Raw genomic sequence first — 98049 nt, forward strand, 5'->3', positions numbered from 1 at the left:
GTGGCGCAGTGGCGTCATTTTGTGCGTTTTGCTCCCACCGGCTCGGGGTCCTTGCTGGGTGGGATGCCCGCCCTCCCTTGGGTGGGCCCCCCCCCCCCCCCCCCCCCCCCCCCCCTCTCCAACCGTCAGTCCTGCGCCGCCGCCCCGTCGAGCTGCTCGATCGTCGCGTTCGACGGCCCGCGCCCGTCCTGGATCCCGCGCGCCACGTCCTCGGCCGCGCGGAGCGTCCGTACCGCGTTCTGCCAGGTCAGCTTGGCCAGGTCGGCGGCGGACCAGTGGCGGCGCAGCAGTTCCGCGATCAGGTTGGGGTAGCCGGAGACGTCTTCGAGGCCGGCCGGGGTGAAGGCCGTGCCGTCGAAGTCGCCGCCGATGCCGATGTGGTCGATGCCCGCCGTCTCGCGCATGTGGTCGAGGTGGTCGGCGACCGTCGCCGCGGTGGCCATGGGCCGGGGGTGGGCGGCCTCGTACGCGCGCTGGACCCGCATGCCCTCGGCGGTGGTGTCGAGGTGGTGGAGGCCGTGGGCGCGCATGTTCTCGTCCGCGGACCGGGTCCAGACGACCGCCTCCGGGAGGATGAACTTGGGCACGAACGTCGCCATCGCCGTGCCCCCGTTGGCCGCGAGGGACTCCAGCACGTCGTCCGGGATGTTGCGCGGGTGGTCGCACACGGCGCGCGCGGAGGAGTGCGAGAAGAGCACCGGGGCCTCGCTGACGCGCAGCGCGTCGCGCATCGTGTCGGCCGAGACGTGCGAGAGGTCGACCAGCATCCCGACCCGGTTCATCTCGCGGACGACCTCTTCGCCGAAACGGGTGAGGCCGCCCGCGCGCGGCTCGTCCGTCGCCGAGTCCGCCCACGCGACGTTGTCGTTGTGGGTGAGGGTCATATAGCGCACGCCGAGCGCGTAGAGCGCGCGCAGGGTGGCGAGGGACTCGTCGATGCTGTGGCCGCCCTCGGCGCCCATGAGGGAGGCGATACGGCCCTGGGCCCGCGCCTCCTCCATGTCGTCCGCGGTGAACGCGAGCCGCAGGTCGCCGGGGTAGCGGTCGGCCAGCTGCCGTACGCAGTCGATCTGTTCGAGGGTCGCGCCGACCGCGTGGCCGCCGGGCATGTCGCTGCGTACGTACACGGACCAGAACTGCGCGCCGACGCCGCCGGACCGCAGCCGCGCCAGGTCGGTGTGCAGGCGGCCGCGCTGGTCGGCGGCGATGTCGAGCCGGTCGAGGTCGTAGCGGACCTGTTCGCGCAGCGCCCAGGGGAGGTCGTTGTGGCCGTCGACCACGGGGTGGTCGGCGAGCAGTTCGCGGGCCCGGTCCAGGAAATCGGCCGCCTCGGCCGTCCCCGAAGTCCCTGAAGTTCCGGAAGTTCCGGAAGTTCCGGAAGTTCCAGCAGCCCCGACAGTTCCTGCCGTCTCAGTCGTCTCGGACACCTCTGACTCCTCCCTCATCGTCACTTGCCGCCGAAGCCGAAGCCGCCCGACCGGCCGCTCTCCACCTTGGCCCGCAGTCGCTTGCCCTTCTCCGTGGCCTGCTCGTTCAGCTCGTCCTGGAAGTGGCGCACCCGGGCCTGCAGTTCGCTGTCGTGCGCGGCGAGCATGCGGACGGCGAGCAGGCCCGCGTTGCGGGCGCCCCCCACCGAGACGGTGGCGACCGGGACCCCGGCCGGCATCTGCACGATGGACAGCAGGGAGTCCATGCCGTCGAGGTACTTCAGCGGTACGGGCACGCCGATCACCGGCAGCGGTGTCACGGAGGCCAGCATCCCGGGCAGGTGGGCCGCTCCCCCGGCGCCCGCGATGACCGCCTTGAGGCCGCGGCCCGCGGCGTGCTCGCCGTAGCCGATCATCTCGCGCGGCATCCGGTGGGCGGAGACGACGTCGACCTCGTACGGGATCTCGAACTCGTCGAGGGCCTGGGCCGCGGCCTCCATGACGGGCCAGTCGGAGTCCGAGCCCATGACGATGCCGACCAGCGGGGCGGGGCCCGCGTCGGCGCTCGTCGCGGGCGTGGTGCCGGGTGACGTGCGCGCGCTCATTCGGTGATCGTTCCTCGCAGGTATCCGGCGGCGTGGCTCGCGCGCTCCCGCACGTCCGCCAGGTCGTCACCGTAGGTGTTGACGTGCCCGACCTTGCGGCCGGGCTTCACGTCCTTTCCATACATATGGATCTTGAGGCCCGGGTCGCGCGCCATGCAATGCAGATAGGCGGCGTACATGTCCGGGTAGTCGCCGCCGAGGACATTGGCCATCACGGTCCACGGGGCGCGCGGCCGGGGGTCGCCGAGCGGCAGGTCCAGCACGGCCCGTACGTGGTTGGCGAACTGCGAGGTGATCGCGCCATCCTGGGTCCAGTGGCCGGAGTTGTGCGGGCGCATCGCCAGTTCGTTGACGAGGATGCGCCCGTCCGGCGTCTCGAACAGCTCGACGGCCAGGTGCCCGACGACGCCCAGTTCATCGGCGATCTTCAGGGCCAGCTCCTGCGCCTGGGCGGACAGCTCCCCGGACAGGTCCGGCGCAGGCGCGATCACCGTGTCGCAGACGCCGTCGACCTGGATCGACTCGACCACCGGGTAGGCGACGGCCTGGCCGTGCGGGGACCGTACGACGTTGGCGGCCAGCTCGCGGGTGAAGCCGACCTTCTCCTCGGCGAGCACCGGCACACCGGCCCGGAACGGCTCGGCGGCCTCCCGCTCGCCGCGGACGATCCAGACGCCCTTGCCGTCGTAGCCGCCGCGCACCGTCTTGAGCACGACCGGGAAGCCGTCGCCCTCCGCGGCGAAGCGCGCCACGTCGGCGGGGTCCGCCACGATCCGGTGCCGGGGGCAGGGCGCCCCGATCTCCGTGAGCCTCGCCCGCATCACGCCCTTGTCCTGGGCGTGCACCAGCGCGTCGGGGCCCGGGCGTACGGGTACGCCGTCGGCCTCCAGGGCGCGCAGGTGCTCGGTGGGAACGTGCTCGTGATCGAAGGTGATCACGTCACAGCCCTGTGCGAAGGCACGAAGAGTCGCCAGATCGCGGTGGTCGCCGATGACGACCTCGCCGACGACCTGGGCCGCGGACTCCTGCGGGGTATCGCTGAGCAGCTTGAATTTGATGCCGAGGGGGATGCCCGCCTCGTGGGTCATGCGGGCGAGCTGCCCGCCGCCGACCATGCCGACTACCGGAAACGTCACGCGGTCCAGGGTATCCGCCCGGCCGGATGCCCCTCCCCCCACCTTGGACGTTCCTCCAAGCACCCCTATGATCGACGCAGTTTGACGCGTACCCGACGTGTTTGGTCGACGGCGCCGGTTGCCATGTCATCCGCACCGCTGTGACCAGCCCGAGCGCCCCGGCGGCCACCCCATTGCCCAGCCACGGGAGCACGCCCCCGGGTCGCTGGTTAGCATGAAGAAGCTGGACCTACGCTGACTGACACCGACATCCGCCGGACTCTGGAGCTTGAAGATCACTATGGGTGAACCGAGCGCACTCCGTTCTCGGGCGGATCGGCTGATCCGCGAGATCGCCAAGTTCGGGGCGGTCGGAGGCGCGGGCGTCCTCGTCAATCTCGCGGTCTTCAACCTCGTCCGGCACACCAGCGAGCTGCCCGTCGTGCGCGCCAGCGTCGTGGCGACGGCCGTCTCGATCATCTTCAACTACGTGGGGTTCCGCTACTTCACCTACCGCGACCGGGACAAGCAGGGGCGCACGAAGGAGCTCACGCTCTTCCTGCTGTTCAGCGCCATCGGCCTGGTGATCGAGAACGGCACGCTCTACACGGCGACGTACGCCTTCCACTGGGACACCCCGTTGCAGAGCAACGTCTTCAAGTTCGTCGGCATCGGCATCGCCACCCTCTTCCGCTTCTGGTCCTACCGGAGCTGGGTGTTCAAGGCGCTGCCCGCCCGCGAAGCCGTGGAGACCGCGGAATCGTTCCTGACCGACCCGCGGAGCCACGTCAGAGTCATCAACAAGTGACGCCCGGGGCCCGGGGCCCCCGCCTCACGGCTCCCTCGGCTCCCGCGCCTGGTCCGCGTCCCGGCTCAGGAAGAGCGCGAAGACCGGCGGATATCCCTGGAGCAGCTCCAGCCGTCCGCCGTCCGCCTCGGCGAGGTCCCGGGCGACGGCGAGTCCGAGCCCCGTCGAGTTCCGGCCGCTGACCGTACGCTCGAACACCCGCGACCCGAGGTCCGGCGGCACCCCCCGGCCCTCGTCGGAGACCTCCACCACGGCCTGGTTCCCGGTGACCCGGGTGCGCAGCGCCACGGTGCCGTCGCCGTGCATGAGCGAGTTCTCGATGAGGGTGGCGAGCACCTGCGAGACCGCGCCGGGCGTGCCGACCGCCCGCAGCCCCTGCTTGCCGGAGCGGACGATGGCGCGGCCCTCGCTGCGGGAGGCGGGCCGCCACTCCTCGATCTGCTGCTTGACGACCTCGTCCAGGTCGAAGGTGACGGCCGAACCGGACTGCGGGTCGCGGGAATTGGTCAGCAGCCGCTGCACGACGTCGGTGAGCCGCTCCACCTGGGTGAGGGCGATCGTCGCCTCCTCCTTGACCGTGTCGGGGTCATCGGTGAGCGTGATCTCCTCCAGCCGCATGGAGAGCGCGGTCAGGGGCGTACGGAGCTGGTGCGAGGCGTCCGCGGCGAGCCGGCGCTCGGCGGTGAGCATCCGGGCGATGCGCTCGGCGCTGGCGTCGAGGACATCGGCGACCCGGTCCAGCTCGGCGACGCCGTAGCGGCGGTGGCGCGGCCGGGGGTCGCCGGAGCCGAGCCGTTCGGCGGTCTCGGCGAGGTCGGTCAGCGGGGTCGCGAGCCGGTTCGCCTGCCGTACGGCCAGGAAGACGGCGGCGATGACGGCGAGCAGCGCCACGCCGAGGATGACCGTCAGGGTGCGGCCGATCTCCTGGCTGACCGTGTCGCGGGACTCCGCGACCGTGATGGTCTCGCCCCGCTCGCCCTTCTGGGTGGCGGTGATGGCCTCGCCCGCGGGGTGCTTGCCCAGTTCGATGACGGAGCGGCCGGGGATCTCGATCTTGGCGTACCGGTTCGGGGTGATCTGCTCGCGCAGCACCCCGGAGGCCACCCGCTCGCCGCCCATCAGCCGGCTGTCGACGATGCTGACCAGCCGTACGGCCTCGGACTGCACGCTCTCCTGCGCGCTGCTCTCGATCGTGCGGGTCTCGACGATGACGAGCGAGATGCCGAAGACGGCGATCACGACGAGCACCACGGCGAGCGTGGAGTTGATCAGACGGCGGCGCACTGTGCCCTCCGGGGCGGGGTGGTACGAGTCTCGGCCCCCGGGCGGGGCGCCCGCGCGGGGCGCGCCGCGCCGTGGCGCACTCGCCCCGCGTCGCCGACCGCGGACCGCACGGCCGCCGGCCCCCGCCCGGCGGGCCCTGGGTCCCTGCTAGCTCTTCTCGAAGCGGAACCCGACGCCGCGCACCGTGGCGATGTAGCGCGGGTTGGCGGCGTCGTCGCCGAGCTTCTTGCGGAGCCAGGAGATATGCATGTCGAGCGTCTTGGTCGACGACCACCAGGTGGTGTCCCAGACCTCCCGCATCAGCTGGTCGCGGGTGACGACCCGGCCGGCGTCGCGGACCAGGACCCGCAGCAGATCGAATTCCTTGGCGGTGAGCTGGAGTTCCTCGTCGGCCATCCAGGCGCGGTGCGATTCGACGTCGATCCGCACTCCGTGGGTGGCCGGCGGCTGCTGGGCGGACTCGACCGCGCCGCGGCGCAGCAGGGCCCGCACCCGGGCGAGCAGTTCGGCGAGCCGGAAGGGCTTGGTGACATAGTCGTCGGCGCCGGCGTCCAGGCCGACCACGGTGTCCACCTCGTCGGCGCGGGCGGTGAGCACCAGTACGGGGAAGCCATGGCCTTCCGTGCGCAATCGGCGGCAGACCTCCAGCCCGTCCATTCCTGGGAGACCGAGATCGAGTACGAGCAGGTCCACGCCTCCCTGGAGGCCGGCGTCGAGCGCCGTGGGACCGTCCTCGCGCACCTCGACCTCGTACCCCTCGCGGCGCAGGGCGCGTGCGAGCGGCTCCGAGATGGACGCGTCATCCTCGGCGAGCAGTACTCGGGTCATGGGGTGATGGTAGTCCGCCGGGGCGCAGGTCAGAGGTGCCCGCACCCCTCCCTGCGAGTTCACTCACCCAACTGGCCTTTAACCTTCGAATATAGGCGGGTAGTTCCCGAATCTCCTGTGATCCATGTCTCAACTCCTTCCTTATCCGGGCGGGGTGTGACGTATGGTGACGGGACGTCTGCAGCATCACGGGGGGACCTTCGGCACTTAACGTGCGCCGTGGGTCTCTGTTGTGGGCGGGGCTGGCACCCCCAGTCCCGTATTCACAGTGAATGACCTGTCGGCCATCGTCCAGACCGCGCGCCCGCGCGCGGCGGACATGGATGCCGGTGTACGGCTGTCCCATCCGATACTTCGTTCCCGGGGTGTCGGTCCCCCGGACGTGGGATGTGGGCGGTGCGGTGCCGGTACCGGCCCACCCCCACCCGGGCGTGCGAGAGCTCCTACGTGCGTCCCGACCACACAAGGATCGACCATGGCGTCCAGCCTGACGAAGGGCACCGCCGAACAGGGAACCCCTGATTCCGGCGGCAAGACCTTCTTCGGCCACCCCCGCGGCCTGGCCACTCTCTTCATGACCGAGATGTGGGAGCGCTTCAGCTTCTATGGCATGAGGGCACTGCTCGTCCTTTACCTGATCTCCGGTGGACCGGATGCCAAGACCGGCGGTCAGGGCGGCGGACTGGCGATGTCGCTCGCCACGGCTTCCGCCATCTACTCCGTCTACATGGCCACGGTCTACCTGCTGGCCATGCCCGGCGGCTGGATCGGCGACCGGATCTGGGGCCCCCGCAAGACCGTCGCGATCGCGGCCGGTGTCATCGTCTGCGGCCACCTGATGCTCGCCATCCCCGGCGCGCCGACGTTCTTCCTCGGCATGGCGCTGGTCGCGATCGGCTCCGGCCTGCTGAAGGCCAACATCTCGACGATGGTCGGCCAGCTGTACGACGGCCCGCAGGACCCGCGCCGGGACAGTGGCTTCAGCCTCTTCTACATCGGCATCAACGTCGGTGGCGTGGCCGCCCCGCTGGCCGTCGGCACCGTCGGCCAGACCGTCAACTGGCACCTGGGCTTCGCGGTCGCCGCGTTCGGCATGGCGCTGGGCCTGGTCCAGTTCCTGATCGGCTCCCGCCACCTGTCCCCGGTCAGCAGCCAGGTCCCGACGCCGCTCCAGCGCGAGGAGCGCAACTCCTGGCTCTGCAAGGGGCTGCTCTGGGTGGCCATCGCGGCCGTCTTCTACATCGTGGTCGTCTCCGCCGGGCTCTTCACGATCAACTGGGCGCTGATCCCGATCGCGCTGATCGGCCTGTTCACGCCGATCGCGGTGCTGTTGCGCATCAAGCGCGACAAGGAGCTCACCGAGACCGAGCAGACCAAGATGAGCGGTTACATCTGGTTCTTCGTCGCCGCGGCCGTGTTCTTCATGATCTTCGACCAGGCCGGCTCGACGCTGAACGTCTTCGCCGACAAGAACACCGCGTCCTCGGTCCTCGGACTGGGCTTCCCGTCCTCGTGGTTCCAGTCGGTGAACTCGGCGTGGGTGATGGTGCTCGCGCCGATCTTCGCCTGGATGTGGATGGCGCTGAACCGCCGCGGCAAGGAACCGACCACCACGGTCAAGTTCGCGACGGCCATGCTCCTGATCGGCGCGTCGTACGTCATCTTCATCGTCCCGATGCTGATGACCGAGGACGGCTCGAAGGCCAGCCCGATGTGGCTGCTCACCGTCTACATGGTGCAGACCATGGGTGAGATGTGCCTCTCGCCCGTCGGCCTCTCGGTGACCACCAAGCTGGCACCGCAGAAGTACGCCAGCCAGATGCTGGGCGTCTGGTTCCTCGCGGTCACCGCCGGCGACTGCGTGGTCACCCTCGCCGTCACCGCGGGCGCGGACCTCAACGGAGTGGCGGTCATCGCGGTCGAGGCGGCGCTGGCGGTCCTCGCCGGAGCCGGGATCTACACCAACCGCAAGAAGATCATCGCTCTCCTGGGCGACGTCCGCTGACGTCCCCGGGCAGCTGCTGACAGGGCCCCGGCCGCGGTTCACTACCGCGTCCGGGGCCCTGTCGCGTACCCACCGGTCAGTCAGCGGCCTCAGCGCCGCAGCCGCCGCCAGGGGGTGAAGGTGAAGATCGCGGCGCCGAGGAGCACGGCGCACCCCGCGATCAGGCCGAGGGCCCGGAGGCTGCCGTGGTCGCCCGCGCCGGTCGCGGCGAGACCTCCGGAGGAGGCCGAGCCGCTGGCGGCGCCGGCGCTCGTGCCGCCCGCGGAGGCCGGGTGGCCGCCCGTACCGCCGCTGCCGCCGCTGCCGCCGGAGACGCCGCCCTGCTGCGCCGCGGTGTCCAGCTGGAGGGACACACCCGGGTCCTTCGCCGGGGTGCAGGTCGTGGTGGTGCCCAGCGCGTTGACGGTCAGGACGCCCGGGGTCAGCGTCGCCTTTCCGCTCGCGCCGGGCTTGTACGCGCCCTTGAGGTCGGGGATCGCGATGGGCTGGCCGGTCTTGATCGGGTCCTTGTTCGGCGCGCCCTCGGTCTTCACGGTCCCCTTGTCCGCGCCGCCGACCTTGACGGCCATCGAGGGCTTGACGGAGCCCGCGGGGATGTCGGCCGGGCTGTCCATGACGGACTTGCCGAACTTGACCGTCAGGTCGTAACTCCCGCCGTTCTTGGTCGCGTTGATCTGCACCGGCGAGGTGGCGTTCTTGTCGCCGATGGGCGTCTTGCACTGGTAGTCGACGCTGACTTCCTTGCCGGTGAACGAGCCGCTGCCGGTGTCGCCGCCGCTGGAGCCGCCACTGGAACCGGCGCTGGAGCCACCGGAGGAGCCGCCGGAAGAGCCGCCGGAAGAGCCGCCGGAGGACGACGATCCGCCGCTCGTACCGGCGCTGCCGCCCGTGCCACCGCTCGTGCTCGTACCGCCGCTCGTACCGCCACTGGTGCTCGTACCGCCGGTCGTACCGCCGCTCGTGCTGCCGCTGCCGTCGGTCACCTTGATGGTGGCCCCGGGCTTGACCGCCTCCTTCGCCGAGCACTTGGTGTCGGTGGAGATCGGCTTGTTGACGTTGATGCTGTACGCGCCGGGCGTCAGCGTGACGTCACCGGCCTTCGTCAGCTTCACCTTGGCCTTCATGTCGGGCAGCAGCATCGGGCTGTTCTTGGGGATCGGCGGGTTCTGCCGGGGCCCCTCCATCGCGGCCTCGCCGCTCTGCGCGCCGCCGAGCGTGAGCTTGCCGGTGGGCTTGACCGTGTCCTTGCCCAGATCGAGGATGTTCGGGTTCTTGGAGGCGGCCTCCACCGTCTTCCAGACCACCTCGACCTCGTCGCCGACCTTCGCCGTGGCCGGGGCCTGGATATCCACCTTGGTGGTGCCCTGGATCGGCGGCAGGCCGGAGATCGGCGGCGGTAAGCACTCGGTCTTGTACGACACTTCGGCGGCGTGCGCGGTACCCGGACTCAAGCCCACGCCCGCGCCGCCGAGCAGCAGCGCGACACCCGCCACGCCTGCTCTCCGATGCGTTCTCACGTAGTCCCCTTCGTTTGCGTCTGCGTCGTCGGATGTTCGTCACTCGGTGCGGAAGTCTGGGGCGGGGCGCCGGGCAGCGTGTCCGGGGTGAACCAGGGCAGCGAGCCGGTCTCGTCCTGCCGGTCCCGGTCCTTGCGCCGAGGATCCTTGCGCCGGGATTCCTCGCGCCGAGGTTCCTTGCGCCCGGCGGCCCGGCGGCGCGGGAGAGCGGCGGTGCGGGCGGGGCGCGGGACGCGCGCGAGACGGTTCCGGGCGGAGCGCGTACCGACCGTGGGGGGCCTCGGCCGCAGCCGGTCCACGATCACCATGCCGATCCGGAAGACCGCCGCCGGGATCACCACGCACAGCAGGATCCAGAAGAGCGTGACGCCCCACGGCCGCCCCACCGCCCACGGCTGCTCGACCAGCACCTTGCCGCCGTACTTGAGCGAGACGAGATAGTCGCCGTACGCGCCCGCCGACAGCTCCACCGGGAGTTCGACCCGCGCCTTCTTCCCCGGCGGTATCGCGCCGCGCCACTGCTGCTCCTCCCAGGAGGGGGCGAGCACGCCGTGCGAGGTGCCGACCTGGAAGACGGGGTCCCGGGCGGGCGTCGAGCCCAGGTTGGCGACGGTGACCACCAGTTGGCGCTGCGGGGGCGCGCCGAACCAGGTCAGCACCCCGCCGGAGCCCTTGAGCCGCGCGCCGAGCACGCTCAGCCGCTCGCCTCCCGTCTGGGCGGGCAGTGGTGCGACCGGGTGGCCCGCGACGCTGAAGTCGGCGTCCGCGGCGGCCGGTTCGCCGGTCACGGTCGCCGCGTGCACCACGCACGGGCAGGGTTTGGGCGGCTCGCTGACCGCCAGCTTCTCGTTGAACGCGCCGTCGGCGCCGGTGGTGACGGCGCGGCCGTCCGCGTTGGCGCAGGCGTTGGTGCCGCCGATCATCTTCTGCCCGCAGATGAGCAGCGTCAGCAGCGTGTGCGGCCGCCAGCCCGTGCCGCTGACGGTGATACTGCCGCCCGCACCGGCCTCCCGCTTGCTGACGGTGATGGCGGGCCCGTCGGCGGCGGCCGAGGCGCCGGCGGCGGGCGCCGCCGGCGACAGGGCGAGGGCGAGCGCCGCCAGCAGGACGGCCAGGGCGCCGGGCCGGCCCCGCGGCCCGGCGCGGCCCGCGCGCGGGAGCGCGAAGCGCCGTACGACCGTCCGCGCACGGGACGCCGAAGGGTGGGGGGCTGGGGGCCGCTGCCCCGTCGCCTGTCGCTGCGTACTGCCGATCACGTTCTGACTCCTGACCCCGTACCGGCCAATTCCGCTGGCTCCCCCGTCTCTTCACCGGCCGGTCCCCCGGCCTCCGGCGGTGCCCGTCCGCGTCTGCGGCGTACGAACCAGACCGCTGCCGCCAGGCAGAGACCGGTGGCCGGCACGGCCGCCCAGCCCCAGGGCAGGGGTCGGTACGCGGCGTCGGCCGTGGCGTGCGCGCCGCCGCCCGCGGTCGCGGTGAGCTTGACGCGCACCGAGTCGAACGAGGGCGCGTCCGCCCACTTCTCCGACAGCCGCGCCCGCTGCCCCGGCCGCAGCTCGATGGGGAGGGAGCGGGCGGGGCGGCGCAGGACCTGGCCGAACAGGCCGTCGGCGCTGACCGCGAGGCGCGGCGTGAGGGTGACGTTGCCCCGGTTGACGAGCGCGTAGCGGATGCGCGCGCTCTCGCCCCGGCCGGTGACGCGCACGTCCTCGACGGACAGCGCGGCGAGCGTCGGCCCGCTGACGCGCAGCGCCAGCCGCACCCCGGCCTGCCGTCCGCCGCCGCTCACGACGATCGCGCCGGGGTGGTCACCGGGCACGGCGTCGGCCGGAACGGTCACGGTGAACGGCACGTCGGCGCGCGTATGGGGCGGGACCTCGACGGTCTTCGAGGCGAGGGAGAGCCACGCCCCGGCATCATGGCCGCCCCCGGCCTCACCCGCCTTACCCCCGCCACCACCGCCACCGCCGCCGCCGTCGGTGCCGCCGCCGTCGGTGCCGTCGGCGGTCGCGCCGCGCAGCCGCACCGTGCGCGGCGCGGCGCCGGGGTTGGTGACGGAGATCTTGTCGGTGAGTACGGAGCCGGGCGTGCCCTCCAGATAGAAGTACGGCCGCCCGGCCGCGCCCGCTCCGGTGCCGCCGCCGGGCGCGGGTGCGGCGGACCACGCGTCGGGAGCGGCGGCCCTCGCCGCCGTGGGCGCGCCCAGCAGCGCCACGGCGGTGACGGCCGCGGTGACGGCGCTGCGAGTACGGGACGGCATGTGCGGGCTCCCTGCGGCTCGTACGCGATGGCGCGCGGAGCGGGACAGTTGCGCGGAGCGGGTTCCCCGCCCCTCTTCCCGCACCGCCCTTCCCCTGACCGGCAGTTCTGACCAGGGCTGCTGACCAGGGCCGCCGACCGGGGCTGCTGACCGGGGTGTCGCCCCGGTGCCGGACGGTGCGGGTGACCGTTGTTCGGAGTGTTCCGGCGGCGCGGTGTGCCGACGCGCCGGTGTTCTAGCGGACGGCCTTCTGGCGGCGCGTCAGCCACAGCGTGCCCGCCGCTCCGGCGAGCAGCACGGTGCCGCCGAGCGTGCCGAAGGCGATCGCGTTGTCGGAGGGCCCGGTCTGCGGGAGCTGGCCGCCGCCGGTCGAGGCGGAGCCGCCCGAGCCGCTGGAGCCCGTACCGCCCGTACCGCCCGACCCGCCGGTGCTGCCGCCCGTACCGCCCGTACTCCCCGAGCCGCCCGTGGACCCGCCCGAGCCCTTGACGTCGAGGCTGAGCGACGGCTTGGGGTTGTTGTTCGGCGTGCACGTGGTGGTCGTGCCCATCGCCTTGATGGTGAGGGTGGACGCGGTGAAGGTGACCTTGCCGCTCTTCTTGGGCGTGTACGTACCCGACAGGTCGCTGATCTTGATGGCGGTGTTGGCGGGTATCGCCGCGTCGTTGGCGGGGCCCGTGACCGCCACGGTGCCGCTCTCCGCGCCGCCGAGCTTGATGAGCGCACTTGGCTTCATCGCGCCCTTGCCGAGCTCGATGGGGCTGGAGGAGACGCCCTTCTGGAAGGACATGGTGAGCTTGTACGAGCCTCCGCTCGCCACGCTCTTGATGTCGATGGGCGACACCGCGCCCTTGTTTCCGATCGGTGTCTTGCACTGGTAGTCGACGTCGACCGTGTCGGCGTGCGCCGCGGGGGCGGCCAGCAGGACTGTCCCGCCGGCCAGCGCCGCCGCGACCGCGAGCGCGCCGCTCCGGCCGACCGCGTGGCGTTTCGTGTGGGACACGTCGGGTTCCCCTCTCGTCAAATACTCCTCAAACACCCGCCATGCGCCGCCGGCAGATGTTACTGACGGCACATCAGATCGGGCGCCGACAGTACGCCGGGGACCATGGAGAGGGAAGACAAAGAACACGCCGGATCGCGGCGTGTGCGAGGACGCGTGGGAGAGGACGTACGGGAGAGGCGACGCGCGGGCGGGCGCGGAAGGGATCGCCGGGCGCGGAACGGGCGTCGAGCGCGGAACGGGCCCACGACACGGAACGGGCATCGGGCGCGAACGGGGCTCGGGACGCGGAGTAGGGCCCGGGACGCGGGCGGAACAGGGCTCAGGCGCGTAAGACGGGAAAGCGGGGGCTCGTACGCGTGACAGCGCTCGGACGCGCGGGCGGAGCGGAGACGGGGCCCGGCCGCGTGGCATCGCTCAGGACGGAGCCGCGAGCTCCGCCCAGACCGTCTTCCCGGCGCCTTCCGTGTTGCGCACGACCCCCCAGTCGAGACAGAGCCGCTGCACGATAAACATGCCGTGCCCGCCGGGCCGTCCGGCCCGGTGCGGGGTGCGGGGTGCGGGCGTACCGGCGCCGGGGTCGACGACCTCCAGGCGCAACACCTTGCCGCTGCACGCGACCCGGACCTCTTCGGGGCCCTCCGCGTGCAGACAGGCGTTGGTGACCAGCTCGGAGACGACCAGCAGGACGTCTTCGGCGGCCGCTCGCTGATCGGCGCCGGCGGCGGGCAGCCAGCCCCAGTCGTGGAGCGCCTCGCGCGTGAAGTCGCGGGCGCGCGGCACCGCGCCGCTGGCCCCTATGAGGTGGAGTCGGCGGACCTGCCCGGCCGGGGACGGGGCCTCGGCCGAAGCGGTACCGCCCGGCTCCGGACCACGGTCGCCCAGCGGGGACGGCCGGGTGGTGCTCATCAGCGCTTCACCTCACCGATCACCGATTACAGGACTGACGGATACCTGGCACATTCAACAGATTCAGGTCTCTCCTGCCCGTCCGCTCGGTGAGAACACCCACTTCTTCGATACGGGTCGTGTGACACGGGTAACGCCCAGTTTGCACAGAGAGACAGGAGTGGTGACGCTCAGTCCGCGAGCGCGGCGTCGAGCGTGTCATGAACGGTGAAGACCACCTCGGCGCCGGTGATCTCGAAGACCCTGGCGACCACGGGCAGCATCCCGGCCAGATGGACCCCGCCGCCCGCGGCCTCGGCCTTGAGCCGGGCGCCGAGGAGCACGTTGAGTCCGGTGGAATCGCAGAACTCCAGCTGCGAGCAGTCGACCACGAGGCGCGAGCACCCCTCGTCGACGCAGCTCTCCAGCGGTTCACGCAGCAACTCGGCCGTGTGGTGATCCAGCTCACCCGCCGGGGTCACGATCGCGCTCACCCCATGGCGACGGACCCCGACATGCAGCCGGCCCCTGCTTGCACTGCCGACCATCCCGCGGTCCATGCGCACCCCTTCTCGGTTGCTTGCCTGGCGCTTGAGGAAGCCTACGCCTTCAGTACGGTGTCCGGTAGCCGAAGATCCGTCATTTCAGGGCGAATACGGACAACTCGCACTTGCCATGGGTAGGTAAAGACCGGTAGGGCTAGTACGAACGACAAACACGGCCGGCTTTGGAGGCGCCGCACACCGCAGCAACTGGTCATGGCTTCGGCAGCCATATGCCGAGAATGATGGAGGACACCATGTCACCCCGGCTCGACGAACTGCGCACCGATGCTCCTCGGGAGACCGCCTCGTCGACACCCCCGCCCGAGCCCCACACCGAGCAGGCCGCCCCGGCCGCCGGCGCCGCCGAGACCACGGACATCGATGACGCGGCCGACGCCGCTCTCGGCGATGTACCGCTCGACGAGCTCCCCGAGATCCCGCCCTACGACAAGGTCGGCCCAGTGGACGCGCGGGCCCTGTCCAAGACGCTCTTCGAACGCCTTGAGTCGCTTGAGGAGGGTACCCACGAGCACGCGTACGTACGCAACACCCTGGTCGAGCTGAACCTGGCGCTCGTGAAGTTCGCCGCCTCCCGGTTCCGCTCCCGCAGCGAGCCGATGGAAGACATCGTCCAGGTCGGCACCATCGGCCTGATCAAGGCCATCGACCGCTTCGAGCTCAGCCGCGGCGTCGAGTTCCCCACCTTCGCGATGCCGACGATCGTCGGCGAGATCAAGCGCTTCTTCCGCGACACCAGTTGGTCGGTGCGGGTGCCGAGGCGGCTTCAGGAGCTCCGGCTCGACCTGGCCAAGGCCGGCGACGAACTGGCCCAGAAGCTCGACCGCGCGCCCACCGTGGGCGAGCTGGCCGAGCGGCTCTCCCTCACCAACGAGGAGGTCGTGGAGGGCATGTCCGCGAGCAACGCGTACACCGCGAGCTCGCTGGACGCCCAGCCGGAGGAGGACGACACCGAGGGCGCGCTCGCGGACCGTATCGGCTACGAGGACCACGGCCTCGAAGGCATCGAGTACGTCGAGTCGCTGAAGCCGCTCATCGCCGAACTCCACCCGCGGGACCGGAAGATCCTCTCGCTGCGGTTCGTCGCCAACATGACGCAGTCCGAGATCGGCGAAGAGCTGAACATCTCCCAGATGCACGTCTCCCGGCTGCTCTCCCGCACGCTCGTCAAGCTCCGCAAGGGCCTGATGATCGACGAATAGGAGCGGCGCTCTCCCCACCGAGCGCCCCACCGGGCTTCGAGGCCCCGGCTCCAGCGGCTTCCGCCGCTGTCGAGCCGGGGCCTCGCCCATACTCTCGTCCGTTACCCTGCCCGCTTTCCCCGCTGCCACACCGCGGAGACCAGCGGGACTCCCGGCCGGTAGGCGAGGTGGACGTGGCTCGGGGCGTCGAGGAGGGCGAGGTCGGCCGCCGCCCCCGGGGCGACGCGGCCGACGTCCGTACGGCGCAGGGCGCGGGCGCCGCCCGCGGTGGCCGACCAGAGGGCCTCGTCGGGGCTCATGCCCATGTCGCGTACGGCCAGTGCGATGCAGAAGGGCATGGAGCTGGTGAAGGAGGAGCCCGGATTGCAGTCCGTGGACAGCGCCACGGTGGCGCCCGCGTCCAGGAGGCGGCGGGCGTCCGGCCACTGCGCGCGGGTGGAGAACTCCGCGCCGGGCAGCAGCGTCGCCACGGTGTCGCCGCCGGCGAGCGCGTCGAGGTCCGCCGCGTCGAGGTGGGTGCAGTGGTCGGCGGAGGCCGCGCCGAGTTCGACGGCGAGCTGCACGCCCGGCCCGTGGGAGAGCTGGTTGGCGTGGACGCGCACGCCCAGCCCCCGGTCCCGGCCCGCGGTGAGGATCGCCCGCGACTGGTCGGCGTCGAAGGCGCCGTTCTCGCAGAAGACGTCGATCCAGCGGGCGTGCGGGGCGCAGGCGTCGAGCATCGGCCCGGTGACGAGGTCCACGTACCCGGCCGGGTCGTCGGCGTAGTCCGGCGAGACGATGTGCGCGCCGAGGAAGGTGACCTCGTCGGTGTGGGCGGCGGCGATGCGCAGCGAGCGGGCCTCGTCCTCGGTGTTGAGGCCGTAGCCGGACTTGGTCTCGATGGTCGTGGTGCCCTGGAGCAGGGCCTCGCGCAGATAGTGCACGAGCCCCGCCTCCAGCTCCGTGTCGGTGGCGGCGCGGGTGGCGGCGACGGTGGTGCGGATGCCTCCGGCGCTGTAACTCCGGCCGGACATACGGGCGTTGAACTCGGCCGTCCGGTCGCCGGCGAAGACCAGGTGGGAGTGGGAGTCCACGAAGCCGGGGATCGCGGCCCGGCCGCCCGCGTCGTGGACCCGGTCGGCGGCGGGGGCGTCGGCCGCGGGACCGACCCAGGCGAAGCGGCCGTCTTCGATGACGACGGCGGCCTCCTCGATCAGCCCGAGCGGCCCCCGGCCGAGGGCGGGGTCGTTGGTGACCAGGCTGCCGATGCCGGTGATGAGGGTGGACGCGGGGGTTGTCATGGTTCCTCTCCGTGGGGTGGGCGCAGCGCCGCGATGGCCGTGGCGAGGGCCTCGGGTACGTCCGGGACCAGGGTGTGCTCCCCGTCCCGCACGACGTGCCGTCCGCCGACGACCGTATGGCGGACGTCGGCGCCGGTCGCGGCGAACACCGCGGTCTCCGCGCCGAGTCGGGGCAGCGGGCCCGCCGTGCGCACGGTGTCCAGCGCGACGGTCGTCAGGTCCGCGAGCAATCCGGCGGCGATCTCGCCCGCGTCGTGCCAGCCGAGGGCCGCGTGCCCGTCCGCGGTGGCGGCGCGCAGCAGCGCGCCCGCCGTCCAGTGCCCCCGGGCGCGGGTGCGCAGCCGTTCGTCGAGCTCCATGGCGCGGGCCTCTTCGAAGAGGTCGATCACGGCGTGGCTGTCGCTGCCCAGCGACAGGGGGGAGCCCGCCCGCTGGAGCCGGGCGGCGGGGCCGATGCCGTCGGCGAGGTCGCGTTCGGTGGTGGGGCACATGCAGGTGCCGGTGCGGCTGTCGCCGAGGAGGGCGATGTCCTCGTCGTTCAGGTGCGTGGCGTGCACGGCGGTGGTACGGGGGCCGAGCGCGCCGTGGTCCGCGAGGAGCCGGGTGGGGGTGACGCCGTGGGCCCGGACGCAGGCGTCGTTCTCGGCGGTCTGCTCGGAGAGGTGGACGTGCAGCGGCGCCGAGCGCTCGGATGCCCAGTCGGCGACCGCCCGCAGCTCGGCCGCGGGGACGGCCCGTACGGAGTGGATGGCCGCGCCGATCCGGGCGTGGCCGGGGGCCTTGAGGGCGGCGGCGCGCTCGGCCCAGGCGTCGGCGGTGCCGTCGCTGAAGCGCAGTTGGTGGCGGTTGGGGGGCTCGCCGAAGCCGGCGGAGAGATAGGCGGTGTCGAGGAGGGTGATGCGGATGCCGGCCTCGGCGGCGGCGGCGATCAGCGCGTCGCCCATCGCGTTGGGCTCGTCGTAGCGCGCGCCGCCGGGCGCGTGGTGCAGATAGTGGAACTCGCCGACGCAGGAGATCCCGGCGAGCGCCATCTCGGCGTAGACGGCGCGGGCGAGGGCGTAGTACGTGTCCGGGGTGAGCCGGGCGGCCACCTGGTACATGACCTCGCGCCAGGTCCAGAACGTCCCCGAGCCCACCTGGACGGTGGAGCGCAGGGCGCGGTGGAAGGCGTGACTGTGGGCGTTGGCGAGGCCCGGGAGGGTGAGGCCGCGCAGCGCGACCGCGCCCGGCGGCGGGGCGCCGGCCCCGGTCCGTACGGCCGTGATGCGGCCGTCCGCGGTCTCGATGGCCACGCCCGGTTCGACGTTCGTCCCCAGCCAGGCGTGTTCCGCCCAGTACGTCACCTGCACGCGAGGCCCTCCACTACGTCGGCGAGTGCGGCCACCCCGGCCAGGCAGTCGTCCTCGGCGGCGGATTCGGCCGGTGAGTGCGAGACGCCGGTGGGGTTCCGTACGTACAGCATGGCGGTGGGGACCGTTCCGGACAAAATACCCGCGTCGTGGCCGGCCCCGGTGGCGAGGAACGGGGCCGTCCCGCCGAGGAGGGCGCCCAGCTCGTCGCGGAGGGCGTGGCCGAACTCGATGACGGGGGTGAAGGACTCCCGGACCACCGCGACGTCCACGCCGTCGCGCGCCCCGCGCTCGGTGGCGGCCTGTTCGATCTCGGCGACGACGCGGTCCAGGGTCTCCTGGTCGGCGGCGCGCGAGTCGAGCCAGCCGCGCACGAGGGAGGGGATGGCGTTGACACCGTTGGGCTCGACGGCGACCTTGCCGAAGGTGGCGAGCGCCCCGGCGATCCGGGCCTTCTTGCGGGCGGCGAGGACGGTGTTGGCGTAGGTCAGCATCGGGTCGCGGCGGTCTTCGAGGCGGGTGGTGCCCGCGTGGTTGGCCTCGCCCCGGAAGTCGAACCGCCAGCGGCCGTGCGGCCAGATCGCGGAGGCGATGCCGACGGCGTCGCCGGAGAGGTCCAGCGCCCGGCCCTGTTCGACGTGGAGTTCCACGAACGCGCCGATCCGCTCCAGCCGCTCGGGGTCGGGGCCGATCGCCTCCGGGTCGTACCCGGCGCTCTCCATGGCCCGCGGCAGCGAGACGCCGTCCGCGTCGCGCAGCTCGTGCGCCTTCTCGGCGGTGAGCTGCCCGGCGGTGAGGCGGGAGCCGACGCAGGCGAGGCCGAACCGGGCGCCCTCCTCGTCGCCGAAGTTGACGATGCCCAGGGGCTTGGTGAACTCCGCTCCCCTCCGGCGGAGTTCGTCGAGCGCGGCGAAGGAGGAGACGACGCCGAGCGGGCCGTCGAAGGCGCCGCCGTCGGGCACGGAGTCCAGGTGCGAGCCGGTGACGACGGCGTCGCCCGCGGCCGGGTCACCGAGCCAGGCCCACAGGTTGCCGTTGCGGTCGGTCTCGCAGGTCAGGCCGCGGGAGGCGGCCTGGGCGCGGAACCAGGCGCGGCAGTCGGCGTCGGCGCCGGTCCAGGCGTGGCGGCGGTAGCCGCCGGTGGCCGGGTGGCGGCCGATGGGCAGGAGGTCGCGCCACATCTCGTGGAAGGAGGGGGGCGCGGCGGCGGCGCCGCCTCGCGCGGTCATTCGCCCTCCCGCATCGGGATGCGGACGCCGCGCTCCGCCGCGACCTCGTCGGCGCGCTCGTACCCCGCGTCCACGTGCCGGATGACGCCCATGCCCGGGTCGTTGGTCAGCACCCGGCGGATCTTCTCGCCCGCCAGCTTGGTGCCGTCGGCGACCGAGACCTGGCCGGCGTGGATGGAGCGGCCCATGCCGACGCCGCCGCCGTGGTGGATGGAGACCCAGGAGGCGCCCGAGGCGACGTTGACCATCGCGTTGAGCAGCGGCCAGTCCGCGATGGCGTCCGACCCGTCGAGCATGGCCTCGGTCTCGCGGTACGGGGAGGCGACCGAGCCGCAGTCGAGGTGGTCGCGGCCGATCGCGAGGGGGGCTTGCAGCTCCCCGGAGGCCACCATGTCGTTGAAGCGCTCGCCGGCCTTGTCGCGCTCGCCGTAGCCGAGCCAGCAGATACGGGCCGGGAGGCCCTGGAAGTGGACGCGCTCCCCGGCCAGCTTGATCCAGCGGGCCAGGGACTCGTTCTCCGGGAAGAGGTCGAGGATCGCCTTGTCGGTCTTGTGGATGTCGGACGCCTCGCCGGACAGCGCGGCCCAGCGGAACGGCCCCCTGCCCTCGGCGAAGAGCGGGCGGATATAGGCCGGTACGAAGCCGGGGAACGCGAACGCGCGCTCGTACCCGGCGAGTTGGGCCTCGCCGCGGATCGAGTTGCCGTAGTCGAAGACCTCGGCGCCCGCGTCCATGAACCCGACCATGGCCTCGACATGCCGGGCCATCGACTCGCGGGCCCGCTGGGTGAAGTCGGCGGGCTTCTCGGCCGCGTAGGCGGCCATCTCGTCGAAGTCGATGCCGAGCGGGAGGTAGGCGAGCGGGTCGTGGGCGCTGGTCTGGTCGGTGACGATGTCGATCGGCGCGCCCTCGGCGAGCATGCGCGGCAGCAGCTCGGCGGCGTTGCCGAGCAGCCCGATGGAGAGCGGGCGGCGGGCGTCACGGGCCTCGGTGGCGAGCTGGAGCGCGTGCTCCAGGGAGTCGGCCCGCACGTCGAGGTAGCGGTGTTCGATGCGGCGCTCGATGGCGCGCGGGTCGCAGTCGACGCAGATGACGACGCCGTCGTTCATGGTCACGGCGAGCGGCTGGGCGCCGCCCATGCCGCCGAGCCCGGCGGTCAGGGTGATCGTCCCGGCGAGCGTGCCGCCGAACTTCTTGGCGGCGACGGCCGCGAAGGTCTCGTACGTGCCCTGGAGGATGCCCTGCGTCCCGATGTAGATCCAGGACCCGGCGGTCATCTGCCCGTACATGGTGAGGCCGAGGGCCTCCAGCCGCCGGAACTCCTCCCAGTTGGCCCAGTCCCCCACCAGGTTGGAGTTGGCCAGCAGCACGCGCGGCGCCCATTCGTGCGTCTGCATGACGCCGACGGGGCGGCCGGACTGGACGAGCATCGTCTCGTCCTGCTTGAGGGTGGTGAGCGTGCGCACCATGGCGTCGAAGGAGCGCCAGTCGCGGGCGGCCTTGCCGGTACCGCCGTAGACCACGAGCTGGTCGGGGTGCTCGGCGACCTCCGGGTCGAGGTTGTTCTGGAGCATCCTCAGGGCGGCTTCCTGCTGCCACCCCAGGGCGCTGATCTCCGTGCCGCGCGGTGCCCGTACGGGTCGTGGTCCTGACATGGGCCGTGCCTCCCTGACGTCGCCTGGATCGAGCTATTCACATCTTTGCCAGACTGAATATCGCTAGTCAACAGGTCGCGGGGTGGTTGCGGGCATGGATGCGCACGCCGCTTCACACGGAGCGCGCTTCCACGGGCGGCGTCTCGTGGGGCCCGACGCCTCGGGGAGGCGGGAGAGATCGGGGAGGGCGGAGGGGCCGGCAGGCCGGAGGGCTCGGAGAGTTCAGAGAATTCAGAGGGTGAAGCCGCTGGGGAACGGGTCGGTCGGGTCCAGCAGGTACTGGCCCATGCCGGTGATCCAGGCGCGGCCGGTGACGGTCGGGAGTACGGCCGTACGGTCGCCGACCCTGGCGGTGCCGGTGAGGCGGCCGGTGAAGCGGGTGCCGATGAGCGACTCGTTGACGAAGTCCTGGTGCAGGGGCAGTTCGCCGCGCGCGTACAGCTGGGCCATCCGGGCGCTGGTGCCCGTGCCGCACGGGGAGCGGTCGAACCAGCCGGGGTGGATGGCCATCGCGTTGCGGGAGTCGGAGCCGTCCCGGCCGGGGACGGTGAACTGGACGTGCCGGCAGCCGGAGATCGCCGGATCGGTGGGGTGCACGGGCCGGTCGTGCTGGTTGACGGCCTCCATGACGGCCAGCCCCGCGGCGAGGATCTCGTCGCCGCGGGCCGAGGAGAAGGGCAGGCCGAGGGCTTCGAGGGGGGTGATGGCGTAGAAGTTGCCGCCGTAGGCGAGGTCGTAGCGGACCTCGCCGAGGCCGGGGACCTCGACGCGCGCGTCGAGGGCGACGGCGAAGGAGGGCACGCTGTGGATGGTGACGTGTTCGGCGCGGCCGTCGCGGACGGCGACGCGGGCCTCGACGAGACCCGCGGGGGTGTCGAGGCGGACCGTCGTGGTGGGCTCGGTGACCTCGACCATGCCGGTCTCGACGAGGACCGTCGCCACCCCGATCGTCCCGTGGCCGCACATCGGCAGGCAGCCGGACACCTCGATGTAGATCACTCCCCAGTCGGCGTCGGGCCGCGTCGGGGGCTGGAGGATCGCGCCGCTCATGGCGGAGTGGCCGCGGGGCTCGTTCACCAGTAATCGGCGGATGTGGTCGAGGTGCTCCATGAAGTAGGCGCGGCGGTCGGCCATGGTGGCGCCGGGGACCGGGCCGACGCCGCCGGTGATGACGCGGGTGGGCATGCCCTCGGTGTGCGAGTCGACGGCGCTGAAGTAGCGCGCCGCGCGCATCAGCGGGCCGCCGGCAGGGCGGCGACGGCGTCGATGGCGCGCTTCATGTCGGCGTCGAGCAGTTCGAGCCGGTCGGGCGGGAGCGGGCCGCGGGGCGGCCGGCAGGGGCCGCCGTACCGGCCGACGAGGTCCATGCCGCGCTTGATCGCCTGGACGAACTCGGTCCGCGAGTCCCACCGGAAGGCCGCGACCAGCGGCTCGTACAGCGCTCTCGCCTCGGCGAGGCGTCCGGCGAGGGCGAGTTCGCAGAGGCGGACGGACTCGGCGGGGAAGACGTTCGGGAACCCGGCGAACCAGCCCGTGGCCCCCATCAGGAGGGCTTCGAGCACGAGGTCGTCGGCCCCGGCTATGGGCTCCAGGCCCGGGGCCTGTTCCTTGATGTGCAGGATGCGGCGGATGTCGCCGGAGAACTCCTTCACGGCGACGACGCCGTCGATCCGCGCCAGTTCGCCGAGCGTCTCGGGGGTGAGGTCGACCTTGGTGTCGAGGGGGTTGTTGTAGACCATGACGGGCAGCCCCGCCTTGGCCACCTCCGTGTAGTGGTGCACGATCTCGGCGGTGTTCGCCCGATAGAGCGTGGGCGGCAGGCAGAGCACCCCGTCCGCCCCGTCCTCGGCTGCCGACTCGGCCCAGGCGCGCGCCTGATGGGCGCCGGGCCCGTGCACGCCGACGACGACGAGCGCGTCGCCGCCGACGGCTTCGACGGCCGTACGGGCGACGGCGCGGCGCTCGGCGTCGGTGAGGGAGGAGTACTCGCCCAGGGAGCCGTTCGGGCCGACGCCGTGGACGCCGTTGTCGACGAGCCATCGGCAGTGCTCGGCGTACCGGTCGAGGTCGGGCCGCAGCCCGGCGGGGGCGGCGGGGTCTTCGGCGTACGGGAGGGTGGTGGCGACGATGAGGCCGGTGAGGGTGGTGGGTGCGTGGGGTCTGGGCATGGCACTTCCCTTCGGTGGCTGGCGGTGCGGGCGGTTACGGCGCCTTGGGGTCGGGGGCTTCGCGGGGGTCGGTCGGGTCGGCTGGGTCGCTTGGACCGCTTGGGCCGCTCTGGGTGCCGCCCGGATCGCCCAGGCCGTCCGCCGGGTCACCCGGGTCACCCGGGTCACCCGGGTCACCCGGGTCACCCGGGTCACCGCCCAAGTCGCCCAGGCGGATGGGGTGGGCGATAGGGCGGCGGTCGATGGCGTGGGGGTCGGCGAGGGCGGGTGCGCCGGGCGTCTCGGACGCGCCGCCCAGGAGGGTGTTCGCGAGGTCGGCCACGTTGCGCCCGCACACGCGCCCCTGGCAGAGCCCGAGCCCGGCCCGGCAGGTCAGCTTGAGCGCCCGCATCCCGTCCGCCCCGCGCCCGAGCACCGCCTCTCGCAACTGCCCGTACGTCACTTCCTCGCAGCGGCACACCACGGTGTCGTCGGCCAGCCACGACTGCCATCCGCCGCGGACCGGATGCGCGTCGGCGAGCACGGCGGCGAACCGGCGGCCGGAGCGGACTCGGGCGACGAGGGCCGACAAAGAGGCAGGGGTGGCAGGGGTGGCAGGGGTGGCAGGGGTGACGGGTGCCGCAGCGGCGGGCATCGCGGACGCGGCGGGCATCGCAGCGGTAGGGGTGGCGGGGGACGTGGGCGGGGCGACGCCGAGCGCCGCGGCGGCGGTCCCGACCGACGCCGCGGCGGTGGCCGCCCCAGCCTGCGCGGCAGTGGTGGCGCGCGTCGGCGTCAGGCTCAATACGGCGGCGGTACCCGCCAGTTCGCCCTCGGCGGCGGCCGCGGTCGCGCCCGCGATGCCGGTGAGTTCTCCGGCGGCGTAGACGCCCGGCACGGTGGTGGCCTGGTGGGCGTCGACGACGACATGGCCGTCGCACAGGGCGCAGCCCGCGGTGAGGGCGAGTTCGAGTTGGGGGGTGAAGCCGTAGCCGACGCAGACGGCGTCGACGCCTTCGACGCGGCGCTCGCTGCCGGGCCTGATCCGCCACCGCGCGTCGAGGCGGGCGACGGTCACGGCTTCGACGCGGTCGCGGCCGTGCGCCGCGACGACCGCGCCGCGCGACCGGTAGGGGACGCGGCTACGGGCCAGTTCGGCGGCGTAGGAGGAGAGTTCCGCCGCCTTGGCGCGGCCTCCGTCGCGGGCCGCCGCGACCGGGTGCCGCAGCCAGCGGGCCGGGGAGCCCGCCTCGTACACGCCGAGCACGCGCGCGCCGACGGCGAGCAGGGACGTCGCGACGGGGAGCAGGAACGGCCCCGTACCCGCCACGACCACCCGACGGCCGATCGCGGCCCGCTGCCCCTTCGCGAGCGCCTGGGCGGCGCCCGCCGTCACCACCCCGGGCAGTTCCCAGCCGGGGAACGGCAGCGCCCGGTCGTACGCGCCGGTGCACAGGATGAGCGCGTCGGCGGTGAGCGTACGGGCGGTGCGGGCGGTTCCGTCGGCGGGGCCCTGCTGGACGTGGACGAGGTGCCGGTCGCCGGGGGCCGGTTCCAGGGCCCAGACGTCGGCGCACGAGAGGTGGTCGATACGGGGGTGGCCGGCGATCGCCCGTTCCAGCGGGTGGTCCCGCCCGGCCGAGAACTCGACGGGCGGCCGCCGGTGGTACTGGCCCCCCACACGCCCACCGCCGTCGACGAGCGCCACCCGCGCCCCGCCGCCGGCCGCCGCCAGCGCCGCGGCCATCCCGGCGGGCCCGGCCCCCACCACTACGACCAGGGGTTCGGCCGGGGTCCGCCTCATGTGCCCGGCCTGGGTGCCAGGGCGGCGCGGTCCGTACGCCGCTTCCGGGTCGGTCGCAGCCGGAGCCGCGGCCCCTGGGCCCGCCGCACCCTTGCCTGCCGCGCCCTCGCCTGCCGCGCTCAGACCCGCTGACTCCGCCTCCGGAGCACTCACGGCCACCGCACCCGCGGCCGCCGCGCCCATGGCGGTCGTACCCGCGGCCACCGCACCCGCAGCCGTCGGGAGGGGCCCCGGCCCCGCCCCGGCGGCAGGTTCCTCGGCCCGCCGACCGGCCTCACCTCCCCCGCCACCGCACCCGGTCGGCACCTCCCCCGCCCCCGGTTCCGGCGCCCCGGGCCGCCGGAGAGGCCCCTGCGCGCCGCCCTCCCTTACGGCGGACCCCCGCCCCCCGTAAGGGAGTTCGGCCCCCCGCTGGGTCTCGATCCGGTCGCCGTCCGCGATCTCGCGGCGGCAGGCCCGTACGTCCGGGAGCCCGTTGACCACCACCAGGCAGTCGTGGCAGACGCCGATGCCGCAGAACAGGCCGCGGGGCCGGTCACCGTCCCGCGTGGTGCGCCACGAGGTGCGGCCCGCGGCGAGGAGCACCGCGGCCACGCTCTGCCCGGGCAGGGCGAGTTGACGACAGCCGTCCACCTCGACGTGGACGATCCGCTTCGGCTTCGCTGTCATGGGGCGGCGGCCTCCAGACCCGGGCGGCCGACCCGGAAGGGCTCCGGGTCGAGGTGGGGTTCCTCGCCCGCGTACAGCTCCGCGAGGAGTTCGCCCGTCGCGGCGGCCAGGCCGATGCCGGCGCCCTCGTGGCCGGTGGCGTGCCACAGGCCGCGGCGGCGGGGGTCCTCGCCGATGACGGGGAGATGGTCGGGGGTGTACGGGCGGAAGCCGCCGTACGCGCGCATCACCGGCACGTCCCGCAGCGCCGGGAAGAGCCCGGCCGCCTTGCGCGCGAGGGCGCGCAGCACGGCCACCCGCACGGTCTCGTCGAAGCCGACGCGCTGGCGGCTGGAGCCGATGAGGACGGTGCCGGCACGGGTGGCCTCGACGACCGCGGAGGTCTGGAGCGCGGCGTCGCCGCTGCCGACGGCGCCGACGTAATCGGCGTCGTACACCTTGTGCCGCACGGTGTCCGGCGGCAGCGGGGCGGTGACGAGGACCATGCCGCGGCGCGGCAGCACGGACAGCGGCGCGCCCGCCGCCGCGGCGAACTCGCCGGCCCACGGGCCGCAGGCGTTGACGACCGCGCCGCACGGCACGGGCCCGGCCGAGGTCCGTACCGCGCGCACCGCGCCGTCGGCGCGGCACTCGACGCCGAGCGCGCGGACGCCCGTACGGACGGTTCCGCCGCGCGCCCGTACGGCGGCGAGCAGCGCGGTGGCGGCCAGTACGGGCTGGAGCTGGGCGTCCTCGGGGTAGTACACGGCGGCGCGCAGCTCGCGCGTCAAGTGCGGCTCGTAGGCGGGGACTTCATCGAGGGCCAGATCGATGGCGGTCACGCCCGCCGCGCGCTGCGCCGCCGCGAAGGGGCTCAGGGCCCGCGCGCCCGGTTCCGCGGTGGCGACGACGAGTCCGCCCTTGGGCTCGTACTCGCACTCCGCGCGCCGCGGCCCCAGCTCTTCCCCGAGGGCCGCGATGAGCAGCGGCCACCGGTTCAAGGAGGCCCGGGCCAGGTCGAGTTCGGGGCCGGGGGCCTTGTCGGAGACGAGGAGGTTGCCCTCGCCGCGCGCGGTGGTGCCGGAGCCTGCCGGCGCGTGGTCGAGCACGGCGACGCGCGCGCCGCGCCGGGAGAGCGCCTCGGCGCAGGCCGCGCCGATCACGCCGCTGCCGACGACGGCGACGTCGGGGTGCTGGGGGAGCCGGAGAGCGCGCACGGGCGTACCGCCGTTCCGCCGAGGGGGCGCCGTGACGCTATTGCGCGCCCGGTGGAAGGTCAACACCGCCTGGGGCCCGCCGGGTAGTGGCCGACCGCTCCGCTCAATGATGAAGTGGGCTGATGAGCCAAGGAATCTCAGACGCCGAGCGGTCGGCCGCGCGCCGTGACGCAGCCGTGCGGGCCGCCGTGGAGCAGGATCTGATCGGGCCGGGCGAACCGGTCGTCGGGCTGTTGGACGTGGCGGGCATCCGCGCCTCCGCCAGGGCGTTGCGGGCGGCGTTCGAGGAGGTCACCGCGCCGGGTACGGCGGTGCTGCACGCCTTCGCGGTGAAGGCGGCGTCGCTGGTGCCGGTGTTGCGGCTGCTGTCCGAGGAGGGGCTGGGCTGCGAGGTGGCGAGCCCCGGCGAGCTGGCGCTGGCCCGCGCGGCGGGCGTGCCGCCGGACCGTACGGTCCTGGACTCCCCCGCCAAAACCCCGGCCGAGCTGCGGGAGGCGCTGGCGCTCGGCATCGCCGTCAACGCCGACAACCCCGAGGAGCTGGCGCGCCTCGACGCCCTCACCCGCTCCGCGCCGACCGCCTCGCCGCTGGGCCTGCGGGTGAACCCGCAGGTGGGCGGCGGGTCGATCGGTGCGCTGAGCACGGCGACGAAGACGTCGAAGTTCGGGGTGGCGCTGCGGGACGAGGGGGCGCGGGAGTGGGTCGTACGGGCCTTCGCCGACCGGCCGTGGCTGACCCGGCTGCACGCGCACGTGGGGTCGCAGGGCGTGCCGCTGGAGCTGATGGCGCGCGGGGTCCGCGAGACGTACGAACTGGCGGAGGAGATCAACCGGGCGGTGGGCCGGCGGCAGGTCGACACGGTCGACCTCGGCGGCGGGCTGCCGGTGAACTTCGGCTCCGACGAGGTCGAGCCGACGTATCGCGCGTACGCCCGGCTGCTGGCCGAGACTGTGCCGGGGCTGTTCGACGGGCGGTACGGGCTGGTCACGGAGTTCGGCCGGTCGCTGCTCGCGAAGCACGGCACGATCCTGGCCCGCGTCGAGTACGCCAAGTCCGCGGGCGGCCGGGCCATCGCCGTGACGCACGCGGGCGCCCAGGTCGCGATGCGCACGGTGTACGCGCCCCGGTCGTGGCCGCTGCGGGTCGCGGCGTTCGACGGCAAGGGCCTGCCGAAGACGGGCGAGCCGCTCGCCCAGGACGTGGCCGGACCGTGCTGCTTCGCGGGCGACCTGATCGCCGAGAACCGCCCCCTGCCGCGCCTGGAGACGGGCGACCATGCCGCGCTGCTGGACACGGGCGCGTACTACTTCTCGACCCACTTCGCGTACAACAGCCTGCCCCGGCCGGGCGTTTACGGCTTCGCGGCGGACGGCGAGACCGTGCGCTTCACGCCCGTACGCGCCCCGCAGTCCATCCCGGACCTGGTCGCGGAGAGCGGCGGGGAGTACGCGGCGGGCCTCGGCGAGCTGGGGTGAGGGGCGCTACAGCAGGAGGGTGAGTGCCCTGAGTGGCCGGACCGGCCCATTCCGACGAATGCCGCGAACCCGGGCCGCTCGATGGCCGGCGGCATGGCGTCGTCCTCGTCCAGGTACCGGGCGAGGTCGGGGTCCGACCTCAGCAGGGCGAGCGCGCGGGACGCGCGGTCCGGGGGAAGCCGGTCCAGCAGGTGGCGCAAGCGCTCGTAGTCCTCCGCGGCCGTCACGGCTCCGAGCGTACCCGGCCGGGCGTTCCGGGCCCGGGCTCCTGCGCGACGCTCACTCGAACGTGCCGCCCCCGCCATGTCATACCCCGGTATCACCGCCCCTTTGGCTCCGTCGTATGACGCCCTCGGCCCCCTCCCCGCCATAGCGTCGACCGCAGTGATCCGCCGTGCCGCGGCGGACCGATGGGAGGGGCGCAATGCCGACGGACGACAGCGGGCGGAAGACTCGGCGGACCGGTCGCCGCCGGGTGATGGCGGGGGTCGCCGTGCTGGCGGCCGCGGGGGTGCTGGGGACGGCCGGGGCGGTGGCGCCGGCCCAGGCGCAGAGTGCGGGCTCCACCGCCGTACGGGCCCAGCGGGCGGCGCACGCCGACCTGCCCGCGCCCACCGGGCCGTACGGGGTCGGGACCAGTTCGCTGCGGCTCGCCGACCACAGCCGGGCCGACCCCTGGAAGGCCGGAGAGAAGCGGGAGTTGATGGTGAGCTTCTGGTATCCGGCCGCCGCCGGCGGCAAGCGGACCGCGCCGTATATGGAGCCGCGGGCGGCCCGGCACTTCGGGTCCGGGGAAGGGGCCGCCTCCTTCAACCACAACCTGCCGGCCGGCGCGACGGACTGGGCGGCCACCGGCACCCACGCCGTGGAGGGCGCGCCCGTCGCGCGCGGCGGCAAGCGGCCCGTCGTGCTGTACTCGGCGGGGCTCGGCGACCCGCGGACCTGGAACACCGGGCTCGTGGAGGAGCTGGCCTCGCGCGGCTACGTCGTCGTGACCGTCGACCACACCTATGAGGCGTCGGAGGTCGAGTTCCCCGGCGGGCGGCTCGCCCCGTCCGTCTTCCCCGGTCTGCTCAAGCAGCCCGATCTCGACATCGGCTCCGTGCTGCGCACGTCCATGAAGACCCGGGTGGCCGACACCCGCTTCGTACTGGACCGGCTCGGCGGCCTGCGGCACGAGCGCGGGCTGCCGCGCGGGCTCGCCGGCTCTCTCGACCTGCGCCGCGTCGGCATGGCCGGCCAGTCCGCCGGCGGCTTCACCGCCGCCCAGGCCATGCACGACGACCGGCGTATCAAGGCCGGCATCAACATGGACGGCCAGATGGACTTCCCCGACGCCACGGGGCAGGGCAGTGAGCTGAGTTCGGTGGCTCGGGACGGCCTGGACCGGCCGTTCCTGCTGATGGGCACGGACGCGGCGGGCTCCGGGGACTACCGCCGCCAGCCGTCGTGGGGCGCGTTCTGGAAGAACACCCGCGGCTGGCACGGCGATCTGACGATGAAGGGCGGGCAGCACGGCTCGTACACGGACGCCGCGGCCCTCCTCCCCCAGCTCGCCCGCCAGGGGGCGGTCCCGGCGGACGTCCTCGCGAAGAACATCGGGACCGTGCGGCCCGAGCGGGCGGTCGCGGCCGTACGCGCGTACACCGTCTCCTTCTTCGACCGGTGGCTTCGGGGGCAGGACGACCATCTGCTGGACGGGCCCTCGAAGCGCTTCCCCGAGATGACCCACGCCGAATAGCGAGCCCCCGCCCCCGCCTACTCCGCGAACAGCCCCCGCTCCGTGGCCTTGGCGTCGAACTCCTCCAACCGCGCCTGCGCGTCCGGCAGTTCGTCGCACATCGCCTCCAGCAGCACCCGCCCCAGCAGCATCGGCGCGCACGCCGTGTCGAAGGCCAGGCCGGTGCCCACGGCCGCCGGGAGGAGGAGGTCGCTGTGGTGGGCGACGGGGGCGAAGGCGCTGTCGGCGACGGTGACCACCCGCAGGCCGGCGCCGCGCGCGTACTCCAGGGCCTCGATGACCTCGCGCGGGTGGCGCGGCAGCGCGAAGCACAGCAGGGCGGTGCCGCCCGCCCGTACGGTCGCGTCCACGCGGTCCGCGAGCATCGTGCCGCCCTCGTCCAGGAGCCGTACGTCCGGGTGGACCTTGCGGGCGAAGTAGGTGAAGCCGGCGGCCTGGGCGGAGGCGGCGCGCAGGCCGAGCACGGGCAGCGGGCGCGAGCGGGCGAGGAGCCGGCCGGCCTCCGCGACCGGGGCCGGGTCGGCGAGGACCGCGGCGAGGTGCCGCAGATTGTCGATCTCGGCGTGGACGGCCTGCTGGTATTCGTTGTACGAGCCCTCGCCCGCGAGCTGTCCGGCGGGCGCGACCTCGCGCAGGTGCCGGCGGAGCGCCGGGTAGCCGTCGAAGCCGAGGGCGACGGCGAAGCGGGTGACGGAGGGCTGGCTGACGCCGGCCAGCTCGGCGAGTTCGACGCTGGAGAAGAACGGCGCGTCGGCCGCCTGCCGCACCATGCAGTGTGCGATGCGGCGCTGGGTGGGGGTCAGCCGGTGCCCCTCGAAGAGCTTCTGAAGCCGTGCGGCGGCTCCGGAAACCTCTCCTGAGCTGCCGTTTTCGGGGGCATCGCCGCCGTTGCCATGCATGCTGTCCTCCTGGCGTTTTCCGCCGGACTCTTGACTTCTATTCACTCACCTATGACTGTGCATGACTATATGCAGCCCGGGCCCCGCCCGTACGCACAGCCATAGGGAGGCACGGGATATTGGCCATCGAACGCCGCTCCATCGACGTCGTCCCGGACGACGAACGCCACGGCACCGCCTTCAGCCAGTTCACGCTCTGGCTCGGCGCGAACCTCCAGATCACCGCCGTCGTCACCGGCGCGCTCGCCGTCGTCTTCGGCGCGAACGCCTGCTGGGCGATCGTCGGGCTGCTGCTCGGCAATCTGCTCGGCGGCGCCGTCATGGCGCTGCACTCCGCCCAGGGGCCCAAGCTCGGGCTGCCCCAAATGATCTCCTCCCGGGCCCAGTTCGGGGTGCGCGGCGCCGTCGTACCGCTGCTCCTGGTCATCCTGATGTACATCGGCTTCTTCGCCAGCGGCACGGTGCTCGCGGGCCAGGCCGTCGGCGAGCTGACGCACCTCGGGGACACCGCGGGCATCGTGATCTTCGCACTGGTCACGGGCGTCACCGCGGCCGTCGGCTACCGCCTCATCCACGCCCTGGGCCGCGTCGCCTCCGTCGTCTGCGCCGTCGCCTTCCTCTACCTCGGCGCGCGCCTGCTCCAGCGGGCCGACCTCGGCGAGCTGCTGCACGACCGCTCCTTCGGGCTGCCCGTCTTCCTGCTCGCGATCTCCCTCGCCGCGTCCTGGCAGCTCGCGTTCGGCCCGTACGTCGCCGACTACTCCCGCTATCTGCCGCGCACCACCTCCGGCCGGGCCACCTTCTGGTGGACGCTGGGCGGCTCCGTGCTCGGCGCCCAGTGGTCGATGACCTTCGGGGCGCTGGCGGCGGCCGCCGCGGGCGGCGCGTTCGTCGGGCACGAGGTCACCTACATCGTGGGCCTGGGCGGCGACGCGGCGCTGATCACCGCCGCCCTGTACTTCGTCATCGCGTTCGGCAAGCTCACCATCAACGTGCTCAACACCTACGGCGGCTTCATGTCGATGGTGACCAGCATCGGCGGCTTCCGGGAGCAGCGGACGATCACGCCGCGCGCCCGCTCCGCGTACATCGCCGGGATCATGGTCGCGGGCACGGCGGTCGCGCTGCTCGGCAAGGACAGCTTCCTGTCCTCCTTCAAGGACTTCCTGCTCTTCCTGCTGACCTTCTTCACGCCGTGGAGCGCCGTCAACCTGGTCGACTTCTATCTGATCTCCAAGGAGCGCTACGACATCGAGGCGCTGAGCGACCCCGCCGGGCGCTACGGCGCCTGGCGGGCGCCCGCTCTGATCGCGTACGGGGTGGGGGTGCTGGCCCAGTTCCCCTTCCTGGCGACGTCGTTCTACACGGGGCCGCTGGTCGGCCCGCTGGGCGGCGCGGACATCTCCTGGATCGTGGGGCTGATCGTGCCGGCCGCCCTCTACTGGCTGCTCGCGCGCGGCGCCGGGCCCGCCATGCCGGAGGAAGGCGTCACGCGGGAGGGAGCAGCTTCTTCTGCGGCTTCCCCATCGCGTTCCGCGGCAGCTCCTCGATGAAGCGGACCCGGCGCGGCCGTTTGTGTGCCGAGAGCCGCGCGGCGACGAAGTCGATCAGTTCTCCGTCGCCGACCCCGTCGGCCACCACATAGGCGACGATCTCCTGGCCGAGGTCCTCGTGCGGGACGCCGACGACGGCCGCCTCGCGCACCGCCGGGTGGTCGAGCAGGGCGTTCTCCACCTCGCCCGCGCCGATGCGGTAGCCGCCCGACTTGATCAGGTCGGTGGAGGCGCGGCCGACGATGCGGTGCGCGCCGTCCGCCTCGATGGCCGCGATGTCGCCCGTACGGAACCAGCCGTCGGCCGTGTACGCGGCGGCCGTGGCCTCCGGGCGGCCGAGGTAGCCGTCGAAGAGGGTCGGGCCGCTGATCTCCAGCTCGCCGATCTCCGCGCCCGGCTCGGCGGCGATCCGGGTGCGCACGCCCGCGATCGGCGTGCCGACGCGGCCGGGCCGCCGCTCGCCGTCGGCGCGGGTGGCCACGGTGATCAGCGTCTCGGTCATGCCGTAGCGCTCCACGGGGCGCTGCCCGGTGAGCGCTTCGAGGTCGCGGAAGACGGGGGCGGGTAGCGCCGCGCTCCCCGACACCAGCAGCCGGGCCCCGGACAGCGCCCGCGCGGCGTCCGGGTCCCGGGCCACGCGGCCCCAGACGGTGGGGACGCCGAAGTACAGGCTGCCGCCCGCCGCCGCGTACGCCTGCGGGGTCGGGCGGCCCGTGTGGACGAGGCGGCAGCCGGTGCGCAGCGCGCCGAGCACGCCGAGGACCAGCCCGTGCACATGGAAGAGCGGCAGCCCGTGTACGAGCGTGTCCTCGGCGCTCCACTGCCAGGCGTCCGCGAGGCCGTCGAGCCCGGCGGCGACGGCGCGGTGCGGGATGAGGGCGCCCTTGGGGGCGCCGGTGGTGCCCGAGGTGTAGAGGACGAACGCGGTCGCCGCCGCGGGCGGGGCCGCGCCGCGGAAGTCGGCGCGCTCGCGCATGTCCACGGCGAGCTCCTCCCCCGCCCCGAACACCAGCTCCGCGCCCGAGTCGCGCAGGATGTGGTCCCGTTCGGCGGGCCCCGAGTCCGGTGGCAGCAGCACCAGGGGCACCCCGGCCAGCAGGCCGCCGACCACGGCGGCCACCGTCTCCAGCGTGGCGTCGGCCCGTACGGCCACGGACTTCGCCCCCGCGATACGGGCGGCCACCGCGCCGGCCGCGCCCAGCAGGTCGGCGCGGGAGCAGGGGCGGCCCGCCACGGACAGCGCGTCGGGGCGGTCGGGGGCGTCAGGGTCCGTCAGAGAGGTCAGCGGGGAGGCGGAGTCGTGCACGGCTGCTCCTTCCACGGGGGCAGGACGCCCCCACCGTCAATACGGGGGTTAGCCCCACTTTCACGGGGCTTCGCCGACCGTATCGTTGACGGTATGACGGCCCGCGACCCAGAGCTGAAGAAGGAACTCGACGCCACCTTGCAGACCCGCAAGGAACTGGGCGTGGAGTACGAGTCGGAGCTGGTCGACTCGTTCTTGGAGAAGGTCGAGCGGAAGCTCGACGGAACGCTCGACAAGCGGGTGCGCCGCCACCTCGCCGAGCAGCAGATGTCGGCGGCCCGCGGGCCGCAGCAGCGGCCGGGCGGCGGCCCCGGAGTGGACAGCTTCGGCGAGCGGTTCGGCTTCGCGACCGTCTCGCTCGTGCTCGCCGTCCCGCTGTCCGCGATCGGCGCGGTCAACGCGGGCCTGGCCGGGCTGCTCGTGACCTGGGTCGGCATCGTCGGTGTCAATGTCGTCAACGCGGCGGGGTACGTGCCCTGGTTCCGGCAGCGCACCCGCAAGGCGGACGACGACTGGTCATGAGCCCGGCTGCGGGGGACGGCCGGCCGGGGAGTGGCGCGGGGACCGCCGCACCCCGGCCGGAGCCGGGGGCGGGACGACGGCGGTCCCCGCGAAGGACGCGGTGCCGGGTGAGGACCGGCGCTCGCGCCCGGGCGGCCATGGAGGTCCGGGAGCCGCTCCGGAGGTCCTTGGCGCCGTAAGGGTGTCGGTTCGAACGGACGTCCTCGCCGACATCTCTCAATATGCCGGTCCCGTGTTAAATGCGTGCTGCGGGCGCGTGACTCATACGTACCGTTTACGCGAAAGACGCGCCCCCTGTCGGCCTGTTCACTCCACGCCGACGTCCTGGGCGCTGCCCTCGCGCTCCGGAGTCCTGCGCTCCTCCTGCGGCAGCCGGCGCTCCAGGCGCAGCATCAGCACCGCGCCCAGCCCGGCGAGGAGGCCCACGGTGAGCCAGGGAAGCAGCCGGTTCTGGCTGAAGAGCAGGCCGAACAGGCTGGGCGCGATGACGCTCGCGCCGGCGAAGGCGTACTGGAACGCCGCGAGGTAGGTCCCCCGCGAACCGGCCGGCGCCGCGGCCGCGGCGAGCGCGTTCGACACGGGCCCGTAGGTCATCTCCGCGGCGGAGAAGCACACCACCACGATCACCAGGAACGGCACCAGCGCCGCGGACGGCAGCAGGACGGCCGTCGCGGACCCGGCGCACCACACCACCCACAGCCCGCCGGCCCACGCCATGGCGCGGGCCCGGGTGCAGCGGCGGCGGACGAAGCGGCTGACCGCGGCGGTGCAGGTGGCCAGCAGCAGGGTGTTCAGGGCCAGTAGGGCGCCTGGCGCCCAGCCCGGCCCGGACAGGCCCTCGACGACGTAGGCGGGCAGCGACAGGGCCAGGAAGTTGCTGCACAAGGAGAAGATCGTGCACGTCCCGATCAGCGCGAGATAGGGCCGGTCCCGCAGCAGTGCGGGGAGGCCGGAGCGGCCGGAGCCGCCTTCCACGGCCGTCTGCGGCGGGGCGTGCGAGGTGGACGGCACCGCGAAGACGACCATCAGCGCGGCCGCCAGGAACGCCAGCGCGCTGCCGAGAATCAGCCCGTCATAGACGCGCGCGGAGTCGGCGGCGAGCAGCGCGCCCGCGATCAGCGCCCCGCCGCCGGCGCCCGTCTCCCGGAGCATTCCGGTCCGTGCGAACCAGTACTCCTTGGCGTCCGCCCCTTTGGCGGACGCCCCCTCGGCGTCCGCCTGGTCGGCGATGAGGGTGAAGACCGAGGACCAGTAGACCCGCGTGCCGACCTTCATCACCAGGACGGCGACCACCAGCGAACTCGCTCCGGAGACCGTCAGATAGAGCAGGAAGCCGAGCGCTTGCAGCGCCTGCCCGCCGGCGACCACCAGACGCGGCCCGATCCGGTCGACCAGCCGCCCGATGGCGAGCGGCACCGGCAGAGCCGCCGCGCTGGCCACGCTGACGAGCACACCGACCGTCCCCAGGTCCAGGTCGGTGACCCTGAGGAAGTACAGCAGCGACAGCGGGAGGTACAGGCCCGTGCCGAGCGAGTCGACCCCCACCGCCGTCAGGAGCGGCCATCTCCGCGGGCCGCTCCGTCCCGTGCCGTAATCCGTCGCCGCCCGTGCCACGCGATGCACCACCCTCGCTCCACCCCGCCCATCCGAAACAGTCGCCGTGCGTCACGCGGGCGTCGGTGTCCCTCGAACCCCCGTCGCCGCAGGTTCCCGGCGATCCGGCCGCGTCGGTCAACCGAACCACCGCTCCAGTTCGAGTGCCACGCCGTCGTCCTCCGCCGCCGCCGTGACCGCGTCGGCGGCGTCGCGGACGTCCTGGGGGGCCTGCGCCACCGCGACTCCGCGGCCGGCCTGGCGCAACATCTCGATGTCGTTGCGCCCGTCCCCGATGGCGAGCACATCCGCGCCGCTCAGAGCGAGTCCGGTACGGACATGGCGCAGCCCCGACGCCTTGGAGACGCCGACGGGCGTGAGGTCCAACCATGCCGTCCAGCCGACGACGTGGTCCGCGCCCGTCAGGTCGAGTTCGCCCGCCAGTCGCACGAACTCCTCGGAGGTCGCCGCGGGGTCGCGGACGATCACCCGGCCGGCCGGACGGGCGAGCAGGTCGTCGAGACCGGCGAGGACCGTCTCACCGGGCAGCTCGCCCGCGGGGAACGGCGCGGTGACGCGGTAGCCGCCCTCGTACTCGACCGCGACCAGGGCCGACGGGCGCCGGTCGAGGAAGGCCCGCACCGCCGGTGCCGGGTCGAACGTCTCCTGGTGCGCGAACTCCAGCGGTGCGTAACGGCACACCACCGCGCCGTTGCTCGCCACCATCCACAGCCGCTCGCCGCGCTGGCCGTACAGGCCGAGGCGGTCGGCGACGCGCGTCATGCCCAGCGGCGAGCGGCCGGAGCAGAGTACGACCTCGGTACCCGCGTCCAGGGTGGCCCGCAGCGCTTTGAGGATCTTGCTGCCGGCCGGCTCGGGTGCCGCCTCCCGCGCTTCGGTCCAGGCCGGGAGGGTGCCGTCGATGTCGAGCGCCACGAGGCGCGGCCGCCCCCTCACACCGACTCCAGGAGTACGCGCATGAGCGGGGCCAGCGGTACCGAGGAGGCGTCCCCGGCGTCGTCCATGGCCTTCACGAGCGCCGCCACCAGGGGTGCGGACCGGCCGGGCCGCCGCCCGAACGCCTTGCCGTAGCCGCGCGGTGTGACCCCGCTGAACGGGGTGACCCGCACCTTGTCCGGTGCTGTGCCGTCGAGTGTGAGGGCGTCCGCGTGGAACGGGTAGCGGGCGGAGTCGGCGGGCCCGAGGAAGCGGACCTCCGACACCCCGGTGACGATGAGCTGGCGCAGGCACTGCCGGCACGGAGGCCGGGTGACCACGGCTTCCGAGCCCACGACGCCGGCGCCGTGCCGGGCGGCCGATGCCAGGGCCGCCAGCTCGGCGTGGACCACCCGGCCGAGGCTCTCCAGTGCCCGCGCGACGCTGTCGTTGCCCGCCCCGCTGTCGAGGTCGACGACGAAGCGGCGGGCCAGCGCCGGGAGATCGCCGAGCCTCTCGCCCTGGTCCGCCTCGGCGAACTGGAGCACCGCGCGGACCAGCGCCACCTTCGCCTCGTGCGCCGGGTCGGCTCCGTCCAGCAGGTCACGGGCGTCATCGGGGGAATCGGCCCAGTACTGACCGCCGCCCGCGCGCGGCACCTCGTTGGTGCCCAGCGCGATCACGTCCCCCACCTCGTCGATGAGGGCGCAGCCGACGCCGCCGCGCATCCCCGCGGACCTGCCCGCCTGGCCCTCCGCGAGGAACATCGCGTGCTCGTACCGGTTCGGCCGCAGTTCCGGGCCGCCGGCCAGCGTCGCCACCGCGGCTTCCAGCCCCGGCCGGCCGTCGTCCTCCGGGGAGACCACGAAGTCGGCCAGGCCGTACATCAGGCCCGGTGCGGACGGCCCGTCCGCGCGGGCCAGCAACCGGAAGCCGGCTCCGAGCAGTCGGTCGAGCACGGCCGACCACCGCCACGGGTCGGGCAGCGGCACCACCAGGACGTCGTGGTCCCGCGTCCTGCGGACGAGATTGGTGAGGACCTCCTCGGCCGGGGCGGCGTCCGTGGCGGCGAAGAGCCCGGTGTCGGTCGCGACCGTGAGACCGCGCTCCTTGAGCATTCCGTGGACGGCGTCGAGCGAACGGCCGGCCAGTTCCGGGGTCAGGGCGACGACGGTGCTCATCCGCTCACCGCACTGTCGCCCCGGCCCGGCAGCGCGCGCCGGTCGTAGAGGTCCGTGCCCTGCCGTCGGGGCACGAACCGGCCGTCGGCCTCCGGCCCCACCCACCGCCCCTTGCGGACCAGCGGCTGCCCCCGGAGGAAGACGGCGTGCACGCTCCCCCGCAGGGTCAGGCTCTCGAACGCCGAGTGGTCGACCCGCATATGGTGATCCGACGGGCCGGTGCGCGTCATACCTCGCGGGTCGAGGACGGTGATGTCGGCGTGCGCACCCGGCGCGAGCGACCCCTTGTCGGGGTCCATGCCGAACAGGCGCGCGGGGGACGTGGAGGTCACATCGACGAACCGGGACAGGGGGATCTTCCCGCGGAGCGCGGCGTCGTAGAGCAGGGGCACCCGGTACTCGATGCCCGCGATGCCGCCGGGCAGCTTCGTGAAGTCGCGCTGCTCGGCCGGGAACAAGGTGGACCGGCAGAACGGGCAGTGGTCGGACGACACCACGGACAGGTCGCCTGCCGACAGCGCCCACCACAGCCGGTCGCGGTGCTCCTGGGTGCGCAGGGGCGGCGCGCACACGAAGTCGGCGCCTTCCTCCCACGGCCGGTCGAGCTCCGCGACGTCCAGATAGAGGTAGTGCGGGCAGGTCTCGGCGAAGACGGGGAGCCCGCGCCTGCGGGCGTCGGCTATCGCGTCCAGCGCCTCGGCGGAGGAGACATGGACGAAGTAGAGCGTGGGCATGCCGGCGAGCTCGGCGAGGAAGATGGCGCGGCGGGTGGCCTCGCCCTCGATGGCCGGTGTCGCGGTCCTGGCGTGCCACGGCAGGGACAGGTGGCCGCGCTCCCTGGCCCGCTCCCGCAGGAACTCCATGGCCAGGCCGTTCTCCGCGTGGACCATCACCGTGATGTCGAGTTCCGCGGCGCGTTCCATCGCGGCCAGGAGCCGGCTGTCATCGCTGTAGAGGTCGCCGGGGAACGCCATGAAGAGCTTGATGCTCGGCACACCGGCCGCCACGAGCCGCGGTAACCGCGCGAGGGACGCCTCGTTGACGTCGCCCACGATCTGGTGGAATCCGTAGTCGATCGCGCACCGCCCGCGGGCCCGCTCGCTCGCGTCGGCGAGCCGGTCGAGCAGGTCCTCACCGGGTCCTTGGCGGACGAAGTCGACGACCGCGGTGGTGCCGCCGAACGCCGCCGCCCTGGTGCCCGAGGCGAAGTCGTCCGCGGTCGAGACTCCGGCGACCACGGTCTCCAGATGGGTGTGCACGTCGACGAAGCCCGGAGCCACGTGCATGTCCGTGGCGTCGATGACCTCGTCGGCGTCCGTCACCGTGCCCGGCGCGCGCCACGCGTCGATGCGGCCGTCGCGTACCACCAGGTCCACGGTGTGTGGTCCGGACGCGGTCAGGACGGTGCCGCCGCGGATGGCCAGTGTCGTCATCGGATCCCGCCTTCGTCGTGTCGCAGGTCCGCCGGCCACGGGTCGGCGTCGATGTCGATGTCTATGTCGATCTCCCGCGCCTCGGCGAGCACGCGGAGGAAGGCCCTCTCGCGCGCGAGGAAATCCGCGCGGTTGCGCCGCAGCAGCTCGGTGATCGCGCCGACGTCACGGGTCGGACGGTTCGTGACGTCGCGCAGCAGGCCGTTCTGGCTGAGCTGGTGCAGGTCCGAGGAGACCGACTGGGTGGTCGAGAAGCGCATCGGGATGGAGATGTTGCCGTCGGTCAGGGTCTCGACCTCGTGGACCCAGAACGGCGGGATGTACAGGATCTCGCCCGCGGACAGGACCCCCTCGTAGCGCACTTCGCCGGACCAGTCAGGCTGGTCCGCGAGGCTGAGCCCCGGCGCGGGCGCCAGGTCGTAGCGCTCGTCGTCCTGCCATGCCGACTGGAGGTTCACGGTGTCGAGCGGGTGGACGAGGGTGTAGCGCTTCGCACCCCGTACCTGGATCAGGAAGCTGTGCCACCAGTCGTGGTGTCCGGGTGTCACGTTCCCCGCCTGGCTGAACCAGACCCCGGTCGCCTCGGGCCGGTACTCGGCGCCGACATCGGGGACCGTGAAGTCCCGTGCCAGTTCCTCATAACCGCTCTCGGCGGCCCCGATGCGGAGGTAGAGCGAACCGTCGACGATCCGCCGCTCCCCGAAGAGGTGCGCGAGGGCTTCGCCGAAGGTCATCGTCTTGGTGGCGTTGACCTGCTTGAGCACGGTGTTGCGCGACGCTTCCCCGGTCACGAACGGGGCCACCTCGACATCGCCCATCCGCCGCGTGAGCGACGACAGGTTCCAGTCCGTACAGCACGCCCACCGCTCGGCGACCCCGGTGATGAGCAGCGGCGTCTCTCCGAGCATCGGCCGGCCGTCCGCCCCGCCGCGCACCGGCAGCGCGTCCACGCGCGTAGCCTCCCGGGCGGTCACAGCGCGGTCTTCGCGTCGATGGTGGCGTCCGCGGCCGCCCATCCCGTCGCGGGCCAGCCGGGATGGCTCTCGTACGCGGCGTCGAAGACGCGGATCTGGTGCTGCAGGCTCCGCGCGTAGGCGAACATCATCTTCTCGCGGGCCTCCGCGGTGGTCGCGCACTCGTCCATCACCGCGGCGTGGGCCTCCGCCATCGCGCTGCCCGCCTTGTTCGCGTAGTACTGGGCCCAGGCGCCGAAGGCCGGCGGGCCCTGGATGTCGACGCCCTTGAACCGCTCCCCGACGACCCGTGTGAACATCGCGCACGGATACAGCGCGGCGGCTATCTCGCCGATGCCGCCGTCGAGCCCCGTCTTCAGCATGTGGTTGGCGTACGCCTCGCGGGCCGGCGTCAGCGCCCCCGCGTCGAAGCGCACCACGGTCTGTCCCAGGCTCTCGACCAGTGACCGCTTGAAACCGGTCTCCTCGGTGACGAAGTACTCGGAGAGCAGGTTCGCCGTCGTCCTCGACCACGCGGAGCCCGTCGGGGACTTCGTCAGCCCGAGTGCCAGCGTGCGGTGGATATAGGGGATGAACGGCGCGTCGTCGATCTGGAAGGCCAGGAACCGCTCGGTGGTCATCCGCCCCTGTTCCAGGTCGGTCAGCCAGGGGTGGTTCTCGTACGCCTCCCAGCCGGCCGTCATCGCCTCCCGGCACTGGTCGGTGAAGGTGGTCGGCACAGTTGCGTCGGTGTCGGTGGCGCTCACGTTGTCACCTCTCCGCTGTCGGCGATCAGCCATCGCGACAGCACGTCGTCGAACGGGACGGCCGGGTTTCCCGGTGCCGTGGTCACGGTGAACTCCCACTCCCTGCCGGGTGGGGACACGATGTCGTGCGCCGCGAGCGGTGTCGGGAAGAACCGCTCGGAGGCGAAGAGGTCCGCCGGATACGTCGCCCACTCGCACGACGCGAGCGCGAGGCACACCTGCGCGCCGACCGGGCTTTCCAGCATGTTGCCGACGACGGCGCCGATGCCGGACCGCGCCGCCAGCTCCCCGATGTCGGCGGCGGCGCGCAGCCCGCCCACGCGTCCGGGTTTGACGTTGACGAACCCGCAGCTGCCGAGCTCCAGCGCGACTTCCAGGTCGTGCCGCGAGCGGACCGACTCGTCGAGGCAGACCGGGGTGTCCAGACGCCGCTGGAGTTCGGCGTGGCCGAGGAAGTCGTCCGCGCCCAGGGGCTGTTCGATCATGGCCAGGCCGAGCGGGTCCAGCAGCGCGAGGCGGTCGATGTCGTCCCTGCCGAACGTCGCGTTGCAGTCGACGTGCAGGGTGACATCGGGGAACGCGCGCCGCACCTGCCTGAGTTGGTCGATCTCCGTCCGCCGGCCCATCTTCAGCTTGACCCGAGGACAGCCGGAGCCGACCGCGTCCGCGATCTTCGCCAGCAGTTCGTCCGTGTCGGCGTGGATGTCGAAGTCCGCGCCCGCCGGCACCGTCGAGCGGGTCCCGCCTACGTACGAGCTGAGCGGGTGCCGCTCGATGCAGCCGCGCAGCGCCCACCAGGCCGTCTCGATCGCGGCCTTGGCGAAGGTGTTGCCCCGGATCTCCGCGAAGAGACCGGTCAGCCCACCGATGTCGTCGACGGTGGCCCCGGCCAGGCGGGGGAGCAGGTAGTCGCGCACCAGCGTGTACGTCGGCCGTCCCCACTCCCCGCAGAACAGCGGCCAGGTGCCCGGGGCCGCCTCGCCCCACCCGGCCGTCTCCCCGCTGGTGAGCCGGACGAGCACGGTGTCGATGTCGGACTGCGCCCCGAACGACGTCTTCCAGGGCTCCTTCAACGGCATGCGCAGCATGAACACCCGCGCGGAATCGATCTGCATGGGCTCCTTTCCGCTGTCCGGCCCCAGGGGGCCTCACCGGTCAGCTCACGAACGGCTCGCGAGCCACTTCTTGGCCTGCTCCGCGTACTGCGGCGCCCACTGCGGGCTCCAGCGCCGGAAGTAGACGTGCATGTTCAGCGCGTGCAGCACCTGTCCGAGATCGATGCGCCGCTCCCAGTCGGCCGGCATCGGACACGCCGCGTCGTAGGACGCGAGGAAGACCTCGCGGCCGGCTCCGAACGCGTCGAAGAGGTGCTCGTCGAGCTTGCCGAAGTCACGGAACCGGTCCGCGTACGTGGCGTGTTCGAAGTCGAGGACGCAGCTGATCCGCCCGTCGCGCACCAGGAAGTTCGGCAGCCACAGATCGCCGTGGGTGAGGGCCGGGACGCTCGCCGACTCCTCCAGCCCCGCCACGGCGGCGCCGATCGCGGACCGGAGGGCGTCGGCGTCGCCGATCAGGGAGAGCTCGGCCCCCGGGATCAGCGCCTCCACCTCGGCCTCGACCGACTCCTTCAGCGACGGCACAGCGGGGCCGCCCAGCACGTCCCCGAAGTGGGGCCCCCTGATGGCGTGCAGCCGCCCGATGACCTCGCCGAGGTCCTTGACCAGCGCCATCCGCTGGTCGAGGCCGAGGGTTTCCCACACCTCGCCCGCGGCGTCGCCTTCCTCGTACTCCTGGATGAGCAACGGGCCGCCCATGGACGACTCGTGCTCCACCAGCCGCCGATACCGCACCACGGGGATGCCGTGTTCCGCCGCCACCTTGGCATTGGCTACGAGCCGCCGCAGGTGCTCGGGGTCCGGCTCCCGCTGCGGCACCTTGACCAGCAGCGGTCCCTCATCGGTTTCGGCCACCCACTGCTTGCTCGTGTAGCCCTTGTCGAGCGGGCGGACCGAGGTGACCCGGCTGTCCGGACACTCCCTTCCCAGGATGTCCCGGATCGTGTTCGCGGTATCGGTGGACATGGAAAATCACCTGCTGTTTGCTTGGGAAAGATGGGTCGGGACCTGCGTCGGAGCGATCTGGAGCCGCCCCTGCATCAGGACAACGTAGGCCATGCGCATGGCCGTCGCGCCCCGCCGGACCCGTTCCCAGACGAGGTCGGTGACGCCGAGACGCGCCGCCTCCGCCATGAGGAAGACCACCGCGTCCCGGGATTTGGCCGAATGTCCCATCTCCACGTTGTCGTCGGCGATATGCAGCCGCGTGAAGCTCGTGTCGTACCCGAGACCGGTCAGGCCGTCGGCCTTCGAGATCCCGGCGGTGCCCAGGCCATGGAACTCGCAGACCATGTTCACGCCGACGATCTCCGGCAGCCGGCTCGCCGGGAACTCCGAGATGGCCAGCCGGAACACCGGGGCGTGGAAGCCCTCGTCGAGGAAGTCGACGTCATCGACGAACTCCCTGGTCCAGAACTTGGGGAGCCGGTAGCCGAGTCCGGCGAGCAGGTCCTCGTACAGCACGCCGTGGCTGTGGCCGGGCTTGCCGTTGCCGATCTCGTCCCAGTAGATGTCGTAGAGCAGCCGCTCGCTGCCCGACAGCACGACGCTGCGGGTCAGCCCCTGCAACCACGCGCCGTCGACCAGGTTGTCCGCCGCCCCGTGGAAGCTGCGGTCGTGGTGGGACCGGCCGCCGTCGGTCACCGACGAGACCGGGGCCGACGCCATGGCCTGGTAGGTCATGTGCATCCACTCCGGGAACTCCTCGGCGTCGTAGCGCTCGGGGAGTTCCCAGGTGAACACCGGCTTCTCCATCCGCTCCGCCTCGTCCAGCCAGTACTCGACGAAGGCACCGGCCCGGCGGACGGTCTTGGCCCGGTCGTGTCCCATGACGAGGTCGTGGAACAGCTCCCGTGTCCGCGGGCCGTCGAACGCGGCGGGGACCGGATCGTCCTGGGACCGGCCGGCGCCGGACACGGACAGGGACGGCGCGGGCACCACCCGGTCGCCGCCGGGGGCGGCGAGCCAGGTGATCCAGCGCCGGATGACGGCGATGTCCTCGACGCTGAAGATCTTGCCCATCGGGGCGTGCGCTGGCGTGAGCGCCGTGAGGAACGGGCTCTGGTCGGGCGCACCGGCCACGATCCAGTTCGACGTGGCGAGCGCGTCCAGGAGGTCCTGGCTCCCCTCGGGAGACCGGTCGAAGTACGTGTCCAGCGGGGTGCCGTGCAGCGCGGACGTGCCGTGCGCGTGGCGCGCCGACGGTGTCTTGCGCTCCACGAGGTCCCGCATGGCCGACTCCGGCGCCCGCAGCGCGTTGAGGCATATCCGCTCCCACTCGGCCCGGTGCAGGCGGATGGCGTCGTCCAGCAGCCGCGCGAACCTCTGGAAACGCCGGGCGCCGTCCGCGGCGAGACCGGAGTCGGCGAACTCGCGCAGCGCCGCGTCGACGTCCGGCGCCACCTCGGCCGGCCGCTTCCACTGCGGTGCGGGCCACTGGACGCCCTCGGTGTCGTCCGCGACCGCCGCGAGGCAGGCGGAGATCCAGTCCGGAATGGCGTACAGCGCGCCGGTCAGGGTCGGTTCGACGACGGCCAGCAGCTCGGGCGTATAGCGGTACGGCGAGTTCGCGAGCGCGAGGAGGAGGTCGGGCAGGAGGTACGCCGCCTCTTCCAGCCGCAGGGACCGCAGGTAGGCATCGCTGCCGACGTCGCCGCTCGGCTTCCCCAGCTCGCGCAGCAGACCTTCGGTCGCCTTCGGCAGCCGCCCCTGCCGGCCGGGCGCGAAGCGGTACGCGTGGCTCAGTTCGGCGAGGCGTGCGCCGGTCGGCAGATGGCAGAACGGGGCGCGGGCGAACGGGCCCAGCCATACGCCGTCCCGGTCGGCCAGAAGGGCCAGCTGCCGGGCGGCGGCCGCGGCGACCACCCGGATCTCGTCCGGCCCCAGGTCCGTGAACTCCGGTGCCCCTTCGCGGAGTTCACGTTCGAGTGTGTCCAGTTCGCCGGCCGGGAACGGCGGCGCCTCGATCAGCCCGTCGAGGAAGCGCTCCGCGCGCGCCAGCTCGTCGGGCGCGGGCTCCATGACTCCCAGCCCCCGGTACAGCCCGGTCAGTGATCCCATCGCCAACCTTCTGTGTGTGATCAGGCCATGTCGTGTATCGCGTCGGCGGCGCCCCGCGGTCACCCGACCGCGCCGGCGGTCCGGGCCGCCGCCCGGACGTCCTCGACCGCGGCGTCGAGAACGTCGAGGTCCACCTGGTCGGTGAACCTGAGGATCTTCACCGGTGCGCACGCGTCGAGCCCCATGATGAGACCGGCGTACTCCTTGCCCTCTTCGAGGAGCAGCACCATCGGCACCTTGTTGGCCGACGCCCACCCGATCTCGATATGCGTGCCGGGCGACGCCGGGCTCCCCGGCGCCGCGACGATCACATCGGACGAGCAGATCTGCTCGTAGTCCAGCACCGTGAACTGCTCGGGCTCCAGGAACGCCTGGCCCCACTTCTCCCGCCGGTGGGCGTTGTGCACGACGCAGCCCTTGCCGTCGTAGTGCTTGAGGATCCGGTTGATCGTCTCGAACGCCTCGGTGTCGAACTCGCCGGTCTCCTTGTCGACGTAGGCCCAGAAGGGCGCGGCGACGAAGACTGTCTCGATCTTGGTGTCCATGTCGGTAGTGCCTCCGTTGTCGGTGGTCCGCTGTCACGGTTCCTGCGGTGGCGAAGATCTGGTCGAGCTGCGATCGCAAAGGGTTATTGATCCGCCGCACGCACGATGTCGATCATCAAACGGGTGTCCAGCACCGCGTCGCGCACATCGGTGAGAGGACGGCTGCCAGTGGTCACGCACTCATGGAAATGTTTCAGCTGCGCTTTGAAAGCCTCTTCATGCGTTCCTGTGATGACTTCCTCGACCGCGTTTCCTCTCGCATCCCCTGGTGCGGGCTCGGGATCGTCACGCCAGACCCTGACGACCGAGGGTGTATCGCGGAGGAACGGGTTGGATACATCGATCCGTACCGTACGGTCGTCGCCCCACACCGTGAGGCTCTCCTCGAAGCGGCGCACCGAGGTGGAGGCTCCGAGGAAGGAGCACTGGAAGCCGTCGGCGTACTGCAGGGAGGCGGTCAGGAGTTTCCCGTCCCGGGAGGTGTGCGCCTTGATCGAAGCGGGGTGTTCCGGGAAGGCGGCACGGTACAGATTGATGTCGTGGCTCCAGACTCCGAACATGTCCATATAGGCGTCGAGCGCGTAGGCGTGTGAATTCTTGAGCTCCCCCTCGACTCTGCCGCGACGTGTGTCCTCCCCGGGCCGCGGACTCCCGGACCGTGTGATCCGGGTCAGCTCGGGAATGATCCAGTTTCCGTAGTCCGGACCCACCACGATGTCGATGCGCGATGCCAGCGGGCGGGCTATCCCGGCGATTTCCGCGAGGCCGCGCCGCACCCCGCTGTCGAAACGCTTCATATAGCCCACCATCACCTCGACCCCGGCATGCTCGGAGACGCGGGCCACCTCCTCGGTCTCCGCGAGGGTGTAGCCCAGGGGCTTCTCGGTGAATACGTGCTTCCCAAGCCGTACGGACGTCAGTATGGATTCCACGTGGTCGGAGTTCAGGACCAGAACCGCGTGAAGGTCCGTCGATTCCGCCAGCATGTCGTGCAGCGAGGAGTAGGCCCGGGGAACATGGAAACGGTTCGCCACGGATTCCGCAAGATCCAGGGAGCGGTCGCAGACGGCCGCCACGTCGAAGCGATCACTCAATTCGGCCAGATACGGCAGGTGCATCAGCTGGGAAATCATGCCGCAGCCCAGTACGCCCACTCGGATTCGATGCACGCAGACCCCCTTCTCCGTCAACTATCCATGCCGGTCGAGCTTCAGCACGGTCACTTTTCTGAGGATGTCGATGACACCCGCGAGTCCGGGATCGTCCGAGATGTGCCACGCTCCTGTCACGGCTGCCGCCGGAATGTCGGCATGCGCGACGAACGCGCTTCTCACACCCGGCACTTCCGGTATCCAGTCGGCCGCCGAGTCTCCGACCATCAGGATGTTCCGCCGGCCCTCCGCGGCCAGGCCGGCGAAGGTCCTGCGCTTCCCGAGCCGCGTCCTGGAGTAGGGATGCACCCCCGCGCACGTGCGCTTCGGACTGATATCGACGGACAGTTCCATCCGGTCCCGGAGAGCCCACTCCATGAGGTGCCGATCAACCGATTCGATGAAATCGGCGGGCCCGAAGAGGCTCAGCGAGGCGCGGCGGTTCGCTCCGAAACCCCACTCACGGGCGACGGGCGCGGCGCCACCGAATTCGGGGGCCAGTACGTCCGCGACCTGGCGCAGCCCGAACTCGCGGGCGAGCTCAGCCACCCGCTCCGCGATCGCGTTCCCGCGGGGGAAAGGCGTCATGACGCGCACGGCGCCGTCGGCCACCACGTTCCCGTTCTCCGCGATGACCGGGAACCCCGGCGGCGTCCCGAGCCCGATGGCGTGCCCGAATTCCCAGAGCTGCTCCAGCGGGGAATCCGAGCACAGGCCGATGCGGACTCCGGCCGACCGCAGCACCCGCACCTCCTGCCGGAATTCCGCGGATGCCCGGGGGTCCGCCCCACCGCTGTGCGGAACGGAGGGCACCAGAGTGCCGTTGACGTCGAGGAACACCGTGTCGATCCGGTCGTCCCGGCCACCGTTCATGTGAACGATCCCGTCGACGCGCTGAGGCCGGACATCTTCCATTTGTGCATGAGGTCGAGCCAGTCGTCCATCTGGCCCATGAGCCGTTCCAGCACGGCGACGACCGTCTCATGGGGGTCGGCGACCGCCAGCGAACGCAGCAGGCGGCGGACCATCGGGTGAAGATCCAGAATCTGGACCGGGGCCCCCAGCAGCTGTCCGACGCGGCTGAAGAAATTCGTGTTCGCCACCAGCATGCAGACGGCGAAATCCTCGTCGGACTCGGGCGAGATGCCCGAACGCACGGAGGTGCTGACGAAGGGAAGCCAGTACGGAGCCCGGGCCCATTCCTCATCGGGCAATTGCACGACCAGCCCTGACAGGCCCAGCAGAAAGTTCCTCGTGTCGACCACTTCCACGGCCCGGCGGTCGCCGGCCCCCACGGTCCGGTACTGGAGAACCGGCTCCACGGGGACCCCCTGGATGCTGCTCCGGCCGGTGTCCGTCACGCGGATGCCGGGTACGACGCGGCGCACCCGCACCCCCGCGTCGTGGAGCGACCGGATCACCCAGGAGACCGTGCTGCCGGTGATGATGTCGTCATCGATGAGCGTGTAGCTGTGCCCGGCGGCGGCCAGCGCGCCCATCTGCTCCTTGATCGGGCGATGCCTCCGCTGCCCGGCGACGATCCCCACGGGTTCGCTGCCGCCGATCAGGAATCCGCGTGACACGCGCAGCGGGTGGACGCCCCGGTCGATCAGCGGGTCGAGGCTGATGATGCGGTCCCGCCGTCCGCGGAGCCGTACGGCTTGCTCCAGCCGATGCGCGTCGACCAGGTGGAAGGCCACGTCGACCGATTTCGCCGACATTCTCCGGAACGCTTCCCGTACCTCCTCCTGGAAGTCGAAATAGCTCTGCTTCAGGGCGGGTACGAGGACTTCCGGGGGGACCGGGCTCCGGCGGGTGAGCAGGCCGTACAACCGCTTGACGCAGTACGACGTGTCATCGCGCATGATCACGGTAAAGGTGCCGGTCCCGGGGACGTCGACGAACGTCGTCCCGGAGGAGGCGGGGTCCGGCTGTATGTGGCACTGGCTGGCGCCGCGCATCATGAACCACACCATTCACGGCTCATCAGCTGCCTGCTGCGGTCGACTTCTCGGCCTCCGTCCACCACCACTTCCAGGGGCATGGGGTGGCAGTGGAAATGCGCCAGCGAGGAATGCAGGCCGTACGCGCCCACGTTCGGTACGGCAAGGAGGTCCCCGACGCCCAGTTCCGGCAGGGATCCGGTTCTCGTCCACAGGTCGAGCGGATGGCAGAGGGGCCCGCTGACGATGTCGTCCCCCCTTCCCGTGCGCGTGCGTCCGCCGGCCTCCTCGGTGAACTCGAATTCGGGGTCCAGCAGCGCCTCCTTCCCCAGCCCCGCCATGCCGCCGAGATGGTTGACCCCGGCGTCGAGGACCACGATCCGGCGCCCCTGCGAAATCTTTACGTCGAGGACCCTGGTGAGCAGCCGGCCGCAAGTGGCCGTCAGATAGCGGCCCGTCTCGAAGATCAGCCTGCGCTCGCCGGCCGGCCATTCGGGAAGCCTCTTCGCGACCAGGGAGTGCAGCTCTTCTCTGAGTGTCGCGAACCGCGGAAGGTCGCCTGCCACGGCATAGGGCGCTCCGAATCCGCCGCCGAGGTCCACCATGGCCAGGGGGTGGCCGAGCCGTTCTTCCACCTTCGCCACGATGTCGAGGCCGTACTCGAAAGTGTCGAGGAGCCTCGTTTCGTCTGTCTGATTGCTTCCCATATAGAGGTGGATCCCCGCGGTCTCCACATGCTCTCTGCCGCGGAACAGCGGAGGGTCCGCCAGGACCCAGGAAAGGTCGGCGCCGAACTGCGAGGCCCCGCCCGTCATCGCCAGCCCGAACCCCGAAGGCGGCTCGGGCGGGTTGATGCGCAGAAGGGCGGAGAGCCGAGTGCGCTGCGCCCGCCCCGCCCGGTCCAGTTGATCCATCGCGTGCGGGGAGTCGACCGAGAACTGGCGCACGCCCTTCGACACCGCCAGAAAGACATCGGCATCCCGTCTTCCGGGGCCGGTGTAGATGACGCGCTCGGCGGAGAAGCCCGCCCGCAAGGCGGCGTCCAGCTCGCCGGGCGAGCTCACCTCGGCGTCGCAGCCCAGCGAGCATATCTGCCGGAGCACGGTGGGATGCGGGTTCGCCTTGAGCGAGTAGAACAATTCCGCGGGCTGGGGCAACGAATCCACCAGGCGTGTGTGTGCACGCCGCACGGACCCCAGGTCGTACACATATGCCGGCGTCTCGATGTCAAGGCCGTCTGGTACACGACGGTGGAGTAGGAAGTTTCTCGCGGACGTGATGTACACCCCCCTTGCGCGAACTTCGCGCCATCTGGCGTTGCGTCAGGAAAAACCCGTGGCAAGATCGTCCAGGACCGTCGCGGCGGGACCGGCTTCCCCAAAGGGGCGGTCATCGCCGAGGCGTTGGAGTTGACTCCTCCTGGGGCGAAAACATACATGGGTTAACTGCTGTGTCACAGCATGATTAGAGACACGTGAGTTGCACGTGTGAAGCCCCACAGGGCGCGGCACTTCATGATCCACACGATGTCTCGCCGGTATGCGACGCGGACGCGCATCCCGCCGATCCCGAGGCCCGCCAACGCGTACGACCAAAGGGAGAGTTGGCGTCCGGGCGGCCCTTGTAGGTCAGAACCTCTTCCGCGACGGGCCGGCCGGGGAGCGTACCCGCGGTGCCTTCGGAGACCGGCTCCCCGTGTGGCCGAATCAGGCCGCTCCGGTGATGCCGTGGACCTACCGGATTGCCGGCCCCCGCCGCCTCACCTGTCGCTCCGCCAGTTACCTGCACCGCACGGCACATTCGCACCACGAGCGCCATAGCGCATCACGCGTTACGGACACTATGAGTTCAGCCCGAGCGGCAGCGCCGCCGCCGTCTCCATACCGCGCCGGCACGCCGCCGCACACCGGCCGCGAGCGCCGTCCATTCCGGTCTGAACAGCGGAAACTCAGTGATCATGCGCGAGGCGGCAGCGCCTCCTGCCGCACCTCCGCAAGGAGCGTCGCCCATGATTCCCGCTCGCAAAAACCGTTCCCGCTTTGGCGAGTTAGCATCGGCGGGCCTTGCCGCCCCCGTGGCGCATTCATATGCTTGCGCGTCATGACTCCAGCACCTTTGGTGTCAGTAGGCATCAGGCCCCACATTCGTTGCTGTGGGTGCGTGGATTGGTCAGTCTCGTTGAATTTCTGCGGCGCCTGATCGGCGTAATCCGGGGGTATCTCCGTGGTCCATCCTCTGCGACCTGCCAACTTCTCGTTTACTGCGGAGTCGGCCGTTTTCCCACGTCATGATGGCGTGTACTTACCTCTGCACGGGCTGGAGGGCGCGTCCGTCCTCCATGTGCGCGAGCTGACGCAAACACAGCTCCTCGCCCTCTTCGCGCTGGCGTCGGATCTGCAGTCCCGTCGCCGCCGGGCGGTCCGGGCACTGGAGGAAATCGTCGTTCTCACCGCCTTCTTCGAACCCAGTACGCGCACACGCCTCTCCTTCGAGAGTGCGGCACACCGGCTGGGCGCTTCCGTGCTCAGCGTGCCGGACGGCCGTGTCAGTAGCGTCCGCAAAGGCGAGAGCCTCGCGGACACCGGAGTCATGCTGAACTCGTACGCCGACATCGTGGTACTCCGCCACCCTTCCGATACGGCGCTGGACGATATCCGCAAGACGCGGCTGAACGTTCCTCTGATCAACGGCGGCAACGGTTGTGAAGAGCATCCGACGCAGGCGATGGCCGATTGGTACGCCCTGCTCAAGCGGTGTGCGCACCTGCACGGCGCGGACGCGCCGCCCGAGCAGCGGATATCGCTGGGAGTCGTCGGCACGCCCCGCAGAATGCGGGCGCTTCGCAGCTTCCTGCTGATGGGAGCGCTCCACTTCCCGCACATCCTGCGGGACGTCACCGTGGTCTCGGACGATCCGCACCCGCTCGACGCCGAGCTCGAAGAGGCGTTGCGCGACGCGCTCCTGCCCGTGCTGTGCACCTCCGACCTGCGGCAGCACGTGGGCCGCTTCGATGTCGTCTATCAGAACTCGCTGACTCTGGTGGGCACCGAGTACGAGGTGTTCGACGCCGCGTTCCGCATCGACGGCGACACTCCCCTGAAGCCGCATGCCCTGGTGATGCATCCGCTGGCGCGCCTGGGCGAACTGGGCGCCGATCTGGACGACACCCCGCACAACCTCTACTTCAGCCAGGCGGACGGGGCGGTCTTCGTGCGGCAGGCGCTGCTGCTGGCGGTGGCCGGAAGGCTCGACCGGGTCCGCTGGCGCGAACCCGGGGAACTGGGGTGAGGACATGAGGTGAGGAGACAGGAGGGATTCATGAGACCACCGGCCGTCCCCCCTCGGACGCCGGCTGTCGCGTCGATGGTCCACGACCGTTCACGAGGAGTTTCCCAGATGCAAACTCATGCGAGCTACCCCACATTCGAAGCTGCCTATCTGGATCAACTTCTGGCGGTACGGGAATCACCCGAGTACGTCAATGCCCCAAGGGGGTTCCACAGTCAGGAGATCCTCGGCGTCTCCTACCGGATCGCGAACCCGCGGGAACGGATCGTACGGATTCCCGAGCGGAAGTCGAACCTGGTCTTCAACTTCGCCGAGTCGCTGTGGTACTTGTCCGGAGACAACTCACTGGACTTCATCTCGTTCTACGCGCCGTCCATGAAGAAATACTCGGCGGACGGGCGCCGACTGGCCGGTACCGCGTACGGGCCCCGGCTGTTCAACTGCGGCGGAGCAGGCTTCAACCAATGGGACAGCGTCGTCCGCACGCTCCAGCAGGACCCCGACTCCAAGCGTGCCGTGATGCAGATATTCGCCCCGGAAGAGCTCCTCATCGAGGGCAACATCGATGTGGCCTGCACCTTGGGCCTTCAGTACATGATCCGTGAAGGGGCTTTGCACGCCGTCTCCTTCATGCGAGCAAACGATGCCTACCGCGGCACCGTGAGCGACGTGTTCTCGTTCACCTTCCTCCAGGAAGTACTGGCCACGCAGCTCGGGCTCCGACTGGGCACGTACACCCACACCGTCGGTTCCTACCACCTGTACCAGCACGATGAGACCTTCTGCGAAAAGGTCCTCGCCGCGAGTGCGGAGCAGGTCAGCGCCGACCCCTTCCCGGTGATGCCTGCCGGGGACAACTGGCCCGCGATCCGCGAAGTCCTGTCCCTGGAAGCGGCGTTGCGAACGCAGCGCCTGACGCTTCGCGCGGACGATGTGAGCAGTCTCGGGCTGGAGAAGTACTGGTCCGATGTCGTGGCCCTCTTCGCCCTGCACGCGCAGTGGCGCCACGCGGGCACCGTCGACCGCGCACTGCTCGACGTGCTCAGCCCGCTGTACGCCCGGCTCGTGGAGAACCGCTGGGGCGTTCACGAGCAGTTGTCCTCGGCGGAGAAGTAGTCGCGGCGGAGCGGCAATATCCACGTAAGCGGACCTGGAGCCATTTCGCGCGCCACTCACGCGCGGGTGGGGGCCGATACCGGCCACCGAGAGCTCCGGGCGGACACCCGAAGGGTCGAACCGACGTGACAGACAGCTCAGCGCCCCCGGTATGCCTCACCATCGGGTCTTCCGACTCCAGCGGTGGCGCGGGGGTCCAGGGGGACATCAAGGCCCTGGCCTCCATCGGATGCTTCACCGCGACGGTCTTCGTCGGCCTGACCGCTCAGAACACCACGGGCGTCCTGAGCCGGCACCCCGTGCCGGTCGACTTCGTGCGCGCGCAGTTCGACGCCGTACGCGCCGATCTCGCGGTGCGGGCCGTGAAGGTGGGGACGGCCTGGAGCGCGGAGCACATCGTCGCCATCGCGGGTCTGCTGGCCGGACTGCGGGTGCCCGTCGTCCTGGATCCCGTCATGGTCAGTGCGGCGGGCGGCGACCTGGCCGGCGCCGATGCCCGGGCCGAGCTGATCGGTTCGCTCCTGCCTCTCGCCGAGGTGATCACCCCGAATGTGGCGGAGGCCAGGCTGCTCACCGGTGACGAGACGGCCGGGACGCGGACGCTGGCCCAGCGGATGATCGATCTCGGCGCGGCGGCCGCTGTCGTGACGTCCGGCGGCGAGGACGACGGGGACTGGTTCGCCGACGGCCGGTCGCTGGTGCGTCTGAACCGGCCGAACCACCGCACCGGAGCCGAACACGGCGCGGGATGCGCGCACTCCGCGCTGATCACCGGGTTGCGGGCGCACGGGTTCCCCCTGCCCGAGGCGGTCCGGAAGGCGACGGAGCTGGCTTCCGGAGCGGTACGCGACGGTCTGACGTCGGTCGGCCGGGGGGTGCATCCCGTCGACGCCCTGGGACTGCCCCCGAGATCCCCCCGGCCACGCGTTCCCGCACACCGCCCCTGAGCCCCTACCCGCCGGGGCGGGCCGGGGCTCAACCGCGGCTTGGCTGCGCTCGGCGCCCGTACGGCGGCTTGGCGGCGCTCAGTGCCCGTACGGCGCGGCCTCGGACACGCCCGCTCGGCGGCCCGAGGCGCCCGCCCGACGGGCCTGAGCGCCTGCCGGGCCGGGCCTCCGCCTCCTACTTGGCGGTCTTCGCCAGGAACGCGAGCAGGTCCTGCCGGCTCACGACGCCCTTCGGCTTCCCCTCGACCAGCACGATCGCGGCGTCCGCGGTGCCCAGCACGGCCATCAGGTCCGCGACCGGCTCGCCCGAGCCGACCTGCGGCAGCGGGCCGCTCATGTGCTTCTCCAGCGGGTCGCCGAGCGAGGCGCGCTGGGCGAACAGGGCGTCCAGCAGCTCGCGCTCGACGACCGAGCCGATGACCTCGGCCGCCATCACGTCGGGGTGGCCGGCGCCGGGCTTGACGATCGGCATCTGCGAGACACCGTATTCGCGCAGCACGTCGATGGCCTCGCCGACGGTCTCCTCGGGGTGCATGTGGACCAGCGAGGGCATCGCGCCCTCCTTGTCCCGCAGCACGTCGGCGACGCGGGCCGTCGGGCCGCCCTCCTCCAGGAAGCCGTAGTCGGCCATCCACTCGTCGTTGAAGATCTTCGACAGATAGCCGCGGCCGCTGTCCGGCAGCAGGACGACGACCACGTCGTCGGGGCCGAGCCGCTTCGCGACCTCCAGCGCGCCCACGACCGCCATCCCGCAGGAGCCGCCGACCAGCAGGCCCTCCTCCTTGGCGAGGCGCCGGGTCATCTGGAAGGCGTCCTTGTCGGAGACCGCGACGATCTCGTCGGCGACCGACTGGTCGTAGGCGGTCGGCCAGAAGTCCTCGCCGACGCCCTCGATCAGATACGGGCGGCCCGAGCCGCCGCTGTAGACGGAGCCCTCCGGGTCGGCGCCGATGACCTTGACCCGGCCGTCGCTGACGTCCTTGAGATAGCGGCCCGTGCCGCTGATGGTGCCGCCGGTGCCCACGCCCGCGACGAAGTGCGTCATACGCCCATCGGTCTGCTCCCACAGCTCGGGACCGGTGGAGTGGTAATGGGACAGCGGGTTATTGGGGTTGCTGTACTGGTCGGGCTTCCAGGCGTTCGGCGTCTCGCGCACCAGCCGGTCCGACACGTTGTAATAGGAATCCGGGTGCTCGGGGTCAACGGCGGTCGGACAGACCACCACCTCGGCCCCATAGGCCCGCAGCACATTGATCTTGTCGGTGGAAACCTTGTCGGGGCAGACGAAAATGCACTTGTAGCCCTTCTGCTGGGCCACGATCGCGAGCCCCACCCCGGTGTTGCCGGAGGTCGGCTCGACGATCGTGCCGCCGGGGCGCAGTTCGCCCGACTCCTCGGCGGCCTCGATCATGCGCACGGCGATCCGGTCCTTCACCGAACCGCCCGGATTGAAGTATTCGACCTTGGCCAGGATTGTCGCCTCAATACCTTCGGTCACGCTGTTGAGCTTGACGAGCGGGGTATTGCCGACGAGCTCGATCATCGAATGGTGAAACTGCACGGTGGTCTCCGCGGTCGGGGGCAGCCGTCGTCGCGTGCCCGTAGTACCAGCCTATTGCGCATCCGTTCACCGGAACGTCGCGTTGCGCGCACCGCCGCTCGGGGCAACAACCTGTTAGCAGGATGTGCGGTCGCGGTCGCGCTCAGTAGCGGCGGCCCGGCACCGAGCGGTGGAACGGGAGGAGATCCGGCCTATGTCGATGTCGAGGGCGAGGGTCGCGCGGCGGATCGCGGCGGCGGCGGCCTACGGAGGCGGCGGAATCGGACTGCTCGGCGGGGCGGCGGTCGGCCTGCTGCTCACCGAGGTCCGGCTGGCGAAGCGGGTCGTCGGCGGCGGCCACGAACCACCGCCCGGCGCCGACGGCCGGTACGGCGCCTCCTTCGTCCACCGGCTGCACCAGCCGCCGCTGCGGCTCGGCTTCCTCGGCGACTCCACGGCGGCGGGCCAGGGGGTGCACCGGCCGCGCCAGACGCCGGGCGCGCTGCTCGCCACGGGGCTCGCGGCGGTCGCCGAGCGGCCGGTGGCGCTGCGCAACGTGGCGGTGCCCGGCGCGCAGTCCGACGACCTGGAGCGGCAGACCACCCGGCTGCTCGCGGACCCCGGGCCGGCCCCCGACGTCTGCGTGATCATGATCGGCGCCAATGACGTGACGCACCGGATGCCGCCCGCCCGGTCGGTGCGGCTGCTGTCGGAGGCGGTGCGCAGACTCCGCGAGGCGGGGTGCGAGGTGGTGGTCGGCACCTGCCCGGACCTGGGCACGATCGAGCCGGTGTATCAGCCGCTGCGCTGGGTGGCGCGGCGGCTGAGCCGTCAGCTGGCCGCGGCGCAGACCATCGGGGTCATCGAGCAGGGCGGCCGCACGGTCTCGCTGGGCGACCTGCTGGGCCCCGAGTTCGCCGAGAACCCGCGCGAGCTGTTCGGGCCGGACAACTACCACCCCTCGGCGGAGGGGTACGCGACCGCGGCCATGGCGGTGCTGCCGACGCTGTGCGCGGCGCTCGGGCTGTGGCCGGCGGAGGAGGAGCACCCCGACGAGGCGCGCCGCGAGGGCATTCTGCCGGTGGCCCGGGCGGCGGCGCAGGCCGCCGCGGAGGGCGGCACCGAGGTCGCCGGGGCCCGCGGCCGGTGGGCGCTACTCAAGCACCGCAAGCGGCGGCGGCTGCCGTCGGAGGCGGACGCGGACGCGCGTACGGCCACGGGGTGAGGGGGAACCGCCGCGAGAGGAAAGGAAGCTGAGCGAGCGCTTAGAAAAGAGGCCCGCGTCACAGTGCGCGGGCAGTGACCCGGGCGGTACGGACGGGTAACTTCCCCCAGAGGCCCGCCTGTCGCCCGGCCGCCGCGCCGCACCAGGCGCCACGCGCCGGCAAACCTTCTCGCCCCTGGAGCCGTGATGCCCGAAGCCGTGATCGTCTCGACCGCCCGCTCCCCCATCGGACGTGCTTCCAAGGGCTCCCTCAAGGAGCTGCGCCCCGACAACCTCACCGCCACCATCATCGGCGCCGCCCTCGCCAAGGTCCCCGAACTGGACCCCCGCGACATCGACGACCTGATGCTCGGCTGCGGTCTGCCCGGCGGCGAGCAGGGCCACAACCTCGGCCGCATCGTCGCCGTGCAGATGGGCATGGACCACCTCCCCGGCTGCACCGTCACCCGCTACTGCTCCTCGTCCCTCCAGACCTCCCGCATGGCCCTGCACGCGATCAAGGCGGGCGAGGGCGACGTCTTCATCTCGGCCGGCGTCGAGACCGTCTCCCGCTTCGCCAACGGCTCCTCCGACGGCCTGCCCGGCACCCACAACCCGCTCTTCGCCGACGCGGAGGCCCGTACCGCCGCGCGCGCCGGAGCGGGCGGCGAGGGCTGGCACGACCCGCGCGAGGACGGCCTCGTCCCGGACGCGTACATCGCGATGGGCCAGACCGCGGAGAACCTGGCCCGGCTCAAGGGCGTCACCCGCCAGGACATGGACGAGTTCGGCGTCCGCTCGCAGAACCTCGCCGAGAAGGCCATCGAGAACGGCTTCTGGGAGCGGGAGATCACCCCCGTCACCACCCCCGACGGCACCGTCGTCAGCAAGGACGACGGGCCGCGCGCGGGCGTCACCCTGGAGGGCGTGCAGGGGCTCAAGCCCGTCTTCCGCCCCGACGGGCTGATCACCGCCGGCAACTGCTGCGCCCTCAACGACGGCGCCGCCGCCCTCGTCATCATGTCCGACACCAAGGCCCGCGAGCTCGGCCTCACCCCCCTCGCCCGCATCGTCTCCACCGGCGTGAGCGGCCTCTCCCCCGAGATCATGGGCTACGGTCCGGTCGAGGCCAGCAAGCAGGCGCTGCGCCGGGCCAACCTGGACATCGGCGACATCGACCTCGTCGAGATCAACGAAGCCTTCGCCGCCCAGGTCATCCCCTCCTACCGCGACCTCGGCATCGACCTCGACCGCCTCAACGTCAACGGCGGGGCCATCGCCGTGGGTCATCCCTTCGGGATGACCGGCGCCCGCATCACCGGCACCCTCATCAACTCCCTCCAGTTCCACGACAAGCAGTTCGGCCTGGAAACCATGTGCGTCGGCGGCGGCCAGGGCATGGCCATGGTCGTCGAACGCCTCAGCTGAGCTGCGACGACAAGTCCGGCTACGGGCGGGGCGCGGCCGGCCCCCGGACACCGGCCGCGCCGGTGCCCCCACGGGTCCGTACGGCCACGCAGCGCGACGGCCGGTCCGCGCGCCGGTCGTGAGCCCCGTACTGTGCACAGATCTCCCCCAGGATGTGACCAATCTCCTGGGGGATTTCTATCTACGCAGGTCAGCGTGGTTGAAAGGCGAACGTCCCGGACCTAGGGCCTGTCCGGTTCATGACGTTATGCACTGACGACGAGGGGCAGACCACGCGAAGCTGAGGTAGGAATTCGGGGGATCTATAGCAACCGGGAGTCGTCAGTGAGCGCCATGTCCCTTGCCCTGCTGTTGGCGGCGGCCACCGCGACGGCCGCCGGTGCCGCCGCCCTGCACACCACCCGCGGGCTGCGCCGCCAGATCGCCGCCCTGCGCGACGAGCTGGCGGCCACCGCCGCCGACCGGAGCGCCGCCGCCGCGATCCCCCCGGCCCGCGCCACGCCCACCGCCGAGATACGCGCCGCGGTGACGGAGGCGCTCGCCGAGGAGCGCGAACGCGAACTGGCCGAGGCCCGCGCCTTCTGGGCCGCCCAGGAGGCGCGCGACGCCGCCGACGCGCCGTCGCTGCTCGGCGGCCTGCCGGGGCTCGGCGACGACGCCCAGCCGGAGAGCCAGCTGTACGTGCCCCGCCAGACCGACTTCGCCGGCCTGGAACCGCTGGTCGACGCCGAGCTGGTGGAGGCCGAGGCGCTCGACGCCGAATCCGAGGCCGCCGACTCCCCGGAGCTCGCCGCCGCGCGCCGCCGGCACCCCTCGCACCCGGACTTCAGCCCGGTACCGGCCATCGGCGACCACGACCGCACCGTGGGCCGACTCGCCGAGCTCGCCGACGCCCGCGTACCGCTCGCCGACGTGCGCCCCGGCCCGCTGGGCACCTTGGACGTGTACGTCTTCACCGACGGCACCACCGTCTGCATGACCCCCGGCCACCGGGAGACCGCCGAGCGCCTGGCCGACGCCCTGCGCTCGGGCGACACCCCGGTCCTGCTCGGCGGCTCCGGGGTCTCCGGCGCGTACGCCCTGACCTTCGGCTGCGGCGGAGAGAGCGTCTACGTCCTGGCGGACCGGGTCATCGCGTCGCTCTGACCGGCCACCGGCAGGGGCCGCTCCTGGACGCCTCCGCGATCCACGACAGGGGCCCCTCTCAGCCGCTATCCATCGGCAGGAGCCGCCGCCCATCCGGCGGCGGGGCCGAGCGCCCGGCCCGCGCGGACGGCCCCGGCGGTGTTCCGCCCCAGCGGCACGCGGTCCCTCACAAACGCGCCCGGCCCGGCCCACAGGGCCCGGAGACCTCACAGGCCGAGCCGCCCGCGCTCGCAAACGGCCCCCGGTCGAAGGCACGGCCCGCGCTCGCAAACGGCCCCCGGTCGGAGGCGCGGCCTCAATCGCGGGTGCGGCCTCAGAGGCCGCACCGTTTGGCCGCGGCCTCCACGCTGGCGAGGGCGTCCTCCACCTCCCAGGCAGGGGCGCCGCGCAGCGCCTCCACGGCATCGTGCCCCGCGACGGCCACTTGGTCGGCCGCCGCGAACAGCCCCGCGTCCGGCATCTCGCGGGGCCCCGGGGAATCCGGCTCCTCCAATCTCCGGGCGCGTTCGGCCAGTTCGCGCGCGAGCTCCAGCCCCTCGGCGGCGGCCCCCCTGCTCAGCCGGGACTGCGGCAGGGCGCGCAGCCGGTCGGCAAAAGAGTCCACGGCTGTCAGCAGAGACGTCAGATCATCCACGGCGTGAGCCTATGCGCCGCCCGCCGACTGTTGCCAACGCCTGAACACTCAGGCACGGTGACATGAAGGACCAGCATTCGACGCGTCCGGAGGCGCCGATGTCCCACGTCTTCTCCGACGAGACTCACCGGAACCTGCTCTCCCACATCCCCCACTGCACAGGCCGTGAAGTCGCCGACTGGCTGCGCACGGTAGACGAAGGTCCCGCTCTCTTCCGCTTCGACGAGAAGGTCAGCTGGCTGCGCGGCGAACATAACCTCGCGTACGGCCACGCAAAAGCGATCATCCATGAGTACGACCTCCGACGGGCCGCACGAAAGCTGCTGTAGCGGCGCCGCCCGACGCCCCCTCCATCAACGCCGAAGGGCCCGTGAAGGCAGTCGCCTTCACGGGCCCTTCCGACGGCGGGCAGCGGCCGGGCCGCCGGCCGTTCGCCGCCGCTAGTTGTCGTTCAGGATCGCGATCAGCCGCAGCATCTCCGTGTAGATCCACACGAGGGACAGCGTCAGGCCGAAGGCCGCCAGCCAGGACTCCTCGCGCGGAGCGCCGTACCGGATGCCGTCCTCGATCTGCTTGAAGTCCAGCGCCAGGAAGGCGGCGCCCAGCAGCACACCGATGATGCCGACCACGATGCCCAGGCCACCCGTGCGGATGCCGAGGCCGTCGCCGCCGCCGAACACGCTGAACAGCAGGTTCACGGCCATCAGCAGCACAAAGCCGATCGCCGCGCCCATCACGAAGCGGTAGAACCGCCGGTCGACCCGGATGAGCCGGGTCTTGTACGCGATGAGCACACCGACGAAGACGGCCATGGTGCCGAGCACCGCCTGCACGGGGGCGCCGTCGGCGAGGTAGTTGAACGCCTTGCTGATCACACCGAGGAACAGGCCCTCGAAGAGCGCGTACCCGAGGATCAGCGCGGGCACCGGCTTCGCCTTGAACGCCTGGACGAAGCCCAGGACCATCGCGACGAGCCCGGCACCGGCTCCGGCGCCCCAGGGAAGATTCATGGCCCATGCCGCGGCCGCGGCGACGACGACCACGCCGAGCGTGATGCCGGTGCGCGTGACGACGTCGTCCATCGTCATACGGCCGGTCTGCGCCGGCGCCTGCGGGACGCCGGACTGGAGATCCTGCTGCCCCGCCGCGTACGGGTTGTTCGCGTACGGGTTGCCACCGGCGTACGGGTTCGCGGTGGGGGCCCCGGCCTGCGGTGCCGCGTTGAAACCGGCGTAACCGCCGTTGTCGCGGCTGAACCCCCGTCGCGAGAAGACCGGGTTGCTGCTCCTCATCTCACTCCTCCGTAGCCACCCTGCGCGGCCTCGCGGTCAAGGGTAATGGGTGGGCAAAGAAATAGTTCTACTGCTTGGGGACGATCTTTTTGTCCTTGTCGATATCTGTACGGGAAAACGCGGCTCACGGCCAGCGAGTTCCCGCGGCCCCCGTCCGCTCCGCTGGTCAGGAGGCCCGCCACCAGGTCGGCGCCGGACTCCCCGTGCCCGCGACCGAGTGCGCCCAACCACCGCCCGGCACCGCCCACCGGACGGGTGACGGCGTCTCGGACGGCGGCCGGATCGTCCTGCCCCGGCACGGCGTACGGTGCCGGCCCCTGTACAGGCGCGGCGCCTCGTCACGTATGCGAGCGTCGGCGCTCGTCACGGCCTCCTCACCAAGACCGTCGCGGCCCCCTCAAGAGGTGCCGGCTTCCGTCCCCCTCATGAGGTGCCGGCTTCCGCACGGAGACGCCCCGGTCACCCGGTGTCTGTGACCGCCGCCACCGATCGGGCGACGTCGCGATGGGCCTCGTGCTCGGCGATCCGGCGGGTGAGGGCGGCGTGCACGTCTTCGTACGTATCGGGGCCGAGCGGGAGGCGGAGAGGGGCCTCGTCGGAGTCGACGAGGGCGATCATCGCGTCCGCGATCTTCTCCGCGCTGTTGGGCACCGGGAAGGTCCCGTCCGTGAACGCCTGCCGGATCTCGGCGGCGGGGGTGCCCTCGTACTCGGGCAGGGCCGGCGCGGTGTCGAGCGAGCTGCCGAAGCCGGTGGGCGACGCACCCGGCTCGACGATGGTCAGCGCCACGCCGAACGGCGCGATCTCGCGGGCCACGGTCTCGCAGAACCCCTCGATGCCCCACTTGGAGGCGTGGTAGTAGCTCATGCCCGGATAGGTCGTCTGGCCGCCCGCGGTGGACACCTGGAGGACGCGGCCCCGGTGCTGGGCGCGCAGGTGCGGGAGGGCGGCGCGGATGACGTGGACGGAGCCGAGCAGGTTGGTGTCGATGACGCGCCGGAGCTGCTCGTCGGTCGCCTCTTCGACGGCGGCGAGGAGGCCGTAACCGGCGTTGTTCACGACGACGTCGACCGTGCCGAGGGCCTCGAACGCCTCGTTGACGACCCGGCGTACGGACTCGGCGTCGGTGACATCGAGCCGGGCGGTCCAGAGCCGGTCGCCGTACTCGGCGCGGAGGCCGTCCAGCCCCTCGGGGCGGCGGAGCGTGGCGGCGACGCGGTCGCCCCGGGCCAGGAGTCGTTCGGTGAGCAGCCGCCCGAAGCCGGAGGACGTGCCGGTGATGAACCAGGTGGTGGTCATGGTGTTCCCTTCACTGCTGTGCCGTCTGTGCCGTCGTGCCGTGACGACACGATGCTGCGGTCTCATGCCGCCGCGCCGTGGCCGCGATTTCGGATTGGCTTGAAGCCGCTCGCGCGATCCGAGCGCGTCAGCGAGTGCCCCCTCCGCCTCATTCGGCCGGCCGGGTCGCGTACGCCGTGCCGCGGGAGCCCCGGCTGTGAGGGGTACTGGCAGGGGCCCCAGCGCTCCCCCGCCCGCCGCGCGGCCTGCCCCCCTGACCTCATGGACAACCGGGATGCGGTCAGCGCGTTCCTCCGCTCCCGACGCGACAGGATCACGCCGGAGCGGGCGGGCCTGGCGGCATACGGTCAGCGGCGGGGCCCGGGCTGCGCCGGGGCGAGGTCGCCGCGCTCGCCGGGGCCCGCGGCTGAGGACGGCATGAAGCTGCCGGCCAACTGGTCCGCGACGACCGGCCGGGGGCAGGGGCAGGGGCAGGGGCAGGGCCGGAAACGGGACGCGGAGACCCCTGATGTGAGGCGAGTGACCGCCAACACGGTGACGGGCGGCGCGGGGACCCGGCGTGTGGCGGAGAAGCGCCGTGAAGAAGTGCGGCAGAGAAAGCGAGCCTGCAATTCTTTTCGCCACTCTCCGGCGGGGAGCTCCAACTCGTAAGCGCTCGCGTCGTCATACACGAAATAGCACCACTCGGGCTCTGATTTCATGCCCCGAGATGCGGGGGGCGCATTCGCTGTTCCGGGTGGTCACCGGCGAGTGCCGGTGCGGCATCTGCGTCGGTTCCACCAGCGGCTGGGCCGGCCTGCACCGCTGATCTGGGATCATACCGGTAGCCAACACAGCCTACGGATGGCCGCTTTCGCCGACCGGGCTTCGCAGTGGTAAGGGAGAGAACCTTGCACGCCCCTCACATATCTGAAAATGTCTGGTGGATCATCACCGTCATTACGACGGTCCTCTTCCTCGCCATTTGGCTTCCTATGCTGCCAACTCCCAAGTCCAGGAACCAGATCTGCCTCATCCCCCTCCTCGGTGTGGGTTTCCTGACGACGCTCGGAAAGCTGCGAGGGCACGATCTCGGAGAGCTTCTCGCCATCTATTCCACCGTGGTCCTCGCGTTGATTCTCGGTGTCATAGGGCGCCGTGCGGACATGCGAGTGGCAGTACGGCAGGGGGAGGACCCGATGGGCACGCCGGCCAGTAAAGCGGACCCGGCGGTCAAGAGACTGACAATCCAGGTGTCCGCCGGGTTCATGGTGGCGTTCGCGCTGTGGGCATGGCTCACCTGGGGTCACTGAGCCTGCCTCGAATCCCTGGTCGCGCCGTGACGGGGCTCCGCCCTTGAGCGGTAGGTCCACGGATCATCCTCGATATCCAAAGAGCCGCCGCCCTTCCGCGTAGCAGCTCATCCACTCAGCACGGAGCGCCCCCGGTACGGCCGATATGAGCCGCACCGGGGGCTGCCTGTTCCGCATCGGGCGCGGCCGGCGCGTGAGGGCAGACTCCGCGCCGATGAGTTCCTACCGCCCGCCGGCCATCGCGGCCGTAGCGGCAGAGTCGGGTCAGGCGCCACGGCCTTGAGCCGTGCTGGTAACGGATTCCAACGCTCTTTGTGTGCACGCCCCGGGCGTACGCTGGCCGAAGAGGTAGGTGACGCGATGTCTTCGGAACTGGCGGACAACGTACGGAACCATCGACGGCGCGCGGGCTTCAGCCAGGAGCGGCTGGCCGAGGCGGCGAACGTCTCCCCCGCGCTCGTACGCAAGGTGGAGCAGGGGGGAACACCGCGGGTGGAAACCCTGTACGCGCTCGCTCGCGCCCTCGGGGTGGCCACCTCGACCCTCTTCGCGACCGGGTCGCCGGAGCCCGTACGTGATGACGGGCCGAATCACCTGAGGCTGATGGAGATCCGGCGCGCCCTCATGCCCCCCGTGGGCTTGAACGATGCCGTGGCGGTGGCCGGGGAGCCACCACCGTCACCCACTCAGGTGATTCGGCGCGACATCGCCGATGTACACGCGCTGTACCAGACGGACCGGTACGAATCCGTGGCGAAGCGGCTTCCGGGGGTCATCCGAGCCGCGGAAGCGGCGGTCATCGCGGCCGACGGCGACGAAGAGCACCGCCAAGCGCTGAGTGCGCGCGCTCAAGCCTTCCTGTTGACAGGCAAATACCTGACTCAAGTACGGCAGTACGACTTGGCGTACTACGCGCTGTCGCAGGGAATTCGTGATGCGCGGGGAGCGGGCCAGACCCTGACGGCCGCTACAGGCGTGGTCGGTATGAGCTGGCTCCTCCTGAGGGAGGACCGATTCGACGAGTGCGAGAGCTTGGCCGCCGCCACCGCCGACGAGATGGAACCACGTGTTTCTACCGCCGCCCCAGGGCAAATCGCGGTGTGGGGGGAGCTCTCGCTCCGCGTCGCCTCCGCCGCGATCCGCAACAACAGGCCGGATGTGGCCCGAGAAGCACGCCGGATGGCGAGCACTGCCGCAAGTGCACTCGGCGTGGAACACATCGACTTCGGGTCGCACTGGACCACCTTCGGGCCTGTCACGGCGGAGATGAAGGCGGTGGAGGACCTTTCGCTCGTCGGAGATGCCCACGGAGTACTCCGACGTTCCGACGAAGGAGTGCTGAGCCGCAAGGGCATGAAGTCGTCGGGGAAGCCCAGTTCGAACAATTGGGATCGTCACCGTCTGGACGTCGCACGCGCCCACGTGACGCTTGGATCGCATCAGGACGGCATGTACGAGTTGAACGCGCTGCGCCGCACGTCTCCCGAGTGGGTCCGCCATCAGGCAATGGCACGTTACGTAATGACTGACGTCCTCCATCACCGGAAGCGCACTCTCACAAAGGACATGCGCGAGATGGCAGCGCATCTCGGGATCACCGGATAATTGCTACACGCCGTATCACATAAGGAAGTTGGCACTTCGAACTGCTTCGAAGCATGCCTGGTTCGGCCCCAGGCCACGGTCATACGGTCACTTCGTCCAGTCCGAAGACGACGACCAGAGGTTTCGGTGACCAGCGCAGCGTCAGAGACTAATAGAGCTGACAATAGTCAAGCACAGTCCGCACCTTCCCCCGCCAAGCCGTTCGCGCAGTTGAACGATCTGACTGAAGCCGTCTCGCACGGCGATTCTTGTCGCCTGGTTCCGGATGAGATTCCCCGGCCGCACGAGTTCGCCGACCCCACACGGGAGTTGGGTTGCGCGTCCAGCGCGGACTAATGGGGGCCCGTACATGAAGAGCACAGCGCGGGCGCGTCTGGCCCGAATGATCGCGGAGAGAGGGGTCAACGGGGCGCTCCTCGTCTTCACGAGCCCCCCGGAGACCCTGGGCGAGGGCGACGAAAGGCCGGGGTTTCCATCCAGCCCCGTCGCTTTCCCCCGGTGCCAATGCCCGCAGCACCGCACGGGACTCGGCGTGCCGGACACGGCGGTTCGCCTGGCCGTCCGGGATGCGTCCGACGACAGCGGCCGAGGGGAGACGCCATGAGGCGCTCCTACCGGTACATGGCGTGGACGTTCGAACAGGACCCGACCACGTACCCGGAGTACAGCGCCGTATGCGTCACGGGCGAGGAGAAGGACTGCGGGGAGATGATCCGCTCCGGGGGCTCGGACTGGATCGAGGAGTGGATGCGCCGCCACACGCAGGCCACCGGCCACACCCGCTACCGCCGGACCGCCGACGACTACGTGACGCTGCAACCCCCGGACGGGGTACCGGCGTTGAGCCCCGTCAAGGCGGGCCGGCATGAGGGCGGGCCCGTGGGGTGACGCGGCGCGTCCACGGACCACCCACCCGCGAGCTGGGCGCAAGCGCTTCAGCCCCCAGCCGGGGCCGGTGCGGGGCCGCCCCGCTCCGGCCCGTAGGGCCACTCCCCCACACACCTATGACCGGCGTCCCAGCTGCTTGACTCTCACACCGGTGTCGGACTTTAGCGTCGTCTGCTTGACTCTCACACCGGTGTCGGATTTTAGCGTCGTCGCATGACAACGAGCGCTGCGATCTCGGCCACCGACTCCCCGCCATCCCCAGCCCGGCAACGGATAGCCCGGCAACGGATGGTCCTGGCGGTGCTCACGGCGTGTGTGTTCATGGTGGGCACGGCGGAGTGGGTGATGGTGGGGCTGCTGCCCGATCTGTCATCAGACCTGCTGCTGCCGCTGCCAGCCGTCGGCTCGCTGGTGACCTGGTACGCGCTGACCGTCACGGTGGCCGGGCCGCTGGTCACCGTGCTGATGCTGCGGGTTCCTCGCAGAACGGCCCTGCTCGTGCTGGTCACGGTATTCGTCGGCGGCAATGTGGCAGCGGCGTCGGCCGGGGCGTTCGGGATGCTGGCGGCGGCCAGGATGGTGACGGCCCTGACCCACAGCACCTCGTTCGCGGTGGCCTTGGTGATCGCCGTTTCGATGTCGGCCCCGGACCGTCGCGGCCGGGCGATCTCCGTGGTCGCCGCCGGGTGGAACCTCGCGACGGTGTTGGGCGCCCCGTTGGGGACGTGGATCGGGGAGCACTACGGCTGGCGCGTGACGTTCTGGAGCATCGCCGTGCTCAGCGCCCTCATCCTGACGGCGGTGGCGGTACTCGTCCACCCGCCCGCGCCGGACGCGCCGCTCCGCCCTCGCGCGGAGGTACGCGCACTGCTGAACCGCCGGGTGGCCACCGTGCTTTCGATCGTCGTCGTGGCGCAGGCCAGGCTGTTCACCCTCTACACCTACATCACCCCGCTGCTGCGGGAGGTGAGCGGGTTCACGGCGCCGGTGGTCACCATGCTGCTGGCCGTGTTCGGGGGCGGCGCGCTGTTCGGCAACATACTCGGCGGGCGGCTGGCGGACCGCGCCCCCTGGGGAGCTCTGTGCACACTGCTCGCCGCGCTCGCCGCCGTACTGGCCGCCTTCGCGCTCACCAGCCATGTCCAGTGGGCGGGGGTCCTGACCGTTCTCCTGCTCGGCGCGGTCTCGGGTGCTCTCATACCCCTGTTGCAGGACCGGGCGCTCGCGGCGGCGCCCGAAGCGCCGACCCTGGTCACCGCGATCAGCGCCTCCGCGTTCAACCTGGGCGTGGCGGGCGGCTCGAAGCTCGGCGGTGAGGCCCTGGGAACCGGCTTCGACCTGAGCGACCTGGCCTGGCTCGGCGGCCTGGTGGCCCTCGTCACGCTGCCCCTGGCCGTACGTACCACCCTCCGCCACCACCGCGCGGGCCGCTCCGCCCCACCGGCCCCGGTCGCCGACCACTCCGCTGCCTGCCGTACGACTTGCTGACGGGCCCGGCCGCAGGCCGACGGTCTCAGCTCCCGCCCGCGCGCCCCTGGCTCAGTTCCGCGGCCTTTCCTCGGAACCGGCATCCGCCCCCGTCCGCTCCACCCACTCGCGAACGGACACGGCGTGTTTCATACGGCCGGCGATCCGCACGCGGCGGCCTCCTGTTCCAGGTCGAGGAGCCGGCCGGTGTCGACGGCTCGGATGGTGCGGGGAAGCGCTGAGTCCATGCCGGGATGGTGGCAGGCGAGGCCCGGCTCTCGCTCAGGGGCCGGACACAAAGCCCGCGGACAGGTCCAGCTCGAAGGGGGATCCGGGGCACGCGGGGTTCCAGCCTCGGGTCAGCGCGATGAGGATGTGATTCGCGACGGCGGAGGGCCGAATGGGGTCGGCCGGCACGCTGAACCAGTTGCCGGGGTGTGCTTGGTCAGTGGTGACCACCAGGATCGCCCCGTACTGGTCGGCGCGCTCGACGGCGTAGGTGCAGGGCGACCAGCACAGCGCCTGGCTATAGGTCGGCCTCCGGCGGAGTCGCCACTGGTACGTCACCCCGCCGACGACAATGCGCCTGCTGCCCTTCTTCCCCAGTGCCACTGGCCCTCCTCGGCTCGGATGGGAGGTTGGCGCCGCCGATATGCCGTCAGCCAGGCGTCGTGATCACGCCGGGCGGGGCCTCGGCCACCTCAGCCGCCTGGTCGCAAGACCGTGCCGGCTCTGGGGGCGCCGCGATTGATGCTACCGCTGGGGTACGAACAGCCATTGACTGCCGAGGCGGTCTCAGCGCCCGACGCGGGACCCGCCCGCTTGGCGGGCCACCGGGGCGGGAGTGGGGGGCGCTTCTCGGGCGGCTGCCGGGCGGCTGCCGGGCGCCTCTCGGCCGACCTTGCCCGTACCGCTGCCGCGCGGCGGTCGCGGGAGGCCGCCGCCGCATCCACCGGCTCCGGCGGCGGTGTCCGGCGGACTGCGAAGCCCTGGTGTCAACTGCCGTTCGTGGGAGGCGATTTTGCCCAACGAAGATCATCGACGATTTACCCTATGGAGGCAGTTTCAAGATCTTCCATAGTGAAAGCGGTTTTTAGCGTATGAGACTCACCCGTGTCTCGGTGGCCGTCGCGGCTGCCGCCATCGCACCGGCATTACTGCTCTCCTCCCCGGCGTTCGCCGCGGACAGCGCTCCGCCCCCCGCGAAGACGGACAGTTCCGTGTCTCCCGACAAGCCGGCGACCGGCACTGCCCCGGGCTCCGAGCCGACCAGGACCACGAAGGATTCGCAGGAGACGGAGGACCGGGTCGCGATCGCCAAGATGCTCGCCGACAAGTCCATCGGCAAGTGCCTTTACGACGCGGCGCAGGAGGCGCTCGATGGCGACGCGCAGGCCGTGCGCCGCTTCCTGGAGCACGGCCAGTACGTGGCGCGCCTCTTCGACGACCGGATACTCGCCACCCGCATCGAGGACGCCGGCGGCCCGGCGGTGAGGGCAGCCGCGCGGAAGGCGCTGAACTCCAACGATGATGCGGATCTCCGGTACTTCCTCAAAGTGGGTCAGTACGAAGCCCGGTACGAGGACGACCGGGTACTCGTCGCCCGTATCGCGGACGCCGGCGGCCCGGCGGTGAAGGCCGCCGCACGGAAGGCGCTGGACTCCAATAGCGCTCACGCCGTCCGGGAGTTCCTCGAAGTGGGCCAGTTCGAGGCGCGCGCCAAGGACGAGGCGGACGCCGCCGCCCGCGATAAGCCCACCCCGGGCAAGGACCACAGCGGCACCGAGGACGGCAAGGACAGCAAGGGCGACAAGGACAGCAAGACGGACGGGTCCGGCAAGGACGACGGCCAGGCCAAGACCAAGACCAAGAAAGCAGCCGAACCCGCCGCCGCCGACGACCAGCTGAAGTCTGACAGCGCCGGTGGCACCAGTAGCGCCACCGCCGTCAAGGCCGCGGTCGCCACGGCCTCGGACTCCGTGGTCCCCAGCGGCAGCAGCGCCGAACTCGCCTCCACCGGCACCGGCCCCGCCACCCCGTGGGCTCTCGGCGGAACCGCCGTCGCCCTCACCGCCGGCGCGGGCCTGATGCTCGCGGCCCGCCGCCGCTCCTCCACCGAGCGCTGACGGCCCCGACCCTGCCGCCCGCCCGGCCCCGGCATCCGGCGGCCCCGGGCCCCGGCGGCCCGTAAACCGCACAGCCCAGACCGGGCCTCGGTCCCAGCGGCGCTCTCAAGCCCTCGCGACCGGGGCCCGCCTGCGTCATCGCGTCAGAACAAGCCCGCAGCTGTACGCCCGAGCATGCCCGATCCCCTCCGAAAGCGCCGCGACGAACGCTTCGGGATCGGTAACCGTCAGCGTCCCCCGCAGCTCGGCGCGGGCGATCTTCAGTCCTTTGTGCGGTGCGGGGCTGGAGACTGCGGGGAGCATGCGTACCGCGACCTTGTCGGGGCCTGTACTGGCGCCGATGCGGCCGGGCTCGCCGCCCCCCGTGCCGACATGACGTACGAGCCACTTCTTGACGCCGTCGGGCTTGGTGTGAGCCACCCGCTTCCCTCTGACCATCCGGCCGTCCGGACCGTCCTGCGACGTGCTGTACGTGGGGTTGACGACCGTACGGAATCCGACGCGCTCGCCCGTCCGGAAGGTGCGGTCCACGGTGATGAGGTGCGGATTCCCCGGAGCGCGACACGGGGGATATGCCCCCAGTCACCCGGCGCCCGCCGCCTCGCGAGGAGTTGGAAGGTGGGAAAAGGAGTTGGAAGGCGGGGAATGCGCAGGGCCGGCCCGGGCGCATGGCAGGTCAGCGAAATCGAGATCGGGGCCGAGGGCCGCGGCAAGGGCCGGTTCGGGGCCGGTTCCATAAGGAGACGGCGGTCGTCATGCCCGTACCTCCGTGGCACCCTTGGCTTCTGCGTCGACCAGGCCGGAGATGCCCAGGCCCGGCGCGTCGGGCAGCACGACCGTAGCGCCTTGGTACCGCATGCCGCCGACGACAGCGGGGCGCTGGAGCCACCACACCGCGTCGAGGTCACTCACCATCGTGGTCCCGTGGGCGGCCACCAGGCTGGCCGCGGCGCCGGTGCCGATCTCGCTCTCCAGCATGCAGCCGAGGATGGTACCCATGCCCTGGGCTCGCGCCAGTTCGAGAAGGGTACGGGCGGCGCTGAGTCCGCCGCTCTTCGCCAGCTTGACGTTGACCAGGTCCGCAGCGCGCCGGCGGATCACCTCCACCAGGTCGCGCACGTCGAACACCGACTCGTCCGCCATGATCGGGGTCTCGACGCGGTCGCTCACCCAGGCCAGGCCCTCTATATCCCGACTGGCCACCGGCTGCTCGACGAACTCCACCCGCGTGCCGGCGTCCTCCAGCGAGCGGATGACCCGTACGGCCTCGCGGGGCGTCCACCCCTGGTTGGCGTCGAGACGGATCCTCACCTCGGGACCGACCGCCTGGCAGACCGCCGTCACGCGGTCGATGTCCGTGGCCGCGTCCGTGCCGACCTTGACCTTCAACACGTCGAAGCCCTCCGCGGCCCGGCTCTTCGCCGCCGTGGCCAGGCTGTCCACCGTGCCGACCACAAGGCTCACGTCCGTGGGCACCACCAACCGGGAGCCGCCGAGCAATCGGGCCAGGGGGATCCCGAGGCGAACCGCGGCGAGATCGTGGAGCGCGATGTCCACTGCGGCCTTGGCCGGCTCGTTGCCGGCCACGGCCCGGCTGACCCTGCGACAGTTCTCCACCAGGTCATCGGCATCGCGGCCGATGAGAAGCGGAGTGAAGACCTCGGTGATACAGGCCTCGCTGGAGGCGAGTGAGGATCCGGTGACGGTCCACACCTCCGGCGCCTCACCGAAACCGGAGCGGCCATCGCTGTCGACGACCTCGACGACGACGGTCGAGACGTGGGTCAGATGCGCCAGTGCGGTGACGAACGGCGTGTGGAGAGGAGCCACCAGACGGTGGACATGGACAGCGGCGATAGCCATCGATCAACCTCTTTGCACTCAGGGGGTTCTATGGGACGCGCGGCAAGGCGCTGCGCGACAGGGCGGCCTGGCCGGCCTGGACGGGCCGAGAGAAGATGATCGGTGCCGGCACGTCGACTGCCTGATGTGTCATGCGGGTTTCTCCGCCGGTGTGCCCCAGCCCCGCCGAACACCCCGTCTGACCAGGGCGGGGAGGCAGAGGGTGGTGCCGACGCCGCCCGTCCACAGAGCGGTGGCCAGTCCGTCGATCGAGATCAGCGCGGATGCGGTCAGGCTGCCGAGCGGCACCATGCCCCACAGCAGGAATCGCTGCACGGAGTTGACTCGTCCGAGCAGGCCGGCCGGGGTGACGGTCTGTCGCAGCGTCAGCGAGATGGGCCCGAAGACCGCGTCGCCGAAGGTCTGCATGATCCCGCCGACTATCAGGCCGGCCACCAAGCCGGCGGAGCCGAAGACCGGCATGGCGACGCAGCCGAGGATGTTCACCACGAGGCTGAAGATCAACGCCCGGGAGGTGCCGACCCGGTCGATGATGCGCTTGGAGAGCAGACTGCCGAGGGGGTAGCCCAGTCCGGCCAGTCCCAGCACCAGGCCGATCGCCCCGGCGGACATGTTCCAGTTGTAGCGCAGGTAGAGGACCAGGCTGGCTTCCAGCACGCTGAGGAAGAAGACGTAGACGGCCCCGGCGGTGAGTACGGGTTCCAGCCAAGGGTGCCGGAGTACGAACCTCAGCCCCTCGCGGATCTCCCGGACCATTCCCACGCGCTCCGCGGGAGCCGCTTCCGGCTCCGGCTCGCGATGGCCGATCGACTTGACGGCCGCGAAGGACGCCAGGAAGGAGCCGGCGTTCACGGCGATGGCGGCGATCGGACCGAGCAGGCTCACCAGTGGCCCCGCGATCACCGGTCCCAACGTTTTGGACGCCGACTCGGAAAGGTAGAGCCGGCTGTTGCCGCGGTGCAGTTCGTCCGGGTCCGAGATCAGACTCGGCAGATAGGTCGTGCAGGCCACCTGGAAGAACACCAGCGCGGACCCACTGACCACCAGAAGGAGCATCAGCAGGGCAAAAGAGAGCTGGTGCAGCCAGGCGATGAGGACGAGCGAGCCGAACACCGCGGCCTGGACGATGTCGCATACGAGCATGACCGTACGTCGTCTGCGTCGGTCGATGAGCGCGCCGGCCGGCAGGCTCAGCACCAGGAACGGCGCGTTCAGCGCGAAGGGGGTCAACGCCGCCTGGGCGGGCGAGAGATGCAGCACGCTCACGGCGAACAGCGGCAGGGCGACCACCATGAAGCTGTCCCCGAACAGGCTGATCGACTGGCCTGTCCACAGCTTCCAGAAGTCACCGGGTGCGGCCGGCCGTTGGGCCGAGAGCCCCGTACCGGCCGCTGGCTTTGCGGTCTTCGGCTCGTTCACCGCTGGTCCGTCGCAGCCGACCCGGCTCGGTGGATGGCCACGGATAACCCTCGCACCGTGAGGTCGTCAAGGGCGTCGTCGGTGCTGAGGCAGACGCCGAACCGCTCCTCGATCCCTACGGGCAGCGCAAGGGGCGGCACGGAATCGCCGGCCAACGCGAGGAGACTCACGTCCTCCGGCACCTGGGGCAGGTTGAGGAGAGTGTCCCAGAGGCGAGCCAGCTCTGCCGTGGAAGGGACAGGGAGCTGGACGGACTGGCTCACGTGGAACCTTCCTGTCGGAAAGACGAAGTGTTGTACTCACGTGCAGAACCGACTCCAGCGAGTAGGCCGGCAAAGAAGTGTTACTTCAGTAGGAACGCGCTCCCCACACGTGCCTTCGCCCTGCTTATAAGCCCAAGTCACGGCTTCCGAAGGTGCGTTCACAGCATGGAGCACTTCGAATGAGGGTGCAGTGTAGTCATACCTATGATCAGGTGACAAGAACTGGAGATCGTTAATCGTGGGGGGTCTCGGCTCGATGACGAATAGCGCGTTCTTCGCTATACCGGAGATATAAGGCATCCCGACGGCGACGGGTCCGGCGCGGCTGAGAATCGGGTCCACTGCGAACAAGTGCCGTTTGATGAAGCGGAGTTGAGCGAAACCGGCCGGGACCAGGGCCCCGCCGTCCCGATCCGGGACCATCCGAACACCGATGCCGGCACTCCGATGAAGCGGCTCGCCTCAGTCCGGATCCGGCTCGCCGGTCGCCAACTCCCGCCCCACGCAGCCGAGCTCATCCCCGCCGAGGTGGCGCGGCCCGACGTGAAATGGCCCGACGCACTGCGGAAGCGGCGCACGACGCCCTCGGTGCGGTGCAAGCAGTTGGAAATGAGAGACAAGCGGCTACGCCATCGGGTTACGGGGTTGGAGCAACGGTTGGACCGCAACTCGGATAACTCGACCTAAATCACCGAGCCGGGCAGACCTCAGGTAGCGACGCAGCCCTCTTGCATGCCTCTTGGGTTGATGGCTACGATCTTGCAGCAGAAGGGGGGATGCATATGCTGGCAACGTCCCTATTTTTCGATCATTGTTGGCGTGCAACCATTCGTTGACCTATCAGTAGAGTGGAATGAGAATCTCCACATCCGGATTGCTGCACGAGTGGGAAACTCTTCGGGACATCTTCGACAGACCGCCTACCTGCAATATTGCACGGCCACGGCGGGAACAGAAGAAAATCCCATCAGTAGCCAAATATCTCGACCGTGAACTGATTCACTTATTCCTCCTGATCTCCGGCAGCAATATCAAGAATGAATATCGCGCGCGGGGAGATCCACGGAAAATGGGACGCAGCCATGCCGCCAAAAGAATATATACTCCTACTCGGCGCTGACCAGTACCTTCGCGAACGGGCTCTCTTAGGGGCCAAGCAGGCTATAGATCTCCCCGTCTGGGCAGCCGCGGAAGACGCCGTACGCAAGTCGAACCGCATGTTTGACGACATGCTGTCAGCTGATCCACTGGACTCGGACTCTCTTCTACGGGCCATCCACGCACGCTCGGTCCAGGGCTGGCACCCTAGAGTCGTCGTTCCGCTCAACGACTGGACGTTGGATTCGGCGAACACCGTGAATCGCGTCCTGGGACTGGGCGGGATGGACGCCAAGGTCGTAGTCAACGCCCGGAACAAGTACGCCATGAAGCAGGCTCTGCTGGCCGCCGACGTCCCGACTCCCCGATCCCAACTGGTCGAGTCCGAACAAGAGTTGCTCGACGCCATATCGGTCATCGGTCTGCCCGTAGTCATCAAGCCGTACGATTTCGGCGGTAGTGGCGGAGTGGTGTTGGCGACCACGCGCGAGGAGGCGATCGCCGGTCTCGCGGAGTCGAAGGGCGTCATCGCGCAGCACGGATCGTTGTACAACATCCGGGGCGACAAATACCTTGTCGAGCAGTTCATCGACTCCCATGACGAGGTTTCCGTCGAAGTCCTCTGCGGCGTTGGCCGTGCTCAAGTCGTCACCGTAACCGATAAGTATCTGTCGCCTCTCCCCTGGTTCGCCGAGATCGCGCACCTGGTGCCGGGCCACCGTACTGGAGATCAAGATCTGACCGACCTGGCCGTACGGGCCTGTACCGCGCTGGGCATCGATCGAGGTCTCGCCCATGTGGAGATCAAGTTCGCCGCGGACGGGACGGCCTGGGTGATCGAGGTGGCTGCCCGGCCGGGCGGCGATGGGATCATGGACCAAGTCGAGCGTGCCTACTCGCTCAATCCTTATCGGCTGCACGTCGGCTCGTACCTCGGATCCGACCTCCTCGACGTCGCCGCCGGCGCGGTGCCCACCAAAACTGCGGCAATCGCGTTTCTCACTGCCTCGCCCGGACGGATCCAGGAAGTACGCGATCAGAACCCGCTGCCGCCCGAGGTGCGGAGCATAAACATCAGCGGCAAGCAGGGTGATCTCTCCGAGCCCGCCAAGAACTGGAGCTCCAGAGAGGGATTCGTCGAACTCGAATGGGATGAGCTGTTCAAAGAGAAGACCTCGCTGCCGGTGACCATGGCGAAGAAGCTGGCCGATGAGATATTCGTGATCGGCGAGATCGCCGAAGAGTGAAGCGATACAGCTCTACTACCGAACACTGCGGCCACGACTCGGGCAGTGGTGTTGTTGACCGAGCCGCACAGCCACTTGGAACGAGCTTCGGAGCCCTGTGCCCTCCCGGCAAGCTTCGCCCCGTCACGGCGCCCGGCACGGGCGCTCGCGGCTCACGGCGCCCGGCACGCACGCTCGCGGCGCCGGCCGGCGCCTGTCAGGAGTACCCGTGTCGGGTAAGCGGCCTGCGCACCCCTTGCAGGGTGTGACGTTTGTGGACCCGAGGGTCGATCACGGGCGACCGAGGCCGCCGCGTACCGGTGGCTGCGAGTGGACCAGTGACGCCGTGCGGAAGTGGTCCGTTGGGGCGCTGTGCCCTGACCTACGGTGATCGCAGAGTACGGCCCTCCAGCGGCCCCCCACAGCGGGAGTAGGTATCTGTGCCCAGAATGCCTCTATCGATCGGCGTCGTAGGAATCGGTCCGCGCGGCCTTTCCGTACTGGAACGGCTATGCGCCAACGCTCGTCAATCGCCGCACCGCCACCGCGTCCGCATTCACCTGATCGACCCCTGGCCGGCCGGTGCCGGAGCCGTATGGCGCACCGATCAGCCCCAGCAGCTGCTGATGAACACCGTGGCCTGCCAGATCACGGTGTGGACCGACAAGAGCGTGTCCATGGACGGCCCGGTCGAGCCCGGCCCCAGTCTGTACGAATGGGCACAGGACGTCAGCGGCCCGAAGGGACAGGGTGCGGCCGACGGGGATGAGCGGGCAGCGTCCGAGGCGCGCCGTCTGGGGCCTGACGACTACCCGACGCGGGCCTTCTTCGGCAGCTATCTGCGGGAGATGTTCGCCCGTATATGCCTGACGGCTCCGCCGCACGTCGACATCACCACCCATCGCACCCGGGCGGTGGCCCTCAGCGGCGGACACGACATGGCGGTGCGGCAGAGCGTGCTGCTGGAGAACGGACGGCTGATCGAGGGTCTGGACGCCGTCGTCCTCTCCCAGGGGCATGTCGGCACGGACCTCGGCGATCAGGAACGCCTACTGTCCGACCGGGCACGGGAGCAGGGACTGCTCTACGTCCCCCCCGCCAGCCCGTCCGATGTAGACCTTTCCGGTATCGCCCCGGGCGAGCAGGTTCTGCTGCGCGGCCTGGGACTGAATTTCTTCGACCACATGGCTCTGCTCACCAGTGGACGCGGCGGCCGATTCGTCCGGCACGGTGCGGAGCTGGCGTACGAGAAGTCGGGGCTGGAGCCCCGGTTGTGCGCCACCTCCCGGCGAGGCATCCCGTATCAGGCGCGCGGCGAGAACGAGAAGGGCGCGCACGGGCGATACGTTCCACGGTTGCTGACCGCGCAGCGCATCGCGCGTCTGCACCAGCGCGCCCAGGACGGTGACCGCGTCTGCTTCACGACCGACCTGTGGCCGCTGATCGCCCGCGAGACGGAGTGCGTCTACTACGGCACCCTGCTGGACAGTTGTGGGCGCGGCTTCGACCGGGAGGCGTTCACCGAGTTGTACCTGGCTGCCGAACCCGAAACGCATCGAGTGGAGATCCTGGACGCCTTCGGTATCACGGTCGAAGACCGCTGGGACTGGAACCGGCTCGCCCATCCCTGCGCCGGGCAGCAGTTCGCCGACCGGGAAGCCTTCCACCTCTGGCTGATCGAGTACCTGCGGCAGGACGTCGACCAGGCCCGCGGCGGGAACGTGAGCAATCCGGTGAAGGCCGCCCTGGACATTCTGCGCGACCTGCGTAACGAGATTCGCCTTGCCGTCGACCACGGCGGCCTGGACGGCGCCTCCCACCGCAACGACCTGGAAGGCTGGTACACGCCCCTCAACGCCTTTCTGTCGATCGGACCGCCCTCCTTCCGGATCGAGCAGATGATCGCGCTGATCAAGGCCGGGATATTGCAGGTGACCGGTCCGGGCGCCCAGATCCACGCGGACCCGCACCACCCCGGCTTCATATGTACCTCCCACGACATACCGGCCCCGCCGGTCAGGGCACGTGTCCTCATCGAGGCCCGGCTGCCCGAGCCCGACCTGCGCCGGACCGCCGACCCGCTGATGCGGCAGCTCCTGGACGACGGGCACATCACGCCCTTCCGGATCGAGGGCGGCCGCGGAACCGCCTACGAGACCGGCGGACTTGCCGTGACGGCCCGCCCAGGTCACGTCATCGACGCCCGCGGCCGCGTCCACCCGCGCCGCTTCGCCCACGGCGTACCCACCGAGTCCGTTCACTGGGTGACGGCCGCCGCCGCACGTCCCGGCGTCGACTCCGTCAGTCTCGGGGACGCGGACGCCATCGCCCGCGCCGTCCTCGCGCTCCCACCCACTCCGACCGCCGGCAGGGCCGGAACCAGCGCGCGGGCGGCAGCCGGTGCGCTGACCGCGACCGACGGTATGGCCGGCACCAGCGCAGGGCCCGGCGGAAGGGAAGTGGGGGCATGAGCCCGCCGTCCGACACCCCCTGCGATTCGGGGCTCCTGTCCCCTGTTCGGGCCGGCACTCCTGTCGAGGCAGTCGTCGGCGACCAGGCTTGGCTGCAAGCCATGCTCGACGCGGAGGCAGCGCTCGTACGGGCCCAGGCCGCCCTCGGCACAGTGCCGGCCCAGGCCGCCAACACCATCGACAACGTGGCCCGTGCGGAACACTTCGACCTGCGCGCCCTGGCCCTCGCCGCCCGCGAGACGGCCAACCCCGTCGTCGGCGTCGTCCGCGCGCTGACCCAGAAGGTCGCGGCAGAACACCCCGCGGCGGCCGAGTACGTACACCGCGGCTCCACCAGCCAGGACATCCTCGACACCGCCGCGATGCTCATCACCGCCCGGTCCCTGCGTCTCATCCGGACCGACCTGGCTCGGGCGGCCGACGCCCTGGCGGCGCTGGCCCGCGAACACCGTGACACGCCCATGGCCGCACGCACCCTGGCTCTGCAGGCCGTACCCACCACCTTCGGGCTCAAGGCGGCAGGCTGGCGTCAGCTCCTCCTGGACGCCGACACACGCCTGGCCCGGATAGTGGAGCACGGGCTGTACTTCTCCCTCGGCGGGGCCGGAGGCACCCTCGCCGGCTACCTTGAGTACGCGCGGATCGACGGCGCCGCCGACGCCGTCACATCCGGCCGGTACCTCGAACAGCTGCTGGACGCCTTCGCCGCGCAGACCGGGCTGACCCGGCCGCCGCTGCCCTGGCACGCACTGCGCACACCTCTCGCCGATGTCGCGGCAGCCCTCGCCTTCACCGCCGGAGCAGTGGGCAAACTGGCCCTGGACATCCAGACACTCAGCCGCACCGAGATCGCGGAAGTCGCCGAACCCTCCAGGGAGGGCAGGGGCGCCTCCTCGGCCATGCCGCACAAGAGGAACCCGGTCCTGGCGACCATGATTCGCAGCGCCGCACTGCAAGTACCGGTCATCGCGACCGGCCTGACGCAGTGTCTGGTATCGGAGGACGAACGCGCGGGCGGTCCCTGGCAGGCGGAGTGGCAACTGCTGCGGGAGGCGCTGCGGTTGACCGGCGGCGCCACTCACACCGCCGTCGAGCTGACCGAGGGCCTGACCGTCGACCGGCAGCGGATGCTCCACAACCTCGGCCTGACCGGCAGCCAGATCGTCTCCGAACGCGTCACCGCCCTCCTCACGCCCCGCCTGGGCAGGATCCCGGCCAAAGAACTGCTGACCGAGGCATCCGCCGAGGCAGCCCGCCTCGGCATCCCACTGGCGCGGGTGCTGGCGGGGATGCCACAAGCTGCCGACGTCTTGACCTCGGAGGAACTGGAAGCAGCCTGCGATCCCGCGCACTACACCGGCGCGGCCGCGACGCTTGTGGACCAGGCACTGAAATAAGTCCCGGCTCGCCCCCCTGCCCCCTGCTTCGCCGCCCGAACCCAAGAGGTCAGGCGGCGAAGCACCGGTCCAGGACGCGCGTCAGGGCGCCGAGCGCACCCGCGTAACCGTGCTGCGGCGGTGTGCCGTACCCGACGACCAGTCCCGGCGGGTGGGGGCCGGGCGTTCCCCAGTAGCCGCCCAGTGTGGCAACGGCAAGCGACTCCCGGCGGGCGGCCTGTACCACCTCCCGCTCCTCCGGGCCGTCCGGCGACCAGCGGATCAGCGCATGCAGTCCCGCCTCCTCGCCCATCAGCCGTGCTCCCGGCGCCCTCAACGCCACCGCCGAGCCGAGCTGCTCACGACGGACCCGGTAGCGCTCACGGCACCGGCGCACATGCCGGTCGTAGCCGCCCGACCACAGCAGATCCGCCAGCACCATCTGCGTCAGCGCCGCCGAATGCTGGTCCGCGATGCGCTTGGCCACCGCGATCCGCTCCACCCACTCCGCGGGCACCGCGAGCCAGGCCAGCCGCAATCCCGGAGCAAGGGTCTTGCTGGTCGTCCCCGCGTAGATCACCCGGTGCGGAGCCAACGCCTGCAACGCGCCCACCCGCTGCCTGCCGAACTGGAATTCACCGTCGTAGTCGTCCTCCACAATGACCGCGTCAGCCTCTTCCGCCCAGGCGACAAGCGCCTTGCGCCGAGCGGAGGACAGCGTCACGCCCATCGGATACTGATGGATCGGGGTGACCACCGCGGCCTGACCGCGCAGCCCCTCAGGACGCAGTCCCCGCTCGTCCACCCCGACGGGGTGGACACGCAGCCCGGCCGTCTCGATGACGCTGCGGAACAGGGGGTAGCACGGATCCTCGACCGACACCTCCTCCGTCCCCTGTTGAGCGAGAACGGTCGCGATCAGGCCGAGAGCTTGGGTGAAGCCGTGGCAGATGATGATCCTTTCGGGCCGGGTGACCACCCCGCGCGTGCGGCCCAGATAGTCGGCCAAGGCCGTACGCAGCTCCGGCCGGCCTCGCGGATCCCCGTAGTCCAACGCCTCGGCGGGCAGCAGCCGCAGGACCCGCTGGGTGGATTCGACCCAGGCGGCACGCGGGAACATCGTCACGTCCGGCAGGCCGGGCCGGACATTCCACTGCCATGGGCTGCACGTACCCGGCGGAGGACGACGGGCGTGGGCCGCACCCTGGTGATCGGCCGCGACCCTGGTCCCGGAGCCCTGCACGCTCTCCAGATACCCTTCGGCGATCAGACGGTGATAGGCACTGGTCACCGTGCCCCGCGCCAGCCCGAGATCGGCGGCGACACCGCGCGTGGAGGGCAGCCGTGCGCCCGGCAGGAGCCTCCCGCTCTCGATGGCACGCCGCAGACCCGCCACCAACTGCTCGCTACGTCCCCGCCGTTCCTTCAGCTCCAGGTCCAACTGCAGGTCCAGGGAGCGCACTCGCGAGCCGGATGTCATCGCGCGGTCCGGCCATCAGCCGTGGCCAGGGCCCGGCCCGTCGCGTATGGGGCGTCATTACAGGACGGCCCCGGCTCCATCGTGCTGAAGGACATGGCGGGTTCTCCTTCTCGGTCACACCACGGGATCTCCGGCCGGGCACACCGAAGCGAGAGGCGGGAGTCAGGGGCCGGAGAGCGGGCCGGCCCCTTCGATCGTGTGTGTCGGATGGTCAGCCGGCCCGCCCCGCGACTCTCACGCGCTCTTCATCAGGACGCCGGCTCCCAGGCGATCTCCGACCACGCCTGCGGGTCGATCTCGTGGACGGTGACGGATTCGGCATGGGGAGCCACGCGGTCGGCGAGTTCCTGGCGTGCCCGCAGCAGCGTCTCGGAGGAGATCGCCGGGGCGATGCCCTCCAGCAGCAGCACGGCGTCGCGTGTACGGGCGGTGACCTTGGTGACGTCGGAGTCCCGGTGGTTCCAGTGCCTGGTCATCACCTGCCGCCCGTCGGCGTAGACGACCTCGCCCTCCAGTGGCGTCTCAGTCTTGTCCGGCTCGCCCAACGGCACGTATATGTCGTCGGGCCGCGCGAAGCGCAATTCGATGCCGGTGTGGAACGCGGACAGGTCGAATCCGCCGGTGGGGAGCGTGTGGGTCAGCGACACCAGGTTGCAGGTGTCCACGAGCGGGGAGACACGGGGCAGTCGGCCCGACTTGCGCAGGCGCCGCCCCAGGGCGTCGATGCTCGGGCGGGCTCGACGGGGGTTGGTGCCGAAGCTGCGCAGCAGGTCGTGCCAGACGGAGATGGCGGACTCGCTCTCGTCCGGGATGTGCCGCAGGCCCTGCCTGACGTCGGCTTCCAGGCCGGCCAGCGCCTCTTCGGTCTCGGGCCAGACCTCGCCGTTCTCGATGCCCTGGGCCAGCAGGAAGACGGTGCGGCACTGCGGATAGCGGGCGGCTATGCGTGGTGATGTGCCGACGGTGAGCCGACGCGTGGCGGGAGCAGTCGTGCTCGCGGTCTCGGGGTGGGGCATGGGAGTTCCTCGGGGTTGGTCAGCGCCTTGTTCAGCTGCTGCGATTCGTCGTGCGCGCGGAAGGCCACGTAGTGGATGTCGGGTCGTGTACGACGGCGCCGGGCGCCCTCGGTGTCGCGGAGGGGGCGTGCGGGGGATGGCCGGGGCCTCGCTGCGATGCGGGCGGACACACCGCGGCGCGCGCGGTGGGAATGCGGCGGTCGGAGAAGGCCGGGAAGTCGGCACGGGCCCGAGCGACATCGGCCGGATCGAGGACAGCGGAGAGCACCGCGTCGCCGGCGCCCGCCTCGGCGACAATACGGCCCGTCGGGTCGACGATCAGGCTGGTGCCACCCAGCTTGATGTCGGCTTGCCGGCCCGCCGCGTTGCAGGCGAGCACCCATGCTTGGTTCTCCAGCGCCCGAGCCTGCACCAGCAACCGCCAGTGTGCGATCCGCGCGGCCGGCCAGGCGGCGGCGACCAGCAGCATTTCGGCGCCGTCGTCGGCCAGCACGCGGAACAGCTCCGGGAACCGCAGGTCGTAACAGGCCGCAAGACCGACCCGGCCGATCCCTGTGTCCAGGGCTTGCACGGTCTCCCCCGGCCTGAGCAAGGCCGACTCCTTCGACTGGTGGCCGAAGAGGTGGACCTTGCGGTAGGCGTGCAGCAGGGCGCCGTTGGGGCCGAACAGCAAACTCGTGTTGAAGAGCCCGCCTCCCGGACCGCGTTCGACAATGCTTCCGGCATGCAGATGGACGCCGGCGTCGATCGCCGCAGCGCTCAGGGCGCGTACCGTCGGCCCGTCGAGCGGTTCGGCCGTGCGGTCGTAGTCGTCGAAGGCGAAGTACCCGGTCGCGCACAGCTCCGGAAGGATCACGACATCGGCGCCGCGCTGCGCGGCGACCGCGGCGCACAGGGCGCCGACCCGCTGCTCAAAGGGCTGGCTGTGGTCCACGTCGGCTTGGATCAGGACAGCGCGCATGCTTCTCCTCCGGCCTGGGAGCAGTGGAAGAGAGCCCGCCTCACCGCTGATCGGACTCCTTTCTGATCGCTCATCGGCCGACTCGGGGCATCAGTTGCCGGTGTGGTGCCGCCGCCACGGGCAGCAGGCACATCTGCTTGCTCAGCTGACCGCGTTTCCCCTCGTACCCGTGGCGCAAGCCGAACGGCGATCCAATCGACGCCGGTCCGCTGCCGCCGAGGCGCGCGAGACGACGACCAGATTCGCGTCGACCGCGGCCAACAGGGCTCACAGCACGCCGTAGTTGAGGAGAAACGAACCGTGCGACCCGAAGAAGGCCCGGTGTCATCGAGCGCAAAGGAGGTCCCGGTATCCGGTCTTCTGGTCGGGTTTCATCGGCACCAGTGGTTCCTTCACCGTGCTGAGCAGTTCACATAGGCCAGTGCGGCCGTCACCATGGCTGCTGTCGCAGTGAGGAGCGTGGGAAGTGGGTCTGGAGCGAACTGCGGTGAGTGGTTGGTGGGGAGGTGCTTCACCTTATCCTGCGGAGTGGCGCCGGGAGCCGACTGCCACATGTCGATCGACGTGCTTCCAACGACCCAGTAGACAGTGGGAACCGCCGTGCCGTCGTAGTGCACGCCCGCGCCCGCGGCGCCGAAGTACGGGAAGTCCTCGCTGGCTGCCAACAGCGGCATCTCGATGACCTTGCCCGCACCGAAATAGGCTTCGTGGGCAGCACGGATCTTGCTGGTGAGGGCAGGGGAGTTGGCGTTGACCGGGACCCCCTCGATCACTTCGATCTCAGGGGCTCGGGGTGCCCCGGAAGCCGCGGCTTCCGCCTCCACGATGCGCTTGATGGCATTGAGCAGGTGGTCCTGGAGAGAGTCGTCGTAGCACCGCACGCTGATTCCGAGCTCTGCGGCGTCCGGAATGATGTTGGCCTTCGTGCCGGCGTGAAGCATGCCGACGCTCACCACGGCGCAGTCGGCCGGGTCCACCTCACGGGCGACGATGGTCTGCAGCCGAGTGATCACGTGTGCGGCGATCACGATGGGGTCAACCGTCGCCTGCGGTGCGGAGCTGTGCCCGCCGCGGCCGAATATGGTGACCTTCACCACCGCGGAAGCGGCCATCATGGGCCCTGACCGATGTCCGACGATCCCGATCGGCAGCGGCACGACGTGTTGGGCGAGCGCCACATCGGGTTTGGCGATCCGGCTGTAGAGCCCGTCCCGCAGCATCGCCTGCGCCCCGTCGCCGGTCTCCTCCGCCGGCTGCGCTACGGCCAGCAGAGTGCCCCGCCAGGCGTGCCGGGCCCGCGCCAGGAGGGCCGCGGCTGTGAGCATGCTGCTCGTATGGGCATCGTGGCCGCAGGCGTGGGCGACCGGCACCTCCTGGCCCTCGCTGTCGAAGGCGCGCCGCTCGCTCGCGTACGGCAGTCCGGTGTCCTCCCGCACCGGCAGGGCGTCCATGTCCGCACGCAGCATCACCGTGGGGCCGTCGCCGTTGCGCAGCACGCCCGCCACGCCGTGTCCACCGACTCCGGTGACCACGTCGAACCCGTCCTTCTCCAGACGGCCGGCGGCCAGGGCCGCCGTGCGCTCCTCCTGGTGTGACAGCTCGGGATGGCGGTGCAGGTCCAGGTAGAGGCTCTCCGCCTCGTCCAGGAGGCCGGCGTGCAGGGGTGCCATGACGGCCTTGGCGCGTTCGGTGATGTCGGCGTCGGCCGGTGTGGGCGCAGCCATGGGTTTCGTCACCTTCCCTCCGGTTTCGGGGCGAGCCACGGCAAGCGCTGCGACTGCGCCGCACGCACCGCCTTGGTCTCCCTCTTGGCCCACTGCTGGGCGATCCTGGGCAAACCCGCTTTGGCGATCACGATGTAGGCGTCCTCCGGGCGCAGCGTCTCGCGGAAGAAGGCGTCGATGGAGCGATCGCCGCAAGTGGGCAGGTCACCGTAGAGGACGTCGAGATTGTCATAGGCGCCGAGGATGCGCAGATTGCCGGGGTCGAACTTCTCGCTCTGTCCCAGCCATTCCGCCGCGTCGGTGGCGATCAGCGAAATCCGCTTGTCGACGGTGGTGTCCGGGGCCGGCCAGATGTTGCCCGGACCGCATCCATTGCGCAGGAGGCGGTACACCACGGGGCTTTCGGTCCGCGCCACCAGGTACACCGGCCGAGGAGCGTAGGCGGCGCATTCCAGGGCGATCATTCTCGCGTGTATGTGCCCCATGAGACCGCCGCCCTGCGATTCGGGAAGCACGCCGCTGGAGTCCAGGTAGAGGCAGTGCGCGTTGCCGAAGATTCGCCGGTGGTATCCGGTCCATCCGCTGATGTTGCCCAGCGGGTCCACCAGCAGGCAGAACTTGGATACCTTCTCGAAGAAGCGCCCTTTTCTGCGGTCGCGCCAGTACGGCGTCATGTCCGCGCCGAACGCCTTGGTGGAGATCTCCACGAGAACGGAGTAGATCGCATCCTGGTATTTTTCCGAGAAAAGCGCCGTATTGTTCCAGTAGATATAGGACCAGTCATTCTTGAGGCGACGCCGCGGAAGCTCGGAAGTCGCATCGGGCAACGCGCTGACGGAATTCTTCGGAGAGGAAATCTCAGTCCCCTTTCGGTCGAACGGACCCTGGACAGGAGTAGCGGGGCGAGCCGGGCGGGCCATGAGGTCCTTGCGTCGCTCATCGCCCGCCCGGAGCACCGTCGCCGGGTACGTTGGTCGTCGCTGCCGCGCTCGGCTGGATGTCAGCGCTGATCGTCGACGTAGCCGAGGGCAACGTAGATCTTGCGGCGATCAGCGTCCTGGATGGCCCGGCGCCCGTGCATGACGCGCGTGTTGTCGACGATGGCGACATCGCCGTCCTGCCAGTCGAGGTCCTCTGTCAGCTCAGCCGACATCTTCTCGATCTCCGCGATGATCTCCTGCGGGATGTCCTCATCGTTCGCGAAGGCGATGCGAGGCTTCTCGTAGTAGTAGGAAGGGCCGAGGATGCTGTTGGCGAAGGCGAGCCGCTCACCGAAGAGCGTCGGGTGCGCTGCCGCCACCTTGTAGACGTAGTAGATCGACCCGTCGTCGTTGGCACGAATCCGCAGCTTTTCCTCACCAAAGAGCTTGGCGAGTTCGATGAGGTCGTCGACCGTGATCTCATCGTCCGGTTTGGCTCCGTTGAGGAGGCTGGAGGCCAGCGCCCGCCAGGCGTCCTCGCTGATGTTCCGTGAGTAGACGATGTCCTGGTCCAGGAACCGCTGCCGGGTCTGCTCGCTGAGCTGCTCCCAGACCCGGTAGCCGTCGCAGACCGTGGTCTGGGAGCCGAACCGAGCGGCGCTCTCACACATGAACCAGGTGAGGTCGGGCGTGAGCGGGTTGGTGCCGTGTTCCACGTGCAGCCCGACCGCGTCGATTCCGAGATCGACCTTCTGGACCGTCTTTCCCTCGCTGAACTCCCGCGCCGGATCGAGGGTGATACGCGTGCACACCGACTGCACCAGCTCGGAGAACTGATCGATCGACGGGCCGAATCCCCGGAGGAGCACGTAGCCGGACTTGGCGAGCTCGTCCAGCAACCAGCTGCGCTCCAGAGCGTTCAGCGGCTGATCGCCCTTGGCGGTGACGACGGTACCGGCCCCGCTGCCGTGCTGGGCGATCTCGAAGCCTTGCTGCATATCGGTCCTTTCGCGATGGATAGGGCTGGCTCAGCCGAAAACGGTGCCGTGCGCCGATGCGGTACCTCCGGCCAGCTCTCCGCCGTCCAGCACGATCTGCTGGCCCGTCATGAAAGCTGCCGAGTCCGAGGCGAGGTAGAAGAAGGCGTCGGCGATCTCGGTGGGGTCGGCGTGGCGGCCGGCCGGGATTTTCGCGTTGACCTCGGCGAACATTTCGTCGGTGTATTCGGCACGCTGCATGGGTGTCATCACATAGCCGGGACTGACGCACGCCGTGCGGATATGGGGCGCGAGTTCCAGGGCAAGGGTGCGGGTCAGGGCCAGCACCGCTGCCTTGGAGGCGTTGTAGTCGGCGTAGTACGGATAGCCGACGGACGCGTTCGTGGACGCGGTGGCGAGCAGCACCCCGCTCCGTGCGGCGATCATGTGCTTGGCGGCGGCCTGCCACAGGGCGATGACGCCGAGCACGTTGATGTCGAGCAGCGACCGGACGTCGCTCTCGGTCATCTCGACGAACGTCCGGCGCAGGCTGATTCCGGCGTTGGCGATGACGACGTCGATCGAGCCGTACTCGGCGTGGACGGAGTCCAGGGCGGAGTGGATGCCGTTCCAGTCCGTGACGTCGGCACGCACCCACTCCCCCACCGCGTCGGCCTCATCGGGCCGCGTGAGGTCCAGGTTCACCACGCGGTCCCCCGCCGCGGCGAAGCGGCGTGCCGTGGCGAGGCCGATTCCCGAAGATGCACCGGAGATGATGACAGTACGTTGTTTCATATTTCTCTCAGCCGAAGGTGTAGGACAGGTCGGTGGGCAGCGACTGGAACACGCCGCCGAGCTCTTCCTGGAAGTCGGCGCCCGCCGCGAGGGCCGAACGCAGGACCGGGACCTGGGAGGCGTCCTCCTCCCACAGCGTGCTGTGCAGGGTCCGGGCCAGCTCCTCCAGGGCCGGGCGGGCGCTGGGCAGCCAGCTCTTGCTTGTATCCGGGCCCAGGGGCACCCGGTGCGTCCGGAGCCAGCCGACGGTGAGGACGGCCGCGGCGGTGTCCGCGAAGTGATGATGCCTCCGGGACAGATACCGGAAGAGCTCGACCCGGAATGCCTCCCCCAAGTGCAGGTCGGAGGCGAATAGTCCGGCCGAGAGAAGGCCCAGGACGTCGGCGTACGTCTCCTCCAGACTTATGCGCTCGAAGGGGGTGAGACCCTCCGCCGGCCTGCCCTCGTCCGCCACGGTGGACTTGCGCCAGAAGTGGGCGAGGTCGTGTCCACGGAACCAGCGCAGCGAGGTGCGCAACAGACCGTCGAGCCGGGTCTGCGCGTCAGCGCCCTGTATCTCCCTGAAGAGTCTCAGCGAGCAATTCTGGATGCGCTCTCTGTGGATGTTGGCGAAGACGACGGTGAACTCCGGCCCGTTCACTCGTGACCTCGGGGCCTCCAAGGGGAAGAAATGCGCGAAGTTCTTGTGTCCGGCCGCTGATTCGCCGCCACAGAGCAGGAGGTCCAGAACACACATGGACGGCTGCATGTCCTGGATGGACTTGATCTCGCCCCGCAGAACCTCTGCTACCCGGTCACGGATCCAGCTCGTGCGCAGGGTGACCATGTCGACCTCCTGCTGGAGGTCGTTGCTCGGCACCGCCACCAGGAACCCGATGGACTGTTCCGCCGCGCGCAGGGCCCAAGTTCCGATGGGGCCGCAATAGAACCAGGGCCGGTCGGGGTGCGGCTCCCGCAGGGTAATCGGTTCCCACTCACCCGTGCGGGCGTAGACGGTCAGGCGCTGGGCGGCCGTTCGTGCGTGCAGGACCGCGTCCTGGGTTCCGGGGGCGGTCTCTTTGTCCGCGAACGCCAAGAGTTCTTGGGCGGCCGTCCGGGCAAGGGACACCGTCTGCTCCCGCCGCCCGGCCGAGGGCTCGACCTGCGGGATATCCAGAGCGGCTATGCCGTCGAACAAGGTCTTGGCGTGGACGAGGTGGTCCCAACCGCCTGGAAAGTACTTCTTGAGCCGGGCGTACTCGGGGTCGAGTCGCGTGACGGCGAGCACTGGTTCGTCTCGATGCCAAAACGGCGTCTCAGTCGTGGAGTTGCGCAACGGGAGATCGAGACTGACAGTGCGCGGTTGTCCCGGGCCGTTGGTGACGAGTGTTTCCGTCAACGAGTGCCTCCGGGAGCGACTGTCGCCGCGGCGGTGCCCGCCTGCTGCTTGACCGGTGCGGCCGGCGGTGTCCGGAACTCTTCTGCGGATTCCAACTCGCCCAGCGCCGCACCCCATTTCCTGCGGTTGGCGAGGAAGGCGAAGACGTGGCCGAGGTACTGCACGATGAACCACAGCGGCAGGAAGGCGGCGAACGACGGTGCCGTGCCGGTCTGCGCCCAGCCGATGACGGCCCAGGTGACCACGCCGGTGGCGGCGTTGAGGGCGACCGTGGTGGACAGGTCGGTCTGCTGCTGTGCCCATTCCGACGCGCTGGGCTTGAGGATCGTGCCGAGGATCAGGCCGCTGAGGACGGCGCCCAGCAGTCCCGCGGCACCGGCCCACAGCATGTCCATCGGGGTGACGGCCTTCGGGCCGATGAGCGCGTAGTAGAGAACGCCGAGGCCGACGCCGACGAGGAGGCCGGGCAGGTGCCTCGCGGGCCTGCGCCAGTGCGCCGGCGCCGCCATCGGCAGGTCGGTCGCGCCCCGGGGGCAGCGGTACACCGGCGGGAAAATGAGCCCCGTCACATCGATGTAGCGCTGGTACGACTCACCGGCCATAGCGATCAGGCGCTTGTCGTAGAGGATGCTGCCGATGACGTTGTAGATATTGAGGACAACGGCCAAGGCCAGCAGGTCGGTGGTCATGGTCGGCAGCAGGAAGAACATGCCGAAGAAGGCCGTGTGGACGGGGAACCGGATCCAGCGGCGGCTGCCGACCTTCCAGCTGATCAGCTTGGGGCCCGGAGCTCCGGCGGTTTGGGCGACGAGGGTCGTCGACCCGAAGGCGAGACCGCAGTCGTACTCGAACAGGTGAAGCTGCCAGTACCAGAGCCACGACACGACGGTAAGGCCGTACATGACGACCATGGGAATACCGGAAAGTTCCCAGATCACACTGTCGGTGTGCTGCCAGAGCGCGGCCGCCGCCAGGATGTATACGACGTTGGTAAGTGATTCAACGGACCGCCAAGCCAGTGAATCTATGCCCGTCTTGGCTTTGACCGTGCGTTTGACCCTCAGCGTGGCGAGTACGGAATGCTGAACTCCGAATCCGAGAACGAGAAGGATATCGACAAGAAGCTGGACAGATTGACTCACGTGGAACCGCCCCCTCGGTTAAGACGAAGTGTCACGCTCACGTGCAGAACCGGCCCAGCGCGCAAGCCGGTAAGGAATATGCGCTCCCGCGAAAATGAATGATCAACGCTTCACCCGTGCGCCGTCGGTACGCCCAGCGAGCAAGCCGACAGTGCGCGTTCACAGCAGGGAACGCTTCGAACAGGGAGAGATTAGTCATGCGCATGACTCTGTGACAAGCGTCTTATCGCTGCTGTGAATTGGCCACTCATTGCACGTTCTAGATCACGTTTGCTCATACGTATGACTACCGCGTTGAGCTACGCCCCGCACCAGCCGAGGTGACGGCTTACTACCCAGTTCAATCATGAAATACGCCCGGGCGGACCGCTCCCTGGAACGGGGGGCGCACTTGGCTCGATACAAGCGGTGAAAAACTGGCCATGTGACTGAATCCTGATCACGTATGCCCACTCACAGCACGTCCAGCACGGTCCGGGAATGCGTGAATCCGGTTTCCGGCCAAGTCCGCAGACAAGGGAGCAGTGCGACTTCAGCACCCCGTGACGGGATGGATGAGTCACACCTTCCATGCATTTATGCGCAGGAAATCAGCCACACGAGCGGAGAACCGGCAGTGGTGCAGCGGCAATTCCGGTGCACAATCCGGACGGGCCGTCCGGCCGGCCCGCCGCTCCGCCAGTCGGCCACCGGCACGCACGCTCTCGCCGATGCGTCGAATATGAGCCTTCTGGCAGCACCCCACTCCTACCGCACCGGATGTGCCGTTTTCGCCGCGACGAGAAAAGCCCAGCACGAAACAACGCCCGCAGGGCCCCAGCCCGGCGTACGCGACACGGGCAGGAACCCTGTCCGTCGTTCCGGCCCCTCTCGTAAGGGCTGTCCTGACGGGGCACCGCTCCGCGGCATCTGCCGCCGCCGACCCGGCGCACGCATCGCCCGCCTGCCGGCGGTGGCGGCAGGAGCCGTCCGGCCACCGACCCCGGCGCGGCGGCCCGCCCCGCCCCCACCCCTGTGCCGGGGACGTCCACTCCACACTCAACCGGTGAACGCTTTGCCGCCTTTGGCGTTTTTACCGCTATTCGCCATCAATAAGACAGCAGGCCGGGCGAGCTGAACCCGTCTCCCGGCCCACCTACGCGCCCGTTCGCGCTTAACTTGTCATCGCTCCCTCACCATCGGCGCTTCACTGTCAACACCCCCCAGGCCACAGCAGATCGGCCCAGAAGATCTTGAAACATCCACGATCCCGCCGATTCATTCCGTCAACAGGAATGAATTCACATGGAAAGCGATGGGCAGAGGTATGCGATTGACAAGGCCCGATCCCCCTCGCGCCGTCACCGCCACCGACGTGGCACGCATGGCGCAGGTTTCACAGTCGACCGTCTCGCTCGTCCTGAACGGCAAGTGGAAGGGAAGAATCCGCGAGGAGACCGCCCGCCGTGTGATGACGACAGCCGGCGAACTGGGCTACCAGATCAACCAGGCGGCCCGCAGCCTGCGGCTGGGCAGCACCGGAACCGTCCTCCTGGTCGTACCGACACTGGAGAACCCCGCCTTCTCCGCCGTGCACGCCGGCGCCGCCCGGGCGGGCGCGACGAACGACATCGGCGTTGTGGTGTTCCCACTCGGCGCGGACGACGGATGCGGTCCCTTCCCCGTGCCGAAACAGGCGATCGACGGGGTCCTGGCCTGCTCGATGCCGGCCGCCGATGTCGCCGAGTTATGCACCGGCCTCCCGCTGGTGATCCTCGACGACGCCTCGGACCGTCACACACCGACGGTCAGCCTGGATCTCGGCGGCGGCATGGCGCACATCCTGGCCCACCTCACCTCGCTCGGCCATCGCCACATCATGCACGTGCGCGCCGATCGCTCCACCTCGACCTTTGCCGAACGTGCGCATGTCTTCGACCAATGCGCCCTCAGCCATCGCGGCATAACCGCAAGCCATGTGTCGTGCTCCCTCGACCCACGCACGGTCCGGGACCGTCTGGTCGCCGTGCTGGCCTCCTCCGACCGTCCGACGGCGTTCGTCTGCGACGACGACAACATCGCCATGGGCGTCTACTGCGCGGCAAACATGCTCGACCTCGTCGTCGGCGAAGCCCTTTCCGTGGTCGGCTTCAACGATCTGCCGGTGGCCTCCCTGATCGCCCCCTCCCTGACCACAGTGCGCCTGCCCCTCAACGACCTCGGCTTCTATGGCATGCGGATGTACATGGACATCCGCAACGGAGAAGCAGTCGAGGACGTCACGCTCGGCACGGAACTCGTCGTACGGCAATCCACCGGCCCCGCACCACTATCCATCGGCACCGTCTGATCCCCCGTCGTCCTCTCCACGGTCCCGACCCTCCCCCCACCGGTCGCCGAAAGTGGAGCAGCGAAGGGGGCCTTCTCCCCCGCGAACAGCGGTCCGCCCTGGGCGAGTTCGCACAGGACGAGTTCGACCAGGACCAGTTCGGCCAGGATGAGTTCGGCCAGAGCGTCCATCACGGACGAAGTGATCCGGACGGTGCGGCGTGAGCGCTCGGCCTTGGGCGCACCAAGGCGATACCGGCCTTCACCGTCACGCTTCCAGGCCCGCGGCCGCGAATCTCGGGCTTCGGCGCCCCTCGATCGGTGACGTCGCGAGGCTGTAGGGCCGTAAGTTCCCCCACCGCGGCCCAGTGCCATACGGCGGTGACGAGCAGCTGGTCCTGCCACTCGGTAGTGAACTGCCGTGTCGGTCCTGAGACTTACCGCGGGGCGAGGAAGCCCACTGTCGTCCACGGTCTTGTCGTGACTGCACGGAAGCCGCGTCACGTCACACGGGTTCCGGGACCGGAGCGGGGGTTCGGTGTTCAACAGCTTCGTTCGGAATGCTGGCGACGAGCTCGTGCGGGTTTCCGACGATCTTGGGGCGCTTTCCGCATCTTGAGGCTGTCGACGGACATTCGCCCCCGGCGCACCTTGGCCGTGGCGAGCATCTTCACCCACGGTCGGCATGGCCGGATCGTGATACCGGAGAAGTGTTCGGTACTGCGGATGCCGCACTCGGAGAAGGTGGGGAAGATCCGATTCTCCAGCTACCCGAGGCAGGCGGCACGCGTGCGCTCCTCGATGCCCGTGCGGTTCTCTATGCGGTCGGCCGCGTAGGACCGAACGTGAAGCGGTCCTCGACGGCGACCTCAGCCGTGATGCGCCCACGTCCCGTGGCCCACCCGTCGGCCGATGCCGCCCGGCTTCATCCACCCGCCTTTGAAGAGTTCGGCCGCCTCGGGTCGAAGCTCTCGGACCGCCACCGTCCGCCCCGCTTGCCGCCGTCCCGTCACGTGACCTGGTAGCCGGCGACGTCCCTGGCGCGGTTCTCTCTCGGGTGCACGCTTGCCATACATATGATCGTGAGACTGCGTGTTCCCGCGGTGTTCGTCGCGAAGCCGCCCAGCAACGTTCAAGTGCGTGTTTCCACAGGTCGGAAACTTCTTTGGGGGAGTGCCCGGAGCCGGACTTGAACCGGCACGGCCCGAGGGCCAGCGAGGTTTAAGCTCGCCGTGTCTGCATTCCACCATCCGGGCAGGGGCTCTCGGTCCGTACGTACAGGGAGGCGCACGGCCCTCCCCTTGGAGAGCATGACGAGCCTAGCCCCGAGCGGCCCCCCGAACAGCGGAACGTTGGCCCGAGGTTGTCTTATTTTATTGGCAACTGAGGGTGCATCAGTACCCGGCCGACGCCAACGGCACATGCCACGGGCTGTTCCCGCACGGTCACCCTCCCGTCAGGCCCCGGAGGCGGAATTGTCGCAATCTCGCCGCCCCGCCCGGCTCGCGCACGTACTTCCGGCGTCAGGGTCGCGCTCCTACCAAAGGATGATGTGGCTCCCCCGCGGTACCTCCCTGGTCTCCCAAGGGAACGGGAGCAGGGTCTGATCCCGGAGGGCCTTTCGGCACGGACGATGGTGTCAGTCCCCAAAAGCCTCGTCCCGACAGGAGCCCCACGCCGTGACCACCACCCCCTTCGGCGCCCAGACCGCCGCCCGCGCCACCGCGGTGGCCGCCCGCGCCACGGATCTCACCAAGGTCTACGGACAGGGTGAGACCCAGGTGGTCGCGCTGGACGCGGTCTCCCTCGACTTCCACCAGGCGGAGTTCACCGCGATCATGGGCCCCTCCGGCTCCGGCAAGTCGACGCTGATGCACTGCATGGCCGGTCTCGACTCGGTCTCCGGCGGCTCGGCCCGGATCGGCGACGTGGAGCTGACCGCGCTCAGCGACAAGAAGCTCACCCAGCTGCGGCGCGACAAGATCGGCTTCATCTTCCAGGCGTTCAACCTGCTGCCCACGCTCAACGCCCTGGAGAACATCACGCTCCCGATGGACATCGCGGGACGCAAGCCCGACAAGAAGTGGCTGGACATGGTCGTGGACACCGTCGGCCTCTCCGGGCGCCTCAAGCACCGGCCCAACCAGCTCTCCGGCGGCCAGCAGCAGCGCGTCGCCGTGGCCCGCGCCCTCGCCGGCCGCCCCGAGATCATGTTCGCCGACGAGCCCACCGGAAACCTCGACTCGCGCTCCGGCGCCGAGGTCCTCGGCTTCCTGCGGAACTCCGTGCGCGAGCTCGGCCAGACCGTCGTCATGGTCACCCACGACCCGGTCGCCGCCGCCTACGCCGACCGCGTCGTCTTCCTCGCCGACGGGCGGCTCGTCGACGAGCTGCGCGAGCCCACCGCCGACGCCGTGCTCGACCGGATGAAGCGCTTCGACGCCAAGGGTCGTACCAGCTGAGCCGACGGAGTCGAGCCGGCCCACGCCGAGCCTGCCGGGCCGACCGGACGCCGCCGCTCCGCCGGCCCGTACGGACTCCGTCGACGCGCCGCGTCGCCACACCCACCCAGACTTCTCCCCGCCCCAGCCGCCCCCGCGCCCCCCGGCCCCTCCACCGGCCCGGCGCCCGGCCGCTCACGGGCGAGGAGCCTCTCCCCAGGACTGACCATGTTCCGTACCGCCTTGCGCAATGTGCTCGCGCACAAGGCCAGGCTGCTGATGACCGTGCTCGCCGTCATGCTCGGCGTCGCCTTCGTCTCAGGCACCCTGGTCTTCACCTCGACCATCACCGGCGCCCTCCAGAAGAGCTCTGAGAAGGGCTTCACCAACACCGACATCGCCATCAGCGCCACGTCGTCGGGCGACTCCGCCGACCGCGACGACGACAAGCCCGGCGAGTGGCACGAGCTCAGCCAGGGCCTGCTGACGAAGGTCTCGAAGGTGCCCGGCGTCGACTCGGCCACCGGTGCCGTCAGCGGCTTCGCCGCCGTCTCCGGCAAGGACGGCAAGCTCGTCGGCGACGGCTTCACCTCCGCCGGCGGCAACTACTACCCCGGCAAGGGCGGCGCCGACATCCGGTACCCGCTCAAGGACGGCCGCGCGCCGCACGGCGCCGGTGAGGTCCTCCTCGACACCAAGACGGCCGGCCGCGCGGGCGTCAAGGTCGGCGACACCGTCCGGATGTCCGTCGACGGCCCCGTCATGAACCAGAAGGTCGTCGGCATCTTCACCACCGACGACGGCAACGTCACGGCCGGCGGCAGCCTCGCGCTCTTCGACACCCACACCGCGCAGAAGCTCTACGGCAAGCCCGGCGAGTTCGGCGAGATCAATGTGAAGGCGGCGCCGGGCACCTCCCAGGCCCAGCTCAAGAGCTCGATCGACAAGATCCTTCCCGACACCGCCGAGTCCACCACCGGCCAGAAGCTCGCCGACGACCAGGCCAGGAACATAGCCAGCGGTATGAGCAGCATGAAGACCGGCCTGCTGGTCTTCGCGGGCATCGCGCTCTTCGTCGGCATCTTCATCATCGCCAACACCTTCACCATGCTGGTCTCCCAGCGCACCAAGGAACTGGCGCTGATGCGCGCGGTCGGCGCGAGCCGCCGCCAGGTGACCCGCTCCGTGCTCATCGAGGCGTTCGTGGTCGGCGCGATCGCCGCCGTCACCGGCCTGCTCGCGGGCATCGGCATCGGCGCCGCGCTGCGCACCCTGATGAGCGGCAGCGGCGCCACCGTCCCCGACGGGCCCCTCGTCATCGACCCCTCCACCATCGTGACCTCGCTGGTCGTCGGCGTCGTGGTGACCATGCTCGCCGCCTGGCTGCCGGGCCGCCGCGCCGCGAGGATCCCGCCGATCGCCGCCATGAACAGCGTGCACGCGGTCGCCACCACCCGGTCGCTGGTCGTCCGCAACACCATCGGCGCGCTCTTCTCCGGCGTCGGCATCGCGGCCGTACTGGCCGCCACCAGCATGGGCGCCGACAGCGGCAAGGGCGTGCTGGGCCTGGGCGCCGGACTGCTGATGATCGGGGTGTTCGTGCTGACCCCGCTGCTGTCCCGACCGCTGATCGCCGCCGCCTCGCCCGTACTGCGCGCCTTCGGGATCTCCGGCAAGCTCGCCCGGCAGAACGCGGTCCGCAACCCCCGCCGCACCGCCGCGACCGCCTCCGCGCTGATGATCGGCCTCACTCTGATCACCGGTCTGACCGTCATCGCCGGCAGCGTCCAAAAGGGCATCGGCAAGATGGCCACGGACTCCATCAAGGCCGACTACGTCGTCTCCATGGCGAGCAAGCTCCCGCTCTCCCCGCAGGTCAGCAAGGATCTCGCCGCCGACCCGGACGTCACCGCGTCCAGCCCGATGCGCAACTCGGGCGCCCGGATCAACGGCGACAGCGGTTACCTCACGGGTGTCAACGGCAAGGACCTCGGCGAGCTCACCAACCTCGACCTCACCTCCGGCTCCCTGAAGGTCGGCGGGCACAGCACCGTCATGGACGATGACGCCGCCAAGGAATACGGCTTGAAGGTGGGCTCCTCCTACGTCGCGACCTTCGAGGACGGCAAGAAGAGCCGGATGACGGTCTCGGGCGTCTACAAGGGCAACGAGCTGCTGCGCGGCATCCTGGTCGACACCGCCGCCCTCGCCCCGCACCAGAAGGACGCCACCGACCGGCAGGTGCTGGTCAAGACCAAGGACGGCGCGGGCGAGGGCTCCAAGAAGTCGCTCCGCAAGACGCTCGGCGACAACCCGGCCATCCAGGTCTCCGACAAGCAGGACATCACCAACGAGATCGCCTCGACGATCAACCTGATGCTGAACATGCTCTACGGGCTGCTCGCCATGGCCGTGATCGTCGCGGTGCTCGGCGTCGTCAACACCCTGGCCATGTCGGTCTTCGAGCGCTCCCAGGAGATCGGGATGCTGCGCGCCATCGGCCTGGACCGCAAGGGCATCAAGCGGATGGTGCGGCTGGAGTCGCTGGTCATCTCGCTCTTCGGCGGCGTGCTCGGCCTCGTGCTCGGCGTGTTCTTCGGCTGGGCGGCCGGCGAGCTGATCGGCTCCAGCATGGCCACGTACGAGCTGGTGCTGCCGTGGGGCCGGATGGGCCTCTTCCTGCTGCTGTCCGCGCTGGTCGGCGTGTTGGCCGCGCTGTGGCCCGCCCGCCGGGCCGCCCGGCTGAACATGCTGTCGGCGATCAAGGCGGAGTGATCCGCGCCGCTCGCTGCCACAGAGCAGAGGTGGGGGGGGGGGGGGGGGGGGGGTGGGGGGGTGGGGGGGGGGGGGGGGGTTTTCCTCCCCCCTTCCTCCCTCCCCTCGCGGATTACCCCCCCCCAAATACCTAAAGCA

The 98049-nt window shown here is 70.7% G+C and carries 78 protein-coding genes, 1 tRNA gene and 1 pseudogene; 26 read left to right on the forward strand and 54 right to left on the reverse strand.

The annotated features are described in order from the left end of the window. Positions 1-125: 125 nt before the first annotated feature. From AC07AB_RS21670 to AC07AB_RS21680, 3 genes are all read right to left on the reverse strand, one after another. Positions 126-1316, reverse strand: a complete 1191-nt coding sequence (locus tag AC07AB_RS21670; RefSeq protein ID WP_478569632.1) for a dipeptidase — start codon at positions 1314-1316, stop codon at positions 126-128. A gap of 131 nt (positions 1317-1447) precedes the next feature. After that, a complete protein-coding gene (gene purE / locus AC07AB_RS21675; protein ID WP_478569325.1) occupies positions 1448-2032 on the reverse strand; it encodes a 5-(carboxyamino)imidazole ribonucleotide mutase in 585 nt (194 codons plus the stop codon). Further along, the gene (locus AC07AB_RS21680) at positions 2029-3168 is read right to left on the reverse strand and encodes a 5-(carboxyamino)imidazole ribonucleotide synthase (protein ID WP_478569327.1); all 1140 of its coding nucleotides are present in this window, start codon (positions 3166-3168) and stop codon (positions 2029-2031) included. The genes purE and AC07AB_RS21680 overlap by 4 nt, the downstream gene beginning before the upstream one ends. A gap of 280 nt (positions 3169-3448) precedes the next feature. On the opposite strand from AC07AB_RS21680, the gene AC07AB_RS21685 reads away from it, so the two are divergent. Continuing rightward, positions 3449-3955 carry a GtrA family protein gene (locus AC07AB_RS21685; RefSeq protein ID WP_478569329.1) on the forward strand — a complete coding sequence of 169 codons (507 nt, stop codon included), beginning with the start codon at positions 3449-3451 and terminating at the stop codon, positions 3953-3955. Positions 3956-3979: 24 nt separating this feature from the next. Here AC07AB_RS21685 and AC07AB_RS21690 read toward each other — a convergent pair whose 3' ends face one another. Next, complete coding sequence (locus AC07AB_RS21690) at positions 3980-5239, reverse strand: ATP-binding protein (protein ID WP_478569331.1); 1260 nt, start codon at positions 5237-5239, stop codon at positions 3980-3982. A 147-nt stretch (positions 5240-5386) separates the two neighbouring features. Then, complete coding sequence (locus tag AC07AB_RS21695) at positions 5387-6067, reverse strand: response regulator transcription factor (RefSeq protein ID WP_030890910.1); 681 nt, start codon at positions 6065-6067, stop codon at positions 5387-5389. A gap of 475 nt (positions 6068-6542) precedes the next feature. On the opposite strand from AC07AB_RS21695, the gene AC07AB_RS21700 reads away from it, so the two are divergent. Further along, the gene (locus tag AC07AB_RS21700) at positions 6543-8072 is read left to right on the forward strand and encodes a peptide MFS transporter (protein ID WP_478569333.1); all 1530 of its coding nucleotides are present in this window, start codon (positions 6543-6545) and stop codon (positions 8070-8072) included. 89 nt (positions 8073-8161) lie between these two features. Here the strand turns inward: AC07AB_RS21700 and AC07AB_RS21705 are convergent, their stop codons facing one another. The 6 genes from AC07AB_RS21705 to AC07AB_RS21730 all read right to left on the reverse strand — a co-directional run bounded on the left by AC07AB_RS21705 (position 8162) and on the right by AC07AB_RS21730 (position 14300). Then, positions 8162-9565 (reverse strand): hypothetical protein, encoded by a 1404-nt coding sequence (locus tag AC07AB_RS21705; protein ID WP_478569335.1) that lies wholly within the window; start codon positions 9563-9565, stop codon positions 8162-8164. Between the two features lie 20 nt (positions 9566-9585). Beyond that, the gene (locus AC07AB_RS21710) at positions 9586-10845 is read right to left on the reverse strand and encodes a neocarzinostatin apoprotein domain-containing protein (RefSeq protein WP_478569337.1); all 1260 of its coding nucleotides are present in this window, start codon (positions 10843-10845) and stop codon (positions 9586-9588) included. After that, positions 10842-11849, reverse strand: coding sequence for a COG1470 family protein (locus AC07AB_RS21715; RefSeq protein ID WP_478569339.1), 1008 nt, complete (start codon positions 11847-11849; stop codon positions 10842-10844). Before AC07AB_RS21715 ends, AC07AB_RS21710 begins: the two co-directional genes overlap by 4 nt. Before the next feature lie 235 nt (positions 11850-12084). Beyond that, positions 12085-12852, reverse strand: a complete 768-nt coding sequence (locus tag AC07AB_RS21720; protein ID WP_478569341.1) for an LPXTG cell wall anchor domain-containing protein — start codon at positions 12850-12852, stop codon at positions 12085-12087. A gap of 417 nt (positions 12853-13269) precedes the next feature. Then, the gene (locus AC07AB_RS21725) at positions 13270-13761 is read right to left on the reverse strand and encodes an ATP-binding protein (protein ID WP_478569343.1); all 492 of its coding nucleotides are present in this window, start codon (positions 13759-13761) and stop codon (positions 13270-13272) included. Positions 13762-13931: 170 nt separating this feature from the next. Then, positions 13932-14300, reverse strand: coding sequence for an STAS domain-containing protein (locus tag AC07AB_RS21730; RefSeq protein ID WP_478569345.1), 369 nt, complete (start codon positions 14298-14300; stop codon positions 13932-13934). Between the two features lie 239 nt (positions 14301-14539). Between AC07AB_RS21730 and AC07AB_RS21735 the strand changes: the two genes are divergently transcribed. Beyond that, a complete protein-coding gene (locus AC07AB_RS21735; RefSeq protein ID WP_478569347.1) occupies positions 14540-15505 on the forward strand; it encodes an RNA polymerase sigma factor SigF in 966 nt (321 codons plus the stop codon). Between the two features lie 101 nt (positions 15506-15606). On the opposite strand, the gene hutI is transcribed toward AC07AB_RS21735, so the two are convergent. From hutI to AC07AB_RS21775, 8 genes are all read right to left on the reverse strand, one after another. After that, complete coding sequence (gene hutI, locus AC07AB_RS21740; protein WP_478569349.1) at positions 15607-16785, reverse strand: imidazolonepropionase; 1179 nt, start codon at positions 16783-16785, stop codon at positions 15607-15609. Next, on the reverse strand, positions 16782-18134 hold the full coding sequence (locus AC07AB_RS21745; protein ID WP_478569351.1) for a formimidoylglutamate deiminase: 1353 nt from the start codon (positions 18132-18134) through the stop codon (positions 16782-16784). Before AC07AB_RS21745 ends, hutI begins: the two co-directional genes overlap by 4 nt. After that, positions 18125-19363, reverse strand: coding sequence for an allantoate amidohydrolase (locus AC07AB_RS21750; protein ID WP_478569353.1), 1239 nt, complete (start codon positions 19361-19363; stop codon positions 18125-18127). The genes AC07AB_RS21745 and AC07AB_RS21750 overlap by 10 nt, the downstream gene beginning before the upstream one ends. After that, positions 19360-21018: a urocanate hydratase gene (gene hutU / locus AC07AB_RS21755; protein WP_478569354.1), complete on the reverse strand. Its 1659-nt coding sequence runs from the start codon at positions 21016-21018 to the stop codon at positions 19360-19362. The genes AC07AB_RS21750 and hutU overlap by 4 nt, the downstream gene beginning before the upstream one ends. 231 nt (positions 21019-21249) lie before the next feature. Further along, on the reverse strand, positions 21250-22251 hold the full coding sequence (locus tag AC07AB_RS21760; RefSeq protein WP_478569356.1) for a proline racemase family protein: 1002 nt from the start codon (positions 22249-22251) through the stop codon (positions 21250-21252). Then, the gene (locus tag AC07AB_RS21765; RefSeq protein WP_478569358.1) at positions 22251-23186 is read right to left on the reverse strand and encodes a dihydrodipicolinate synthase family protein; all 936 of its coding nucleotides are present in this window, start codon (positions 23184-23186) and stop codon (positions 22251-22253) included. Before AC07AB_RS21765 ends, AC07AB_RS21760 begins: the two co-directional genes overlap by 1 nt. A gap of 34 nt (positions 23187-23220) precedes the next feature. Then, positions 23221-25638, reverse strand: coding sequence for an FAD-dependent oxidoreductase (locus tag AC07AB_RS21770; RefSeq protein ID WP_478569360.1), 2418 nt, complete (start codon positions 25636-25638; stop codon positions 23221-23223). Next, complete coding sequence (locus AC07AB_RS21775; protein WP_478569362.1) at positions 25635-26834, reverse strand: NAD(P)/FAD-dependent oxidoreductase; 1200 nt, start codon at positions 26832-26834, stop codon at positions 25635-25637. Before AC07AB_RS21775 ends, AC07AB_RS21770 begins: the two co-directional genes overlap by 4 nt. Positions 26835-26956: 122 nt before the next feature. Between AC07AB_RS21775 and AC07AB_RS21780 the strand changes: the two genes are divergently transcribed. Next, complete coding sequence (locus AC07AB_RS21780) at positions 26957-28309, forward strand: type III PLP-dependent enzyme domain-containing protein (protein ID WP_478569364.1); 1353 nt, start codon at positions 26957-26959, stop codon at positions 28307-28309. Between the two features lie 424 nt (positions 28310-28733). Next, entirely contained in the window at positions 28734-30050 is a 1317-nt protein-coding gene (locus AC07AB_RS21785) for an alpha/beta hydrolase family protein (protein ID WP_478569366.1), read from the forward strand. 17 nt (positions 30051-30067) lie between these two features. On the opposite strand, the gene AC07AB_RS21790 is transcribed toward AC07AB_RS21785, so the two are convergent. Then, the gene (locus AC07AB_RS21790; RefSeq protein ID WP_478569368.1) at positions 30068-30949 is read right to left on the reverse strand and encodes a MurR/RpiR family transcriptional regulator; all 882 of its coding nucleotides are present in this window, start codon (positions 30947-30949) and stop codon (positions 30068-30070) included. 125 nt (positions 30950-31074) lie between these two features. Here AC07AB_RS21790 and AC07AB_RS21795 point away from each other — a divergent pair, with 125 nt between their 5' ends. Beyond that, a complete protein-coding gene (locus AC07AB_RS21795; protein ID WP_478569634.1) occupies positions 31075-32502 on the forward strand; it encodes a purine-cytosine permease family protein in 1428 nt (475 codons plus the stop codon). Here the strand turns inward: AC07AB_RS21795 and AC07AB_RS21800 are convergent. Then, positions 32438-33808, reverse strand: a complete 1371-nt coding sequence (locus AC07AB_RS21800) for an acyl-CoA synthetase (protein WP_478569370.1) — start codon at positions 33806-33808, stop codon at positions 32438-32440. The two genes, AC07AB_RS21795 and AC07AB_RS21800, sit on opposite strands and share 65 nt — an antisense overlap. Positions 33809-33901: 93 nt before the next feature. Here AC07AB_RS21800 and AC07AB_RS21805 point away from each other — a divergent pair, with 93 nt between their 5' ends. After that, positions 33902-34330, forward strand: coding sequence for a hypothetical protein (locus tag AC07AB_RS21805; protein ID WP_478569372.1), 429 nt, complete (start codon positions 33902-33904; stop codon positions 34328-34330). A 306-nt stretch (positions 34331-34636) separates the two neighbouring features. Here AC07AB_RS21805 and AC07AB_RS21810 read toward each other — a convergent pair whose 3' ends face one another. The 14 genes from AC07AB_RS21810 to AC07AB_RS21875 form a co-directional block, all read right to left on the reverse strand. Next, positions 34637-35875: an MFS transporter gene (locus AC07AB_RS21810; RefSeq protein ID WP_478569373.1), complete on the reverse strand. Its 1239-nt coding sequence runs from the start codon at positions 35873-35875 to the stop codon at positions 34637-34639. Between the two features lie 186 nt (positions 35876-36061). Next, positions 36062-36880, reverse strand: coding sequence for an HAD family hydrolase (locus tag AC07AB_RS21815; protein WP_478569375.1), 819 nt, complete (start codon positions 36878-36880; stop codon positions 36062-36064). Beyond that, positions 36877-38040: a hypothetical protein gene (locus AC07AB_RS21820; protein WP_478569377.1), complete on the reverse strand. Its 1164-nt coding sequence runs from the start codon at positions 38038-38040 to the stop codon at positions 36877-36879. The genes AC07AB_RS21815 and AC07AB_RS21820 overlap by 4 nt, the downstream gene beginning before the upstream one ends. Further along, positions 38037-39473, reverse strand: coding sequence for a dihydropyrimidinase (gene hydA / locus AC07AB_RS21825; protein ID WP_478569379.1), 1437 nt, complete (start codon positions 39471-39473; stop codon positions 38037-38039). The genes AC07AB_RS21820 and hydA overlap by 4 nt, the downstream gene beginning before the upstream one ends. Further along, on the reverse strand, positions 39470-40423 hold the full coding sequence (locus AC07AB_RS21830) for a cupin-like domain-containing protein (protein WP_478569381.1): 954 nt from the start codon (positions 40421-40423) through the stop codon (positions 39470-39472). Before AC07AB_RS21830 ends, hydA begins: the two co-directional genes overlap by 4 nt. A gap of 20 nt (positions 40424-40443) precedes the next feature. Continuing rightward, positions 40444-41193 (reverse strand): thiaminase II/PqqC family protein, encoded by a 750-nt coding sequence (locus AC07AB_RS21835; RefSeq protein ID WP_478569383.1) that lies wholly within the window; start codon positions 41191-41193, stop codon positions 40444-40446. Then, positions 41190-42308 carry an o-succinylbenzoate synthase gene (menC, locus tag AC07AB_RS21840; RefSeq protein WP_478569385.1) on the reverse strand — a complete coding sequence of 373 codons (1119 nt, stop codon included), beginning with the start codon at positions 42306-42308 and terminating at the stop codon, positions 41190-41192. The genes AC07AB_RS21835 and menC overlap by 4 nt, the downstream gene beginning before the upstream one ends. A 45-nt stretch (positions 42309-42353) precedes the next feature. Further along, positions 42354-43274 carry a phosphotransferase family protein gene (locus AC07AB_RS21845; protein WP_478569387.1) on the reverse strand — a complete coding sequence of 307 codons (921 nt, stop codon included), beginning with the start codon at positions 43272-43274 and terminating at the stop codon, positions 42354-42356. Positions 43275-43280: 6 nt separating this feature from the next. Then, positions 43281-45368 (reverse strand): iron-containing redox enzyme family protein, encoded by a 2088-nt coding sequence (locus AC07AB_RS21850; RefSeq protein WP_478569389.1) that lies wholly within the window; start codon positions 45366-45368, stop codon positions 43281-43283. A 59-nt stretch (positions 45369-45427) separates the two neighbouring features. After that, positions 45428-45913 (reverse strand): nucleoside 2-deoxyribosyltransferase, encoded by a 486-nt coding sequence (locus tag AC07AB_RS21855; RefSeq protein ID WP_478569391.1) that lies wholly within the window; start codon positions 45911-45913, stop codon positions 45428-45430. An 83-nt stretch (positions 45914-45996) separates the two neighbouring features. Continuing rightward, positions 45997-47082 (reverse strand): Gfo/Idh/MocA family protein, encoded by a 1086-nt coding sequence (locus AC07AB_RS21860; RefSeq protein ID WP_478569392.1) that lies wholly within the window; start codon positions 47080-47082, stop codon positions 45997-45999. A 21-nt stretch (positions 47083-47103) separates the two neighbouring features. Beyond that, entirely contained in the window at positions 47104-47937 is an 834-nt protein-coding gene (locus AC07AB_RS21865) for an HAD family hydrolase (RefSeq protein WP_478569394.1), read from the reverse strand. After that, the gene (locus AC07AB_RS21870; RefSeq protein ID WP_478569396.1) at positions 47934-49040 is read right to left on the reverse strand and encodes a hypothetical protein; all 1107 of its coding nucleotides are present in this window, start codon (positions 49038-49040) and stop codon (positions 47934-47936) included. Before AC07AB_RS21870 ends, AC07AB_RS21865 begins: the two co-directional genes overlap by 4 nt. Next, a complete protein-coding gene (locus tag AC07AB_RS21875) occupies positions 49025-50293 on the reverse strand; it encodes a type III PLP-dependent enzyme domain-containing protein (protein WP_478569398.1) in 1269 nt (422 codons plus the stop codon). Before AC07AB_RS21875 ends, AC07AB_RS21870 begins: the two co-directional genes overlap by 16 nt. Before the next feature lie 1009 nt (positions 50294-51302). On the opposite strand from AC07AB_RS21875, the gene AC07AB_RS21880 reads away from it, so the two are divergent. From AC07AB_RS21880 to AC07AB_RS21890, 3 genes are all read left to right on the forward strand, one after another. Continuing rightward, positions 51303-52295: an aspartate/ornithine carbamoyltransferase family protein gene (locus tag AC07AB_RS21880; RefSeq protein WP_478569400.1), complete on the forward strand. Its 993-nt coding sequence runs from the start codon at positions 51303-51305 to the stop codon at positions 52293-52295. Between the two features lie 108 nt (positions 52296-52403). Continuing rightward, a complete protein-coding gene (locus AC07AB_RS21885) occupies positions 52404-53411 on the forward strand; it encodes a thymidylate synthase (protein ID WP_478569401.1) in 1008 nt (335 codons plus the stop codon). A 125-nt stretch (positions 53412-53536) separates the two neighbouring features. Then, positions 53537-54358 (forward strand): hydroxymethylpyrimidine/phosphomethylpyrimidine kinase family protein, encoded by an 822-nt coding sequence (locus tag AC07AB_RS21890; RefSeq protein ID WP_478569403.1) that lies wholly within the window; start codon positions 53537-53539, stop codon positions 54356-54358. Positions 54359-54533: 175 nt separating this feature from the next. On the opposite strand, the gene AC07AB_RS21895 is transcribed toward AC07AB_RS21890, so the two are convergent. Then, a complete protein-coding gene (locus AC07AB_RS21895) occupies positions 54534-55919 on the reverse strand; it encodes a cystathionine beta-synthase (RefSeq protein ID WP_478569405.1) in 1386 nt (461 codons plus the stop codon). A 193-nt stretch (positions 55920-56112) separates the two neighbouring features. Between AC07AB_RS21895 and AC07AB_RS21900 the strand changes: the two genes are divergently transcribed. The 3 genes from AC07AB_RS21900 to AC07AB_RS21910 all read left to right on the forward strand — a co-directional run bounded on the left by AC07AB_RS21900 (position 56113) and on the right by AC07AB_RS21910 (position 59676). After that, positions 56113-57123: an SGNH/GDSL hydrolase family protein gene (locus tag AC07AB_RS21900; protein WP_478569407.1), complete on the forward strand. Its 1011-nt coding sequence runs from the start codon at positions 56113-56115 to the stop codon at positions 57121-57123. Positions 57124-57309: 186 nt separating this feature from the next. Beyond that, positions 57310-58530, forward strand: a complete 1221-nt coding sequence (locus AC07AB_RS21905; RefSeq protein WP_478569409.1) for an acetyl-CoA C-acetyltransferase — start codon at positions 57310-57312, stop codon at positions 58528-58530. 333 nt (positions 58531-58863) lie between these two features. Then, positions 58864-59676 (forward strand): hypothetical protein, encoded by an 813-nt coding sequence (locus AC07AB_RS21910; protein WP_478569636.1) that lies wholly within the window; start codon positions 58864-58866, stop codon positions 59674-59676. Positions 59677-59989: 313 nt separating this feature from the next. Here AC07AB_RS21910 and AC07AB_RS21915 read toward each other — a convergent pair whose 3' ends face one another. Beyond that, the gene (locus AC07AB_RS21915) at positions 59990-60310 is read right to left on the reverse strand and encodes a hypothetical protein (protein WP_478569411.1); all 321 of its coding nucleotides are present in this window, start codon (positions 60308-60310) and stop codon (positions 59990-59992) included. Positions 60311-60408: 98 nt separating this feature from the next. Between AC07AB_RS21915 and AC07AB_RS21920 the strand changes: the two genes are divergently transcribed. Then, positions 60409-60639: a DUF4287 domain-containing protein gene (locus tag AC07AB_RS21920; protein WP_478569637.1), complete on the forward strand. Its 231-nt coding sequence runs from the start codon at positions 60409-60411 to the stop codon at positions 60637-60639. A 111-nt stretch (positions 60640-60750) separates the two neighbouring features. Here AC07AB_RS21920 and AC07AB_RS21925 read toward each other — a convergent pair whose 3' ends face one another. Continuing rightward, entirely contained in the window at positions 60751-61602 is an 852-nt protein-coding gene (locus AC07AB_RS21925) for a Bax inhibitor-1/YccA family protein (RefSeq protein WP_478569413.1), read from the reverse strand. 459 nt (positions 61603-62061) lie between these two features. Next, positions 62062-62901: an SDR family oxidoreductase gene (locus tag AC07AB_RS21930; protein WP_478569415.1), complete on the reverse strand. Its 840-nt coding sequence runs from the start codon at positions 62899-62901 to the stop codon at positions 62062-62064. 261 nt (positions 62902-63162) lie between these two features. Between AC07AB_RS21930 and AC07AB_RS21935 the strand changes: the two are divergent. The 5 genes and pseudogenes from AC07AB_RS21935 to AC07AB_RS21955 form a co-directional block, all read left to right on the forward strand. Continuing rightward, positions 63163-63299, forward strand: a pseudogene (locus AC07AB_RS21935) (transcriptional regulator); the annotation flags it as partial. 492 nt (positions 63300-63791) lie between these two features. Further along, positions 63792-64193 (forward strand): hypothetical protein, encoded by a 402-nt coding sequence (locus AC07AB_RS21940; RefSeq protein ID WP_478569417.1) that lies wholly within the window; start codon positions 63792-63794, stop codon positions 64191-64193. 360 nt (positions 64194-64553) lie between these two features. Next, positions 64554-65798 carry a helix-turn-helix domain-containing protein gene (locus AC07AB_RS21945; protein WP_478569419.1) on the forward strand — a complete coding sequence of 415 codons (1245 nt, stop codon included), beginning with the start codon at positions 64554-64556 and terminating at the stop codon, positions 65796-65798. Positions 65799-66398: 600 nt separating this feature from the next. Further along, the gene (locus AC07AB_RS21950) at positions 66399-66686 is read left to right on the forward strand and encodes a DUF7848 domain-containing protein (protein ID WP_478569421.1); all 288 of its coding nucleotides are present in this window, start codon (positions 66399-66401) and stop codon (positions 66684-66686) included. 213 nt (positions 66687-66899) lie between these two features. Beyond that, positions 66900-68174: an MFS transporter gene (locus tag AC07AB_RS21955; protein WP_478569423.1), complete on the forward strand. Its 1275-nt coding sequence runs from the start codon at positions 66900-66902 to the stop codon at positions 68172-68174. Between the two features lie 261 nt (positions 68175-68435). Here AC07AB_RS21955 and AC07AB_RS21960 read toward each other — a convergent pair whose 3' ends face one another. Further along, on the reverse strand, positions 68436-68765 hold the full coding sequence (locus tag AC07AB_RS21960) for a hypothetical protein (RefSeq protein ID WP_478569425.1): 330 nt from the start codon (positions 68763-68765) through the stop codon (positions 68436-68438). Positions 68766-69253: 488 nt separating this feature from the next. Between AC07AB_RS21960 and AC07AB_RS21965 the strand changes: the two genes are divergently transcribed. Further along, the gene (locus AC07AB_RS21965) at positions 69254-70279 is read left to right on the forward strand and encodes a hypothetical protein (RefSeq protein ID WP_478569427.1); all 1026 of its coding nucleotides are present in this window, start codon (positions 69254-69256) and stop codon (positions 70277-70279) included. Positions 70280-70414: 135 nt separating this feature from the next. Here the strand turns inward: AC07AB_RS21965 and AC07AB_RS21970 are convergent, their stop codons facing one another. The 4 genes from AC07AB_RS21970 to AC07AB_RS21985 all read right to left on the reverse strand — a co-directional run bounded on the left by AC07AB_RS21970 (position 70415) and on the right by AC07AB_RS21985 (position 73824). Further along, positions 70415-70810 carry a type I-E CRISPR-associated protein Cas6/Cse3/CasE gene (locus AC07AB_RS21970; protein WP_478569429.1) on the reverse strand — a complete coding sequence of 132 codons (396 nt, stop codon included), beginning with the start codon at positions 70808-70810 and terminating at the stop codon, positions 70415-70417. A 222-nt stretch (positions 70811-71032) separates the two neighbouring features. After that, positions 71033-72142, reverse strand: a complete 1110-nt coding sequence (locus AC07AB_RS21975; protein ID WP_478569431.1) for a mandelate racemase/muconate lactonizing enzyme family protein — start codon at positions 72140-72142, stop codon at positions 71033-71035. A 129-nt stretch (positions 72143-72271) separates the two neighbouring features. Beyond that, positions 72272-73561 carry an MFS transporter gene (locus AC07AB_RS21980; protein ID WP_478569433.1) on the reverse strand — a complete coding sequence of 430 codons (1290 nt, stop codon included), beginning with the start codon at positions 73559-73561 and terminating at the stop codon, positions 72272-72274. Next, on the reverse strand, positions 73558-73824 hold the full coding sequence (locus tag AC07AB_RS21985; protein WP_478569435.1) for a hypothetical protein: 267 nt from the start codon (positions 73822-73824) through the stop codon (positions 73558-73560). The genes AC07AB_RS21980 and AC07AB_RS21985 overlap by 4 nt, the downstream gene beginning before the upstream one ends. A 1037-nt stretch (positions 73825-74861) precedes the next feature. Between AC07AB_RS21985 and AC07AB_RS21990 the strand changes: the two genes are divergently transcribed. The 3 genes from AC07AB_RS21990 to AC07AB_RS22000 all read left to right on the forward strand — a co-directional run bounded on the left by AC07AB_RS21990 (position 74862) and on the right by AC07AB_RS22000 (position 80016). Then, positions 74862-76169 (forward strand): ATP-grasp domain-containing protein, encoded by a 1308-nt coding sequence (locus tag AC07AB_RS21990; RefSeq protein WP_478569437.1) that lies wholly within the window; start codon positions 74862-74864, stop codon positions 76167-76169. 428 nt (positions 76170-76597) lie between these two features. Further along, complete coding sequence (locus tag AC07AB_RS21995) at positions 76598-78619, forward strand: FAD/NAD(P)-binding protein (protein WP_478569439.1); 2022 nt, start codon at positions 76598-76600, stop codon at positions 78617-78619. Continuing rightward, the gene (locus AC07AB_RS22000) at positions 78616-80016 is read left to right on the forward strand and encodes a nitrosuccinate lyase (protein WP_478569441.1); all 1401 of its coding nucleotides are present in this window, start codon (positions 78616-78618) and stop codon (positions 80014-80016) included. Before AC07AB_RS21995 ends, AC07AB_RS22000 begins: the two co-directional genes overlap by 4 nt. A gap of 49 nt (positions 80017-80065) precedes the next feature. On the opposite strand, the gene pdxR is transcribed toward AC07AB_RS22000, so the two are convergent. The 9 genes from pdxR to AC07AB_RS22045 form a co-directional block, all read right to left on the reverse strand. Beyond that, a complete protein-coding gene (pdxR, locus tag AC07AB_RS22005) occupies positions 80066-81475 on the reverse strand; it encodes a MocR-like pyridoxine biosynthesis transcription factor PdxR (RefSeq protein ID WP_478569442.1) in 1410 nt (469 codons plus the stop codon). 248 nt (positions 81476-81723) lie between these two features. Then, positions 81724-82491 (reverse strand): B3/B4 domain-containing protein, encoded by a 768-nt coding sequence (locus tag AC07AB_RS22010; RefSeq protein WP_478569444.1) that lies wholly within the window; start codon positions 82489-82491, stop codon positions 81724-81726. Between the two features lie 31 nt (positions 82492-82522). Next, positions 82523-83452 carry a nitrilase-related carbon-nitrogen hydrolase gene (locus AC07AB_RS22015; RefSeq protein WP_478569445.1) on the reverse strand — a complete coding sequence of 310 codons (930 nt, stop codon included), beginning with the start codon at positions 83450-83452 and terminating at the stop codon, positions 82523-82525. A gap of 392 nt (positions 83453-83844) precedes the next feature. After that, positions 83845-85176: an amidohydrolase gene (locus tag AC07AB_RS22020; protein WP_478569447.1), complete on the reverse strand. Its 1332-nt coding sequence runs from the start codon at positions 85174-85176 to the stop codon at positions 83845-83847. Positions 85177-85184: 8 nt separating this feature from the next. Then, positions 85185-86003 carry a hypothetical protein gene (locus tag AC07AB_RS22025; protein ID WP_478569449.1) on the reverse strand — a complete coding sequence of 273 codons (819 nt, stop codon included), beginning with the start codon at positions 86001-86003 and terminating at the stop codon, positions 85185-85187. A 173-nt stretch (positions 86004-86176) separates the two neighbouring features. After that, positions 86177-87094 (reverse strand): TauD/TfdA family dioxygenase, encoded by a 918-nt coding sequence (locus tag AC07AB_RS22030; protein WP_478569451.1) that lies wholly within the window; start codon positions 87092-87094, stop codon positions 86177-86179. Positions 87095-87124: 30 nt separating this feature from the next. Further along, positions 87125-87868, reverse strand: a complete 744-nt coding sequence (locus tag AC07AB_RS22035; RefSeq protein WP_478569453.1) for an SDR family NAD(P)-dependent oxidoreductase — start codon at positions 87866-87868, stop codon at positions 87125-87127. A gap of 7 nt (positions 87869-87875) precedes the next feature. Next, the gene (locus AC07AB_RS22040) at positions 87876-89135 is read right to left on the reverse strand and encodes a hypothetical protein (protein ID WP_478569455.1); all 1260 of its coding nucleotides are present in this window, start codon (positions 89133-89135) and stop codon (positions 87876-87878) included. A gap of 107 nt (positions 89136-89242) precedes the next feature. Continuing rightward, a complete protein-coding gene (locus AC07AB_RS22045; RefSeq protein ID WP_478569457.1) occupies positions 89243-90148 on the reverse strand; it encodes a hypothetical protein in 906 nt (301 codons plus the stop codon). A gap of 1546 nt (positions 90149-91694) precedes the next feature. Between AC07AB_RS22045 and AC07AB_RS22050 the strand changes: the two genes are divergently transcribed. Beyond that, positions 91695-92717: a LacI family DNA-binding transcriptional regulator gene (locus AC07AB_RS22050; protein WP_478569459.1), complete on the forward strand. Its 1023-nt coding sequence runs from the start codon at positions 91695-91697 to the stop codon at positions 92715-92717. A gap of 1152 nt (positions 92718-93869) precedes the next feature. On the opposite strand, the gene AC07AB_RS22055 is transcribed toward AC07AB_RS22050, so the two are convergent. Continuing rightward, a tRNA-Leu gene (locus tag AC07AB_RS22055) sits at positions 93870-93951 on the reverse strand. Between the two features lie 423 nt (positions 93952-94374). Between AC07AB_RS22055 and AC07AB_RS22060 the strand changes: the two genes are divergently transcribed. Beyond that, positions 94375-95157, forward strand: coding sequence for an ABC transporter ATP-binding protein (locus AC07AB_RS22060; RefSeq protein WP_478569461.1), 783 nt, complete (start codon positions 94375-94377; stop codon positions 95155-95157). Between the two features lie 207 nt (positions 95158-95364). Beyond that, positions 95365-97911, forward strand: a complete 2547-nt coding sequence (locus tag AC07AB_RS22065) for an ABC transporter permease (protein ID WP_478569463.1) — start codon at positions 95365-95367, stop codon at positions 97909-97911. Positions 97912-98049 lie beyond the last annotated feature (138 nt).

The sequence above is a fragment of the Streptomyces sp. NPDC044033 genome (assembly GCF_056434425.1).

Bases quoted from the DNA above. Each gene is read 5' to 3' on its own strand.
- purE (WP_478569325.1), bottom strand. From the start codon at position 2,032: ATGAGCGCGCGCACGTCACCCGGCACCACGCCCGCGACGAGCGCCGAC.
- AC07AB_RS21685 (WP_478569329.1), top strand. From the start codon at position 3,449: ATGGGTGAACCGAGCGCACTCCGTTCTCGGGCGGATCGGCTGATCCGC.
- AC07AB_RS21695 (WP_030890910.1), bottom strand. From the start codon at position 6,067: ATGACCCGAGTACTGCTCGCCGAGGATGACGCGTCCATCTCGGAGCCG.
- AC07AB_RS21700 (WP_478569333.1), top strand. From the start codon at position 6,543: ATGGCGTCCAGCCTGACGAAGGGCACCGCCGAACAGGGAACCCCTGAT.
- AC07AB_RS21715 (WP_478569339.1), bottom strand. From the start codon at position 11,849: ATGCCGTCCCGTACTCGCAGCGCCGTCACCGCGGCCGTCACCGCCGTG.
- AC07AB_RS21725 (WP_478569343.1), bottom strand. From the start codon at position 13,761: ATGAGCACCACCCGGCCGTCCCCGCTGGGCGACCGTGGTCCGGAGCCG.
- AC07AB_RS21730 (WP_478569345.1), bottom strand. From the start codon at position 14,300: ATGGACCGCGGGATGGTCGGCAGTGCAAGCAGGGGCCGGCTGCATGTC.
- AC07AB_RS21735 (WP_478569347.1), top strand. From the start codon at position 14,540: ATGTCACCCCGGCTCGACGAACTGCGCACCGATGCTCCTCGGGAGACC.
- hutI (WP_478569349.1), bottom strand. From the start codon at position 16,785: ATGACAACCCCCGCGTCCACCCTCATCACCGGCATCGGCAGCCTGGTC.
- AC07AB_RS21750 (WP_478569353.1), bottom strand. From the start codon at position 19,363: ATGACCGCGCGAGGCGGCGCCGCCGCCGCGCCCCCCTCCTTCCACGAG.
- hutU (WP_478569354.1), bottom strand. From the start codon at position 21,018: ATGTCAGGACCACGACCCGTACGGGCACCGCGCGGCACGGAGATCAGC.
- AC07AB_RS21760 (WP_478569356.1), bottom strand. From the start codon at position 22,251: ATGCGCGCGGCGCGCTACTTCAGCGCCGTCGACTCGCACACCGAGGGC.
- AC07AB_RS21765 (WP_478569358.1), bottom strand. From the start codon at position 23,186: ATGCCCAGACCCCACGCACCCACCACCCTCACCGGCCTCATCGTCGCC.
- AC07AB_RS21770 (WP_478569360.1), bottom strand. From the start codon at position 25,638: ATGACAGCGAAGCCGAAGCGGATCGTCCACGTCGAGGTGGACGGCTGT.
- AC07AB_RS21780 (WP_478569364.1), top strand. From the start codon at position 26,957: ATGAGCCAAGGAATCTCAGACGCCGAGCGGTCGGCCGCGCGCCGTGAC.
- AC07AB_RS21785 (WP_478569366.1), top strand. From the start codon at position 28,734: ATGCCGACGGACGACAGCGGGCGGAAGACTCGGCGGACCGGTCGCCGC.
- AC07AB_RS21790 (WP_478569368.1), bottom strand. From the start codon at position 30,949: ATGCATGGCAACGGCGGCGATGCCCCCGAAAACGGCAGCTCAGGAGAG.
- AC07AB_RS21805 (WP_478569372.1), top strand. From the start codon at position 33,902: ATGACGGCCCGCGACCCAGAGCTGAAGAAGGAACTCGACGCCACCTTG.
- AC07AB_RS21820 (WP_478569377.1), bottom strand. From the start codon at position 38,040: ATGAGCACCGTCGTCGCCCTGACCCCGGAACTGGCCGGCCGTTCGCTC.
- hydA (WP_478569379.1), bottom strand. From the start codon at position 39,473: ATGACGACACTGGCCATCCGCGGCGGCACCGTCCTGACCGCGTCCGGA.
- menC (WP_478569385.1), bottom strand. From the start codon at position 42,308: ATGCAGATCGATTCCGCGCGGGTGTTCATGCTGCGCATGCCGTTGAAG.
- AC07AB_RS21845 (WP_478569387.1), bottom strand. From the start codon at position 43,274: ATGTCCACCGATACCGCGAACACGATCCGGGACATCCTGGGAAGGGAG.
- AC07AB_RS21850 (WP_478569389.1), bottom strand. From the start codon at position 45,368: ATGGGATCACTGACCGGGCTGTACCGGGGGCTGGGAGTCATGGAGCCC.
- AC07AB_RS21855 (WP_478569391.1), bottom strand. From the start codon at position 45,913: ATGGACACCAAGATCGAGACAGTCTTCGTCGCCGCGCCCTTCTGGGCC.
- AC07AB_RS21865 (WP_478569394.1), bottom strand. From the start codon at position 47,937: ATGAACGGTGGCCGGGACGACCGGATCGACACGGTGTTCCTCGACGTC.
- AC07AB_RS21870 (WP_478569396.1), bottom strand. From the start codon at position 49,040: ATGGTGTGGTTCATGATGCGCGGCGCCAGCCAGTGCCACATACAGCCG.
- AC07AB_RS21885 (WP_478569401.1), top strand. From the start codon at position 52,404: ATGCAAACTCATGCGAGCTACCCCACATTCGAAGCTGCCTATCTGGAT.
- AC07AB_RS21900 (WP_478569407.1), top strand. From the start codon at position 56,113: ATGTCGATGTCGAGGGCGAGGGTCGCGCGGCGGATCGCGGCGGCGGCG.
- AC07AB_RS21905 (WP_478569409.1), top strand. From the start codon at position 57,310: ATGCCCGAAGCCGTGATCGTCTCGACCGCCCGCTCCCCCATCGGACGT.
- AC07AB_RS21910 (WP_478569636.1), top strand. From the start codon at position 58,864: ATGTCCCTTGCCCTGCTGTTGGCGGCGGCCACCGCGACGGCCGCCGGT.
- AC07AB_RS21920 (WP_478569637.1), top strand. From the start codon at position 60,409: ATGTCCCACGTCTTCTCCGACGAGACTCACCGGAACCTGCTCTCCCAC.
- AC07AB_RS21925 (WP_478569413.1), bottom strand. From the start codon at position 61,602: ATGAGGAGCAGCAACCCGGTCTTCTCGCGACGGGGGTTCAGCCGCGAC.
- AC07AB_RS21930 (WP_478569415.1), bottom strand. From the start codon at position 62,901: ATGACCACCACCTGGTTCATCACCGGCACGTCCTCCGGCTTCGGGCGG.
- AC07AB_RS21945 (WP_478569419.1), top strand. From the start codon at position 64,554: ATGTCTTCGGAACTGGCGGACAACGTACGGAACCATCGACGGCGCGCG.
- AC07AB_RS21950 (WP_478569421.1), top strand. From the start codon at position 66,399: ATGAGGCGCTCCTACCGGTACATGGCGTGGACGTTCGAACAGGACCCG.
- AC07AB_RS21955 (WP_478569423.1), top strand. From the start codon at position 66,900: ATGACAACGAGCGCTGCGATCTCGGCCACCGACTCCCCGCCATCCCCA.
- AC07AB_RS21965 (WP_478569427.1), top strand. From the start codon at position 69,254: ATGAGACTCACCCGTGTCTCGGTGGCCGTCGCGGCTGCCGCCATCGCA.
- AC07AB_RS21975 (WP_478569431.1), bottom strand. From the start codon at position 72,142: ATGGCTATCGCCGCTGTCCATGTCCACCGTCTGGTGGCTCCTCTCCAC.
- AC07AB_RS21990 (WP_478569437.1), top strand. From the start codon at position 74,862: ATGAATATCGCGCGCGGGGAGATCCACGGAAAATGGGACGCAGCCATG.
- AC07AB_RS21995 (WP_478569439.1), top strand. From the start codon at position 76,598: ATGCCTCTATCGATCGGCGTCGTAGGAATCGGTCCGCGCGGCCTTTCC.
- AC07AB_RS22000 (WP_478569441.1), top strand. From the start codon at position 78,616: ATGAGCCCGCCGTCCGACACCCCCTGCGATTCGGGGCTCCTGTCCCCT.
- pdxR (WP_478569442.1), bottom strand. From the start codon at position 81,475: ATGACATCCGGCTCGCGAGTGCGCTCCCTGGACCTGCAGTTGGACCTG.
- AC07AB_RS22010 (WP_478569444.1), bottom strand. From the start codon at position 82,491: ATGCCCCACCCCGAGACCGCGAGCACGACTGCTCCCGCCACGCGTCGG.
- AC07AB_RS22015 (WP_478569445.1), bottom strand. From the start codon at position 83,452: ATGCGCGCTGTCCTGATCCAAGCCGACGTGGACCACAGCCAGCCCTTT.
- AC07AB_RS22020 (WP_478569447.1), bottom strand. From the start codon at position 85,176: ATGGCTGCGCCCACACCGGCCGACGCCGACATCACCGAACGCGCCAAG.
- AC07AB_RS22030 (WP_478569451.1), bottom strand. From the start codon at position 87,094: ATGCAGCAAGGCTTCGAGATCGCCCAGCACGGCAGCGGGGCCGGTACC.
- AC07AB_RS22035 (WP_478569453.1), bottom strand. From the start codon at position 87,868: ATGAAACAACGTACTGTCATCATCTCCGGTGCATCTTCGGGAATCGGC.
- AC07AB_RS22045 (WP_478569457.1), bottom strand. From the start codon at position 90,148: ATGTACGGCCTTACCGTCGTGTCGTGGCTCTGGTACTGGCAGCTTCAC.
- AC07AB_RS22050 (WP_478569459.1), top strand. From the start codon at position 91,695: ATGCGATTGACAAGGCCCGATCCCCCTCGCGCCGTCACCGCCACCGAC.
- AC07AB_RS22065 (WP_478569463.1), top strand. From the start codon at position 95,365: ATGTTCCGTACCGCCTTGCGCAATGTGCTCGCGCACAAGGCCAGGCTG.